Origin of the sequence: Burkholderia sp. 9120, assembly GCF_000745015.1 — a bacterium.
Classification (GTDB): domain Bacteria; phylum Pseudomonadota; class Gammaproteobacteria; order Burkholderiales; family Burkholderiaceae; genus Paraburkholderia.
On record NZ_JQNA01000002.1, the window covers coordinates 690,427 to 805,769 of the forward strand.

Annotated in this window: 95 protein-coding genes, 3 pseudogenes and 4 riboswitches (2 of these 102 only partly in view); of the genes and pseudogenes, 40 read left to right on the top strand and 58 right to left on the bottom strand. The window is 62.8% G+C overall.

What is annotated here, in order from left to right; translation table 11 throughout:
- The 4 genes from rluB to FA94_RS11365 all read right to left on the bottom strand — a co-directional run.
- A protein-coding gene (gene rluB, locus FA94_RS11350) for a 23S rRNA pseudouridine(2605) synthase RluB (protein ID WP_035550924.1) crosses the window boundary here: on the bottom strand, nt 1–263 show its beginning. The gene continues 1,609 nt to the left of window position 1, outside the view; 263 of the gene's 1,872 nt are visible here — the first part of the coding sequence; the start codon lies at nt 261–263; the stop codon falls past the left edge of the window.
- Between the two features lie 65 nt (nt 264–328).
- Nucleotides 329–1,381, bottom strand: a complete 1,053-nt coding sequence (gene scpB / locus FA94_RS11355) for an SMC-Scp complex subunit ScpB (protein WP_035550928.1) — start codon at nt 1,379–1,381, stop codon at nt 329–331.
- A 370-nt stretch (nt 1,382–1,751) separates the two neighbouring features.
- Complete coding sequence (locus FA94_RS11360) at nt 1,752–2,993, bottom strand: pyridoxal phosphate-dependent aminotransferase (protein ID WP_035550932.1); 1,242 nt, start codon at nt 2,991–2,993, stop codon at nt 1,752–1,754.
- A gap of 107 nt (nt 2,994–3,100) precedes the next feature.
- A complete protein-coding gene (locus FA94_RS11365; protein ID WP_035550935.1) occupies nt 3,101–4,003 on the bottom strand; it encodes a LysR family transcriptional regulator in 903 nt (300 codons plus the stop codon).
- Nucleotides 4,004–4,412: 409 nt separating this feature from the next.
- Between FA94_RS11365 and FA94_RS11370 the strand changes: the two are divergent.
- A pseudogene (locus FA94_RS11370) lies at nt 4,413–4,808 on the top strand (transposase); the annotation flags it as partial.
- 298 nt (nt 4,809–5,106) lie between these two features.
- Nucleotides 5,107–5,361 carry a hypothetical protein gene (locus tag FA94_RS11375; RefSeq protein WP_035550940.1) on the top strand — a complete coding sequence of 85 codons (255 nt, stop codon included), beginning with the start codon at nt 5,107–5,109 and terminating at the stop codon, nt 5,359–5,361.
- A 284-nt stretch (nt 5,362–5,645) separates the two neighbouring features.
- Here FA94_RS11375 and FA94_RS11380 read toward each other — a convergent pair whose 3' ends face one another.
- A complete protein-coding gene (locus FA94_RS11380) occupies nt 5,646–5,969 on the bottom strand; it encodes a hypothetical protein (protein WP_035550943.1) in 324 nt (107 codons plus the stop codon).
- Between the two features lie 265 nt (nt 5,970–6,234).
- Here FA94_RS11380 and FA94_RS11385 point away from each other — a divergent pair, with 265 nt between their 5' ends.
- The 3 genes from FA94_RS11385 to FA94_RS11395 all read left to right on the top strand — a co-directional run bounded on the left by FA94_RS11385 (nt 6,235) and on the right by FA94_RS11395 (nt 7,944).
- Complete coding sequence (locus FA94_RS11385; protein WP_231584935.1) at nt 6,235–6,954, top strand: YdcF family protein; 720 nt, start codon at nt 6,235–6,237, stop codon at nt 6,952–6,954.
- Between the two features lie 253 nt (nt 6,955–7,207).
- Nucleotides 7,208–7,450, top strand: a complete 243-nt coding sequence (locus tag FA94_RS11390; protein ID WP_035550948.1) for a hypothetical protein — start codon at nt 7,208–7,210, stop codon at nt 7,448–7,450.
- A gap of 236 nt (nt 7,451–7,686) precedes the next feature.
- Complete coding sequence (locus tag FA94_RS11395; RefSeq protein WP_035550951.1) at nt 7,687–7,944, top strand: hypothetical protein; 258 nt, start codon at nt 7,687–7,689, stop codon at nt 7,942–7,944.
- A 121-nt stretch (nt 7,945–8,065) separates the two neighbouring features.
- Here the strand turns inward: FA94_RS11395 and FA94_RS11400 are convergent, their stop codons facing one another.
- Nucleotides 8,066–8,356: a putative quinol monooxygenase gene (locus FA94_RS11400; RefSeq protein WP_035550953.1), complete on the bottom strand. Its 291-nt coding sequence runs from the start codon at nt 8,354–8,356 to the stop codon at nt 8,066–8,068.
- Nucleotides 8,357–8,947: 591 nt separating this feature from the next.
- On the opposite strand from FA94_RS11400, the gene FA94_RS11405 reads away from it, so the two are divergent.
- Nucleotides 8,948–10,246, top strand: coding sequence for an EAL domain-containing protein (locus FA94_RS11405; protein ID WP_035550955.1), 1,299 nt, complete (start codon nt 8,948–8,950; stop codon nt 10,244–10,246).
- 23 nt (nt 10,247–10,269) lie between these two features.
- Here FA94_RS11405 and arfB read toward each other — a convergent pair whose 3' ends face one another.
- Nucleotides 10,270–10,674, bottom strand: a complete 405-nt coding sequence (gene arfB, locus FA94_RS11410) for an alternative ribosome rescue aminoacyl-tRNA hydrolase ArfB (RefSeq protein ID WP_035550959.1) — start codon at nt 10,672–10,674, stop codon at nt 10,270–10,272.
- A gap of 165 nt (nt 10,675–10,839) precedes the next feature.
- On the opposite strand from arfB, the gene FA94_RS11415 reads away from it, so the two are divergent.
- On the top strand, nt 10,840–11,481 hold the full coding sequence (locus FA94_RS11415) for a VC0807 family protein (protein ID WP_035550962.1): 642 nt from the start codon (nt 10,840–10,842) through the stop codon (nt 11,479–11,481).
- Here the strand turns inward: FA94_RS11415 and recD are convergent, their stop codons facing one another.
- The 3 genes from recD to recC are packed head-to-tail and all read right to left on the bottom strand — an operon-like array spanning nt 11,482 to nt 20,686.
- Complete coding sequence (recD, locus tag FA94_RS11420; RefSeq protein ID WP_035550965.1) at nt 11,482–13,617, bottom strand: exodeoxyribonuclease V subunit alpha; 2,136 nt, start codon at nt 13,615–13,617, stop codon at nt 11,482–11,484.
- On the bottom strand, nt 13,614–17,312 hold the full coding sequence (gene recB, locus FA94_RS11425; RefSeq protein WP_035550968.1) for an exodeoxyribonuclease V subunit beta: 3,699 nt from the start codon (nt 17,310–17,312) through the stop codon (nt 13,614–13,616). The genes recD and recB overlap by 4 nt, the downstream gene beginning before the upstream one ends.
- A complete protein-coding gene (gene recC / locus FA94_RS11430) occupies nt 17,309–20,686 on the bottom strand; it encodes an exodeoxyribonuclease V subunit gamma (RefSeq protein WP_035550970.1) in 3,378 nt (1,125 codons plus the stop codon). The genes recB and recC overlap by 4 nt, the downstream gene beginning before the upstream one ends.
- A 201-nt stretch (nt 20,687–20,887) precedes the next feature.
- On the opposite strand from recC, the gene FA94_RS11435 reads away from it, so the two are divergent.
- Complete coding sequence (locus FA94_RS11435; RefSeq protein WP_035550971.1) at nt 20,888–23,221, top strand: FUSC family protein; 2,334 nt, start codon at nt 20,888–20,890, stop codon at nt 23,219–23,221.
- 48 nt (nt 23,222–23,269) lie between these two features.
- Here FA94_RS11435 and FA94_RS11440 read toward each other — a convergent pair whose 3' ends face one another.
- From FA94_RS11440 to FA94_RS11455, 4 genes and pseudogenes are all read right to left on the bottom strand, one after another.
- The gene (locus tag FA94_RS11440; RefSeq protein WP_035550973.1) at nt 23,270–23,479 is read right to left on the bottom strand and encodes a hypothetical protein; all 210 of its coding nucleotides are present in this window, start codon (nt 23,477–23,479) and stop codon (nt 23,270–23,272) included.
- 134 nt (nt 23,480–23,613) lie between these two features.
- Entirely contained in the window at nt 23,614–23,895 is a 282-nt protein-coding gene (locus tag FA94_RS11445; protein WP_035550977.1) for a hypothetical protein, read from the bottom strand.
- Nucleotides 23,892–24,231 (bottom strand): annotated as a pseudogene (locus FA94_RS11450) (tlde1 domain-containing protein). The gene FA94_RS11445 and the pseudogene FA94_RS11450 overlap by 4 nt, the downstream one beginning before the upstream one ends.
- 588 nt (nt 24,232–24,819) lie before the next feature.
- A complete protein-coding gene (locus tag FA94_RS11455; protein ID WP_035550979.1) occupies nt 24,820–25,431 on the bottom strand; it encodes an alpha/beta fold hydrolase in 612 nt (203 codons plus the stop codon).
- Between the two features lie 322 nt (nt 25,432–25,753).
- On the opposite strand from FA94_RS11455, the gene FA94_RS11460 reads away from it, so the two are divergent.
- The gene (locus FA94_RS11460) at nt 25,754–26,698 is read left to right on the top strand and encodes a cupin domain-containing protein (protein WP_035550982.1); all 945 of its coding nucleotides are present in this window, start codon (nt 25,754–25,756) and stop codon (nt 26,696–26,698) included.
- Here FA94_RS11460 and FA94_RS11465 read toward each other — a convergent pair.
- Both FA94_RS11465 and FA94_RS11470 read right to left on the bottom strand, forming a co-directional pair.
- Nucleotides 26,695–27,654, bottom strand: coding sequence for a LysR family transcriptional regulator (locus tag FA94_RS11465; RefSeq protein WP_035550985.1), 960 nt, complete (start codon nt 27,652–27,654; stop codon nt 26,695–26,697). The two genes, FA94_RS11460 and FA94_RS11465, sit on opposite strands and share 4 nt — an antisense overlap.
- A gap of 291 nt (nt 27,655–27,945) precedes the next feature.
- Complete coding sequence (locus FA94_RS11470; protein WP_035550987.1) at nt 27,946–28,797, bottom strand: tetrahydrofolate dehydrogenase/cyclohydrolase catalytic domain-containing protein; 852 nt, start codon at nt 28,795–28,797, stop codon at nt 27,946–27,948.
- 155 nt (nt 28,798–28,952) lie between these two features.
- Nucleotides 28,953–29,036, bottom strand: a riboswitch (ZMP/ZTP riboswitch).
- Between the two features lie 398 nt (nt 29,037–29,434).
- Here FA94_RS11470 and FA94_RS11475 point away from each other — a divergent pair.
- Complete coding sequence (locus FA94_RS11475) at nt 29,435–29,716, top strand: CppA family protein (protein ID WP_035550990.1); 282 nt, start codon at nt 29,435–29,437, stop codon at nt 29,714–29,716.
- A 38-nt stretch (nt 29,717–29,754) separates the two neighbouring features.
- Complete coding sequence (locus FA94_RS11480) at nt 29,755–30,159, top strand: DUF2471 domain-containing protein (RefSeq protein ID WP_035550994.1); 405 nt, start codon at nt 29,755–29,757, stop codon at nt 30,157–30,159.
- Nucleotides 30,160–30,592: 433 nt separating this feature from the next.
- Here FA94_RS11480 and FA94_RS11485 read toward each other — a convergent pair whose 3' ends face one another.
- The 6 genes from FA94_RS11485 to FA94_RS11510 form a co-directional block, all read right to left on the bottom strand.
- Nucleotides 30,593–31,090 carry a transporter suffix domain-containing protein gene (locus FA94_RS11485; RefSeq protein WP_035550997.1) on the bottom strand — a complete coding sequence of 166 codons (498 nt, stop codon included), beginning with the start codon at nt 31,088–31,090 and terminating at the stop codon, nt 30,593–30,595.
- Between the two features lie 13 nt (nt 31,091–31,103).
- Complete coding sequence (locus FA94_RS11490; RefSeq protein WP_035551000.1) at nt 31,104–32,162, bottom strand: DUF2955 domain-containing protein; 1,059 nt, start codon at nt 32,160–32,162, stop codon at nt 31,104–31,106.
- Complete coding sequence (locus FA94_RS11495; RefSeq protein WP_035551003.1) at nt 32,152–33,285, bottom strand: HlyD family secretion protein; 1,134 nt, start codon at nt 33,283–33,285, stop codon at nt 32,152–32,154. The genes FA94_RS11490 and FA94_RS11495 overlap by 11 nt, the downstream gene beginning before the upstream one ends.
- A 6-nt stretch (nt 33,286–33,291) precedes the next feature.
- Entirely contained in the window at nt 33,292–34,830 is a 1,539-nt protein-coding gene (locus FA94_RS11500; protein WP_035551006.1) for an efflux transporter outer membrane subunit, read from the bottom strand.
- 306 nt (nt 34,831–35,136) lie between these two features.
- Nucleotides 35,137–36,597, bottom strand: coding sequence for a patatin-like phospholipase family protein (locus FA94_RS11505; protein WP_051980530.1), 1,461 nt, complete (start codon nt 36,595–36,597; stop codon nt 35,137–35,139).
- Between the two features lie 331 nt (nt 36,598–36,928).
- Nucleotides 36,929–37,396, bottom strand: a complete 468-nt coding sequence (locus tag FA94_RS11510; protein ID WP_035561876.1) for an Lrp/AsnC family transcriptional regulator — start codon at nt 37,394–37,396, stop codon at nt 36,929–36,931.
- Between the two features lie 137 nt (nt 37,397–37,533).
- Here FA94_RS11510 and FA94_RS11515 point away from each other — a divergent pair, with 137 nt between their 5' ends.
- Complete coding sequence (locus tag FA94_RS11515; RefSeq protein WP_035551009.1) at nt 37,534–38,100, top strand: cysteine dioxygenase family protein; 567 nt, start codon at nt 37,534–37,536, stop codon at nt 38,098–38,100.
- 146 nt (nt 38,101–38,246) lie between these two features.
- Here the strand turns inward: FA94_RS11515 and FA94_RS11520 are convergent, their stop codons facing one another.
- The 4 genes from FA94_RS11520 to FA94_RS11535 all read right to left on the bottom strand — a co-directional run bounded on the left by FA94_RS11520 (nt 38,247) and on the right by FA94_RS11535 (nt 42,918).
- Nucleotides 38,247–40,907, bottom strand: a complete 2,661-nt coding sequence (locus FA94_RS11520) for a mechanosensitive ion channel family protein (RefSeq protein WP_035551012.1) — start codon at nt 40,905–40,907, stop codon at nt 38,247–38,249.
- Nucleotides 40,908–41,090: 183 nt separating this feature from the next.
- A complete protein-coding gene (locus FA94_RS11525) occupies nt 41,091–41,738 on the bottom strand; it encodes an NAD(P)-dependent oxidoreductase (protein WP_035551016.1) in 648 nt (215 codons plus the stop codon).
- A gap of 132 nt (nt 41,739–41,870) precedes the next feature.
- Nucleotides 41,871–42,350, bottom strand: a complete 480-nt coding sequence (locus FA94_RS11530; RefSeq protein ID WP_035551017.1) for an Rrf2 family transcriptional regulator — start codon at nt 42,348–42,350, stop codon at nt 41,871–41,873.
- 88 nt (nt 42,351–42,438) lie between these two features.
- Nucleotides 42,439–42,918 (bottom strand): BCAL1086 family glycoprotein, encoded by a 480-nt coding sequence (locus FA94_RS11535; protein ID WP_035551019.1) that lies wholly within the window; start codon nt 42,916–42,918, stop codon nt 42,439–42,441.
- A gap of 325 nt (nt 42,919–43,243) precedes the next feature.
- Between FA94_RS11535 and FA94_RS11540 the strand changes: the two genes are divergently transcribed.
- Nucleotides 43,244–43,825, top strand: coding sequence for a DJ-1/PfpI family protein (locus FA94_RS11540; protein WP_035551022.1), 582 nt, complete (start codon nt 43,244–43,246; stop codon nt 43,823–43,825).
- Nucleotides 43,826–44,027: 202 nt separating this feature from the next.
- Nucleotides 44,028–44,354, top strand: a complete 327-nt coding sequence (locus FA94_RS11545; protein ID WP_035551025.1) for a hypothetical protein — start codon at nt 44,028–44,030, stop codon at nt 44,352–44,354.
- Between the two features lie 69 nt (nt 44,355–44,423).
- Here the strand turns inward: FA94_RS11545 and FA94_RS11550 are convergent, their stop codons facing one another.
- Nucleotides 44,424–46,199 carry a sensor histidine kinase gene (locus FA94_RS11550; protein WP_035561879.1) on the bottom strand — a complete coding sequence of 592 codons (1,776 nt, stop codon included), beginning with the start codon at nt 46,197–46,199 and terminating at the stop codon, nt 44,424–44,426.
- A 409-nt stretch (nt 46,200–46,608) separates the two neighbouring features.
- On the opposite strand from FA94_RS11550, the gene FA94_RS11555 reads away from it, so the two are divergent.
- The 5 genes from FA94_RS11555 to mntP all read left to right on the top strand — a co-directional run bounded on the left by FA94_RS11555 (nt 46,609) and on the right by mntP (nt 51,050).
- On the top strand, nt 46,609–47,796 hold the full coding sequence (locus FA94_RS11555) for an ammonium transporter (protein ID WP_035551028.1): 1,188 nt from the start codon (nt 46,609–46,611) through the stop codon (nt 47,794–47,796).
- A gap of 53 nt (nt 47,797–47,849) precedes the next feature.
- Nucleotides 47,850–47,910: riboswitch (Fluoride riboswitch) on the top strand.
- Between the two features lie 80 nt (nt 47,911–47,990).
- On the top strand, nt 47,991–48,371 hold the full coding sequence (gene crcB / locus FA94_RS11560) for a fluoride efflux transporter CrcB (RefSeq protein WP_035551031.1): 381 nt from the start codon (nt 47,991–47,993) through the stop codon (nt 48,369–48,371).
- Between the two features lie 126 nt (nt 48,372–48,497).
- A riboswitch (yybP-ykoY riboswitch) is annotated at nt 48,498–48,681 on the top strand.
- 14 nt (nt 48,682–48,695) lie between these two features.
- Nucleotides 48,696–49,286, top strand: a complete 591-nt coding sequence (locus tag FA94_RS11565; RefSeq protein ID WP_051980531.1) for a TMEM165/GDT1 family protein — start codon at nt 48,696–48,698, stop codon at nt 49,284–49,286.
- 29 nt (nt 49,287–49,315) lie between these two features.
- Nucleotides 49,316–50,224: a cation diffusion facilitator family transporter gene (locus tag FA94_RS11570; protein WP_035551034.1), complete on the top strand. Its 909-nt coding sequence runs from the start codon at nt 49,316–49,318 to the stop codon at nt 50,222–50,224.
- A 79-nt stretch (nt 50,225–50,303) separates the two neighbouring features.
- Nucleotides 50,304–50,477: riboswitch (yybP-ykoY riboswitch) on the top strand.
- 6 nt (nt 50,478–50,483) lie between these two features.
- Nucleotides 50,484–51,050 (top strand): manganese efflux pump MntP, encoded by a 567-nt coding sequence (gene mntP, locus FA94_RS11575; RefSeq protein ID WP_035551038.1) that lies wholly within the window; start codon nt 50,484–50,486, stop codon nt 51,048–51,050.
- 60 nt (nt 51,051–51,110) lie between these two features.
- Here the strand turns inward: mntP and FA94_RS11580 are convergent, their stop codons facing one another.
- Complete coding sequence (locus tag FA94_RS11580; RefSeq protein ID WP_051980532.1) at nt 51,111–52,073, bottom strand: DUF1571 domain-containing protein; 963 nt, start codon at nt 52,071–52,073, stop codon at nt 51,111–51,113.
- 564 nt (nt 52,074–52,637) lie between these two features.
- On the opposite strand from FA94_RS11580, the gene FA94_RS11585 reads away from it, so the two are divergent.
- The 4 genes from FA94_RS11585 (at nt 52,638) to FA94_RS11600 (ending at nt 61,697) form a co-directional block, all read left to right on the top strand.
- Nucleotides 52,638–53,474 carry an IclR family transcriptional regulator gene (locus FA94_RS11585; protein ID WP_035551040.1) on the top strand — a complete coding sequence of 279 codons (837 nt, stop codon included), beginning with the start codon at nt 52,638–52,640 and terminating at the stop codon, nt 53,472–53,474.
- 360 nt (nt 53,475–53,834) lie between these two features.
- Entirely contained in the window at nt 53,835–55,238 is a 1,404-nt protein-coding gene (locus tag FA94_RS11590) for an MdtA/MuxA family multidrug efflux RND transporter periplasmic adaptor subunit (RefSeq protein ID WP_081935875.1), read from the top strand.
- An 18-nt stretch (nt 55,239–55,256) separates the two neighbouring features.
- Complete coding sequence (locus FA94_RS11595; RefSeq protein ID WP_035551045.1) at nt 55,257–58,379, top strand: MdtB/MuxB family multidrug efflux RND transporter permease subunit; 3,123 nt, start codon at nt 55,257–55,259, stop codon at nt 58,377–58,379.
- Between the two features lie 3 nt (nt 58,380–58,382).
- Nucleotides 58,383–61,697 carry an efflux RND transporter permease subunit gene (locus tag FA94_RS11600; protein WP_035551049.1) on the top strand — a complete coding sequence of 1,105 codons (3,315 nt, stop codon included), beginning with the start codon at nt 58,383–58,385 and terminating at the stop codon, nt 61,695–61,697.
- Nucleotides 61,698–62,332: 635 nt separating this feature from the next.
- On the opposite strand, the gene FA94_RS11605 is transcribed toward FA94_RS11600, so the two are convergent.
- The 4 genes from FA94_RS11605 to FA94_RS11620 form a co-directional block, all read right to left on the bottom strand.
- On the bottom strand, nt 62,333–62,785 hold the full coding sequence (locus tag FA94_RS11605) for a hypothetical protein (RefSeq protein WP_035551052.1): 453 nt from the start codon (nt 62,783–62,785) through the stop codon (nt 62,333–62,335).
- An 825-nt stretch (nt 62,786–63,610) separates the two neighbouring features.
- Nucleotides 63,611–64,075, bottom strand: a complete 465-nt coding sequence (locus FA94_RS11610) for a hypothetical protein (RefSeq protein WP_035551054.1) — start codon at nt 64,073–64,075, stop codon at nt 63,611–63,613.
- Nucleotides 64,076–64,176: 101 nt separating this feature from the next.
- Nucleotides 64,177–64,740 (bottom strand): peroxiredoxin, encoded by a 564-nt coding sequence (locus tag FA94_RS11615; protein ID WP_035551056.1) that lies wholly within the window; start codon nt 64,738–64,740, stop codon nt 64,177–64,179.
- Between the two features lie 288 nt (nt 64,741–65,028).
- Nucleotides 65,029–66,360 (bottom strand): EAL and HDOD domain-containing protein, encoded by a 1,332-nt coding sequence (locus FA94_RS11620; RefSeq protein ID WP_035551059.1) that lies wholly within the window; start codon nt 66,358–66,360, stop codon nt 65,029–65,031.
- Nucleotides 66,361–66,650: 290 nt separating this feature from the next.
- Here FA94_RS11620 and FA94_RS11625 point away from each other — a divergent pair, with 290 nt between their 5' ends.
- Both FA94_RS11625 and FA94_RS11630 read left to right on the top strand, forming a co-directional pair.
- Nucleotides 66,651–68,465, top strand: coding sequence for a putative bifunctional diguanylate cyclase/phosphodiesterase (locus FA94_RS11625; RefSeq protein ID WP_035551062.1), 1,815 nt, complete (start codon nt 66,651–66,653; stop codon nt 68,463–68,465).
- Nucleotides 68,466–68,571: 106 nt separating this feature from the next.
- Entirely contained in the window at nt 68,572–70,029 is a 1,458-nt protein-coding gene (locus FA94_RS11630) for an HDOD domain-containing protein (protein ID WP_035551064.1), read from the top strand.
- Nucleotides 70,030–70,183: 154 nt separating this feature from the next.
- Here the strand turns inward: FA94_RS11630 and FA94_RS11635 are convergent, their stop codons facing one another.
- A complete protein-coding gene (locus tag FA94_RS11635) occupies nt 70,184–71,632 on the bottom strand; it encodes an EAL and HDOD domain-containing protein (protein WP_035551067.1) in 1,449 nt (482 codons plus the stop codon).
- Nucleotides 71,633–71,899: 267 nt separating this feature from the next.
- Between FA94_RS11635 and FA94_RS11640 the strand changes: the two genes are divergently transcribed.
- Nucleotides 71,900–72,658 (top strand): acetoacetate decarboxylase, encoded by a 759-nt coding sequence (locus FA94_RS11640; RefSeq protein ID WP_035551070.1) that lies wholly within the window; start codon nt 71,900–71,902, stop codon nt 72,656–72,658.
- A gap of 143 nt (nt 72,659–72,801) precedes the next feature.
- Here FA94_RS11640 and FA94_RS11645 read toward each other — a convergent pair whose 3' ends face one another.
- Nucleotides 72,802–73,596, bottom strand: a complete 795-nt coding sequence (locus FA94_RS11645; RefSeq protein WP_035551072.1) for an ABC transporter substrate-binding protein — start codon at nt 73,594–73,596, stop codon at nt 72,802–72,804.
- 561 nt (nt 73,597–74,157) lie between these two features.
- Between FA94_RS11645 and FA94_RS11650 the strand changes: the two genes are divergently transcribed.
- The 4 genes from FA94_RS11650 (at nt 74,158) to FA94_RS11665 (ending at nt 78,921) form a co-directional block, all read left to right on the top strand.
- Nucleotides 74,158–76,851: a type VI secretion system Vgr family protein gene (locus FA94_RS11650; protein WP_035551074.1), complete on the top strand. Its 2,694-nt coding sequence runs from the start codon at nt 74,158–74,160 to the stop codon at nt 76,849–76,851.
- On the top strand, nt 76,848–77,519 hold the full coding sequence (locus tag FA94_RS11655) for a hypothetical protein (RefSeq protein ID WP_051980533.1): 672 nt from the start codon (nt 76,848–76,850) through the stop codon (nt 77,517–77,519). Before FA94_RS11650 ends, FA94_RS11655 begins: the two co-directional genes overlap by 4 nt.
- Nucleotides 77,516–78,019: a hypothetical protein gene (locus FA94_RS11660; RefSeq protein ID WP_035551077.1), complete on the top strand. Its 504-nt coding sequence runs from the start codon at nt 77,516–77,518 to the stop codon at nt 78,017–78,019. The genes FA94_RS11655 and FA94_RS11660 overlap by 4 nt, the downstream gene beginning before the upstream one ends.
- Before the next feature lie 443 nt (nt 78,020–78,462).
- Nucleotides 78,463–78,921 (top strand): hypothetical protein, encoded by a 459-nt coding sequence (locus FA94_RS11665; RefSeq protein ID WP_156126611.1) that lies wholly within the window; start codon nt 78,463–78,465, stop codon nt 78,919–78,921.
- 150 nt (nt 78,922–79,071) lie between these two features.
- On the opposite strand, the gene astE is transcribed toward FA94_RS11665, so the two are convergent.
- From astE to FA94_RS11730, 13 genes are all read right to left on the bottom strand, one after another.
- Nucleotides 79,072–80,166 carry a succinylglutamate desuccinylase gene (gene astE, locus FA94_RS11670; protein WP_231584937.1) on the bottom strand — a complete coding sequence of 365 codons (1,095 nt, stop codon included), beginning with the start codon at nt 80,164–80,166 and terminating at the stop codon, nt 79,072–79,074.
- Nucleotides 80,150–81,490 (bottom strand): N-succinylarginine dihydrolase, encoded by a 1,341-nt coding sequence (astB, locus tag FA94_RS11675; protein WP_035551083.1) that lies wholly within the window; start codon nt 81,488–81,490, stop codon nt 80,150–80,152. The genes astE and astB overlap by 17 nt, the downstream gene beginning before the upstream one ends.
- A 9-nt stretch (nt 81,491–81,499) precedes the next feature.
- Nucleotides 81,500–82,963, bottom strand: coding sequence for a succinylglutamate-semialdehyde dehydrogenase (astD, locus tag FA94_RS11680; RefSeq protein ID WP_035551085.1), 1,464 nt, complete (start codon nt 82,961–82,963; stop codon nt 81,500–81,502).
- 2 nt (nt 82,964–82,965) lie between these two features.
- Entirely contained in the window at nt 82,966–84,003 is a 1,038-nt protein-coding gene (gene astA, locus FA94_RS11685) for an arginine N-succinyltransferase (RefSeq protein ID WP_035551087.1), read from the bottom strand.
- Complete coding sequence (gene aruF / locus FA94_RS11690) at nt 84,000–85,082, bottom strand: arginine/ornithine succinyltransferase subunit alpha (protein WP_035551090.1); 1,083 nt, start codon at nt 85,080–85,082, stop codon at nt 84,000–84,002. Before aruF ends, astA begins: the two co-directional genes overlap by 4 nt.
- 67 nt (nt 85,083–85,149) lie before the next feature.
- On the bottom strand, nt 85,150–86,385 hold the full coding sequence (locus FA94_RS11695; RefSeq protein ID WP_035551093.1) for an aspartate aminotransferase family protein: 1,236 nt from the start codon (nt 86,383–86,385) through the stop codon (nt 85,150–85,152).
- Between the two features lie 113 nt (nt 86,386–86,498).
- Nucleotides 86,499–87,548: a GlxA family transcriptional regulator gene (locus tag FA94_RS11700; RefSeq protein ID WP_035551096.1), complete on the bottom strand. Its 1,050-nt coding sequence runs from the start codon at nt 87,546–87,548 to the stop codon at nt 86,499–86,501.
- A gap of 25 nt (nt 87,549–87,573) precedes the next feature.
- Entirely contained in the window at nt 87,574–88,365 is a 792-nt protein-coding gene (locus tag FA94_RS11705; RefSeq protein ID WP_035551098.1) for an ABC transporter ATP-binding protein, read from the bottom strand.
- Between the two features lie 109 nt (nt 88,366–88,474).
- Complete coding sequence (locus tag FA94_RS11710) at nt 88,475–89,188, bottom strand: ABC transporter permease (protein ID WP_035551101.1); 714 nt, start codon at nt 89,186–89,188, stop codon at nt 88,475–88,477.
- Between the two features lie 4 nt (nt 89,189–89,192).
- Nucleotides 89,193–89,882 (bottom strand): ABC transporter permease, encoded by a 690-nt coding sequence (locus FA94_RS11715; protein WP_035551104.1) that lies wholly within the window; start codon nt 89,880–89,882, stop codon nt 89,193–89,195.
- Between the two features lie 388 nt (nt 89,883–90,270).
- Complete coding sequence (locus FA94_RS11720) at nt 90,271–91,224, bottom strand: patatin-like phospholipase family protein (protein WP_035551107.1); 954 nt, start codon at nt 91,222–91,224, stop codon at nt 90,271–90,273.
- 21 nt (nt 91,225–91,245) lie between these two features.
- Entirely contained in the window at nt 91,246–91,797 is a 552-nt protein-coding gene (locus tag FA94_RS11725; RefSeq protein WP_035551110.1) for a lipoprotein, read from the bottom strand.
- 509 nt (nt 91,798–92,306) lie between these two features.
- On the bottom strand, nt 92,307–93,200 hold the full coding sequence (locus FA94_RS11730) for an ABC transporter substrate-binding protein (RefSeq protein ID WP_051981210.1): 894 nt from the start codon (nt 93,198–93,200) through the stop codon (nt 92,307–92,309).
- Between the two features lie 276 nt (nt 93,201–93,476).
- Here FA94_RS11730 and FA94_RS11735 point away from each other — a divergent pair, with 276 nt between their 5' ends.
- Nucleotides 93,477–94,388, top strand: coding sequence for a LysR family transcriptional regulator (locus tag FA94_RS11735; protein ID WP_035551115.1), 912 nt, complete (start codon nt 93,477–93,479; stop codon nt 94,386–94,388).
- Nucleotides 94,389–94,415: 27 nt separating this feature from the next.
- Here FA94_RS11735 and FA94_RS11740 read toward each other — a convergent pair whose 3' ends face one another.
- The 5 genes from FA94_RS11740 to FA94_RS11760 all read right to left on the bottom strand — a co-directional run bounded on the left by FA94_RS11740 (nt 94,416) and on the right by FA94_RS11760 (nt 99,761).
- Complete coding sequence (locus FA94_RS11740) at nt 94,416–96,017, bottom strand: rhodanese-related sulfurtransferase (protein WP_035551117.1); 1,602 nt, start codon at nt 96,015–96,017, stop codon at nt 94,416–94,418.
- Nucleotides 96,014–96,622, bottom strand: a complete 609-nt coding sequence (locus FA94_RS11745) for a cysteine dioxygenase family protein (protein ID WP_035551123.1) — start codon at nt 96,620–96,622, stop codon at nt 96,014–96,016. Before FA94_RS11745 ends, FA94_RS11740 begins: the two co-directional genes overlap by 4 nt.
- A 34-nt stretch (nt 96,623–96,656) precedes the next feature.
- Nucleotides 96,657–97,718, bottom strand: a complete 1,062-nt coding sequence (locus tag FA94_RS11750; protein ID WP_035551126.1) for an ABC transporter substrate-binding protein — start codon at nt 97,716–97,718, stop codon at nt 96,657–96,659.
- Nucleotides 97,719–97,833: 115 nt separating this feature from the next.
- The gene (locus tag FA94_RS11755) at nt 97,834–98,670 is read right to left on the bottom strand and encodes a class II aldolase/adducin family protein (protein ID WP_231584938.1); all 837 of its coding nucleotides are present in this window, start codon (nt 98,668–98,670) and stop codon (nt 97,834–97,836) included.
- Between the two features lie 11 nt (nt 98,671–98,681).
- A complete protein-coding gene (locus tag FA94_RS11760; protein ID WP_035551129.1) occupies nt 98,682–99,761 on the bottom strand; it encodes an LLM class flavin-dependent oxidoreductase in 1,080 nt (359 codons plus the stop codon).
- Nucleotides 99,762–100,067: 306 nt separating this feature from the next.
- On the opposite strand from FA94_RS11760, the gene FA94_RS11765 reads away from it, so the two are divergent.
- Nucleotides 100,068–101,063, top strand: a complete 996-nt coding sequence (locus tag FA94_RS11765; RefSeq protein ID WP_035551132.1) for an LLM class flavin-dependent oxidoreductase — start codon at nt 100,068–100,070, stop codon at nt 101,061–101,063.
- A gap of 99 nt (nt 101,064–101,162) precedes the next feature.
- On the opposite strand, the gene FA94_RS11770 is transcribed toward FA94_RS11765, so the two are convergent.
- Entirely contained in the window at nt 101,163–102,116 is a 954-nt protein-coding gene (locus FA94_RS11770) for a LysR family transcriptional regulator (protein WP_081935877.1), read from the bottom strand.
- 145 nt (nt 102,117–102,261) lie between these two features.
- On the bottom strand, nt 102,262–103,485 hold the full coding sequence (locus tag FA94_RS11775) for an MFS transporter (RefSeq protein WP_035561900.1): 1,224 nt from the start codon (nt 103,483–103,485) through the stop codon (nt 102,262–102,264).
- Nucleotides 103,486–103,896: 411 nt separating this feature from the next.
- Between FA94_RS11775 and FA94_RS11780 the strand changes: the two genes are divergently transcribed.
- Together FA94_RS11780 and FA94_RS11785 are read left to right on the top strand one after the other, a co-directional pair.
- Nucleotides 103,897–105,195 (top strand): D-amino acid dehydrogenase, encoded by a 1,299-nt coding sequence (locus FA94_RS11780; RefSeq protein WP_051980536.1) that lies wholly within the window; start codon nt 103,897–103,899, stop codon nt 105,193–105,195.
- 51 nt (nt 105,196–105,246) lie between these two features.
- Complete coding sequence (locus FA94_RS11785) at nt 105,247–106,695, top strand: N-acyl-D-amino-acid deacylase family protein (RefSeq protein WP_051980537.1); 1,449 nt, start codon at nt 105,247–105,249, stop codon at nt 106,693–106,695.
- Nucleotides 106,696–106,764: 69 nt separating this feature from the next.
- Here FA94_RS11785 and FA94_RS11790 read toward each other — a convergent pair whose 3' ends face one another.
- A complete protein-coding gene (locus FA94_RS11790; protein ID WP_035551136.1) occupies nt 106,765–107,550 on the bottom strand; it encodes an IclR family transcriptional regulator in 786 nt (261 codons plus the stop codon).
- Between the two features lie 188 nt (nt 107,551–107,738).
- On the opposite strand from FA94_RS11790, the gene FA94_RS11795 reads away from it, so the two are divergent.
- Nucleotides 107,739–109,022: an MFS transporter gene (locus tag FA94_RS11795; protein ID WP_035561909.1), complete on the top strand. Its 1,284-nt coding sequence runs from the start codon at nt 107,739–107,741 to the stop codon at nt 109,020–109,022.
- A 4-nt stretch (nt 109,023–109,026) separates the two neighbouring features.
- A complete protein-coding gene (locus tag FA94_RS11800) occupies nt 109,027–109,473 on the top strand; it encodes a type II 3-dehydroquinate dehydratase (protein ID WP_035551139.1) in 447 nt (148 codons plus the stop codon).
- Between the two features lie 60 nt (nt 109,474–109,533).
- On the opposite strand, the pseudogene FA94_RS39405 reads toward FA94_RS11800, so the two are convergent.
- A pseudogene (locus tag FA94_RS39405) lies at nt 109,534–109,644 on the bottom strand (SAM-dependent methyltransferase); the annotation flags it as partial.
- A gap of 290 nt (nt 109,645–109,934) precedes the next feature.
- On the opposite strand from FA94_RS39405, the gene FA94_RS11805 reads away from it, so the two are divergent.
- The 3 genes from FA94_RS11805 to FA94_RS11815 all read left to right on the top strand — a co-directional run bounded on the left by FA94_RS11805 (nt 109,935) and on the right by FA94_RS11815 (nt 113,554).
- Nucleotides 109,935–110,423 (top strand): hypothetical protein, encoded by a 489-nt coding sequence (locus tag FA94_RS11805; protein ID WP_156126612.1) that lies wholly within the window; start codon nt 109,935–109,937, stop codon nt 110,421–110,423.
- The gene (locus tag FA94_RS11810; protein ID WP_156126613.1) at nt 110,413–110,982 is read left to right on the top strand and encodes a hypothetical protein; all 570 of its coding nucleotides are present in this window, start codon (nt 110,413–110,415) and stop codon (nt 110,980–110,982) included. Before FA94_RS11805 ends, FA94_RS11810 begins: the two co-directional genes overlap by 11 nt.
- Nucleotides 110,983–111,349: 367 nt before the next feature.
- A complete protein-coding gene (locus FA94_RS11815) occupies nt 111,350–113,554 on the top strand; it encodes an OsmC domain/YcaO domain-containing protein (RefSeq protein ID WP_035551147.1) in 2,205 nt (734 codons plus the stop codon).
- A gap of 135 nt (nt 113,555–113,689) precedes the next feature.
- Here FA94_RS11815 and FA94_RS11820 read toward each other — a convergent pair whose 3' ends face one another.
- On the bottom strand, nt 113,690–114,292 hold the full coding sequence (locus FA94_RS11820; RefSeq protein WP_035551150.1) for an NADPH-dependent F420 reductase: 603 nt from the start codon (nt 114,290–114,292) through the stop codon (nt 113,690–113,692).
- A 72-nt stretch (nt 114,293–114,364) separates the two neighbouring features.
- Nucleotides 114,365–115,099 (bottom strand): SDR family NAD(P)-dependent oxidoreductase, encoded by a 735-nt coding sequence (locus tag FA94_RS11825; RefSeq protein WP_035551152.1) that lies wholly within the window; start codon nt 115,097–115,099, stop codon nt 114,365–114,367.
- A gap of 187 nt (nt 115,100–115,286) precedes the next feature.
- On the opposite strand from FA94_RS11825, the gene FA94_RS11830 reads away from it, so the two are divergent.
- Nucleotides 115,287–115,343: the beginning of a LysR family transcriptional regulator gene (locus FA94_RS11830; protein WP_035551155.1), read on the top strand. Its footprint extends 891 nt past the window's final position; the window shows 57 of its 948 coding nt (coding positions 1–57); its start codon is at nt 115,287–115,289; its stop codon lies beyond the right edge, outside the window.

Sequence of the window (115,343 nt, forward strand, 5' to 3'; positions counted from 1 at the left end):
GGCGTTTCGGTGACGACCGGCGCGCCTTGCGCGGCTGCGCCTTCGGCGCCCTTCGTCTTTGCTCCGGCGCGGCGGCGCGCAATCAGGCTGCGCGGGCCGCGGCGCAGGCCGCGGCGCGGACGGTCTTCGCCGTCTGCTTCCGCGGTCTGCGCAGGGCGTTCGCCCTCGGCAGCCGACGCTTGCTTGTTGCGCGTTTCGTCAGCACGCGCCGACGGCACGGCGCGGTCGGATTCGGACGAATCGGTGTCGTGGGTATGTGTCAAAACAACCTCAAAATGTCAGGTCGCGCACGCCCATTGCGGGCGTGGCAAAAAAAAGTTCGGTTACGTCAAGCGCTGCGCGACTCGGGTTCGTCGTCGGTCAGAATGCCTGCGTCCTGTGCGGCATCGCGACGATCCTCAGAATCGTCGTGCGCCGCCGTGGTCGGGTTCGGCTCGGCGGCGTGCTCCGTATCGCGGAGTACGCCCGAGTCGTGCGCGGGTATTGCCGGATCGGCCTGGGAGACCGGATCGTGATGCTGTGCGGACTCGGCGACGCCGGTCTGCGGTTCAACGTTTGCCGTTTCTTCGGCATGTTCTTGCGCGGCCTGAACGCTTGCGGCAGCCGGATGCGTTTCCGGCGTGGGCGCGGAACCGTCCGTGCCAGCGTCCGACAGCGGCGCCTCACCTGCTGCTTGCGGGATATCCTGATCTTCGCCTGCGGTAATCGCATCAAGCGATTCATCGGCAATGACTTCTGCCTCGCTAGCGCCGGATTCCATCGCCGCGTCTGGTGCAGCCTCTTCATCTTCGACCGAAGCCTGCGCAGCGGTTCCGATGTCGGCAAACTCGATTGCGTGCTGGCCAAGCAGATCCGCGTTCAACTGTGCCGACGGATCGGCCAGTGGCGGCAATTCGTCGAGCGCCTTCAGGCCGAGGTCGTCGAGAAACTGACGCGTGGTCGCGTACAGCGCCGGTCGTCCCGGCACGTCACGATGACCAATCACTTCGATCCAGTTGCGATCCTCGAGCTGCTTGACGACCTGCGTATTCACCGTCACGCCGCGAATTTCTTCGATGTCGCCACGCGTGACCGGTTGCCGGTAGGCAATGATCGCGAGCGTTTCGAGCACCGCGCGCGAATATTTCGGCGGTTTCTCAGGATGCAAACGATCCAGATACGAGCGCATCGCGGGCTTGCTTTGAAATCGCCAGCCCGACGCCAGCCCGACCAGCTCCACACCGCGCCCAGACCAGTCGTGCCTGAGGTCTTCGAGCAAAGTTCGAACGGTGTCTGCCGACACGCCGTCGGCAAAGAGCTTGCGCAACTCGCCGAGCTTTAATGGCTCCTGCGCGCAGATCAAGGCAGTCTCGAGGACGATCTTCGCCTCTTGGGTATTCATGCAGCTAGGTCAGACCCTGTGGTCAAAGAACCGGATCAAACAGACGATTTGGAACTGAAGACGCGCTCGCCCGATTCTGATCGGTCATATTGATGGGAGCACGCACCGGGGGGTGGCGAAACAGACTATCGAGCCAAACCCAGCCGGACGGAGCAGCGAAATTCCTGAAAGGAACCGCGTGACTGAGCGCCATATTACGCAAAAACAATCAGTGCGTAAAGACGAAATCCCCGGCGCATTTTCCAGCAAGACGTTGGCGGACATGCTTTTGAGAAAAAACGGGAGTAATTGGACAAAAAACAGAGTTTTCTTGGTCAATCCCGTTCAAACGGGTCCCGTCTCGCCCTTTTCCGCCATTCGCTCAAGCCACTTAACCCGCAGCGCCGTGTTGTGCGAGGAAACGCTTGAGACGCTCGACACCCGCGTCCAGCCGCGCCGTGTCGCACGCATAGCACCAGCGCACGAACCCTTCGCCCTGCGGCCCGAACGCGCTGCCCGGCGCCACGCCGAGACCGACTTCGCGCACCATCGCTTTACAGAGCTCGAGGCTGCGGGTCGCGCCCGGCATCGAGAAAAACAGGTACATCGCGCCGGGCGGCGCCTTGACGTCGACGCCCGGAATGCCCGAGAGCGCGCGCACCAGATGGTCGCGCGACGCCTTCAGATCGAGCACCAGCTCCTGCGTAAAACGCTCACCCTGCTGAACGGCGGCGATGCCCGCCTGCTGCACGAAAGCCGGCGCGCACGACGTGTTGTATTCAACCAGCTTACCCAGGTCGTCCATTAACGCGGCCGGCGCGACAATCCACCCGAGCCGCCAGCCAGTCATCAGCCATGCCTTCGAAAACGAGTTCACGCAGATCACGCGTTCGTCGCGCGAGGCCAGATCGAGAAACGACGGCGCGGTGCGCGATTGCGGCGCGCCCGCGACGATAGCGGAGCCGCTGACGTCCACGGCCGCGTAGTACAGCCGCTCGTAGACCTCATCCGCGACGATCCAGATGCCGTGGCGCCGGCAATGCGCCAGCACGGTGCGCTGCTCGTCGCGGCTCATCACCCAGCCAGTCGGATTGTTCGGCGAATTGACCAGCAGCATCTTCGTGTCCGGCGTCAGCGCCGCGAGCAACTGCGCCATGTCGAGTTGCCAGCCGTGTTCGCCATAACCGAGCGCCACGGTTTCCACCTGCGCGCCGAGAATCTTCGGAATCTCGACCAGATTCGGCCACAGCGGCGTCACCGCGACGACGCGGTCGCCCGCGCCCACCACCAGCTGCGCCGCGAGCATCAGCGCGTTGACGCCCGCACTCGTGACCGCGATGTGATCGGCCGATGTCGGGCCGTGCAGTTTGCCGACATACTCCGCGAGCGCCGCGCGCAGCGGCGCGATGCCGAGGTTGTGCGTGTAGAACGTCGCGCCGGCGGCCAGCGCGGCGCTGGCGGCGTCGCGAATGAAGGCCGGTGTGACCCGGTCGGATTCGCCGAACCAGAAAGGCAACACGTCGTCGACGCCGAAACCGGCATTGGCGACTTCGCGGATCTGCGAAGGACGCAGTGCGCGTACGGCGTCGCGCGCATTGGGGACGGAGGGCACAGGCAGATCCGATTCGCTCATCGAGACTTCCAGACACAGACAGATGGTGGAGGATAAAGGCTGAAATTCAGCACCGGCGATAGTTTAGCGCGAGGGCTGTTCAGGGAACGGCGAAGCCGGCTGCCCCCTCACCCCAAATCCTCCGCCCGCGCCGGCAGTTCGCGGATCAGCCCCCACACAGCCTCCGCCGCCGGCGACAGCGAGCGATCGCGTCGCCGCACCAGTTCGACCGTCCGCTCGGCGCGCGGCACCAGCGGCCGCGCCACCAGCGACGCCCCCGCCGGCAGCGGCAACGCCAACCCCGGCAGCACGCTGACGCCGACGCCCGCCTCGACCAGCCCAAAAACGGTCGCGGAATGCCCCAGCTCCTGCACCACCGTGGCGCTTACGCCGTATTCCTGCATCACGGCGTCGATGATCGGCCGGCTGCCCGACGCGTAATCGAGCATGACGAGTTGCTGGCCTTCGAGGTCGGTCCACGCCACCTTTGTTTTCAGCGCCAGCGGATGATCGTCGCGCGACACGACGCAGAACGAATCGGTCATCAGCGACTCGCTGAGCAGATCGTCGGCGGAAAACGGGCCGATGATCACCCCGAAATCGACCTCGCCCGACTTGACCTTGCGCACCACGTCGCTTTGCACGTCGTCACGCAAACCCAGCGTGACGTAAGGAAACTGCCGCCCGCAAGCCGCCACCACGCCGGGCATCAGGCGGCACGCGACCGTCGGGCTGGCGGCCACCACCACGCGGCCGCGCCGCTGCTCGCCGATTTCGCGAATCTCGCGCAGCGCGTCGTCCAGATCCGTCAACAGCCGCGACACGCTCGACACCAGATTGCCGCCGACGTCCGTCAACTGCACCTCGCGCGTCGTCCGGTCGATCAGCTTCAGGCCGATCTCACCCTCCAGTTCACGCACACAACGACTGACCGCCGACTGCGTCAGACCGATCTCGTCCCCTGCCCGGCTGAAACTTTGCAAGCGCGCGACCTCAATGAAAACCCTTAGTTGCCGCAGCGTCACATTCATTTACCGACCTCATCAATTTCATCCTTTAATGCGCATTGTATGGCGAAACCGCTCTCCTTACTCGCTTTTAAGCACATCGCTGCAATGCAGCAATAAGGCGCAAACGCACGCTGGACGGGCCTGATTGCACAAGATTGGTGATTGTCCTGATTTGCGGGATGGGTTTTTTGGATTCTTATACGCCCCTAGCTAGCGCCCGCGCTGGCCCGCTGTCACTGGGCTTTCAGGCGGTCGGACTCAACTTGGCACACTTCCTGCATTTACATGCACACAGGGTCGGCGCCATGACTTCTGACTGCATAGCAGACCGTGGCAAGCCCGACCCCCCTTGGCACTCGCCTATCGAGTGCATGGAGAGTGCGCGGCGCGGGGCAGCGCACCGGAGTTAGCTTCGCTGAGGTGAAACATGATGCTGTTCGACGATTTGAGAGACAACGAGTGGGCGCTGGTCGAGGCTTTGTTCTGTGCGGAGCCCGCACGCAGCGAACGGCGCGGTCGGCCACGCGTGGAAGCCCGCGCGGTGGTCAATGCCGTGCTGTGGGTGCTGTCGACGGGCGAAGGCTGGTCCAAGCTGCCGGGCCGCTATCCGTCGCCGCCGACCTGCCGCCGCCGTTTCGACGAGTGGCAGGCCGATGGTACGCTCGCCGAAATAGTTAAGCGACTCAACACGAGCGGTCGTGAAGTTTCGCTGCGCGGCCGCATTGGCGCGACCGCCGCGAAGCCGCCGGCACCGCCGAGCCGTGATCGTCTGCGTGGCGCGTTCTGGACTAATCCGGAATCGTGGCGCGCGCCGGTCAAGATGGCCTGACGCGAATTGTTTTGCCTCCGGGCGCCTGCGGGCGCCCGGCGTATATCTGGGCCGCCGTGCGTCCGCGTCGACGCCCGCCGGATCCGGTTATGGGCACCGCCTTCGGCGCGCCCACCACAGTCGTCCCCTCCCGCCAGGCTCAGCTTGATATCGCGCGACTTCAGACCGCTGAAGCCGCGCGTTTGTTGCGGATGAAACATCCATTTACTATTACTTACAGCGTGCTTTCGCAACCCGGCATACCTTATGGATATGCAAACAGGCCTTGAATCGATCGGCTTGACGGGAGCTCAGCATGAAACCAATGTCACTGCTTCTGTGCGGCATTGTGATTTCATCAATGGCCGCACCGGCGCTTGCCCAGCAGCGCCCTGAAGGATGGAACTGGCGGCCGGAACGAACGGCCAGCGTGGAAGCCTGGCAACAGGGTGAAACGCGCGGCCGTGATTTCACGCCGCCGGCGCCGCGCGGCGATTTGCGCGGCGATATCGCCAGTAATGTGCGCGCGCGGCCGGAAATGCCGCGCGAGAATGCGCCGCGACGTCGTTAAGTCGCGATCTCGCGGACGAATTGAATCGCTGGGGAACCAGGTGGCATCGCGTTAGTCTGATTTAATGCCATTAGCACAGCGTGGCAGTAGTAAATCCGGTACGCCCGTATCCTCGCGATACGGGCTTTTTTTTGGGCGCGAGCAGAAGCCGCCCGGCAGCCCTCGGCGCCGTGGAACTGGTGGAAATGATGGGCTTGAACAGGAGCAAAACCGCGGCAACAATACCGTCACTTCCAGCCGCGCGAAGCGGCCGGAAAGCAGCGTCAGCGTCCCTGTCTACGGCGCTAGGGCCGGACTTCAAGCGCGGCGGCAGGCCGCGTTTCGGCAGGGGTGACGACGTAGTCGTTCATGCGCTGTGCGGTCCAGCTGAGCAGGCGTTCGTCGTGTGCGAGCCGCATGAATTCAGCTCTGCCCCGCTCGGTGAGCACGGCGATATCGACAGGTGCGTGAAATCCCGGAGCCGGTGCGACGGTGCGCTGACGAACGGTGTCCATCAGACCCAGTGCGCGAAGATATTGGAAAACACCCGGCCTTCTGGCCCATGGGACCTGGCGATATTGCGCCCGCCGCAGCGCTTCAAGTACCGCTTCGTTGGAATACGTGGTCATCTCACTTCTTTCTTAAAGTGCAGCTATGACACATCTATGCCCAACACATCACCGCGCCACCAGTGACGCGCTCAGCACCCGCCCTTGGCTGGAATCTGGCTGCATCTGGTGCGGCCGAATCCGCCAGGTGCTGCCTGGCCTCGTTTTCGGAACCCCCGTCTGAACGGCATGTTAGCGTTCTGTCCACGAGCCGACGATGCAACCGCTGCGGCGCGATAGCAAGCCCGTAGATTTATCCCGAAAGTCATACGTTACCCCATTTAAATTGATTCTATTCACTTTATTAGCGCTTTTTTTTGCAGCAATCGTGCTATGGAAACGCGCCCGCCGCCCCCTTGCCGTCGGCGCAATTGCCGTGTTCTGGTTGCTCGCCGCGGGCTGGCTCACCGCGCCATTGCTGGACCTCGCGCAGCCGCGCGAACAGACCGCGATGCCTGTCAGATTCGGACCGCGCACCGCGATCATTCTGCTCGGCGGCGGCACCCGCTACGACCACGACCATGTGCTCGTGCCGCCGCGCGACGTCCTGGCGCGCATTGCCGTGAGCGCGCAGAACTACGCCGCCTGCAAGCGGAGCGCGGCCATCTGCCAGGTGATCGTCAGCGGCGGCAATCCGCAGCGGCATAGCGCGGCGGAAGCCGATACCTATCTGCCCTATCTGCTGCGCGACCAGGTGCCGCGCGCGGATATCGTGCTGGAAAACACCAGCCGCACCACCTACGAAAACGCCCGCAACGTATCGGCTATTCTCAACCGAGCGCCCTACGACACCTTGATACTCGTCACGTCCGCGTATCACATGCCGCGCGCGCTGCTCGACTTCCGGCGCTTCGGCCTCGAGCCGCAACCGATGATCTCGAACACTCGTCACGCACAGCTCGGTGTACTCCCGCGTTATGACAATCTGGTGAGCGCGGAAACTGCATTGCACGAGTTGATCGGCATCGCGCAGTTTTATGTGTATCGCGCGATTGGCTGGTTTTGAAACGCGAGTGGCACAACGCGCCGCTTTATTTAGAGATGCGAATGTTTGCCATATCCGCAATGCATTTCAATCGTGCGCATTTGAACGGAATCGTCCCGGGCACCCTGTGTTGACGGAACGTAACAAGATGTAACGAATTGTCATTGCAGTTACAAAACCATCTGCTGGAGCGGATATTGCTGGCTAGAATGCATTGTCTTTCCGTTTGGACAGGCAAATACTCGGGTCCATAAACCACTCTGCGGAGGTAACGATGAAGAAAGTGTCCCTGGCGATCCTGGTTTCCCTCAGTGCCGTAACGGGCGCGGCTTATGCGCAGGACAACGGCGTCATGATGAGCACCGATCCGGCCAAGGCCGCCGACGTCGAACAACGTGCGCAAGATTTGCAAAACCGTCAGCAGGCGATGGAAAGCGCACCGGCCATGCCGATGAAACATCACAAGATGGCTCCGCATCATAAGAAGGCCGCCAAGGCCGACGCCGCCAGTTCGTAAGCGCCGCTTCGCCGCACGAATCCGCAGCCTGGATTTCTAGCGCACGACAACCGTCACCCGTGGCCTCGCCGCGAAGGTGAAAAGCCGAAGCCGGCACCGCCGGCTTCGGCTTTTTTGTTGTCTAATGGTCCGTCGGCAAAGCCGCGGCGCCTCGCTGACGGTGTGCTACAGTCGCGCACCGTCCGGCGCCCAGCCGGACTCCCCTAACCCGTGCGCACCCTGGTGCGGAGGACAGCATGAGCAACATCCAGCTAGATATCGAATGGACCGAAGCAGCATCAAAGAAAATCGAAAAACTGATGCCGCGCGGCGGTCAGGAAGCGTTTCTGGCGCTGCCGCCCGTCGAATGCCTGCCGATGGAAGGCGACGTGCTGTTTCTCGGCCCGGACGGCAAGCAGCAACCGTTCATCGTCGCGGAACGCCAGTATCACCATGATGGCGACGCCGACTGGACCATCATCCTGATCCTCGACGTCCCGCAAGCCACGCATTAATCCCACGCTGTAAACGCCAACGGCGAGCGCCGCGCGGACCGTTTTCCGGACCGCCAGCCGCTCGCCGTTGCGCAAAGCGGTCAAGCGATCGAACCCGTCGTTCGATCGCTCATTCGACCACTTACACGATCTTCGACACCACGCGAAGTTCCGAGTGTTCGACCCAGTCCGTCACGGCGTTCTTAAACGCCGTGATATGCGCGGATCTGGCATGCGCCGCCAGCGCTTCCTGACTTTCCCAACGCTCGATGAACACAAACCGGCGCGGCTCCTGCACGTCGCGATGCAGGTCGTACTGAAGCGCGCCCTGCTCTTTGCGCGTCGGTCCGACGATACCTTCGAGCGCCTGACGCAGTTGCTCTTCATAGCCCGGCTTCGCCACCGAGATTGCGACCACTGCGATTTCCGACATGCCTGACCTCCAATTCACGAAAAGAAGCAGCAGCATACCCGCCGGGCGTCAATCGTGCAGGCGGCCGCCGCGCGCCGCGAGACGAGCGCTTTCACCGCCTCGCGTCTCGCCTGACAACACCGCCCGCACCACCCAAAACGTCTGAGCACCGTCCTGGCCTAAATTTTGGCGGGTGCCCATTTACTGCGCTGCTACGCTCGGTTTCATACGGACGATTGATTGCGAGCCGCGCAATCTGTCCTCATGCACGGCGAACGCGCACACGGATTCAGGCAGATCGCGCGAGAAGCGGGCCCGGCAAGCCGCCGGATAAGCTTGTCGCAGGCGGTTTCGCGTGGCCCTCAGTTCTGTCCCCGCGTCTGTGATAACCCGCACATTCATGCGAATTGCAAACTGCTAGACTGGTTTGAATACTCCGCCGGAGTCCGGCATGGCTGGCATCGCTCTGCGCGTTCCTGGGCTGTATCCGTCCTGCCCTGCCGACGAATGGGCTGTGCATCCGTTGCGCGCCGAAGCAGTTTGCGCGCCCCGTCACCTGCTTGCCGCGATGTCACCATGTCCGCTCTCGTGCCCGCCTTTATGCCCGCGTCTATGCCAAGCGTCAGCGAATTGACTCTGAGCGGCCTGCTGCCGCATCTGGTCCGGGACGAGTCCGGCTGGACCGCGACGTGGCGTGCCTTGACGCTGCATAGCGTGTTCCAGCCGGTGCTGTCGGTCACGCATCAGTGCGTGGTGGGTTACGAGGGCTTGCTGCGCGCGTTCGATCCGGTCGGCCTGCCGGTCTCGCCTGAAGTGCTGTTCTCCGGCACCCGCTCCGCCGCCGACGCGCGCGAACTCGACCGCATCGCGCGCTGCCTGCATGTGGCGAATTTCATGGAGCAAGGCATCAGCACCGGCTGGCTGTTTCTGAATACCCGTCCGCAGGTATTTGAAACAGGCTGGCCGCAACGCACTTTTATCGACGAACTGTCGGCGCATTTCGGGTTGCCGCAGGAACGCATCGTGATCGAGGTGCTGGAGCAACCCGCCGACGACGAATCCGCTGTAGCCAGCATGCTCGCCGCGTCGCAACCGCGCGATTTCCTGATCGCGATCGACGACTTCGGCACGGGCTTTTCGAACTTCGACCGCGTGTGGCGCTTCCGTCCGGACATCGTCAAACTGGACCGGTCGCTGGTGGCGCGCGCGGGCAAGCGCGAGGGCGACGATTCGATGATCAGCCATCTGATCGCGATGCTGCATCAGTCCGGCACGCTGGTACTGGCCGAAGGCGTCGAGACCGACGAAGAGCTGATGATTCTGATGCAGGCCGACGTCGACTTCGTGCAAGGTTTCTGGCTCGGTCAGCCGAAGGGATCGGTGCAGGCGGCCTGCGCCAAAGTGCCGGCGTTGATCGAGTCGATGTGGACCAAGTTCGCCGCGTACGAACGCGAGCATGCGGGCCACCAGCGGCTCGGTTTCGAAGGCTTCGCGGAAAGCGTGCTGGCCGCCGTCGACACCTTCAAAACCACCGGCGATCTGCGTCAGGCAGCGCAAAAGATCTGGCATCTGAGCGAAGCGCGCCGGGTGTTTATCACCGACGGCCAGGGCGAGCAGACGCAGCCTTCAGTCACGGCCGCCACGGTGCCGCCGCCGCCGCTGCGGCTCGCGCCGCTCTATACCGACACACGCAGCAACTGGTCGCGGCGCGCCTATTTCAAGCATGCGCTCGCCGCACCGGGACGCGTCGCAATGATGGGTCCGCATTATTCGCTGGCTGACGGTCAGGACTGCTATACCGCGGCGATTGCGTTCGAGCGCGACGGCGGGACGCATGTGCTGTGTGTGGATTTTGTGCCCACCGCGACCACAGCGGATGTGCGTCATGGCGGGCGCGGCGGTAAGCGTTAGTCACGTTACCCACGCCACGCCAATCAATCCTCCACCCGACCGCGGCCGGATTTGATCTCGCTGCGTTTAGCCTTGCCGTCCAGCCGACGCCGATTCGATGCACGCGTCGGCCGGGTCGCGACCCGCGGCTTGCGCGTCACGCTGACGCTCTCGATCATCTCATCGAGTCGCGCTAGCGCCGCCGCGCGATTCATCTCCTGAGTGCGGTGTTCCTGCGCCTTGATGATCACCACGCCGTCGCGCGTCAAACGATGATCGGACAGCGCGAGCAGGCGCATCTTCAACACCTCGGGCAACGATGAAGCCTGCACGTCGAAACGCAGATGAATGGCGCTCGATACCTTGTTGACGTTCTGCCCGCCCGCGCCTTGCGCGCGCACGGCGGTCAACTCGATTTCGTTCGGCGGGATCGGATAGCGGGAAGTCATGAGGCGGGTCTGGGCAAAGAGACGTCAGTGTACACAGCGAGGCGCGCGGCGCGCAGCCCGTCATGGGCTACGGACTATCGGACACGAGCGCCGATGCGAAAAACTATTTGCGTCGACGCCCCCGGTTCGCGGATACTGCGCTCTCCGCTTACAGCGTAAATTCATATGAAACTCCGTCCGGGTTTTGTGCTGGAACTGGTCGTCAATTTTCTGCTGCCGTGGCTCGTGTACCGGTATTCGCATCCGCATCTGGGCGAGACCGGCGCGCTGATCGCCTCCGCGGTGCCGCCGATCCTCTGGAGCCTGGTCGAACTGGTGCGCTTCCGGCGCGTCGACGCGCTCAGCATGATCGTCGTGGGCGGCATCGTGCTGTCGATCGGCGCCATGGCGCTGGGCGGCAGTCCGCGCATGCTGCTGTTACGCGAGTCGCTGGTGTCCGGCGCGATCGGCGTGGCATTTCTGCTGTCTCTGCCAATGCGCCGTCCACTGATCTTTTACCTCGCGCGCGCCAGCGTCGCGCGTGAAATGGAAGGCGGCGCCGCGCGCTTCGAAGCGCTGGTGCAGGAACGGCCGGGCCTCTCCACCGCGCTGCGCATGATGACGCTCGTGTGGGGCGTCGGCCTGACCGGCGAAACGGCGCTCAGATCGTGGATGGCGCTGACGTGGCCGATCGAGCGCTTCCTGGTGGTGTCGCCGTTTGTCGGCTACGGCATTTACGGCGCGCTGACGGTCTGGACCATGTGGTATCGCAAGAGCCTGCGCAAACGCAGCGAAGCAGGCGTGCCGGCGGACGGCGTAGCCGGTTAATCAGCGCCACGCTTCCGCGATCCGTGCCGCCAGCCCCGAATCGCGCTGCGTGGGCGTCGCGATCGCTTGCGCCAGCACGGCCCGCGAGCCGATCACTTCGACCCGCTCACGCGCCCGGGTAATCGCCGTGTACACCAGTTCGCGCGACAACACGCGGCTGAATACCGCCGGCAGCATCAATACCGCGTGCTCGAACTCCGAGCCTTGCGACTTGTGGACCGTGAGCGCGAACGCCGTATCGTGCGGCGGCAGCGCGGCGGGCGAGACCGCTCGCAGACCGCCGTCGCCGGTACGGAAATAGACGCGCAACGCGCCGCCCGCCCCCGGCAATGCAATGCCGATGTCGCCGTTGAACAGACCCAGCGCGTAGTCGTTGCGCGTCACCATCACCGGACGCCCGGCGAACCAATGCGCGCCCACCGCCAACGTCACCCCAGCCGAGCGCCGCACCTGAGCGGCCATGACCGTATTCACCTGATCGACGCCGCGTGGTCCGGAGCGGGTCGCGCACAAGATGCGAAAACGGTTCAGCGCGTCGAACAACGGCAGCGGGTCCGGCGTGTCGGCGGCGAGTGCTTCGGCCAGTGCGGCGGCATAAGGTGCGAAGCCGGCGGCGAGTCGCGCGACGGTGCGCTCGGCGAGCGTCGCCTGGGTGTCTTCGTGTAGCGCCGCGGCGCACGCTTCGACCGGATCGATGACGAGCACGTCAAGCGCAGCGGCAGCCGTGCCGTTGCGGATCGCCACCGACAGCCGACCGATCGGCGAGTCGAGGCCGAACCGGTAATTCCGCTCGAGCCAGACAACGCAATCGGCGAGCGGATTGCCGGCATGGGAGGCCGACGACGCCATGTCGTCAGGCGCAGCGGTGTCGGCGTGGGCGAAAAACGCATCCGGCTCTTCGTCGACGCCGCGCGAGACGTCGGGCAACGCCTGCGCGAGCCGCGCCTTGTCGATGCCCAAAGCGTCGGCGATCCGCTGCAAGCCGGGTTGCGTGAACGCCGGCCGTGCGCTGAGTTCGGCGAACACCGCGCCGGCCTCGACGGCGGCGAGCTGATCCTTGTCGCCCAGCATCACGAGCCGCGTTTGCGGCGCGATCGCGTCGAGCAGACGCGCGGCCATGGCGACATCAATCATCGACGCCTCGTCGATCACGACGACGTCGTACGGCAACGGATTGTCGCGATGGTGCCGGAAGCGCCCGCCCGGCCCGGAGCCGAGCAGGCGATGCAACGTGTACGACGTCTGCGGCAAGCGCGCGGCCAGCTCGGGCGGCAAATCGCCGGCGCGCGCGAGCAAGGCCTCCTGCATGCGTTGCGCGGCCTTGCCGGTGGGCGCCGCGAGGGCGATGCGCAAATCGGCGCGGGCATCGAGCAGACAGGCCAGCACGCCGACCACGGTGGTGGTCTTGCCGGTGCCCGGTCCGCCGCTGACGATCGTCAGGCGCCCCGACAATGCCATGACAGCCGCGACGCGCTGCCAGTCGACTTCGTCGTCTCTGGGTGGGCCGAAGTAGCGCAGCAGGCGTTGGTAAAGCGCGGCGGCGTTGGCTTGTGCGTTCGCTTCAAGGTCGGCGTTGCCATCCGCATCGGCGCTACTTCGAGACGTCGCCGCTTCGGCATCGCGCTCAACGGCAAGCGCCTGCGCCGGATGCACCGCGCCGACCGTTGTCTGCCGCTGCGTAGAACGCCCATCTCCAGCAACGTCGCCCGCCCCCGCATGCGCCACCAGCGAGCGCGCCAGGCGCCGCTCGTAATCGTAGTAACGCGCGAGGTACAAGCGCCCTTGCCCATCGATCACCAGCGGCCGCAATGCCGCCGAAGTCTGCGACCCATCGCTCGCCATGCCGCTCGCGAACAACGCCGCGCGCACTTCAGCGCTCGACGCATCGAAGCGCCGCGCCAGCACCGCAAGCGGCACGCACACGTGGCCTTCATCGGTCGCGCGGCTCGCGGCGAACGCGCCCCGCGCCGCCCATTTCACCGCTTCGGTCGACGCCCCGCCACGCCGCGCCAACGTCCCGATGCGGCGTGCAAAACCCTCGGCCAGCGCGACGCTGAAATCGGCCGGCGCGGGCAAACTCACGCCGATGTCGTCGATTTCCGGCGGCGTGGACGCGTTCTGATCGAACGTGCTCATACGCCACCTCCAATCATGGCCGCGTCGAGCAACGCCACCAGCTCGAACGCGGGCCGGCGCACATGCACGCCGGCTGCCGCGTCGGCATCCTGCCAATCCGGACGCACCCCGCGCACGAACAGATACAGGTAGCCGCCGATATGCGTGTCGTACGCGTAATTACGCACCCGCGTCTTCAGATAGCGATGCAACGCGACCGTATAAAGCAACGCCTGCAGGTGATACGCGTGGCTCGCCATCGCAACTTCGAGCGGCGCCGACGCATAGTCGGCGACGGTGTCGCCCAGATGGTTCGACTTCCAGTCGACGACCCAGAAGCGTCCGTCGTGCTCGACGATCATGTCGATAAATCCTTTGACGAAACCCCGCAGCACGCCGGGTTCCAGTGCGACATCGGGATAGCCGTGTTCGATCAGCAGTTCGCGCAACGCCGGGAAATCGAGCGACGGCGCGGCGAACAGAAACTCGAGTTCGTTCAGCCGCCGTTGCGGATTCAAGCTGGCGAGCGTCATGCCCGGCACGAGTTCGGTATTGACGATGTCCGTCAGCAGGTTATGCATCATCGCGGGCAGACGCGCGGCGAGTTCCGGCACGGCCGGCGCCGGACGTTCGCGCAACGCGCCACGAATCGCATCCGGCCACGTGGTCGGGTCGCTAAAGTCGGCGAGTTCGAACATGCGATGCAGACACTCGCCCGCCGCCGCGCCGCGCGGGAACGCGAGAATGTCGTCGTCCGCGTAAGACGGCGTTTGCGGCGCGGGCACGAGCATAGGCGGCGGCGCGAGCGCATCCGCGATCTCGTCGTGATCGGGGCGCACTTCCTCAGCCGGCGCGTGCATCTCCTCGGCCTTGCTGCCGGCCGCGATCAGTCCGCTGAAGCTCGCCATCCGCCACTGATCGCGCAACGGCCGGCGACTGGCGCGCGCCTGCATCCGCGCACCGCTGTCCTGCAGGCTCTCCAGCGGCACGCGGCGCTCGACCTTAGGTAACGGCTGCAGCGTCACCGGGCCGCCCGCCAGCGCCTGCCAGCTCGCGGCCAACGCGGCTTCGTCGGGCGGCTCGGCGAGCCAGTCGTCGAAACTGTCAGCGCCACCGCCCGCCAGCCAGTTCAGCACGCTGCGGCGCGACTCCCTGGTCGAGCGCGACGACAGATAAGTGCCGGCGACCAGATAGCAGCGGTACACCGCCCGCGTCAACGCCACATACACGAGCCGCGCGCGTTCGGCCGCCTGCTCGCGCGACGCATAGCGCGACGCGCGTACGGCCTCTTCGTCGTCGCAACCGTAATGCAGCACCGCTGCGCCGTCGTCGTCGTGATACTCGCGTGCGTCGGGCAAACCGGACGACGGCGGATCGCGCAACGCGCCGTCGTTCAGGAACGGACAGAACACCACCGCGTATTCGAGCCCTTTCGATTTGTGCACGGTCACGATCTGCACGAGGTTGCGGTCGGATTCGAGCCGCAACTGCGCGTCTTCGCCGCCGCCCTGCGTGCGTTGCGCGGCGAGCCAGCGCAACGTGGGCGCGATCCCGGGCTGGGTCGCGGCGCGCGCCTGCACCAGTTCGGCCAGATGATTCACGTTCGTCAGCCGGCGCTCGCCGTCCACGCCCGCCACCAGCCGCTGCGCGACGCGCAGTTCGCGCATCAGCGTGCGCCACATCACCGCGAAGCCGCGCTCATGCCACAGCATGCGATAGCGCGAAAAACGCTCGACCCAACCCATCGCGTCCGCGGCATGCGCGGGATCGTCGGCGGGCGCGGGTGCGTCGGCGACCTGCTCGAGGCGCCACAGCGACGTCGCGTCGAGACCGAGCCAGTCGGTCGCCAGCGCGGCGCGCAGACGGCGCAGATCGCCGGGCGTATCGACGGCGGCTAGCACGCGTTCGATCTGCTCGGCGTCGAGCGTAGCGAACACCGAGGCCTGCGCCAGTTCGACACTGCCCACGCCCCACGCCGACAGCACGCGTTTGATCAGACTGCCCTGCCGGTGCGTTTGCACCAGCACCGCGATATTGCCGGGCGCGAGCGGCGCGTCGCCGATCGTCACCGCGCCATGTCGCGCGCCGCGCAACAGACGCACGATTTCGGCGGCGCACGCTTCGCTCGCTTCGCGCTGCGCGTCGCGCTTGGTCAGCGCGGCGTCGCCTTGCGGCAAGGTCCAGATGCGGAAATCGCCGCCGCTCGCGTCGGGATCGACGAAGGGCGCCCGGCGCCGTTCGCCCGCGCGCACCGGCTGATAGTCGAGGCCGTCCAGCACGAACGCCCGCGGATTGGCTTCGAAGAAACGGTTGCACGCTTCAACGATCGGCGCGGTCGAGCGCTGATTGACTGCCAGCGTGTAACACGCGGACGCCGCCGCGCGCGCCGCCAGGTACGTATGCAGATCCGCCGCGCGAAAACTGTAGATGGCCTGCTTCGGATCGCCGACCAGGAACAGCGGACCGGCCGGCGCGAAGATGCGGCTGAAAATCGCGAACTGCAGCGGATCGGTATCCTGGAACTCGTCGATCAGCGCGGCCGGATAGCGTGCGCGCAAGGCGTCGGCCAGCCACGGATTCGCGTCAAGCGCCCGGTACAGGTTGGACAACAGATCGTCGAACGACACCACCCGGCGCGTGCGCTTGCGCGCCACCAGTTCGGCCGGCGCGTAGTCGAGCCAGCTCTCGACCAGCGAGAGCCAGCGCGCGCGTTGCGCGGCTTCGGCCGCGATCACGGCTGCCGCGAGCGCTTCCGCGTGCTCGAAGAACACGTGTTCGGGCGGTTCAAACTTGACCTTGGTCGCCTTCTTCAACGCCGACACGGTGAGCTTCAACGCAGCACGCGGCGGCGGCGCATGGCAGTCGCCTTGCGCGAAGTAATCGGTCCACGCGGCGATCGCGGCACTCACATGGTCAGGCTTGTGCGTGGTCTTGCTCAGACGGTCTTGCGCGTCGGCAAGCAGGCGGACAATCCCATCGCGCTCCGCTTGCCAGACTTCGCAAGCGGCGTCGAAGCCGGCTTGCGGATCGGCGTTGCTGCCGCTCGCGTCCACCGTGCCCCAACGCAATTGCGCCAACGGCTTTTTCAGACGCCGCGCGAGTTGCTCGTCGAGTGAAGCGGGACCGGCGCGTTTGGCCACCAGCCAGGCGGCGAACGCGGGATGCGCGTGCGCAATCGGTTCAACCTGTTCGCGCCAGAAATCGGCGGCCATTTCGAAACGCAACGCGGCGTCGTCGGCTTCCATTTCGAACGCGAACGGCATGGCGGCGGCGAACGGCGCCTCCTGCAACGCGCGCTGACAGAAAGCATGAATGGTGTGAATCGCCGCCTGGTCGAAGGTGCGCAGCGCGCGCCGCACCACCTTCAACGCGGCGTCGCGCTCGATGCCGCTGTCCGGCGCCAGCGTCGTTTCAAAGAGACGCTGGATAAACGGATCGCCGCCGTCGTCGTCCATTTCGATCGCGCGATGCAGCTCCGCGAGACGACCGCGTATCCGTTCGTGCAGTTCGGCGGTCGCCGCCTTCGTGAATGTAACGACGAGAATCTGATCCGCGTTCAGGTTCTTTTCGAGCAGCAAACGCACGTACAACGCGCAGATGTTCCACGTCTTGCCGGTGCCCGCCGACGCCTCGATCTGGTTCACGCCGTCGAGCGAACAGCCGAACACGTCGAGCTCTTCGGCAACCAGCGCATAACTGTGCACGGCGCCGCTCATGACGCGCTCCGCAGATGCTGGACCAGCGGTTTGAACAAGATCGACGCAAGGCTGCCGAACGGTTCGTCGAGCGTGAGCGGCGTGCCGCGCAGCGCGATGCGCAACGCGGCGTCGTCGGATTCGCCGCGCACGCGGTCGTTGATCCAGACGCCTTGCGCGGCGGAGTCGCTTTCGCTGACCTTGGTCCACGCGCTTTTCGGGAAGAAGCGCAGCGGTAGTCTGCGCCCTGCCCTGAATAACGCGGCGAGCGGCGCCAGTTGGTCGAGCGGCGTGGCAACCGGCGTGAGTTCGAAGCTCTCGCCGCTGCCATGCCAGACGGTGCGGCGCGGACCATCCGGCCGCGCGGCGCAATAAACCAGATGCGCGAGCCACGCGGACAGATAATCGCGCGCGGTCGGCTTGGCGTAGCGGAAAATCACCTGTCCGGTTTCAGTCAGCAAATTCAAGGTGCCATGTAGTTGCAGCGGCGCTTGAGCCGCTTCGCGCAACGCTGTGTCGTGAGGACCGAATAACGCGCCGGCCATGTCCGCGCTATCGGGCCAGCGAGACGGAATGTCGAGCACGAACGGCAAACGCTCGACGCCCGAGGCGACCTCGCGGCGCACGCTGTCCGCAAGCTGGCGCAGCGCGCCGAGTTCACGCGCGCGCCAGACCGCGCCGGTCGCGCCGCCCGGCAATTCGGGACTCGCGGCGGCCACGCGGCGCACGCGTTCGAACATGACGTCGTCTTCAATGTCGACGTCGAGCAGCACCGGCAACAGACGCTCCGCCAACGCGTCGCGCCCCGCGTAGTCCAGGTCGAACGGCTCGGTGTCGAGCAACTCGCCTTGCGCGTCCGACAACACGATGCCCAGACGGTCGCGCAACAGCGCCCGCGCCGGATGACGCCAGAAGCGCACGAATTCGTCGAAGGCCACCGGCTCCGCAGCGTCTTCGGGCGGCAACGGTTGATCGAAGAACGACCCCGCCGCCGGATGCTGTGGCGCGGCCAGCAGGGTGGCCAGTTCCGCGCGATCGGCGTCGTAACTGAACAGCTCGTTGTGCGGCACGAAATAGTCCGACGCGAACGCCTGCAACGGGTGATCGACGATAAACGCATGACGCGCGCGCTCGACTTCCGCCGGACTCGCGTCCTCGCCCGCCGACACCTGCGCGAGATGGTCGAGCAATTCGTCGACCAGCGCGGCCGGCGGCAACGGCGCGTTGTCGCGAATACTGCGGCCCGTATACGCGATGAACAACTGGTCGCGCGCGGCCAGCAGCAGATCGAGGAACAGATTGCGTTCGTCGTCGCGGCGCTGGCGGTCGCCGGCTTTGCCGAACGCGGCCATCAGGTCGAACTCGTCGGCCCGCGCGAGACTGGGCAGCACGCCGTCGTCCATGCCGAGCAGGCAGACGATCCGGTACGGCAAGCCGCGCAAGCTGGTCAGCGACGAAAACGTCACGCTGCCCCAGGGCACGCCACCGCGCGCCGGGTCGTCGAGCGCTTCGGTGAGCGCGCCGCGCACCACCGCGGCGGGCAGCGGCACGTGTTGCGCGCCGGCCTGCATCGCGTCGCCCATCTTGTCGATCGCGTCGCGCACGGCCGCCAGCGAATCGGCGAACTCGACGCCGCCGTCGACACTCTGCGCGAGGGTTTCGAGCAACAACTGCGTCCATTCGACGGGCGTTCGTTCGATCGCGCATTGCGCCGCGAACGACTCGACGTCGTCGACGAAACGCGACAGGCGGCCTAGCAGTTCGGCACTCGAGCCGCCCGCGCCTTCCACCGGCAGCCACGCGTCGACAGGTTCGCCGCCTTCGGGCATGGCGTAGCCGAGGTAGAGACGCGTGAGCGCGTCGGCGAACGTATGTCGGGCGATCGGCACGTGCTCGCCGGTCGGCGGGACCGGCGCAAGCCCACGACGCGCACCGGCCGCCGCCAGCCATTCCTGCGCGGCTTCCAGCGACGTCGCGTCGATCTCGTAGCGCGCGGCGATGGCGTCGACGCGCAGCCATTCGATCAGATCCGGCGCGCCGACGCTGCGCTCGGGCAAGGCCAGCCAGTCGAGCAGCAAACGCGCGACCGGATTGGCCTGCGACGGCGGCAAACCGGTGATCCGATACGGAATGCGGCGCGCGTCGCCGGCGGGCGTGGTGCCGAACACCGCATCGATCAACGGGCCAGCCGCTGCAAGGTCGGAGACGGCCACTAGCACATCGGACGGCTGCAGATCGCCGAACTCGTCGAACCAGCCGAGCAGGCGGTCGTGCAGCACTTCCAGTTGACGCGACAAGCTATGACAGACGTGGACCTCGATGCCGCGCGCGATCGGCAACTCGTCGGCATCCGTTTCCGGCCGTAGATCGAGAATGCCGTTTTGCACGGCGGCGAGCCAGCTCGGTTCCGGGTTTTCGGTGAAGTCGCCGGTCTCGCCGGACGCGGCGCTTTCGGTCAGTTCATGCAGCATGTGCAACTGCGCCTGAGTCTGACGTCCCCATTCAGCGAGCAGCGGATGGCCGACCTGCTGATAGTCGAGTTGCCCGGCCGCGTCGAGCGCTTCGACGCGCCCCGCGCTGACCACGTCGAACCAGAACTCGCGGCACGGATTCATCACGTACAAACGCACGTCGACCCAACGCGACAGCGCCCGCAACAGCGCGACGTGCAGCGGCGGCATGGTCGGCAGCGCGAACACGCTCACCGCTTCCGGCCAGCGCGCGTTCGAAATGGCTTCGAGGTCGAGCGTGCCGATGTCTTCCAGAAAACGATACGCGGGCGGTAAGGCGGCGGCCGGCGTCTGCGCGTTGCCGGCCAACTCCGCGAGCACTGCGCGCCACAACGCGGCCTGCCAGCGCTCGTCCTCGCGCGCCGCATCGCTTGCACCGGCAAGACGCGGGCCGGTCTCGTCCAACGCGCCGCTGGCGAAGATCGAACCGCCCTTCTGCCACTGCAGCAACCATTCGGGGCGATAGGTCAGATAGTGGTCGAGTACCGTGGCCACGCGGCGCGCCAGTTCGTAGCGCATCGACGCATCCGCCGCGTCGAGATAGGTGCGCAGTCGCGGCGACGCGTTCCATGGCAACGCTTCGTCCGCGTCACCCAGCAACCGGTAGCAGCGCCACACGAGGCGGTCCGGCGCGAACGGCGAATGCTTCGGCACTTCGATCACGCCGCCGATCTGCGCCCACAGCCACTGCGCGAGGTAACCAAAATTGACATTCGCGCAGATGCCCTGCCGCGCGGCGATATCGAGTTCGAGCCGGCGCCTGACCGCCGCGCTCGGGACGATCACCGGCTGCGCGGTCCAGGGGTCGGACGGCGCTTGTGCCAGGTCGTCGAGCAGCGCGCCGACAAGGGTTTCATAGCGGTTCGAATAGAAGAGCTGGAGCATGGATCCTGGGGAAAACGTGCGGCACGAGCTATGCGCGAAAAGCGCACCGGCCATTGAAGCGACAGCATAACAAACGCGCTCCCAGGGCAGAACCTGGCCGAACGGACGAGGTCGAAACCCGGACAAAATCAGTTAGACTCGACGGCAGTTTGAGTCTGTCCCTCAACCGCGTTTCCCCAGTGAGTGCAACCCAGGCAGTCGATGCGCTATTCGGTTGAAATAAAAAAATTCCTCTACAGCCAGTACTTTTATGGCGGCTTGCGCATCGCGGTCGGCGTGTCGTTACCGGCGGTACTGTGTCTGATCGTGTTCCACGATCGCGACCTCGGCTTCACGATCGCGACCGGTGCGCTCGGCGCGTGCGTGGTCGACATGCCGGGTCCGCTGAAGTACAAGCACAACGAAATGCTGGCCTGCACGGTGATCGGCTTCCTGTCGGCGCTCGCCACCGGGCTGGCCACGGTGAATCCGGTGGCGCTGTGGTGTACGGTCGTGCCGCTCACGTTCGTGCTGTCGCTGATCGTGGTGTACGGCAACCGCTGGCCGCAGATCAGCTTCGCCACGCTGTTCATGATGATCATGACGCTGGAGGAGCATTTCACGCCGATGCAGGCGCTCGTCAACGCGTCGTGGATTCTGGTGGGCGGCCTCTGGTACACCTACTGGTCGACCTTCGTGAGCCGCTGGATGATGCACCGCATCGAACAGCAGGCGCTGGCCGAGAGCGTGTTTGCGTGCGCCGACTATCTGCTCGCGCGCGCCGCGTTCTACGACCTCGACAACGATCTCGACGAGTGTTATCGCAATCTGGTCGACAAGCAGATCGCCGCGGTGGACCGTCAGGAAGCTGCGCGCGACATCGTGCTGCGCAACCTGCCCAAGTTGAAGAGCGGCAAGCTCGAACCGCGTCGCGCGATGCTGTTCAATCTGTTCATCAATACCGTCGACCTGCACGAACTGTTTGTCGGTGCGCACACCGATTACCCGCTGGTGCGCAATACGTTCGGCGGTTCCGATCTGCTGGTGTTCTACCGCGACCTGATTCGCAAAGCGGCCGCCGATCTCGAGGAGATCGGGCTTGCGGTGCTGCAAAACCATCCGCCGCGCCAGCGCTCGAACGTCAAGGCGGAATTGCGCGCGATCGAGTTCGAGATCGAGTTGATGCGCAAGCATGACTTGCCGCGCAAGAATCCCGAGGCGTATTCCGCGGTGTCGGCAAATTTCCGGCGCATCTGGAGCGCTACGCGGCTGATCGACAAGATGCGCAAGAGCCTGTCGAGCGATCCCAGCACCGGCGAAACCGAATTGCGCCTCGACCAGGCGCTCAACCGCTTCGTATCGAGCCGGCGTGTGCCGTTCGGGCAGATCTTCTCGAACCTGACCATGGCCTCGCCGAGTTTCCGGCACGCATTGCGCGTAACGATCGCCGTCGCCGTCGGGTTCTGGCTGGGCCGTTTGCTGCCGCTCACCAACGCGTACTGGATCGTGATGACCACCGTCATCATTCTGAAGCCCGGTTATTCGCTGACCAAGCAGCGCAATGGACAGCGGATCGTCGGCACGCTGATCGGCTGCGCGGTGAGTATCGCGCTGATGATCTTCGTGAAGGATCCGCACATTCTGCTGGTGGTGATGTTCGCGTCGATGGTGATGAGCTACAGCCTGCTGCTGTTCAATTACACGGCCAGCGTGGTGTTCACTTCCTCGTATGTGCTGCTGATGTTCCATCTGCTTGCGCCGGGCAGCATGCGCATTATCGGCGAACGCGCGATCGACACGGTGGTCGGCTGCGCGATCGCGATTGCGGCGAGCCATCTGTTCCCGTACTGGGAATATCGATTGATGGGCAAGCTCGTCAATACGATGATCGGCGCGACGCGACAATATCTGGAAGCGAGCTGGTGGTGGAGCGGCAAGCCGGCGGCGGCCGTGGTGGCGACCGTGACCGAGGCTGGCGCGCGTGCGCCGACGGCGGCGATGGCAGATCCGGCGATCGAGTCGGGTCAGCCGGTGGTGGCGGCCAAAGCGGCGGCAACCGCGCTCGACCGCGACTATCGCTATCGGCTGGCGCGCAAGAACGTCCACGTGGCGTTTGCCAATCTCGGGCAGGCGTTCCAGCGCATGATGCTCGAGCCGAAGTCCGCGCAGAAGTTCGTGCCGGAACTGAATGGCCTGCTGGTGCGCAGCCATGTGCTGGCGTCGCAGATCACGGCGGCCGCGCCGTTGCTTCGCACGTCCGCGCAGCAACATGTGGAAGGCGTCTCGCTCCAACCGTTGCAGCGCGCGCTAAGCGTGGTCCGCGACAATTTGACCGAGGCTGAAGCCGGAACGGCGCCGCCCGCCGATCAGAGCGAGCAGATCAAACTACTGAACCGCGAACTGGATGCGATGGTGGTGGATACCGAGAAGTCGGCGGATGTGTCGGCCGACGCGGTACACGACATGAAGCTGCTTGCGCATCAGTGCAAGCAGATGCTGGCGGCAGCAGCGCTGATTCGCAAGGATGCGAGCGTGATCCGGCTGCCGGAAGAGTGAGCGCGGGGTTGCCGCGCTGAGCGACGGATTGCCGCGGTGAGCGCAGGCTTACTGCGCGGCGCCGCTGGCTGGCTTCGCGACGGTCGCTGCGGCTGCCGCGTCCGATGAAATCGTCGGCGCGGGTGCACTCTCGCTGTCGAACTCGCGCTTCTCCGTGATGGCGTTGTAGAACAGCGTGGCGATCACCAGCAACACCGCGACCACGATGAAGATCGCAATGCCGATGGTCGGGTTCTTCTTGCGCGGGGGTTTGTTCATGAGGCGGACTCGGTTCGCGAAACAGTCGCGGTTAGTGTCGGGGAAGGCGGCATTCTACGCTGAGTGAGCTTGCGTGAGGCTTGCAGTGGGTGGGCTTGGAGGGGCGTGAGCCGGGCGATTGGACGACGGCTGCCTCACGTGTTCGCCCACATGTCCTTGTATCGTCCAATCAGGCGACGTGCAAACCACACCAGAATCAGCGACAGCGCGAAGCTGACAAGCAGAATGACGTCAATGACGATGTTCTCGTCATCCTCAATGCCGACCGCTCCACACAGGCGCAGTAACGGGGCAAACGCGTCCCACCCCGCGCCGCTCGCAAGCCACTGGCTGAACCAGGGGCTTCGACCAATGGCGATGGATATCGGCAGCGTCAATATCAAAGCCAGCGCGACGGAAACGAATGTTCTTTTCATCTAACGATGACCTTGCCGTAGTAGTTCGTTTGCGTGCCGGGAATCTTGCCGGTCTTTTGCTGTTTGAGCCATACGCGAAGCCGATTAAAAATTTCGGGATTCGGCAGCGTTATACAACCATCGCTCTTCCCCCAGACTGCCAGGACGTCCACCGCTTGGGCGATCAACGATATAGTAAGTTCCCATAGGAAGCGGACCTTTTTCAGCCACAGCAGTCGCATTGGGATCGTTAACATACCTATCAGTACCGGAGAAGGCTGGCACTCCGCCAAAACCCGGGCAAAACAAACTCGACATGTGCTGCGAGTTAAGCGTGAAGAAGCAAACGGCGGGCATTTTGTTTTTCCGATCGATAAGCTGTTGACGTTTTTTACGCGCGACTACTGGCCTGGCAAAACGCTATCAACGGAACCCACGTTTGGGAAGCACACTGGCCTGCTAGGCTTCCCCGAAGCTGAGGGAGAAACAATGACAACGCGGCCGCGGCTGGCAGCGAATACGCCGCGCTGAATCGTGGAAACCGTGATTCAGTGTGGTACTCGGGATGGTGTGCAGCGATCGAACCACACTTTGCGCGAATGAGCGACGTGCATGAGCGTGTTGGCCACTATTGTCAGGCTATGCAGCGCCAACCCGATAACGCCGCCTCAATTCAGACTGATCGGGTATCGACACTGATTGCGGGTGGAACTTCGGCGCATGATTCTCGCAATTCCGCCTACGCGGCTTTCGGCGCATCAATGCAGGCTCGACAGATGAAGCAGGTCCACTGCACGTCGACCCAATACGGCACAACCACTAACACTGATTGCCGGTGATCGGTTAGACCATACGTTCCGGGGACGGTCGCCGCATTGAAATTCCGTAGCCGGCCCATCTCTGCCATTGGCCTATTTGCAAAGCGGACGCCCGGCAACTCCCGCCTCATGTCCGCAACAAGTGCGCGTCAACCATCGGCGCAAGTTGTTGTGCATGAACATTCGCCAGATCATGATTGCCACCAGAGACCACATGCAACCGCGCATCCGGCAACAATTCAAAAAGTCGCTGGCCGACTGCGACCGGACTGAACGGATCCGCATCTCCCCAGAGTAAAAGAACCGGTTGAGAAATGCCTCGCAGTTCAGGCGTTAAATCCGACTTGAAAGACACAAACCAATCCGGCAGCGATGAGTTGGCCCCAACGAATCCGTGGCGCCAATCCCGTGCACCTAATCCATTCATGTCGATCCCGCCGGACGTGACTGTCAGAACCAGATGAGTGACCCTCTCCGGCTTTTCCAATGCTGCCAGAACAGCGATGACCCCGCCCATCGATTGAGCGATTAAAGCGGTCGGCTGGTCAATGTGGGACACCACCGTTCGGACGAGGTCGTCAAAATTATTGACGTCTGGAACGGAAGGCTCCTGGCCAAATCCCGGATAGCCCAGGATGACCTTGGAGCCGCTAATAGTTAGCTGATTCGCCAACGGCCGCCAGAACTCGGTATTGCCCGAAGCGCCTGGCAGGAAGAGCAGTTTCGATGGTGTTGGCACGCGTTGTTTCTCCAATGTCCGGATTGGTGTGTAGCGGCGAGAATACGCCGATGGTCGCAAAAAACTTCCGGCAACAGTCCAACGGCCACAAATGGCGAGCCGGACTCCGTCCGCCGAATGTGCCCGAGCAAACCGTGGCCGACCACGAACAGCCAGCGGCTCTCCCGAAGCGGACCCACAGCGTGCCCTTTTGTGCAAAGGTGATTTCGATATCCGGCACTTCTGAGGCCGGCGCTCCACACCTATAGTCAGCTCAGCTTTCGGACGCCAGCCCCAACTTCAGAGGCCCGCACGAAGCATCCCCATTCAACAGGAGCTGACTATGTTGACAAGAACGTCCCCGACGCCTCCCGCCGAACTCGCTGCCGCCACTGCGGACGCGCAATACTTCGAATACACGTCGTCCGCCAATCCGATCGGCGCGAAGCTCATTTCGCGCGTGCCTTTCCGCAGCTTCCAGCCTTCGCTCTACGCGGACGGCGCGACCCGCATCGTCCCACTCGATCTTTCCGCTGATTTGGGCTGCCCCGGTCCCGCGACGGGTCCCGGGTTGAGCGCCAGTTTCCTGCGCATCAACGCGGCAGAGGCATTGACGCTCGCGCCGAATGCGACCTCCCAGGTCTGCTACGTCATCAGCGGAAGCGGCAGCGTGGCCCAGGGCGAGAGCCGCTTTCCGTTCGCGCAGGGCGATTTCTTCACGCTGCCTGGCGGCGACACTGCAGTGTTCACCGCCGACGCGACCGCCACGCTCTATTACGTGAACGACGCTCCGCTGCTCACCTATCTCGGTACAACGGGCGTCCAGCCGCGCTTTGCCCCAACGCTCTACCCCGCCGCCCAGACCCAGGCGGAATTGCGCAAGGTCTCGGAAGAAGCCAACGCGGGGCTCCGCAACCGCATCAGCGTGCTGATGGGCAACGTCAATTTCCCGCAGACGCGTACGGTCACGCATGTATTGTGGGCGATGTTCGGTATCGTGCCGCCCCACTCCGTGCAGAAGCCGCACCGCCACCAGTCCATCGCGCTCGACTTCATCGCCGGTGGCAATCCAGGCGTCTACACGCTGGTCGGCACGGAACTGGATGAGAACGGCAACATTGCCAATCCGACACGCGTCGATTGGGAAGCCGGGATGGCATTCGTTACGCCGCCGGGCTACTGGCACGCGCACTTCAATGAAACAGATGAAAGCGCCTATGTGATTCCGATCCAGGATGCCGGCTTGCAGACATGGCTGCGCACGCTCGACATCCGCTTCGCGCGTTAAGTCTGAAGCTCCAGTGCGAGTCCGTCGTCCCAGTACGGCGGCTCGCCAATCACCCCGGCGTAATAAGCCACGAACGCACGCACCTTCGACGAGACGATTTTCTTCGGTGGATAGACTGCCCAGATCGCGGGTTCGGCGCGTCCCGTGCGCGCTTCCCATTCAGGCAGCACGTGCAGCAGACGCCCTTCGCGCAGAGCCGTGGACGCGAGCCACGTCGGTAGAAGCGCAAGGCCGCAGCCGGCCACGGCGAGTTCCAGCACAGCTTCGGAGTCGTCTGCGCGCAAGCGCCCCTGCAATTGCACCGGCACTTGCGTCTGCTCTGACGACCTCTTTGCATTGGCTCTGCGCGTGAACGACCAGGTGTCGTCCGGTAACAGCGACAGACGAAGCGTATCGTGCGCGGACAGATCTTCAGGGACATTCGGCGTGCCGCTACGCTGCAAATACGCCGGGCTGCCGCACACGATACGACGATGCGGAGCAATGCGTTTCGCCATCAACGACGAATCGGACAGCGCACCGATACGGATCGCCAGATCAATGCCGACTTCGATCATATTGAGCGTTTCGTCGGTCGATACGATATCGAGGTCGATGTCGGGATAGCGCGTCATGAACGCCGGCAGGTGCGGCACGATATGCCGGCGCCCGAATGCCGGGGGCATCGTGACGCGCAGCACGCCTTGCGGTGTGAGATTCAGTGACGACGTGACCTGCCGCGCGTCATCGAGCGCCTGTAGGGCAACCATGGCGTGCTCACGAAACAGCCTACCGCCCTCCGTCAGGACGAGCCCGCGCGTCGACCGGTTAAACAGGGCAATGCCCAGATCGTTTTCTAGCGCACTCACGTAGCGTGAAATGGTCGACGTCTTGACTGCCATTTCAACGGCCGTCTTGCTGAAGCTCTGCAGTTCCGCTGCGCAAACGAAGGCCCGTACTGCGGCAAAATAATCCATGGCATTTCTGACGCGAATCGAGCGTTCCGCAAGGGACTTCACGAAGTGAGGACCGGAACCCGCGCAACGCGCTGCCCGCGAAAATTCGGTGCATGCGCGCGAACTGGATAATCCGGATTTGCTTAGGCCGGTAGTGTACTTGTACCGCGCTGCTAACGTGAAGAGGCGTTGATCACAGCGTCAAAGCCATAGGAGAAGTTCGGCCAGCGCTCGTCAGGCGGTTGCCAGAGCTTGCGACGAACTTCCCTTGTCGACCCGCAGCGGCCCGTCAACGTTGTCGGCAGCGGAAACTTATTGGATGGTTGACCACACGCGTTCCGCGGCACTGAGGGTTTGGGCGATAAGCGTTGAAATCGTCATCGGCCCCACCCCTCCCGGAACCGGCGTCACCGCCGCGCATCGACCCATCAGACCATCGGGATGGATGTCACCTATGCCTCCGGTATGGTAACCAGCATCGATAACAATTGCTCCGTCGCTAATCCAGTCGCTACGAATGAAGTTCGGCTTTCCTACCGCGCCGACGATGAGTTGGGCACGTCGAATTTCCGCTTCAAGATTTGACGTCTTCGAATGGCATAGCGTGACCGTCGCGTTCGCATTCGATAGCATAAGCGCCATCGGTTTCCCGAGAATGGGACTGCGCCCTACGACCACGGCCCGCTTGCCAGATACATCGATCTTGTAATGAGCCAGCAAGCGCATGATTCCGGCGGGCGTTGCGGACCCGAATGCGGGTTCGCCTAACGCCATCAAGCCAAAGCCGTGGCTGGTGACGCCATCAACATCCTTGGAGAGGGATATTCTGTCGAAGCAGAGGCGTTCGTCCACATGTGCAGGCACCGGGTGCTGAAGCAGAATGCCATGCACCGCCGGGTTGGCATTGAGCCTGTTTATCGCGGAAAGCACGTCATCCGTCGTTGCGCTCGCAGGCAACTTAATCACGATCGAGTCCATACCGACTCTCCGGCATGCACCGCCCTTCATGCTGACGTAGGTCGCGGACGAAGGATCGTCTCCTACAAGGATCGTGGCCAGTATGGGTGTCTGCCCGCCATTTCTTGCCTTGAGGGCCGCAACGTGTTCGGACAATTCCCGCTCGTGCAACGCCGCTACTGCTTTACCGTCGAGAAGTATGCTCATGCGTTTTCCCCTTGCGTGGCCAATCTGGAACCGGCAAGGCTCAAATACTGAACAGGGCAAAGCGCGTGTAATTGGGAGCGCGATTGATTAAGCGCGAGCCGCGTGGGCAGAGAATGGATTTGGGCAATCATCATGGGCAGTCTCAAAGAGATTAATCAAGATGCCCAGGCGAACGGCGTTCTACCGTCTACGCTTCCCGATGGTGACCCATCTATTGCTCGCCAGTCACGTAGAAGCGCTATCTTAGTCGGTTTTTTTGTGGCTACGCAAACCGGCGCGCTACATACGTCTCTATGCCAGGAGCAGTTGCTTCCGGCGAGTCCGCCCAGACTTCGCCGACATTGGAAACGACTCATCGGCCCTGCTCGAGGCAGCGCTTGCACATCGCGGATGGGCTCTCCGGCATTTCCTCCATCGGTCATTCCTCACGAAGGGTTCCTGACGGGAAAGTGTGCTGTCAGCGCGGCGTGCCCGACACCATGGGAAAAAGCGGCCGATGCCGGGGGTCGGCATCCGGAGAATCGCTACCCCGAGGCAGGAACAGTTTCCCCCTCTCTCTGATAGGTCCAACTTTCGACTTGCATCCCGGTTAAATACTGTATAAATTTACAGGTGTATGCCCATACAGGATCAGGCCATGACCTACCTTATACGCATCTTGAACGACGGTGATCGCGAAACGCTTGCCTGGTTGTGCAAGCATGTCGGGGACGTCCGCGTAGCGGCTGCTGCGCGAGATCTAGGCGGCAGCGGCAAGCCGTATCTGTCCGCGGTGTGCCGCTATCTCGGCGTGCGTCCACCGGCGCCGCGGCAGCACAGCCAACCCGTTGGAGATTGCACGGTCGGGGACAGTCATCTCGCCCAGATCCGCCTGTTGCTGGCGCAGCGAACTCAGGCGCCTTTGAAGCAGCGCCTTTGAAGCTGCCCGTTGACCCGAGCCCCAAGGAAGATACCTGCATGATCAACGCCACTGACCTCGATTCGGATGCCGGTCAAATCAACTCTGTCGCCCTCGAACGTGCGCTTCGAAGCGCCTCGCTAGACCTCCAGCAGATCATGGCAACGACCGCCGGTCGTCATATCGACAGCGGCCGGCGCCGTTACTCAAGTAGCGCGCAATCGCCGACCTGGCGCACGCTGCAGACGATCGATGAACTGGTCTTCGAAAATCGCGGCTTCGTGGCCAGGCACAATGAGACAGTCCGTTCGATGTTTCTACGATTCGGCGACAGTCGCCTGTCGGGCGCGGATCTCGACGAGCCCGTCGACTGGCGGCTTGATGATGACGACCTGCCCACGGTTTATCTGATCGTGCGAGCCATGGTGCAGGCCGAGACGGCGGATGCGGTGACTGCGGAGTAAGGCGTCGACGGCGGGTACGGGGGTGCTCGGCTGAATCGGCTGTTGAGGTCGAGGGTTCAGCCGGCGCGCCGCCGCGCAAAGCATTCCCCGCCAGGCGGCGGTCACGCCGTATACCTCACCGGCAACGCCGTCGAATACTTGATCAGATCGAGCCCGTCAGAAACTCCTTTAAGATCAAATGAGTCGCCGCAAAATCCACCTGCGGGGCACCCAGATGGCACCGCTGTTTAGGCCTGGACGCCACCATCCAGCCGTCGGCAATCGGCCATTTGGCCGTAGCGCCAGGACCGTTGACAATCCAAAAGCGTCGCATTCTGATCGTGTCCCATGCTTACGCGGTAGGCGATTGACTTGCATCTTACGTTGCGTGCGGCCGATCGACGTCACGCAGCGGTCGGCCTGGCGTGACAAGCTATCTTCCTCTCCTGCCCACTTAAACCGTGCGAACGAAAAGTGCGTGAATCTTGTTCCAGAAGTCACCGCCGAGCACGAAGAAGCTGGCTACCAGCATAAGATCGCCGAGCGCCTGAACCTGCCAGATGTTCGGTCTTAGACCTGGCCAGATCGTGTCGATATAGGTTTCAAGCATTGCCGAAACGAGTGGCAGGCAGAACATCACCAGCCCGATCACGTGGCGGACAGGCCCGACAGTCCTGGTAGGCGCCAGACGTTTTGCCTGGCCCATCACGGTCGCCTTGAGCCGTTGAAAACCGGGCTTACCCATCACCGCGATACAGGTCACAAGCAGAACCTTGTTCGCGACGAAAATAGTGCCCGTCAGTGCGGCAATGGTTGTTCCGGGCGCGCCCAGAGAAGCGGCGATCGGCACGATCAGCCACAACGCGAAAGCGGACACGAAGATGCCTATCCCAAGTTTGAAACGCCATCCGCTCGCGGGCGGTACGTCGGCTTTGATGTCTAACGAAGTCATGATCCTTTCTCCTTTACGGCGACTTGAAAGCCCCAGATTGCCGCGGTATGCGGTGTGGTCGATCGAGAAGTTGCAGCACCAGGCAGGCATAAAGAGAGACGGCGATAAAAAGCCCCATGCGCACCGCGAACGCGGTATAGACGTCCTTGCCGAGGGCGCTGTCCTGCACCGACTGGCCAAGCAGAATGTTCAGGGTGACGAGGGTGTTCAGCCAGAAGCCTGGTGGGAATCGCGTCGGGCTGAGGGTGTAGAGCTTGCGCGCGAGCAGTAAGCCGAATAGCAGCATCCATAGAAAGAACATCCACAGATGCACAAACAGACTGAGCGCGCACCAGAACAGAATTGCCAGTGCGCCGCCGAGCAGGGTGGAGCCGAGCAGCTCGCGGGCAGCACCGCGAGCCGTAGTCGTGCAGCTCTGTCGGGCGAGACTGACGGCCGCCAGGATGATCGGCAGATAGCCGGCGGGATTGGTCAATGCCAACAGGAAGGTGGGCAGTACCACCAGGGCAGCGCGTAGTGCCAGCCGGCTCGTCTCGTTGTCCGCCAGGCGCGCGGCAACAGCGGGCGTTTGCGCAGGGGAGCATTCGGGAAACAGCCAATGACTTAAGGCATGCACCAGCACGGCAACGAGGAGTCCCTTGACCAGGGCGCCGATGACCAGCATGGCCAGCCCGTAATCAGCGGTGCCGGCCGACGAAATCATGGTGAGGCCAATGACAGCGAAGGTCGTGACCAGTTTGTTGCCACCACGCAGGTCGAAGCGAAAGGCCAGGAAGAGGCACAAGCCGACCAGCAGTACGCCGCAGAATGGAAAGTAGCGCAGCAAAGGGACGAGCAGCAGACCGCTGCCGGTGGTCAATGTCATCATCAGCGTCAGGCCCAGCGTGGCCTTGATCGACAGGGGCCGATTGAGCGTGGCACCAAGAAACACCGCGAGCACCGGCGCGATAAACGGAATCGGCAGATTCAGACCATAACTGATAGCGAGGCACAGCGCGATGCCGCTCGCCAGTCGCATCGAACGCTGGGTGCGGGGCTCGCGCCTATTGCGCGTAGCGGTGTCAGTAGACATAGGAGAGCCAGCTCATCAGGCGAAGGAACAGGCGGCCGGGCAGATTGAGCGGACTGCCTTGAATGGGAAACGCCATGACTTCGGCCTGGCCGCCAACCCGCACGCCTCTCATGGCGGCCAACTCGCCCGGCAAAAATTCGACGACCACCGGGAAGCGCTGGGTCGGGCGCAGCCAGTCGCGACTGTTCTGTACCGTCGGCAGGCTACCGGGCGGTGTGCTCGGGCCGACATTGACGCCGTAGCCCACGCTGCGCACACGCCCTTCGAATATCTCGCCCGGCAAGGCGTCCAGGGCAATGGCAACCGGTGTGCCTGGCTCCACATGGCCCAGGTTGTTCTCCGTCATTTCCGCACTAATCCACATATCGTGGATAGCGATGAGCGTCATGACCGGGCTACCGGCAGCGGCAAACTGGCCCGCATCGGTGCGCAGATCGGTGACCAGGCCTGACGAGCGCGCTCGCACCTGGGTGCTGGCCAGATCGAGTTCGGCCTTCTCCAGGCCGGTAGCGGCGCTACGGAACCTGGCGTTGTCGTCCTCGCTGCCGCCTTCCTGTTCGCGCGCGCGTTGCACCTCGGCTCGGGCTGCGGCGACCTGACTGACAGCCTGTTCGAGACTGGCGCGCGCCAGCTCCAGGCGCCGCTGCGAAATAGTGCCCTGATCTTCACGGTACAGGCGTTCGAGGCGTTCGCTATCCTGGCGCGCCCTGAGTTCGCCGGCTTGCGCCGCACGCAAAGAGGCCTGGGCGGAATCGATGCCGGCTGTGCTGGCGCCGATCTGTCGACGCACCGACTCGAGGTCGGCGCGGGCACGATCCACGGCGATCCTGTAGTGCTCCGGATCGACCTCAAAGAGGACGGCACCCGCTTTGACGTCCTGATTGTTTTTTACGTACACCCGGGTTACCCGCCCCGCTACTTCCGACGCTATCGGCACAACGAAGGCTTGTACCCGCGCCTGCTGGGTGTACGGCGTGAGCCGGTCGGCCAACAGGTACCAGACCAGGCTCAGGACGATCAACCCGACAACCCACCTGATTCCTTTTTTCGACGGGTCGGCAGCGGGCGCGGGTGCTGGCGCTGGCGGCGGACGGGCAGCGGCAGAGGGCGGCGTCTCACTCATCGGACCTTACCTCTTCACGGGAACGGTGGAGTCGGCAGTCGGTGGGACCGGCCCATCCATGAGCGCCCCCCAGTCGGTGCGCTTTTGCATCTGTTGGCGAGTGGCCGGGTCGATAAGCGGTTGTTCGCTGTACCAGCCGCCGCCCAGTGCCTTGTAGAGGGCAATCAGGTCGCTCACGGCGCTGCTGCGGTTGAGCAGATAGGCGTCCTGCTGGGCGGATAGCGCGCGCTGGGCGTCCAGCACCCGCTGAAAGTCCGAGTAGCCTTCCCGGTAGAGGGTGTTGGCTAGCGCCAGCGAGCGCTTCGCGGCCAGCGCAGCGTCGCGGAGGATAACCTCGCGCTCCAGTGCGTTCGTCAGGTCGGTCGCGGCATCGTCGGCCTCGCGTGCCGCTTCGCGCACATCGTCCTGATACGCGACGATCAGCTGTTGCAAGCGGGCGTCCTGGACGCGCACGTTGTTCTTGATGGCACCATGGTCGAACACGTTCCAGCGCAGACTCGGACCGCCGATCAGGTCTAGGCCGTTTGGCACGCCCGTCACCGAGCCAGCGGACCAGACGATGCTGCCCAGCAGGGTCACCGATGGATAGAGATCGGCTTCGGCGACGCCGACTTGCGCGGATTGAGCCGCAATCTGCTGTTCGGCGGCGCGGATGTCCGGACGGCGCTGCAGCAGGTTGGCAGGCACATCTTGCAGCACCGCGCGGTCTATAAGCGGAATGACGCCGTCCTTTCCCGCCGTATCCTGCAGTTCCGGCAGCGGACCGGGAGGACGGCCGACCAGAACAGCCAGGGCATTGCGGGCACGCATTATCTGGCTTTCAAAGTCGGGAATGCTGCTCAGCGTGCTCAAGTACTGCGTTTTGGCCTGCTGAAAATCGAGCTCGTCGCTCTCGCCGCTCCTGAACAGCCGTTCGGTGATCTCATAGCTGCGCTTTTGCAGTCGGGCGTTGTCGCGAGCGATGTGCAGGCGCGCCTCGGCGGTTCGCAGCGCGTAGTAACTCTGCGCCAGTTGCGCGTGCATCAACACCAGCACATCTTCACGATTTGCGTTGGCGGCAAACCAGGCTGCGTCGGCCGATTCGATGGCGCGGCCGAAGCGCCCCCAGAAATCCAGTTCCCAACCGATGTCGAGCCCCGCGCTGTATTGCCAGAAGCGGCTCCGAGGATTCTGGTCGACCGACTGCCTGCGATCCCGGTATTGAGCGTCGGCGCTGGCCACCTGCACTTGCGGGTAACGTCCACTCTGGGCGATGCCCAGTTGGGCACGGGCCTCCATCACGCGCAGGCCGGCAATCTGCACGTCCGCGTTATGAGTATCCGCTTCAAGGATCAGCTGTTCGAGCGACGGATCCGCGAATACCTGCCACCACTGCCGGGCGTCAGGTTGTGAGCGTACCTCGCTGGCCTGCTCGAGAGCCGGGGTGCTCCAGTGTTCGACCCAGGACTCGCGCTGCGTGTGGAAGTCCGGCCCGACGCGTGCACAGCCGTTGAGGCACAGTGCGCCGATCAGCAGTAACCGATCCGGACGAGTGAAGGGTGACATGGTTATCTCGCACAACCAGTTATGCTGACCGCAACACTGGCTGTGGTAGCCGCCACTGATCGCGATGAGTCATCGAACTTCAGAGCGCAACGTTTCGTGTTTTACACGGTGTACCCCTTTACTGCAAGACAGGTCCCCGGAGGAGCGAACTTTAATGTGCACTGCAGAACGCGACTCGACACAACAAGCACCCGCGCACGGCGATCGCTCAATTTCAAGTGCGCTGAGGCAACGTTCCTTGAATCGTCTAACGAGTGGGTGCTTTAGGCACACAGAGGTCAGCTTCGAGTCGAACGGGATTGGCGGCTACTTCGCTGCCCGCTCTACCGGGGTTGGGCTAACAGGCTCATTGGCAACCCGGGCTCCGGCATCTTTCAACATCTGCTGGAATTCCGGCGAATCGATGATGAGCCTTCCGGCTGCGGCACGAAGGCGGTCGACTGCCTCGTCTGGCAAATGAAATGACGTCGGCAGCTGATTGAGGTAGTCATATTCGGCCCTGTCCTTCAACGCCCCGAACGACACATCGATCACATACATATCGGCGTTGGGTGCGTTTGCGACATAGGTGGGCATGGGATCCTTGCTATTGGCGAACGCGGCCGAGTCGCGGAGTTCGCGTAAGGCTGTCCATCGGGCGTTAATGTCTTTGAGCAATTCCACCGATTCGCCGGAATAGCGGTCGATCGGTACCCCCGCCGCTTTGGTCAGAATATCCAGGCTTCCGGGCGGGTCCTCGGACGTGTTCCATTGATTGCTCGGAGAGGAAACCGAGTTCACAACGAAGATGATAAATCGCCGCACGTTATCAATCGGAGTGGGTTTGCCCGCTGCTCGCAACGCCTCAAACGTTTCGATGAAATCCAGCACTCCGCGCAACCCCAGGTTATCGGAGACGCCGCCGTCCACAAGATGGAAATAGGGATCTTTTTCGGCGTCGCCGAACTCCCGTAATTCCTGCAGGCGTTTGAGGACCCTCCCGGCCGGCCGTGGCGGCTTGTAGGTGTCCGTAAATTGACGAACCCAGTCCGGTTCGTGGTAACCGCAAGTGCCGCCGTAGTTATTGATAGTGATTGGCGAAAGCACGACCGGCACGGCCGACGATGCAGCAGCGGCGCGTGACAACCTGAACGGCCCCAGTTCCGCGCACATGACGTCGAAGGTTTGCTGGAGAAAGACCAGTCGCGATCCGGTCGAAAGCTCCGTGGCACTGACGGCAATCGTCGGGCCGTTGGCGCGGTTGAGATCGTCGAAGGTGGCACCTTTGAACAGGATTTCGTCGTAAAGCTCCGCGGCAAGATCGGACCGCCCCCAGCCTTTCGACGACAACGCGGGCCAGTTCAACGGGTTGAGGATTCGGGACACCAGTTCGCGCTGCACGTTGCGCTTAAGGAAGCTGCTCTCGTATATGTCGAACAGTTTCTCGCCATACAGGCCGTAAGCCAATGCGGTAAAACTGCCGCCCGACACGCCGGTGATCACGTCGACTGAATCGAGCAGACGTGTTCTTTCGCCCGACTTACTGACTATTTCGGTGCGCCGCAGTGCTTCAAGCACGCCGTAAGAGAATGCCGCTGCGCGCGTGCCACCGCCTGAAAAGGCGAGAACGACCAGGTCTTGCGGGTCGCCCCGGTTACGTTCCAACTTCTGGAACTGCATTGCCTGACGTGACTCGTATTGAACCATTGGCGGGTTGACGGGGCGCGTTGCGCAGGCCCCTAGCAGCAACGAAGCGATCAGTGACAGAGCTATCCTGATGGAAGACATGTCTGTGTTCCGATGCGATTGCAAAAACGGGGGTTACGCAGGGGACGTGAGGTCCGGACCGCCGAGCCGCTGGCGAGGCGTTGACTGATGAGGCTTTGCTGTTTTCCTTTTGCCTGGCATGCCTTGACAGTGTATATGCAGGCCTACCGAAATACGCAACTTAAAGTCTTGTCGATGAGCGACCGGATTGGGCCCTGGATTCAACCGGTCGATTCCTGCCGCTGCCGTGCGCCAAGTTCGGCCAACGATGCGCGCATCACACTACGCTTCTGGATCGAGCGGGTCATGCGCGACGTGGAACGTCTGGCCGCTCAGGCCTGTCCGGCCTGTATTACGCCGGATACCTCACCGGCAGCGCCGTCGAATACTTGATCTGCTCCATCGCAAAACTCGAACTCACGTCATAAAGCGGCACGGCGGCAATAAGCAGCTTATAAACCCGGTCATAGTCGTCGATATCCGACACCACGACCCGCAGCAGATAATCGGTTTCCCCGCTCATCCGATAAACCTCCACCACCTCCGGTATCTGCTGCACCGCGCGCGTGAAGGTCTGCGCCCACTCCTCCGTGTGCTGATTCGTGCGCACCGCGACGAACACCGTCGTGCCCACCCCGAGCTTGCGCGCATCGCATAGCGCCACCTGCGCGCGAATCACGCCGGCCTCTTTCAGGCGCTGCAGCCGCTTCCAGCAAGGTGTTTGCGACAGATTCACGCGCTGCGCCAGCTCGGCGATCGGCATCGTCGCATCCTCCTGCAACAGCTCCAACAGCTTCCGGTCGATGATATCCATTCCCATCATGACACCCCCATAGGAAATTATTCTACTTTTGAGACTCCGAGGGGAATTATATGGAAACTCTTTCTCCGAGCAAACGGGTATAAATGTCGCTATCGAAAATAACTCCCAGACAGCCGCCCGGCTGCGCAACGATCATGAGCCAAGCCCTTCGTACCGCCCCCCTCGCCCGTCTGTGCGATGCGCTCGACGCGATCTTCGAGGCCTGCGCGACATTCCCCGAGCCGTCGGATTCCACGTTCTTCGCGCGCAGCATGCGCATCGCGCTCGCTGATGCCGCCGCCCACCCAGACTTGCTGACCTCGGCGCAACGCGAAGGCGCGGCGGAAAACTACCGCCGTCATCTGCTGGCCGCCGATCCGCACGGCCGCTATGCGATCGCCGCGCTGGTGTGGCTACCGCAACAGGCGAGCCCCGTCCACGCGCACCACACGTGGTGCGGCTATGCGGTGCTGGACGGCACGCTGAGCGAAACGGTATTTGAATGGAACGGCGAACAGCATTGCGCCAGCGCGACGCGTACGCAAGCGCGCAAGCAAGGCGCGGTGTCGTTCGTGCGCGGCGGCCGCGGCGGGATTCATCAGTTGGGCAATCGCAGCGATGCGGCGGCCGTTTCGCTGCATGTGTACGGCGTCGCGGGCGCGCAGATTTCGACGCACGTTAATGACATCGTCCGCACGGCCGATGCACCGGCGCTGGTCTGACAATCGATCGTTAGACGTACGTGCTGACCTGACCTCGCTGCAGCGGGACACTTTCACTGCGGCACAAGACAGCAACGCGTCAGCCGGTCGAACACGTCACCGGCCGGCGTATCAACCGCCGTCGGCCCAATCCGCGGCAACGTCTCTCAACTCTTCCCGCCCGCTTCGCCGGCCGTAGGAATCTGCGGCGGGATCGGCGCGGTCTGGCCGGTCGGCGGCGGTGCCGGACGCGGTTCGTGCGACACGTCACGCGCCACCGCCAACGGCGCATGCACACCTCGCGCCGCCGAACCTGAAGCCGACCCTGAGCCCGTCTCCGCATGCGCATGCCCATGCGGCACGAATCCGGACATCTCATCGTCCTGCAAAGGCTGCCCTTCGCTATCCTTCGACGACGTGTACACGCGCATCTGCGGCACCGGAATCTCAATACCGGCTTCGTCCATCTTGCGTTTGAGCCGCAGATTGAATGCGCGCGCCACACTCCATTGCTGCAGCGGCCGCGTCTTGATCTGCCCTTTCACGACCATCCAGTTCGGATCGAAACGGTCGAGTCCCCACACCTCGATCGGCCCGAGCATCTCGCGGCGGTAACGGAAATCGGCCATCAGATCGGCGCCGACTTCGCGAATCAACTGCGTGATCTGATCGACGTCGGTGGAGAACGACATACGCACCTCGAACACCGCGTACGCGAAATCGCGCGACAGGTTCTTGACGATCTTGATCTGCGAGAACGGAATCGCGTGGATCGCGCCCTGCCCGTCGCGCAGGCGCACGGTCCGGATCGACAGATGCTCGACCGTGCCCGCGTGACCGCCGTCCACGTCGATCCAGTCGCCGACCGAAATCGTATCTTCGATAATGATGAACAGCCCCGTGATCAGGTCGGTCACGAGCGACTGCGCGCCGAAGCCGATCGCGAGACCGATCACCCCGGCGCCGGCCAGCAGCGGCGTGACGTTGATCCCGAGGTTGGCCGCCGTGACGATGCCGGCGACCGTCATGATCGACACCAGCAGCACGTTGCGCACGAGCGGCAGCATCGTGCGAGCCCGCATGCTCGGACCGCGTCCCTTGTTGCGCGAGCCGCCGGGACTGAGCGCCTCGGTGATCGCGGTATCCACCAGAATCCACAGCAGCCACGCGATGAACACCGTGGCGATGATCGCCGTCACCGCATGCGCGATGCCGCGCGCGGCGACGTTTTCCTCGATCACTTCCGCGAGCGACACACCCCACAAACGCGCCGCGAGTTCAAAGAAAAATAGCCAGATGAAGAGCGTCAGCAGCGTGCCGCAAAACCGCAGCAAGCGCGTCAGATACGGCGAGCGGCGACGGGAGCGCGCGCTGCGCGGACGCGTCATGCGTAACACAACGGCCGACAGGAAAAACGCCAGCACCAGCAGCAGCGCGGTCACCACCGAAATCTGCAGCACGTTCTCGCTGGACCCCGAGCCGCCGAGCGTGGCGACTATCGACGCCGTGGACAACACCAGCACCGGCACATGCCAGAGCGCGGCGAGTACATCGAACGCATCGGTCGCGGCCTTGTGGTCGTTGCGTTGCTCGTAAGGCCGGTTGCGGATCAGATGCGCAATCGGCCGACGGAACGCCAGCGCGAAATAGCCGGTGAGAATCGCGGCCGTCATATTGGCCGCCGTCGAAATCAACGCGGCGAGATTCGAACCGAGCTGATGCGCGACGTCGTAATTGACGGCCGCATCGCCGAGCGCCCCGCACACGCCGACCAGGAACAGCACGCGCCGCGCGTGATCGATCAGCAGGCGCACCGCCACCCGCCGATGCCCCGAGCCGAACAGCGAAAACATGATCAGGCAGATCGCCGAAAACACCGCGCCCGCGACGATCGCATACGCGACCACCATGCCGAGCGTTCGGCCGAGCGCATCGGGCATCGCGCGGACAAACAGCAGCGCGGCGACAAACGCGACGATCCACGGCCCGACACGGCGAAGCGCGAAGATCAGCAGCTCGCCCGTGGTGGGATTCGGGTTGAGCCCCATGAGAATGCCGAAACGCCGGTACAGCCGGTGCTGCACATAGACCAGCGCGCCGGCACAGGCGCCCCAGCCGGCCAGCATCGCGAGCATCGAGAACAGAATGCGGCCGAAGCTTTCCTGGCCCTGGCCCGAAACGATCGTGTACAGCTCGTTGCCGGCCGCGTTAAAGCGACCGCCCCAATAGCGCACCGGCGTGCGGCCCTGATGCACGTCGGATTCGAACGACGCGATCCCCGACGCGATCGCGCCGAGCAAGCCGGGACTCGGCTGAACCGGCGCAGGCGGCGCGACGTTCTGCGAGACGGCGCGCAGCTTCTTGAGCTGGGTGACGAGCGCGGTGCGCTGGCGGTCGTTGTCGAGCGTGGCGATCACGCTGTCGAGCGAACGCGTCAGTTCCGCCTGGCTTGCGGCGGTCGGCGCGGAAGCGGCATCCGCCGCCGAAGCGCCCGAAGCCGCAGCGGGCGGGTTCGCCGTCGCGCTGTTGATCAGGCTCTGCAACGCGGGAATGACCGGCGTGCTGGAGACGGCGCCGGCGGCCCAGGCGTTGGCGGGCAGCGATCCGGCCCACAGGATCAGCGCGGCGCACATCGCAGTTGCGCATGAGCCAAACCACATGCCGAAGCACGCGCCGAACCACTCTGCAAAGCGCGCGGGGACGCTACGGTCGCGGCGAATGCCGGGTCCGTCACGAAGCGAAGAAGAATGAAAGACGGCGTGAATCGCCGGCTGCCCGCCGTTGGACGGCGCAGCCTCGGATTCACGCCGCGATGGGCATGACTGCATGGCAATCCGTAAGAAAACGGGAGACGCCAGTGTAGCCGCAGTTTTATCGGGCGCGACCGAACATGCGTAACCGAATGTTAGGACGCTTGCGCGCCGACGCCTTCACAGGCGCACCGCGCGCGGTCCCGTCCTACGCCGGAAGGCCGGTTCTGTCCGCCGTCAAACTCAAAAAGCTCGATAAGCTCAATACGCCACGGTCGCGATCTGATGAACGAAACGGCCCTGCTCCAATTCGTCGACGAAGGCGACTGCGTAGTCTTCCGCCGAAATGCGGCTATTGCCTTCCGCATCGGCCAGCAGCGTGTTCGTGCCCGTGCGGAACGCGCCCGTGCGCTCGCCCGGCGCGATCAGCGCGGCCGGCGCGAAGAACGTCCAGTCGAGATCGGTGACGCCGCGGTAGTACGTCAGCACGTCGCGATGCGCGAGCGCGACCGCTTTGTACGCGTCCGGGAAACCTTCCGTATCGACCAGTTGTTTGCCCGGCGCGACTTCGAGCGAACCCGCGCCGCCCACCGCCACGAGGCGCTTCAGGCCCGCCGCGCGCATGCCGTCCACCAGGGCCCGGGTCGCCGTGCTCACCACCGCGGCCTCGCCGTGCGGCGGCGAATACGCGCTCGCCACCACGTCATGCCCCCGCACCGCGGCGCCGACGCTCGCCGCGTCGAGCACATCCGCCTGCACCGCGGTCAGATTCGCAACGTCGGTCGGGACACGCGCCGGATTGCGCACCAGCGCCGTCACCTGATGCCCGCGACGGGCCGCTTCCGCGGCGATTCGCGAACCGATCATGCCGGTGGCGCCAAACAACGCGATCTTCAATTGCTTGCTCATTTCGAAGCTCCTGTTATGGGCTTATATGTAACCACGTTGATTACATATAATGCGGAAAAAAGAGGGGCCCAGGCCCCCGTTGGTTGTCAGGCGCGTGCGTCTTGTCGACAGCCCATGCGCCCGCCCGTTCTGCTACTTCTTCGCGACGTCGCCGCCAGCGTGATGCGCGCGCCGCTTGCGTTCCTGCTGCCGCTCGGCCCGCACTACGTCGGCCGTGGCGTCGGCCAGCGTCCGTGCGCCGAGCGATGCCTCCATGGCGAGTTGCGCGTCATCGATGATGCCACGCAGCACACCTTGAATATGACGCCCGACCATGCACGCCGGATTCGGCTCCTCGCGATGCAATGCGAATAATTGCGCGTCGTCCACCGCGCGATACACCTCGAGCAAACTGATCTGCTCCGGCGACCGCGCGAGTAGCGCGCCGCCGCCCGCGCCGAGCTGCGAGGTGGTGAGACCCGCCTCGGCCAGCATGGACAACAGCCGCCGGATCAACGCGGGATTCGTGTTGACGCTGCCCGCGATCATGTCCGACGAGAGCGGCACGCCCTCCTGCAACGACAGCAGCGCGAGCACGTGTACCGCAAATGCAAACCGGCTACTCGTATTCACAGCAAACCTGCCCGGCGACGACAATGTGCAACCATGGTAATTACATTTAATCCGACTGTCAAACGGGCGCCCCGGTTAAGCGGGTCCGTCACTTGTCCATCTGCTTTTGCGCGTCGCTCGAATCGCCCGAGGACGATCCCGAAGCCGACGCATTCGCCGCCGATGCCGAGCTTTGCGCCGACCATTCCTGCAGCTTGCGCCCGGCGGTTTCGAGGCCCTGGCCGGTCAGCGAAGCGGCCTTGCCGAGTTGCGCGTTGGCCGAACTCGCCGCGTTCTGCAGATTCGCTTGCGCGGTCGACGCCAACGCGTCGGGGTCGATCTTGATCGTCGGCGCGGAGGCCGCCGAGTCGAGGTTCTGCTGGGCGGCGTCTTTGGTCGCGTCGACCTGCTGGCCGACATAGCTGGCTGCCTGATCGAGCTTCTGACTCGCGACCTGCGCGGCGTTATTGAGCGTGCCGGCGACCTGTCCCGCCGACGCGTCATTCTTCTGACAGGCAGCCAGCCCGCCGAATACGACGAGGACCACCGCGACACGGCGCAGCAAAGGTGAATGGAGCAATGAAATCATGGTTCAGTGTGAGCCGCGTCGAGCGGCTTCCGCTAGCGAAAACGCGCCAATGATACGCCGTCGCGCTGCATATCGGCCTTAGCCGGCATTCGAACGGCCAGGCACGCGACGTCAGTCCCACCTTCAGCGTGCGTTGGCGACGATGCGTATTGAGTCATACCGCACCCATCCGCACCAGGCCCGCACTACGCGGCCCCACCTCGCGCCACCTTCATCGCTCACGTCAATTGCAGGCTCCGTCGCGGTTCTGTCAAACGCGTTGGAGTAGACTCCCGAAGCGTATTTCCGCGTTCGATGTGTAGCGTTGATCAATTGGAGGCATGCAATGGCAGCAAAGAAGATCCTGTTCCTGACTGGCGACTTCGCCGAGGATTACGAAACGATGGTGCCGTTCCAGGCACTGCAGGCAGTCGGCCATATCGTCGACGCCGTGTGCCCGAACAAGAAGGCGGGCGATCGCATCAAGACGGCGATCCACGATTTCGAAGGCGACCAGACCTACACCGAGAAGCCGGGCCATCTGTTCGCGCTCAACGCTTCGTTCGACGACGCCGATCCGCGTCAGTACGATGCGCTGGCAATCGCCGGCGGCCGCGCGCCGGAGTATCTGCGGCTCAATCCGAAGGTCATCGAACTGGTGCGGCAATTCGCCGAAGCCGGCAAGCCGATTGCGGCAATTTGTCACGCAGCGCAACTGCTGGCCGCCGCCGACGTGATTCGCGGCAAGCGCATCTCGGCCTACCCGGCCTGCGCCCCCGAAGTGAAAATGGCCGGCGGCGAATACGCCGACATTCCGGTCGACGCGGCAATCACCGACGCCAACTTCGTCACCGCGCCCGCATGGCCCGCGCATCCGGAATGGCTGCGTCAATTCCTCGTGCTGCTCGGCACCCGGATCGAACTCTGATCCGTCCTGAGCGCGGCGCTGAGCTTTAACGTTAGCGTCAACACGTCGACACGTCGACACTTCAGCGCCGATCCAGCGGCGAGCGCGTTGCCCGATGCGGCAATTCGCGCTCGCCGCCACCCATCCCAAATTTGAGACTCGTCCGATAGTGTTCAACGGAGGGCCTTCCTATAGTCGCCGATCGACTAGGGAGGGTCTTGCGATGGAACTGACCGATTGGATCGTCATCCTCGCCGTCACGTTGATGGCGATTATTTTCTTCTGCGCACGCACGCCGGCCGACTGGTCGTGCGAGAACCGCGCGCGGCGTCTGGCCGGCACACGTCTGCTGGCGCAGGCTGCCTGCTCGCTGTGGGGGGCGTTGCTGATTATCGAGCGCAGCCTGGTCACACTGGAAGGCCTGGGCGGCCACCATCTCGAACCACTCGAAGCCCTGGCGGGCGTCGTCATTCTGCTGGCGTTCGGTTGCTACTGGTCGATCCGCGGCCGCCGCCTGCTCAAACCCCGGCGACTTTTCACGGCGTGCTGACGCTCACGCCCAATCCCGTTCTATCCGCCGTCGGCCTGCCCCATCTTGCATGGGCGAGCCCTTGCCGCATCAGCCCGCGCTGACGCCCGGCTTCGCATCCACGACAGGGTTTGCCGCGCTACCGTTCACGATCAGGTTCGGGCGGTCACGTCCCTCGAAATCCAGCGGCCGATCGCGCAAGCCGCGAATCGGTTGAACTCCAGGCGCGGCCGCGGCCGCAGCCGGCGCAACGCGCGACTCGGCAGCCAGTTGCGCCGACCTCGCCTCGGCTTCGGGCAGCGACAGATAAAACGTCGTGCCCACGCCCTCTTTCGATTCCGCCCACACGCGTCCGCCGTGACGCTCCACCACGCGGCGCACGAGCGCCAGACCGATGCCCTCGCCGGCCACCGTATTGCCGTGCAGCCGCTGAAACGCATTGAATAGCCGCGGCAACGCGACCGCCGGAATCCCCAATCCGTTGTCCCGCACGTAGAAGATTCGTAGCGAGTGGACGCCCGGCGGTGCTGCCGTCGTGCCGATCTCGATCCGGCCTTCGCGCGCCGGGTCCAGATAATTCACCGCATTGCCGATCAGGTTCGCGAACACCTGCTCGAGCGCGGTCGGGTCTCCCCACACCGCGGGCAATTCATGCACGCTGACATGCGCATGCCGCGCCCGGATCGAGCCTTGCATGGCGTCGATCACGCGCGGCACGATATCGCGCACCTCGACCTTCTGCTGCCGGTACTCGACACGGCCGACGCGCGACAACCGCAACAGCGCGTCGATAATGTGCGACGCGCGCAGCACGGCCGTCTGCAGATAGTGCAACGCTTCGCCGATGTCCTCGTCGACCACCCGCTCGATACGCTGCCGCGCCTCCGCGCCGAGCGACGACTCGCGCACCGCCGCGCGCAGTTCGTCGCACGCGCGGATCAGCTCTTTCGAGAAGCCCTGCAGATTCACCAGCGGCGCGCGCAGATCGTGCGACACGCTGTAGATGAACATTTCGTTTTCCTGAGTCTGCTGCCGCAAGGTTTCGTTGATTCGCGCGAGTTCGCCGGCGCGGCGCGCGAGATCAGCCTGAAAACGCACCTGGATACGCTCGGCTTCGAGCAGGCGCCGGCTGGTCTCGTGCAAGGTCAGATCGAGCCGGGCGATTTCGTCGCGGCCCGGGCCGATCGGCGCCAGCGGCTCATTGCCGGCCAACCGCCCGGCGTTGTCGGACAGCACGGCGAGCCGGCCGCGCACGCCGCGCGTAAATAGCCAGACGGCCAGCGCGACGAACAGCAACGAGCCGAGCACCGCCGCGACCACGAGAATCTGCTGACGTTCGCGCGCGGATTCCGCGGCGTTCGAGCGAAGCGCGTCGATGCGTCGTTCTTCAGACTGGAATGCCGCCACCTGCTGCCGGAAGCGATCGAGCACGTCGGCGGGCGCGAGGTCGCGGAAACGATCGAGCACATCGCGACGTCGCCCGGAATGCAGCATGTCCTGCACGCGGTCCGACCATTGCCGATACGCCTGCGCCGCCTGGCGCACCTGCACGACCCGCTCGACCTGCGCCGGGTTGTCGGCGACCAGCTCGGCCAGTTGATCGATACGGCGATCGACGTCCATCCACACCATGACCGGCGTGACGAAATGAGTGTCGTTGGCGAGTACCGCGCCGCGCAGCGCCACGGATTCGCCCAGCACCGGATCGAGAATCGCGGTGGTCTGGCGCAGCACTTCTTCGCTATGGATCGCCCAGCGCTCCGCTTGCGCCGCGTCCGACTGCGCCTTGACCAGCCCGGACAGAAGCGCCAGTTCGAAGAGGGCCGGAATTGCGATCAGCAACAGGCCTTTGGTGGTGAGTCTCATGCGTGCGCGGTAGAAGTCGGTAGCCGGCAGATCGTGCTCGGGACGGCACATTATGTCGGCGTTTGCACAGGAAACAAAGCGGCCACGCCATCGACCAGGCTTGAGCCGCCAGGTGACGTCAGCGCGCGCAGCGAATGCGCATAAATCGTGGGGTTATTGAAGGCAAAGTAAGCGATTTAGAAGGTTATGCACGACTTTGAACCATGACGCCCTGTCGCGAACTTGAACGCACTTAAATCGTGCTTATTGCGTAGTTCAAGGTGCATGTAGTCCAACCACATGATTGGCCGGATCACAGCATTTCGCCCATTCCGGTGCGACATTGCACCGCCAATGCGTTTGTCACGCACTCATTTGGCCCACTTCTTGCATCCACTGCCCGCTTTTTGCCTTTAAGCGGGACACATCGATGGAAAGTCTGAAAACCGGCACCGATACCCTGTTTCTTCTGCTCGGCGCCGCCATGGTGCTGGCCATGCACGCAGGGTTCGCATTTCTCGAACTCGGTACGGTCCGCAAAAAGAATCAGGTCAATGCGCTCGTCAAAATTCTGGTGGATTTTTCGGTCTCGACCATTGCGTATTTCTTCATCGGCTACACCATCGCTTATGGCGTGCAGTTCTTCGGCAGCGCCGAAACCCTGGCCGCGCATAACGGCTACGCGCTGGTGCGCTTCTTTTTCCTGCTGACTTTCGCCGCCGCGATTCCGGCGATCGTGTCGGGTGGCATCGCCGAGCGTTCGAAATTCAATCCGCAGCTGTTCGCGACCTTCGTGCTGGTCGGCTTCGTCTATCCGTTCTTCGAAGGGATTGCCTGGAATGGCCGCTTCGGTATTCAGGACTGGCTGACTCACGCGTTCGGCCTGCCGTTCCACGACTTCGCCGGTTCCGTGGTGGTGCACGCGTTCGGCGGCTGGGTCGCCCTGCCGGCGGTGCTGCTGCTGGGCCCGCGGCACGGTCGCTACCATCGCGATGGCGGCATCGCCGCGCATCCGCCGTCGAATATTCCGTTTCTCGCGCTGGGCGCCTGGGTGCTGGCGGTCGGCTGGTTCGGCTTCAACGTGATGAGCGCGCAGACCGTCGACAAGATCAGCGGCCTCGTCGCCGTCAATTCGTTAATGGCGATGGTCGGCGGCACGCTGACCGCGTGGCTCGCGGGCCGCAACGACCCCGGCTTCACGTACAACGGACCGCTGGCCGGCCTCGTGGCGGTGTGCGCCGGCTCCGATCTGATGCACCCGCTGGGTGCGCTGGTGACGGGCGGCATCGCCGGCGTGCTGTTCGTTTATATGTTCACGTGCGTGCAAAACCGCTGGCGGATCGACGACGTGCTCGGCGTGTGGCCGCTGCATGGGCTGTGCGGCGCATGGGGCGGCATCGCGGCGGGCATCTTCGGTCTGCGCGCGTTGGGCGGCATGGGCGGCGTGTCGTTCGGCGCACAACTGGTCGGCACGCTGGGCGGCATCGCGGTGGCGACGCTCGGCGGCACGCTGGTGTACGGCGCGATTCGCCTGACGGTAGGCCTGCGGCTCGATCAGGAAGAGGAATACAACGGTGCGGATCTGTCGATTCACCGGATCTCGGCGACGTCGGAGTGAGACGCGCCGGCCTTGCGCCACCCTGTCCCCACCAGCATTCGCCGATGTTAGACTTGCGCGCTGGAGATGGCATTCTCCCTTAACCGCCCTCGGGCTGATGATGCCTGCTACGCCCGGATGATTGCGGACGCGGCATCGCGCGTCGTCCGCCCCGCCCGGTTTGTCGACACTCCAGTCTTGCCAGGTCTCTTCCCATGTATTGGTCCATTCTCGCCGTCGCCATTGGCGGCGCACTCGGTTCGCTATTCCGCTGGTTTCTCGGCATCCGCCTGAACGGCCTGTTCACCGGCCTGCCGCTCGGCACCTTCGCCGCCAATGTGATCGCCGGCTATGTGATCGGCGTCGCGGTCGCCGGTTTCGCGCGCGCGCCGCAGATCGCGCCGGAATGGCGACTGTTCGTCATCACGGGTCTGATGGGCGGACTGTCGACCTTCTCCACGTTTTCCGCGGAAGTCGTGCAACGCCTGCAGGACGGCCGGCTCGGCTGGGCGGCGGGCGAGATCGCCCTTCACGTCGGCGCGTCGCTGATGATGACCATGCTCGGTATCGCCACCGTCTCGCTGCTGTCGCGCTAACGGCAACGGCGAACTAACGGCGCACTGAAACGCGCACGGAGCGCGCGGCGAGCGGCGTCTTTCGAGTGAACGCGCCGCACGACCTGGCCAAACGCCTTGCTCCGGTCACAAGCCGGCAGCTATAATCGGCCCCTCTTCGGGGAGTAGCCGCCTTGGACTTTATGTTCAGGGGCTCGCGTCAACATACTTGCCCGGTCGCCAGACCGGTCATGGCGCGCGCAGCGTTTCGCCTGGCAAGACCGATGACTCACACTCCCACCAGCCGGGTCGCGGGAGTGCGTGTCATCGTGTATTGACCGTGCGGCCCGGTTATAAAAAATCCCCATGCAATCATTCCTCGTCTCCACAAGCGTGGTCGGGCTCGCCGAAATCGGCGACAAGACCCAGTTGCTGTCGCTGGTTCTGGCCGCGCGGTATCGCAAACCCATCCCGATCGTACTTGGCGTGTTTGCCGCGACCCTGATCAATCACGCCTGCTCCGGCGCGCTAGGCGCCTGGCTCGCCAGCGTCATCCGGCCGGAGATCATGAACTGGGCGGTCGTGGCGTCGTTCGCGGTCATGGCGGTGTGGATTCTGATCCCCGACAAGCTCGACGACGCCGACACCGTCCCCATGAAAGATTCAATGGGCGTGTTCGGCACGACCGCGATCACCTTCTTCATCGCGGAAATGGGCGATAAGACGCAAATCGTGACGGTCGCGCTGGCGGCGCGATTCCACGAATTTTTCGGTGTGGTGGCCGGCACGACCTTGGGCATGATGCTGGCCAACGTGCCGGTGATCTATCTGGGACACAAGTTCGCCGACCGTCTGCCGACGAAGGCCGTGCATATACTGGCGGCGATCATCTTCGTGGTGCTCGGTGGCCTGGCGTTGCGCACGGCGCTTTACCCCGACGCCCACCCGATGTTCTGATCCCCTGTCCCGCTAGAGAGGCCGACACGATGTCCGAACGCATGTCCGACGAAGCACTACGACGCATGGCCTCCGTGATCGCGCTTGCGGTCGCGCTGGGGCTGGTCGTCGTCAAGGTGTGGGCATGGCTGGCAACGGACTCCATTTCCCTGCTGACCTCGGCGGCCGATGGGCTGGTGGACGTCGTGGCGTCCTCGGTGACGTTCGCGGGTGTCCGCTATGCCGCGCGGCCGGCCGATCGCGGGCATCGCTACGGTCACGGCAAGGCGGAAGCGGTCGCCGCTTTTGTCCAGGCGCTGCTGCTGGCAGGTGCCGCGCTCGGACTCGGCGTGGAGTCCATCCATCGTCTGTTCGTGCCTCAGGCGTTGAATCAGACCGGCTTCGGCATCTGGGTGATCGTGGGCAGTTCGGTGATCGCGGCCGGACTCGTCGGTATGCAAACGCTCGTGGTCCGGCGCACCGGTTCCACCGCGATCGCCGCCGACCGGGCTCACTATGTGACCGACGTGGCCGTCAATCTCGCGGTTCTGGTCGCGCTTCTGCTCGAACGTTTTCTCGGCTGGACGCGTGCCGATGCCATCGGCGCACTGGCCATCTCCGTGTACATGCTGTGGAATGCGCGGGGCATGGCGGCGCATGCGTTGCTGCAACTGCTCGACCGCGAACTCGACGAAGCGGACCGCGCGCGGATCGAAGCCGCGGTGCTCGGTTGCGACGGCGTGAAAGGCTTGCACGACCTGCGGACTCGCAATGGCGGAGACCGGTTCTTCGTCGAGTTTCATGTGGAAGTCGACGGATCGCTCACGGTCGAAGAAGGCCATACGATCGGCGACAACGCCGAAAAAGCGGTGCAGCGTTTATTCCAGGCGGCCGACGTCGTCGCCCATCTCGAGCCTGCGGGCATCAAGGACGAACGGCTGGACGACCTCGTCGCCTAGCCCATTGCTGCTGCGGATGGATCGCGAGCACGAGATCACGCGAACGTCATTACATAAGCCTTTCAATCATGCTATGCTCGCCGCTGTCTTTGGGGAGTAGCCGGCTTCTATTTGCTTAGAAGCGCCTGCGTCAACATTCTCGGTCGCTCAGACCGTGGTGCAGGTAGCCCTTGGGTTGGCAAGACCATCGACACATCACGCGACCGGTCGGGCGCCGTGGTGTGTCGCGGTTTCCGCCCGACCTTGAGCGCCTCCTTTCATGAATCCCGTCGCCACACTGTTCCTTGCTTTCGCCATGTCCACCGACGCCTTCGCCGCCGCTATCGGCAAAGGCGCCACGTTGCATCGTCCCCACTGGCGCGAAGCGCTACGCACGGGTCTCATCTTCGGCGTAATCGAAGCGCTGACACCGCTGATCGGATGGTTCATCGGCAAAGCGGCGGCGCAATATGTTTCCGCGTGGGATCACTGGATCGCGTTCGCGCTGCTGGCTATTCTCGGCGCCCGCATGATCCGCAACGGCTTCAAGGCCAGCGAAGCCGACGAAAAGAAACCGGCCGCGCACTCGTTCTGGTTGCTGGCGCTGACGGGCTTCGCGACGAGTATCGACGCCATGGCGGTCGGCGCGGGTCTCGCTTTCGTCGACGTCAACATTTACTCCACCGCGGCGGCAATCGGTCTGGCCACGGCGACGATGGTCACGATCGGCGTGCTGCTCGGCCGTGTGATCGGCGACGTGGTCGGCAAGCGCGCGGAAATGGCGGGCGGCGTGGTGTTGATCGGCATCGGCTGCGTGATTCTCGTCGAGCATTTGCAGTTGCTCTGAGCGCCTTCGAACCAGCGTGTTCCGACCATACGTCGAGCCTCGGCTTCCGGGCACGAGGCGCTAACGAAAGTCGTAGCTCGGGTTATGCGGATCGAAGGCTTCATCCGTCCATGCATGAGGCACGATTTGCTCGAAGTCGATCTCTTCGAGCGGCTCGCCGCTCGCCTCCGCCGCGATCACGCTGTGGAGTTGCGGGCGGTGCAGATCGAAGGTCAGCGTCATGCGTGGCGCGAAATGCGCGGGTGGCCCGTCTGGCGCGTCCCAGGTGAGCGCGAGCAGCCGCTTGCCGTTCGCGGTCTCGACTTCGACACGGGACGGTTTGGCGCTCAGACCTTCCGCTTCGAAACTGCCCTCTTCGTGTTCGAGCGTGTGGACGACGAACTGCAAGCCGAGATCGCGCACGCTATGGCGTGACTGGGTCCTTGCAAACGTGCCGTCGACCTGGAATCTGCCGGACAGGAAGTGCCACGCACCGCCAAAATGTCCCAGGAAACGTGTCGGGTCGCGGGTCTCGTCGTAGATGATCTCCTGCCCCGCATGCGCGCCATCCGGCAGCCACTTGACGTACACGCGTTGCGGACTGTCCTGACAGTAGACCTCCATATGATCGGCTTGCGTCGGCCATTTCCCGTTCACCCGTTCGCGACGCCGCATCCAGTATTCGTACGAACTGCCGGCGCCAATCGTGACGCGGGTGTAGGCCACGATCGCCTCCGGCTTCATTGCGTCGATCAGCGCAATCAGCCGCGAGTCCGGCATGGCGCCGAGCGTGCCGTCGTCAATGCGTTCACGGATGACGTTTGCCTGCTCCCCCGCGGACAAACAGGCGAAGCCGGCCAGATCACCACCGCTCGCGCCCGACGTCGCTTCGTCATTGCAGGCGACCGGCGCCACGCGTTGAACCTCGTCGGCGGCCGCGGCGCGCGCCGTCAGCGAAACCAGCAGCGCGACGCACATCGCCACCACGACGATGAAACCGTGATCCGATTTAACGCGACTGCCGGAACGTCTATGACCACGCATCGGGTTCTCCGCCGGGTGCGTGAATTCAGCACGCCCTATCGACTAAACATCAGCCACGCGCGATTATTCCCTGGGGTTAAAAATAACTCTCTTACCGGAAATGTCACGCGTATCCGACAGGCGAAAAAAAAGGCGTCACGTTGCCGTGACGCCTTAAAAAGTTCTAGCCATTCCGAGGGCCGTGCTAGAACCTGAGAGACGGTATTCGAAAGATTTGACCCAACGATGCGGCGCCCAGAAGGACGCACGGCACAGACTGTTACGGTGGACTGTTTGAAGACACTCGACCAGACACTGCGCGGACCACGGCGGGTTCCTGAACTTCAAAATGCGGAACCTGAAACCGTCTTTCGAAATGAGATTCCATTTTTTATGGTTATGCTGACTAAGTCAAGCAAAATCTAAAGAGCCGCTGCTCGTCCCGGCAAAATATTCCGATACAATGAATCTTCTGATGAAAAATACAGTCGATGCCCCATTTTGGGGCTCCCTGACGACGCTTTTCGGGACGGTCGCCAAAGCGGCTGTGTTCAAAAAACTGAAATAAAGTTCCACAAAAACCACATGAACAGACCTAAGCCCTCCCGGCCCGACGTGGATCCGCTGAAAGACAAAGACGGTTCGAGCGAAGAAGTCACCGCGCTGGCCCGCGGTCTGACCGTATTGCGCGCAGTCGCCGCGGCCGACGCGCCGCTCAGCAATCGCGAGCTGACCGAACTGACCGGCATTCCCAAGCCGACCGTGTCGCGCATCACCGCCACGCTGGTCGGCGCGGGTTTTCTGTTCCGGCTGCCGGACAGCGAGCGCTTCGTGCTGACCTCGTCGGTGCTGGAGTTGAGCAACGGCTTTCTGCGCAACTTCGATATCCGGGCGCGCGCGCGGCCGTTCCTGATCGCACTCGCCGAACGCACCGCGCTGTCCGTGCATCTGGCCGTGCGCGACCGTCTCGACATGGTGGTGATCGACGCGATCCGTCCGCGTTCGGCCGTGCTCGTGTCGCGCCTCGAAATCGGCTCGCGAATGAATCTGAGCCGCACCGCCATCGGCCGCGCCTATCTGGCCGCACTCGCACCCGCAGATCGGGACAAGCTGCTGATCGGCCTGCAGGCCGCCGAAGGCGACGACTGGGGCCACGTCGGCAGCCGACTTGACGCGGCGCTGGAGGACACCATCGAACGCGGTTACGCGATCGCCACCGGCGAATGGCACAACGGCTTGAACGCGATTGCACTGGGCTTCACCGGCCCGTCCGGTGAGCGCTATGCGGTCAATTGCGGCGGCTCCGCCGACCAGTGTCCGCGCGACTGGCTGATTTCGCGCGCGGCGCCTGCCCTGCTCGAATGCGTCGAACACATCATGCTCGAAATCGGCGGCACGCCGGGGCGCCGGCTCGACACCTGATACACCGCGGCACTCGCCGGCCGGTGACCGTGACAACGTCAAGACATCCTGTAACCTTCGTAATCAAACGAAAAAAACGCCGGTGGACTGTTACAGAGCCCACGACGTAGGATCATGCATTCCCGTCGCGGGCCGCGGCTCCGGCTGGGCGTTATCCCCTTCGATAACATCCGGCTACCGTTTATTGACGCCGCATTGCGTTAACATCTTTGTCCCGCGCCTCGGGTAGCATCGCGCAGAACAAGCACGGCGCTCCCGCTGTCGAAACCGCCTGTCACGCCCGCGTGCCGGTCCGCCTGTAGTCGAAGCGGCTCGACCGCGCGAGCGGCTCACCTCAAAGCCAGCCACCAGACCGAACCGATGGACGAACAACAAAAGCATTCGGAAACCACTCGCCCTGTTACTCCGGCCTCCCAACCGTCCACTACCGGCGGCCCAGCGCATGTGCCCGGCTCCGCGCCCGGCGCGGTCAAGCGGCATCGCGGCCGGAACATCGCGCTGATCGTGGCGGCACTGGTGATCCTCGGCGTCGTGCTGTGGCGCTGGCATCCGTGGGGCGGTCCCGGCGGCGGCGCAAGCGGAGCAGCCGGCGCCAGTGGCGCCAGCGGCGGCGGTCGTGGCGGCCGTGGCGCGGCCATGGCCAACCTGGCGCAACCGGTTCACGTGGCCACCGCCACGCAAGGCGAAATGCCGGTGGTGCTGACCGCGCTCGGCACGGTCACTCCGCTGGCCAACGTCACCGTGCTGCCGCAGTTGAGCGGCGTGCTACAGAACGTGTTCTTCAAGGAAGGCCAGATGGTCAGGAAGGGCGACGTGCTCGCCCAGATCGACCCGCGCCCGTATCAGATCTCGCTTGAAAACGCGCAAGGCACGCTCGCCCGCGACCAGGCGCTGCTGCAAACCGCCCGCCTCGATCTGAAGCGCTATCAGACGCTGCTTTCACAAGACTCGATCGCGAGTCAGCAGGTCGATACGCAAGCCTCGCTGGTGCGGCAATACGAAGGCACGGTCAAGTCCGACCAGGCGAACATCGATACCTATAAGCTCGACCTGATCTACGCGCGTATCACCGCGCCGGTGTCGGGGCGCGTCGGTTTGCGCCAGGTCGATCCGGGCAACTACGTGACGCCGAGCCTGACCAATGGCCTCGTCGTGATTACGCAGTTGCAGCCGATCAGCGTGATCTTCACGACCTCCGAAGACAACCTGCAGCAGATCCTCCAGCAGACCCAGACGGGCGCGAAGCTGTCGGTCACGGCCTACGACCGCAGCAATACCACGTCGCTCGAAGGCGGCTCGCTCGAAACGCTGGATAACCAGATCGACACCACCACCGGCACCGTCAAGCTACGCGCGAACTTCCAGAACCCGAACAACCTGCTGTTCCCGAATCAGTTCGTCAACACGCGCCTGCTGGTCGATACGATCAAAGACGCGGTGATCGTGCCGACTACCGCCGTGCTGAACGGCTCGATGGGCCAGTTCGTCTACGTCGTGAAGGCGGACAACACGGTCACCGTGCGCCCGGTCAAGGTCGGCCCGGTGGACGGCGAGCGCACCAGCATCAAGTCCGGTGTGCAGGTCGGCGAGCGCGTGGTGATCGACGGTTCGGACCGCCTGAAGGAAGGCGCCAAGATCACGATTCCGGCCGACAAGCCGCGCGGCGCGTCGGGCGCACACGGTGCAAGCGGCGCAGCCGCGGCCTCGGGCGCATCCGGCACGCGTGGACACCATCGCAAACACGCGACGCAAGACTCGCAATAAAGGCACAGCACTTACCGCATGAATCCATCCCGCGCCTTTATTCTGCGTCCCGTCGGCACCGCGCTGCTGATGGCGGCGATCATGCTGGTCGGTCTCGTCGCGCTGCGCTTCCTGCCGCTCTCCGCGTTGCCCGAAGTCGACTATCCGACCATCCAGGTGCAGACCTTCTATCCGGGCGCGAGCCCGGACGTGATGACCTCGTCCGTGACCGCGCCGCTCGAACGGCAGTTCGGGCAGATGCCGTCGCTGAATCAGATGTCGTCGCAAAGCTCGGCCGGTTCGTCGATCATCACGCTGCAGTTCAGCCTCGATTTGCCGCTCGATATCGCCGAGCAGGAAGTCCAGGCCGCAATCAACGCGGCGGGCAATCTGCTGCCGTCGGACCTGCCCGCGCCGCCGATCTACGCGAAGGTGAATCCGGCCGACGCGCCGATCATCACGCTGGCCATCACGTCGAAGACGATGCCGCTGACCGATGTGCAGGATCTGGCCGACACGCGTCTCGCGCAGAAAATTTCGCAGGTCGCGGGTGTGGGTCTGGTGAGCCTGTCGGGCGGCCAGCGCCCTGCCGTGCGGATTCAGGCGAACCCGCGCGCGCTCGCCGCGTACGGTCTGAATCTGGACGATCTGCGCACCACGATTTCGAACCTGAACGTCAACACGCCGAAGGGTAACTTCGACGGCCCGACGCGCAACTACACGATCAACGCGAACGACCAGCTCACCGACGCCGAAGCGTACAAGAGCGCCGTGATCGCCTACAAGAACGGTCGCGCGGTGATGCTGACCGACGTCGCGACCATCGTGCAGGGCGCGGAGAACACCAAGCTCGGCGCGTGGGTCGACGGTACGCCCGCAATCATTCTGAACGTGCAGCGCCAGCCGGGCGCGAACGTGATCCAGGTGGTGGACAGCATCAAGGCGCTGCTGCCGCAATTGCAGCAATCGCTGCCCGCCGCGCTCGACGTGCAGATCGTCACCGACCGCACCACCACGATCCGCGCCTCCGTGCGCGACGTGCAGTTCGAGCTGGCCATGTCGGTCGTGCTGGTGGTGCTGGTCATGTACCTGTTCCTCGCCAACGTCTACGCAACCATCATTCCGAGTCTGTCGGTGCCGCTGTCGCTGATCGGCACGCTCGCCGTGATGTACCTGTGCGGCTTCTCGCTAGACAACCTGTCGCTCATGGCGCTGACCATCGCGACCGGCTTCGTGGTCGACGACGCGATCGTGATGATCGAGAACATCGCGCGTTACGTCGAAGAAGGCGAAGATCCGCTCGAAGCCGCGCTGAAGGGCTCGAAGCAGATCGGCTTCACGATCATTTCGCTGACAGTGTCGCTGATCGCCGTGCTGATTCCGCTGCTGTTCATGGGCGACGTGGTGGGCCGTCTGTTCCACGAATTCGCGATCACGCTGGCGGTGACGATCGTGATTTCGGCGGTGGTGTCGCTCACGCTCGTGCCGATGATGTGCGCGAAGCTGCTGCGCCACACGCCGCCGCACGAGAGCCATCGCTTCGAAGCGAAGGCGCACCGTTCGATCGACTGGGTGATCGCGCGTTACGCGGTCGCGTTGACGTGGGTGCTGGACCGGCAACGCTCCACCCTGTTCGTCGCGCTGCTGACGCTGGTGCTGACCGGCGTGCTGTATGTGTTCATTCCGAAGGGCTTCTTCCCGGTGCAGGACACCGGCGTGATCCAGGCGATCACGCAGGCGCCGCAGTCGGTGTCGTATGCGTCGATGGCCGAGCGCCAGCAGGAACTCGCCGCGCAGATCCTGAAGAATCCGGACGTGGAAAGCCTGACCTCGTTCATCGGCGTGGACGGCAGCAACATCACGCTGAACAGCGGCCGCATGCTGATCAACCTGAAGCCGCGCGACGACCGCAGCAACACCGCGAGCGACGTGATCCGGCAGTTGCAGAAAGATGTGCAGCATATCGCGGGCGCGTCGCTGTACATGCAGCCGGTGCAGGATCTGACGATCGATGCAACCGTCAGCCCGACGCAGTATCAGTTCATCCTGACCGATCCGAATATCAGCGAATTCACCACGTGGGTGCCGAAGCTGGTCGACCGGCTCAAGCAATCGCCCGAACTCGCCGACGTCGCGACCGATCTGCAGGACAACGGCCAGTCGGTCTACATCGAGATCGACCGCGCCACCGCGTCGCGTTACGGCATCACGCCGGCCACCGTGGATAGCGCGCTGTACGACGCGTTCGGCCAGCGCATCATCTCGACCATCTTCACGCAGTCGAACCAGTACCGCGTAATCCTGGAAGCCCAGCCGTCGATGCAGCACTACACCGACTCGCTGAATTCGATCTACCTGCCCTCCTCCACGTCGTCGGGCGGCCAGGTGCCGCTGTCGTCGATCGCGCGCTTCACCGAGAAGCCCGCGCCACTGCTGGTCACGCACCTGAGCCAGTTCCCCGCCACGACCGTCTCGTTCAACCTCGCGCAGGGCTCGTCGCTCGGCGCCGCGGTCAAGGCGATCGACCAGGCGCAGAAGGACATCGGCTTGCCGGCGTCGTTCCAGACGCGTTATCAGGGCGCCGCGCTGGCGTTCCAGGCGTCGCTGTCGAACGAACTGTTCCTGATTCTGGCGGCCATCGTCACGATGTATATCGTGCTCGGCGTGCTGTACGAGAGCTTTATCCACCCGATCACGATTCTGTCGACGCTGCCCTCCGCCGGCGTCGGCGCATTGCTCGCGCTGCTGATCACTGGGCACGATCTCGACATCATCGGGATTATCGGCATCGTGCTGCTGATCGGTATCGTGAAGAAGAACGCGATCATGATGATCGACTTCGCGCTCTACGCCGAACGCGAGGAAGGCAAGCCGCCGCGCGAGGCGATCTATCAGGCGTGTCTGCTGCGTTTCCGGCCGATTCTGATGACCACGCTCGCCGCCCTGCTCGGCGCGCTGCCGCTGATGCTCGGCACGGGCGCGGGTTCGGAACTGCGCCGGCCGCTGGGTATCGCGATTGCGGGCGGTCTGATCGTCAGCCAGTTGCTGACGCTGTTCACCACGCCGGTGATCTACCTCGCGTTCGACTCGCTCGGCCGTCGCGCGCGTGAACGATTTAACCGTGGCAAGCCTACTCCGCCCGCCACCGACGCAGGGAACTGAGCGATGAACCTGTCGCGTCCGTTTATCTCCCGCCCGGTCGCCACCACGCTGCTGGCGGTCGGCATTGCGCTGGCCGGCGTGTTCGCGTTCACCAAGCTGCCGGTCGCACCGCTGCCGCAGGTCGATTTCCCGACCATCTCGGTGCAGGCCAGCTTGCCGGGCGCGAGCCCGGATACGGTGGCCACGAGCGTGGCCAGTCCGCTTGAACGGCATCTCGGCTCGATTGCCGACGTCACCGAAATGACGTCGATGAGCTCGGTCGGCTCGACCCGTATCACGCTGCAATTCGGCTTGAATCGCGACATCGACGGCGCCGCGCGCGACGTGCAGGCGGCCATCAATGCCGCGCGCGCCGATCTGCCGGCGAGCTTGCGCAGCAACCCGACGTATCACAAGGTCAATCCGGCCGACGCGCCGATTCTGATTCTGGCGCTCACCTCGAAGACGCTGACCGCCGGGCAGTTGTACGACTCCGCGGCGACGGTGCTGCAGCAGTCGCTGTCGCAGGTGGACGGCGTCGGTGAGGTGGACGTGAGTGGCTCGGCGAATCCGGCCGTGCGCGTCGAACTCGAGCCGAATATGCTGTCCCACTACGGCATCGGTCTCGAGGACGTGCGCGCGGCGTTGGCCGCGGCGAATGCGAACAGCCCGAAAGGGTCGATCGAGTTCGGCGCGAACCGCGTGCAGATCTATACCAACGATCAGGCGAGCAAGGCGTCGCAGTATAAGGATCTGATCATCGCGTATCGCAACGGCTCGGCGGTGAAGCTGTCCGACGTCGCCGAGGTGGTCGATTCGGTCGAAGATCTGCGCAACCTTGGCCTCTTCAACGGCAAGCGTTCGGTGCTGGTGATTCTGTACCGTCAGCCGGGCGCGAACATTATCGACACCATTGACCGCGTGATGGCGATGCTGCCGCAACTGCACGCGTCGCTGCCGGCCGATGTCGATATCGCGCCGGCGGGCGATCGCTCGACCACGATCCGCGCGTCGCTGAAGGACACCGAGCGCACGCTGCTGATCGCCGTCGCCCTGGTCACGATGGTCGTGTTCCTGTTCCTGCGCAACTGGCGCGCAACGCTGATTCCGAGTATCGCCGTGCCGATTTCGATCATCGGTACGTTCGGCGCGATGTATATGCTGGGCTTTTCGATCGACAACTTATCGTTAATGGCCTTAACGATCGCGACCGGCTTCGTGGTCGACGACGCGATCGTGGTGCTGGAGAACATTTCACGGCATATCGAGAACGGCGTGCCGCGCATGAAGGCTTCGTTTCTCGGCGCGCGCGAGGTGGGCTTTACGGTGCTGTCGATCAGTATCTCGCTGGTCGCCGTGTTCCTGCCCATTCTGCTGATGGGCGGGATCGTCGGGCGGCTGTTCCGCGAGTTCGCGCTGACGCTGTCGCTGGCGATTGGCGTGTCGCTGATCGTCTCCCTCACCCTCACGCCGATGATGTGTTCGCGCCTGCTGCGCGAACCGCACGAGCAGAAGGAAGAAGGCCGTTTCGCGCAGTGGCTGGAACGCGGCTTCGCGAAGATGCAGCGCGGCTACGAGCGCACGCTGGGATGGGCGCTGCTGCATCCGCGTTTGATCGTGACGATTCTGATCGCGACGATCGGGCTGAACGTGTGGCTGTACATCATCGTGCCGAAGGGCTTCTTTCCGCAGCAGGACACGGGGCGCATGATCGGCGGCATTCAGGCCGACCAGAGCACGTCGTTCCAGGCGATGAAAGGCAAGTTCTCGGAGATGATGGAGATCGTCGGCAAGAATCCCGCCGTGGATAGCGTGGCCGGCTTTACCGGTGGACGGCAGACCAACTCCGGGTTCATGTTCGTGACGCTGAAGCCGAAGAGCGAGCGCAAGTTGTCGGCGGATCAGGTGATCCAGCAACTACGCGCCCCGCTCGGCGACGTAGCCGGCGCGCGGACGTTCTTGCAGGCGGTGCAGGATATTCGCGTCGGCGGACGGCAATCGAACGCGCAATATCAGTTCACGTTGCTCGCCGATTCGACGCCCGACCTGTACAAGTGGGGGCCGTTGCTGACCGAAGCGCTGCAGGCGCGCCCTGAACTCGCCGATGTGAATTCGGACCAGCAGCAAGGCGGCCTTGAAGCGATGGTGACGATCGATCGCGCGACGGCTTCGCGGTTGGGGATCAAGCCGGCGCAGATCGATAACACCTTGTATGACGCGTTCGGGCAGCGTCAGGTGTCGACGATTTATAACCCGTTGAACCAGTATCACGTTGTGATGGAAGTCGCGCCGAAATACTGGCAGAGCCCGGATATGCTGAAGCAGATTTACGTCAGTACGTCGGGCGGGAGTGCTAGCGGTGCGCAGACCACAAACGCGCCGGCGGGGACGGTGACCGCTGCTGCTGCGGCGATTACTTCCACTAGTGCGTCTACGGGTGGTGCGGCGGGGACTACGGCTTCCAGCGTGGCAAGCATTGCTGCTGATTCGGCGCGGAATCAGGCGATCAACTCAATTGCGGCGAGTGGGAAGTCGAGTGCTTCTTCTGGGGCGGCTGTGTCGACTTCCAAGGAGACGATGGTGCCGTTGTCGGCGATCGCCAGTTTTGGGCCGGGGAATACGCCGCTGTCCGTGAACCATCAGAGCCAGTTTGTTGCTTCGACTATTTCGTTTAATTTGCCGCCGGGTGTGTCACTGTCGACGGCGACTCAGGCGATTTACGACACGATGGCTCAGATCGGGATGCCCGGCACCATTCATGGCAGCTTCCAGGGCACCGCCCAGGCGTTTCAACAGTCGATGTCGGATCAGCCAATTTTGATTCTGGCTGCGCTGGCGGCGGTTTATATCGTGCTTGGGATGCTTTATGAGAGCTATATTCATCCGCTCACGATTCTGTCGACTTTGCCTTCGGCGGGGGTTGGGGCTCTGCTGGCTTTGTTGCTGTTCAGGACTGAGTTCAGCATCATTGCTCTTATTGGCGTGATTCTTCTCATTGGTATCGTTAAGAAGAATGCCATCATGATGGTGGACTTTGCTATTGAGGCTTCTCGGCAAGGGCTGTCCTCTCGCGATGCGATTCATCAAGCGTGTTTGCTGCGGTTTCGGCCGATTATGATGACGACTTGTGCTGCTTTGCTTGGGGCCTTGCCGCTGGCTTTTGGGCGCGGAGAAGGGGCTGAGTTGAGGGCGCCTCTGGGCATTGCTATCGTCGGCGGGTTGATCGTCAGTCAAATGCTCACGCTTTACACCACGCCTGTTGTTTATCTTTATATGGATCGGATTCGGGTGCGGTGGGAGTCCAGGAAGGCTCGGCGGCAGCGGCCTGCGGCGGTTTGATTTTTTTTGCCTGCGCGGCGCTTTTGGTTGGGTGCGTGTGGTGTTGGCCTCTCCTTGCTTTCTTAGTGGTCTATTAGCGTTGCCCCTGTGCGGGGCGGCACTAACTTCTCTTTGCCGCGGCAAAGAGAAGTCAGCAAGAGAAAGCCGCTCACACCGCTAATTCTTAAGTGGGTTTCTCGCACAGCCACGGTAGTGGCTCATCTGGAATCTGTGTCCTCGCACATTCGGCGTTCGTGGCACAGCAGTCATTCTTCCGGCGGCGCTGCGCGCGCCGTGGCGGTCGTTCACGCACCGCCTCTGCTAAGGGGGTCCTTGCGCAGTCACGGTAGTGGCTCATCTGGAATCTGGGTTCTCGCACATTCCGCGTCCGTGACACAGCAGTCATTCTTCCGGCAGCGCTACGCGCGCCGCGGCGGTCGTTCACGCACCGCCAGCTCTTTAACGGGTTTCTCGCTCAGGCACGGTAGTGGCACATCTGGAATCTGGGTTCTCGCACACTCTGCGTCAAATCGCGCTGCGGTAGTCCCCAATCGGCGAGCGCGCACTCAGCGAATCGGACACCCAAAATCGAGTGCCCGTTCAAGCTCCCGAGGGCAATTCATGATCGCGTCTCTTTCATCGGCCGTGAGCCAACCTTAGTGCGCTACCACCCCGCGCCGCGATGAAGTCTTGGTGCGAACTCGCTTGCTCGGCATCGGCCCGGTCACAGGGGTATTCTCGCCGCTGTCGGATGCCCGTTGCCCCGCCGTCGTCAGAAGCTCCGTTGCGTGACGCGCCGTCAGATGCATTTGAGGAACACCCTTCGCATCCAGCGCGATGATGCCGTACAACTCCCGGTCCACCTCGACTTCTTGACGATAGTCTTCGCCGGTTTCGATCCAGAGTCCCAGAAGCGTGCGCTGGCGATGTCTCTCGTCGAGCGTGATAGCCGGGTTCTGATAAATCGAAGTTGCCAGCGTCAATAGTTTTTCCAGTTGATCTATTTGCCGCTCAATAAGACGGAAAGCCGATAGCGCAAGTTTTTCGTATTGAATGGCATCAACCGACGGGCGCAAAACGGTTCGAGAACTCTTGGGGGATTTACTCATGTGCGATCTCCAGTTGCTGACTTGGATCGCCCGACACTAGCCTGAAAAAATTGGGTGAGCGGGCACATTGGCAGGGTTCACAGACCGGTACGCAACGCCAAAAACCGGCGAGCCGTGAGGCTCCCCCGCCAAGGCCCGCCCAATGGAAAGAGACGTGCAAAGGCAGCCGCACGCCTGCGCTAGCAGGCCTGTGGGACGTTGCGTTTAACAGGCTGTGAAACCCGTTTGTCGTGACATACACGACAAAACGAGTCTAAAACGTAAGGCATCAGGAGTGATCGCCCGCCTAGGCTAAATGGCGCACGGCGGCCTCATTTCCGAAATTTCCCAACGTGCTTGTCAGCGCGCCAAGAACCCCTTGATGCCGAACGGATCAGCGTCACTCATTCGCCGCGACGGGTACATGAAGTACCTTGACGACGCGCGCGGTGCCACCGGAAGAATGACTGCTGTGTCACGAACGCGGAGTGTGCGAGAGCACAGATTCCAGACGCACCACTACCGCTGCTGCGCAAGGGACCCGCTTAGCAGGGGCCGTACATGAACGACCGCCACGGCGCGCGCAGCGCCGCCGGAAGAATGACTGCTGTGTCACGACCGCGGAGTGCGCGAGAGCACGGATTCCAGATGCACCACTACCGTGGCTGCGCGGGGGACCCGCTTATGAGCTGGCGGTGTGAGCCGCTTTCTTTTGCTTACTTTGCTTTGCGGCAGGCAAAGAAAAGTGAGTGCCGCCCCGCACAGGGGCAACGCTAATAGACCACTAAGACAGCAAGGAAAGGCCAACATCCGAAGAACCCACCCAAAGCACCCCGCAGGCAAAAATCAAAGCTTCTGCTCCACAGCGAGCAACAAAATCCGAGTCCACTGCCTGGCTTGCCGCTCACTGGTCATGGGCAGAAGCCAGACTTGACGCTTAGGGTCTTTAACCGTAAGAGCGACCTGAGACTGCCCACCTTGAACCTGCACCTCGGCCCCAAGCAAATCGGCAAAAATATAAGCCCCGAACTGATCGCCGAGCCGAACCTCACAGAGCCTTTTGCCGGCAGCAAGCCGAACAGAGCCCCAATCACCTTGCAGCAAATGAGTCCAATCGCCGTCGCGAACATTAGCCGCCACATCCCGACGACGCCGCCACCAAACAGCAACAGCAGCGACCAAGATCAAAGCCGCCAGCACGGCAACGCCAACCGCGACACCCAACCCAAAAGCCGCCTGCAAGGCATAAAACGCCCGCACGGCGCCATAAACCACCGCGCCGAGCGCAAAGAGAACGACAAGAATCGGCATCACAAGCTCACAAGACAAAGAACTTCAGCCTAGCACGAGCAACGCCTCTCCCTCACCGCAAAAAACCATTGCAGAAACTGCGCCAGAGGCACCCACAACTCCTATTGCTGCGGATGCGCCGCCGCCCATTCCTTAACAGCCTTGAGCGTATTCTCAACATGCTTCTCAGGCGACAGACTCGTGTACTCGTAAATAATCTTCCCATCCGGCGCGATCACATACGACACGCGATTCGCCATCGACGCATGCATCGGAAACCCCGCGTCATACGCGCCGATCACCTTCGAATCCGCATCCGCCGCGACCGGGAATTTACTCCGGCATTCACTCACGGAAAACTTCGTCAACGTATCGATGTTGTCATGCGACACGCCAATCACCGTCGCACCGTACTTCTTGTACTCATCGACCGCCTCTGCGAACTCATGCGCCTCGATCGTGCAACCCTTGGTAAAAGCCGCCGGATAGAAATACAGCACCACCGGCCCTTTCTTCAACTCATCGGCGAGCGAATAGGTATAGGTCTTACCACCCAGCGAAGCCTCAGCAGTGAAAGCCGGCGCGGCATCGCCCGGCTTGAGCGTCGCCGAGGCCGTCAGCGAATAGATCGCGAAGCCGGCCGACATGACAGCGGCGAGCGCCATCGGTATGAATCTCTTCTTCATTTGCGGTTCCTCCGAGCGTTGATGCACGCGATTCGTCCAATGAGTCCATGACCGCGCCGCCGGACAGCACAACAGATCGACAGATCGACAGCACGGCTACGGTCGCAGCACGCTATTGGACCACGTACCTGCAAGGTACGCACGATCGCATCGAAGGGATGCAAAAGAAAGGGAATATAAGCTCGCGGGTTTAACCCGAAGCCCGAGCCACAACCCGAAGCAAAGCCCGAATCAAAGCAACAAAGCAACAAAGCAACAATGCGGCGACGCAATAACCCGTGCCCCCGCTCAAGCCGCCTCTTCGATATGCGCCCCGAACCAGGCCGCCGCCGACAGATTCAACTCCGCCAGCACCTCAGGCGTCAACGCCGCAAACCCCGCAGGCGCATCGACCGCCGCGGCTATCTCCGCCGCATCAATCCCCTCGCCCGCCGCCTCCGCCAGCCGCAGCAAGGCCCCGAGCGGCCCACTGCGCGACACGATCGCATCACGAATCGGCGGCGCGAGCCCCAGCTTCTCCAGCACCACCGCCGGCGTGCTGCCCACCACCACATGTACCAGCGAAAAAATCCCGGTCATGAAGGCTGCATCGGCAAAATCATCGTCCGACGGCCGCAGCCACCCCGCCGCCAGCTCCATAAACCGCGACCGTGTACCAGCGAGTTGCACCAGCGGATCGGCGCGCCACGGCAGATCGCCACTATCCGCATACAGCAACAGTTGCGCCCAGCGCGCAATCTGCCGCGTCCCGGTTGCAATGATCGCCTCGCGCAACGACGAGATATTCCGCCCCAACCCGAAGGCGCTCGAATTGACCAGCCGCATCAACTGCACCACCACGCTGGGATTGAGCTTCAGCTCCGCTTCCAGCTCGAAGATCCCCGCATCGCGCGACAGTAGCGCCAGCAGCCGCAGCAAGCCCGGCCGTGGCGACCGGTTACGCGGCGCGGCCAGCACCTGCGGCCGCGCGAAGAAATACCCCTGAAACAGATCGAAGCCCAGATCGCGGGCCAGCTCGAAGTCTTCCCGCGTCTCGACCTTCTCCGCAATCAGCGTCTTGCCCTGCGCCCGCAGCATCGACGCCAGCTTCGGCAGCGCGGCCCGCTCGGTCAGCAAAAAGTCGATCTTGACGATATCCGCATAAGGCAGCGCGGCGAGCACATCGTCCGTCAGTTCGACCACGTCGTCGAGCGCCACCTGAAACCCGGCCCGGCGCAACTCGCCCAGCCGGCGCGCGAGGTGCGCGTCGAATTTCACGGTTTCGAGGATTTCGAGCACGAAGCGCTCGGGCGGCATCAGATGGATGATGTCGTTGAACAGCAGCGCGCGGTCGATATTGACGAAGCCGCGATGCAGCCCCAGCGCCGCCTGCACGCCGATCCCGCCGATCGCGCGGGCCACCACCTGGGCGGTCGCCTGGGCGTCGTCGGTGACTTCGGCATAGTTATGCGCGCCGGCGCGGAACAAAAGCTCGTAGGCACTCAGCGCGCCGTGGCGATCGAGGATTGGCTGGCGGCCGAGGTAGACAAACTGCGCGGCGGACGCCTGTTCGGCGTGGTCGGCGGTTGAGTCAAGCACCTCGAGTCGGGGGATGGCCCAGACAGATTGGCGTTCAGACATGGATCACAGGAGCAAGTATTCAAAAAACGACGCGGCAACAACCTCACAGTCGTACCGCACAACGGGTATGAATCATTAACGGACAACCGGCCATCCCACTTTAATGGAATCGACGCCGCGCGACGCCGCGGTTCCCTTACCGCGTGTTTTTTTTAGTAGCGGCTAAAGATTTCCCGCCGACGGTCGTTATCTCGTTCTGATGGGGCGGCCTGATAACCTTTCGGCCGTCCGATCCCGGCGGCGAGCAAAGCGCCCCGCCTGCAGACGAATACAGGTTGCCAGCGACAAACATGGAAGCGAACAGGATCACCGCGCCCCGCCGGGGCTCCTTGCGCACGGTCATGGACCGGCTTCGTGCGTTCGGCCGGCGTGCGGACGTCAAACCGCAGACGGCCTCGAGCCGTGCTGCGCAACTGGAACAGGTGGTCGGCGCCGTCGACCTGCTGGCGCACATCGACGACGAGCTGCGCTTCATCTACGTCTCCGATGCCAGCCTGCGCTTCATCGGCTATCACCGCGAGTACCTCGAGACCATCACGCTGCACGATCTGGTGGCAGCGGCCGACGTGCCGCGCCTCGACGCGCTGCTGACGCTCGCGGCGACCACCGGCAACGTCGAGAAAGCCACGCTGGGCCTGATCAAGTCGCTGACCTACCCGATCACCGTCGAACTGCGCGTGGTGCGAAGCAGCCACGACGGCACCGACGGCTATGCGATCGCCGGCTTCGATGTGTCCGCCTGGCGCGCAACCGAGGAACGTCTGACCCAGGCGCTGCATCTGGACCGCCTGACCAATCTGGCCAACCAGTCGGCGCTGATCCCGGCGCTGCTCGACGCCCAACTGCAAGCGGACGCGCACGGCACGCCGACCGCCCTCCTGCTGCTCGACCTCGACGACTACCAGCGCGTCAACCGCGCGCTCGGCTACGATGCCGGCGACGAAATGCTGCGCGACACGTCGCGACGTCTGCTGAACATGACGAGCCCCAACGAAACGGTGGCGCGCGTGGCCAGCGACGAGTTCGCGATCCTGGTCAAACCTGCCGCCAACCGCACCGACGCGGCGGCCGCCGCCGAGGCACTGGCGCGGCGTCTGCTGACCGCGATCCAGCAACCCTATGTGTATAGCGGCCAGCAGGTTCACCTGTCGGCGAGCATCGGCATCGCGCTCTATCCGGACGTGCGCCACGCCAACGACAACGCCAGCCACGACACCCATCTGCTGCGCTGGGCCGACCATGCGTTGCTGCAGGCCAAGGCGGCCGGCGGCAACACGCTCGCCTTCTATGTCCCGGACGACAACCCGGCCGACGCCGAACGTCTGAAGCTCGAAGCCGATCTGTACGACGGCGTGCGCAATGGCGAATTCTCACTGCACTTCCAGCCGATCACGAGCAGCCGCACGCACGGCGTGGTCGGCGTCGAGGCGCTGATCCGCTGGTTGCATCCGGTACACGGTCTGGTGCCGCCGTCGATGTTCATTCCGCTCGCGGAATCGATCGGCCTGATCAACTTCCTCGGCAACTGGGTGTTGAAGGTGGCCTGCATGCAACTGATCCAGTGGGACGCGAAGGGAATCTCGCTGCAATACGTCGCCGTCAACGTGTCGCCGCAGCAATTCCGCGATCCGCGTTTCAAGGACTCGGTGCGCGAAGCGATCGAGCTGACCGGCATCGACCCGCGCCGCCTCGTGTTCGAGATCACCGAAAGCCTGCTGATGCACGACCCGGCGCACGCCAAGGGCCTGCTCGAAGAATTGACGGCGATGGGCATCCGTTTTGCGGTCGACGATTTCGGCACCGGCTATTCGAGTCTGGCTTACCTGCAACGATTCCCCCTGGCCAAACTCAAGATCGACAGGAGTTTTGTCGAGAATCTGCTAACCTCCCGGAACGATCAGGCAATCGTTAGCGCGGTCGTCGGACTGGCGCAGACACTTGATCTCGAACTGGTCGCCGAGGGCGTCGAAACGGAAGAGCAGCGCGCGCTGCTCACCGAGATGGGCTGTGACCATATTCAGGGGTGGCTAGTCTGCAAGGCGTTGCCCTCCGACGAACTCGCGCAGCGTTTCGAAGCGCGCACGCTTCACTTGCATACCGCGTAGCAATGCAGGTCGAGCGCTCAGGTAGCGGATCATGCAGCGGAACAAGCCGGTCTACCAGGACTGGCGTGGCACTCATTGGAACATGTATGGCTTTGGCGGGACTCACATGGTAAAGGCGGCGGTGCTCGACCGGCTCTGGACGCGAATGAGCGAGCGCGGCGATTTCCCCATGCTGTCGCAATCGCTGCGCACCACCATGGCGGCGATGAACAATGACGACCTCGACTTCACCGGCCTCGTGCAGGTGGTCCTGTCGGATTTCGCCCTGACGCAAAAGGTGCTGCGACTCGCCAACTCGGCGATGTATATGGCGTTCGGCGGCAACATCACCACGGTGTCGCGCGCGCTGATGGTGCTCGGCATGGATGCGGTCGGCCACCTCGTGGTTGGCCTGAAGATCGTCGATCACTTCCATCACAGCGCGCCGCGCCGCATCGACGCGAAACTCGAACTGAACCGCACCCTGCTGTCGGGCTGCGTCGCGCGCAAGCTGACCGAGCGCGGCGATCTGCGCGCCGGCGAAGAAGCGGTGGTGTGCACGTTGATGCGGCAGATCGGCAAGCTGCTGGTGGTGTTCTATCTCGACGCGGAGTGGGATCAGATTCGCCGCCATATCGACGCCGGCACGCTCGAAACCGATGCCTGCGTGCTGGTGCTCGGCGTGACCTTCGACGAAATCGGCGAAGAAGCCGCGGTGCGCTGGCGCCTGCCGGACATGATCCGCTCGGGCATGGGCGAGTTCGATCCGCAAGATACCGAACAGCCGCGTCAGGTGCAGTGGCTGCGCGCCATCACCAATTACTCGACGGCGGTGGCCGGCGTGCTCACCCAGCAGAACATGCCGGATTGGGAGCGCGAGCAACGCATCGCCGAACTGGCGCAGGAATATAGCCGCGTCCTGAACACCGACCCCGAAGTGCTGCTCGAAATGAGCCTCGCGCTCGCCCGCGAAGAAGGCGGTGACGGCGTGATGGCCGAGATCGTCGAGTTGCGCGCGAACGCGGACGCGATTGCCCGCGAAGCGCTCAGCCCGGAAGATCGCATCGCGGTCGGCGTCGAGGATCTGCGCGGCCTGCCCGACGGCAGCCCGCTCGCGCCGGCACTCGCGCTCGCGGCCGAAACCGTGCTGGCCGGCCTGGGTTTTGCGCGCACGGTGGTGTTCGTCAAGCACAGCAACGGCACGTTCAAGGCGCGCCTGGGCCTGGGTCCGAAGATCGACGCGGCGCTCCCCAGACTGAGCTTCAACACCGCGTTCGAGCCCGACGTGTTCCATCTCGCGATCGCGAACTCGGTGGGCATCTTCATCGAGAACGCGCGCGATCCGAAAATGGTCGCGCGGCTGCCGGAATGGTTCCGCCGCTCGTTCGACGACGCCCGCGCCTTCGTGCTGCTACCGGTGGTCGACGAAAGCGATCAGACGGTCGCGCTACTCTACGGCGACTGGTCTCACACGCAGGAGCCACGACGAATTTCTCAAAAGGAAATGAGCGTCCTGAATGAATTGGCCAAGGAGTTAGGCCGTTTTTTCGGCCTGGGGCAGATGCGGGAAATGGAGACGATGTGAAGACCTGGCGAGATCGTTAATCGCCACGCTTCACTCTCCTGATTCTGGATTTGCCCGACGCCGGGTTTCAATAGATGTGCCGAGGCCGGCATGCAGCGCATGCCGGCCTTGCTGTTTCAGCCTTTTACGATCGAACGCCTTCGTTCCGCGACGCTCAATCCTCGATGCGTTCCAGCCCTTCCGCGCTGCGATCCGCGACACCGGCCCATGCGCCCGCGGCCAGTCCCATCTGCGCGACCTCTTCCACCGTCAACGGCTTCAGACGCTCGCACAGCATGGCGATCTCGTCCCACGCGCCGCGCTCGAGTGCCTCGACCGCGCTCAGCAACAGACCCAACACGCCTTCGCGTTGCAGAATCGCGGATTGAATCGGACGCGACAGCGTCAGCACGTTCAGCGTGCTTTCGAGCGAACCACCGAACACCGCGTCGACGAATGAAAACACGCCGGTCAGGAAGGCCGCGTCCGCTTCGTCGCGACCGGCTTCGGGCAGACGTTCGATTGCCAGTTCCATGAAGCGCGCGCGGGTCGCCGCGAGTTGCAGCAACGGATCGTCTTCGAGCGCGACCTTGCGGCCGTCGGCGTAGAGCAGCAACTGCGTCCAGCGCGCGATACGGTCGGTGCCGGTCGCGTTGATCGCGTCGCGCAGCGTCGTCACTTTGTGGCCGACTGCCAGGCCGCTCGAATTCGCCAGCTTCATCAGATGCATCACGAGCACCGGATTCAGCTTCAACTCGGCTTCGAGTTGCGCGACGGTCGGCTCGCCCGCCAGCAATTGCAGCAGATTCAGCAACGCATGACGCGGCGCGCTGACACGACGCGTCATCGAGGTCTGCGGACGCGCGAAAAAGTAACCCTGGAAACGATCGAAGCCGAGACCATGCGCGGTCTCGAAGTCGGCCTGCGCATCGAGACCCGTCGCGATCAACAGCTTGCCCGCCGACTTCAGCACGCTCGCCAGTTTCGGCAGCAACGCGGCCGGCGCACGCGCGATGTCGATCTTCACGGCGTCGACGTACGGCAGCAGTTTGGCGAACGTTTCGTTGGGCTGGATCACGTCGTCGAGCACGAAGCGATAGCGGCGGCCATGCAGTTGCACGATGCGCAGAATCAGCGCGTCATCGACGACCATCGACGGCGACAGTTCGAGCATGAAACGCTCGGCGGGCAAGCGCAGGATCGCATCGTCGAGCAGCATCTCGCGGCTTACATCGACGTAAGCCGGATGACCCGTGAGCGCGCCACGCAGATTGCCGTGGATCAAGCCGCGAATCACGGCTCGCATCACTAACTGTGCGGGATCGGGTGCGCGGTTCGCTTGCGCGTCGGCGTCAGTGTCGGGAGTTGCTTCGGTTCCGGTTGCGGTTCCGGCTTGTGCAGCCGCCGCAGTTGCAGCGATTGCATCAGCCGCGGCGCTCGTGGCGTCCGCCGGCGTATTCGCCGCGTCCGCACTCACCGGCACTGCCGGCTCGAGCACCTTGATTTCGTAGCCGCACAGCATGCCATCACGATTCAGGATCGGCTGACGCGCGAAGCTGGCATTGAGTTGCGCATCGTCCGCAGCGCTGGTGTGGCTCGGATTCTCGATTGCGACGTTGGTCATTCAGGTCATCCCCCGCTCAGCGCCACCCGGCGCCGCCTGCTGTATTTTGGTTTTGCCGCATTCAACGCACGCCGTTCAAGGTCCAAAGACCCGCGGCGCCCGCGATGCGCCCGGCGATTTTAGCGCAGCGCGCCATGCCCGGACATGTCAATGAAGCAATATCTCGAAATAATTGGAGAGACGTCGGAAAGAGCTACCGCGCGGAATCGACGATACTGTGATGCGGTGCAACAGCGTTCCTCCTGCCTTTAACCACCAAGGAAAAATATGGACGTCAAAAGCGTGCTGTCGAATGCCTTCGCGATGCCGATCACGAGCCCGGCATTTCCCATGGGCCCGTATCGTTTCATCAATCGCGAGTTCCTGATCATCACCTACCGCACTGATCCGGACAAACTGCGCGCGGTGGTGCCCGAGCCGCTCGAAATCGGTGAGCCGCTGGTGCACTACGAGTTCATCCGTATGCCGGACTCGACCGGCTTCGGCGACTACACGGAAAGCGGCCAGGTGATTCCGGTGTCGTATAACGGCGTGGCGGGCGGCTACACGCTCGCCATGTATCTGGACGATCATCCGCCGATCGCCGGCGGTCGCGAATTGTGGGGCTTTCCGAAGAAGCTCGCGAGTCCGGTGCTATCGGTTCATACCGACACGCTCGTCGGCACGCTCGATTACGGCCCGGTGCGAATCGCCACGGGCACGATGGGCTACAAGCATCGGCAGCTCGACCTCGCGCAGCAGAAGAAGCGCCTGGAAACGCCGAATTTTCTGTTGAAGGTGATTCCGCACGTGGACGGCACGCCGCGCATTTGCGAACTGGTGCGTTACTACCTGCAGGACATCGATCTGAAAGGCGCATGGACCGGTCCGGCCGCGCTCGAACTGGCGCCGCACGCGCTGGCGCCCGTCGCGGAATTGCCGGTGCTGGAGATCGTCGAGGCGCGGCATCTGCTCGCCGACCTGACGCTCGGTCTCGGCGAGGTGGTGTTCGATTATCTCGACCAGCCGAAGGCGAACGCGCGGTGAGTTGCAGGTGAGGTGCTGTTGGGCGATGCCCTGACAGTGACGCGCGGTGATGCAAAGACGCAGTGCCGCCTCATAAGCAAAACGGCAGCTCACGCTGCCGTTTTGCTGTCCATCCGAAGCAGCGTGCTGCTTCGATTGGCGCTTTACTTCAACACCACCTTCACATCGAAGTACTTCGCGGCCAGACGGTCGATCGTGCCGTCCGCCTTCAGTGCCTTCAGCGCCTGGTTCAGCTCGTCCTTCAGCGCCTTGTCGCCCTTGCGGATGCCGTAGCCGACGCCCGCGCCGAGCAGCTTCTCGTCGCTCACAGCCGGACCCGCGAAGTCGAAGCCCGCACCCTGCGGCTTCTTCAGGAAACCCTTCGAAGCGGCCTCCGCGTCCTGGAACGACGCGTCCAGACGACCCGACGCCAGGTCGGCGTAGATCTGGTCCTGCGTCTGATACGGCACGACGTCGACACCGGCCGGCGCCCAACGCGCCTTCGCGTAGGTTTCCTGGATCGTGCCCTGCAGCACGCCGACGTGCTTGCCCTTCAGCGAAGCCGGCGTCGGCAGCAGACCGCTGCCCTTCTTCGCGATCATCTGATTCGGGATCGTGTAGATCGGATCGGTGAAGTCGATCGCCTGACGGCGTTGTTCGGTGATCGTCATGTCCGAGTTGATCGCGTCGAACTTACGCGCCTGCAATGCGGGGATCAGACCGTCGAACGCGTTCTCGACCCACACGCATTTCACTTTCAGCTTCGCGCACACGGCGTTGCCGACATCGATATCGAAACCTTGCAGTTCGCCCGACGGCGACTTCGATTCGAACGGCGCATACGACGCCTCGACGCCGAAACGCACTTCCTTGAGATCCGCCGCGGATGCGGAGCCTGCCGCGGCCGTTGCCGTCGCGAACAGCGCGAGCGCAGCCATGTTTCGCCAATTCATCTTCATTACGGGTGTTCCTCTACGGTATTGAATAAGACGGAGCCGAATCCGGGCAAGTATCATTGCCGCGCCAAAAATGCGATTCAAACTCGTGCGGCCGGTGTGGTGCAGCGCAACAGCCGCGAGGCCGGGATTGTACAGGCTTCGTGGGCCACGCCTGGCGGGCGGGGCCTGGCGCGGTCATCGGAAGTGTGCGAATCGATGCACCTCAAACGTGCAAAATTGTGTCGCGATTAGGCAAGGGGAATCGATTCAAGGGAGACGGCGTGAGCGGCAATAGCGCCACCCACTTTGCGTTTAAGGTACCAAGCAGACAAAGCGCCTTAATCCATTTCGCCCAAAAGCCGCCGTTGCCCTTGACGCCCCCAAATGCCGTCAATGCGAGATGACCGAAAAGACATCGGAAAGATCGTTTGAAAAATCCGTGGGTATGCCGAGCACATATTTAATTTCCATAAATTTATGCCACTTCACACTTACGGGCATCGAACATCTGGTCCATCGGTCTGGAGTTTCGTAAAATCGCGCCGAGCGCGGTCGCTCGTTTAGCTAACACGAAGAGGCTGTATGGGAGCGCAGGACATAATCGGGGCAATAACTGGCGGACTCGTCCAGAGTGATCGCCTGCTGAAGCTGGATACGTCACTGGGAAATAATGTCCTGGTGCCCCAGCGAGTCGTTGGTCATTCTCGAATTGGCCGTCACTATGAGTTCACAGTTGATGTCGTGTCTACCTCCGATACGATTGAACTCAAGAAACTGATCGCCCAACCGGTTACGCTTTGGGTTCAGCAGACCGATAGGTCCTATCTGCCTCATCACGGCTATGTGCATACCGCGCGGCGTCTCGGATCGGACAGTGGCTTGACGAGTTATCAGATCGGTTTCGCATCGTGGATGCACTTTCTGCGCTTCCGTAAAGACGCGCGAATCTGGCAGGACAAGCCAGCCGACGAAATCCTGACCGACGTCTTCAACATACATCCGCAGGCTCAGGGTGCATTTCGCTTTGCCCTGAGCAAGCCCTTGCCCTCGCGTTCGTTCTGCATGCAATACGAGGACGACTGGAATTTCGTCCACCGATTGATGGAAAACGAGGGGCTATTCGGATACTTCGAGCAGGCCAGCGACGGACAGTCCCATACATTCATCCTCACGGACAGCGTGGACACGTTCCAGCCACTTTCGCCGCAGAGTGTTGAGTTCTATCGCGCGGGCACGAATAGCGAAGCCGATGCGCTAGTGCAGTGGTCGGGAACGCGAACACTTCAGAGCACGACGCTCACAACGCGCACCTTCGATTACAAGGCACCGGGCTCGTCCTTTAATCCGAAGGGCACCAACGTTCCGACGCTACCCACGCAGGGGAACTTACCCCAGCAGACTGAAGTGTATGAATACACGGGAGCCTATACCTACGGCAAACAGGACAGGGGCGATGCGCTGTCAAAAATCCGTATGGAAGAGTGGGAGTCGCGGGCAAAACGGTTCTATGGCTCAAGCGGTGTGCGTGGTGTCGATGCGGGTCGCTGGTTCGATCTGGATGATCATCCCGGCCATGCGACAGATAGCCAGCAAAACCGCCAGTTTGCGATTATCGAAACCGCCTGGTTCATCGAAAACAATCTGCCGGTGTCCAGTCAGGCTACCGATTTCCCGCACAGTCTGAAGAGCGAACTCGCCGCTGTAAAAGCTAACCATGCCGGTCTGAAAGTCACACACGCGGATGGCAGCGAAGGTTTCTTTTTCGTTGAGATCGAGGCACAACGCAAGGTGGTTGCATATCGCAGCCCCTTCGAACATCACAAGCCAGCAATGCACTTGCAGTCGGCAACTGTTGTCGGCCCTGCGAATGCAGAGGTCTATACCGATCCGCTGAATCGGATCAAGGTTCGCTTCCATTGGGATCGGCTCAATAGCGGCGACGAGAAAGCATCGTGTTGGGTGCGCGTCGCGATGTCCGATACCGGCGGCGGGTACGGTGGTGTGCATGTGCCAAGAGTCGGCGAAGAGGTCCTGATTAGCTGGATAGACGGCGATTGCGATAGACCCCTCGTAACAGGCCGTGTTTACAACGGCGCGACGAAACCGCATTGGCATTCCAACGGTCTGCTATCGGGCTACAAGTCAAAGGAATATCAAGGCAGCGGCTACAACCAGATGGTGATGGACGACTCCAGTGGTCAGAACCGTGTTCAGCTTTATTCAACGAGTACAAACGCACATTTGCATCTGGGTTACCTGATCGCACAGACCGGCAACACTCGCGGGGCCTATCTCGGCAGTGGCTTCGACCTGAAATCGGATGCTTACGGCGCGGTGCGTGCGGGCCAGGGCCTGTATGTCACAACCTACCCGTCGACCGAACAGCCACTGGATGCACGGCAAACAACCTCACAGTTAGTGAATTCGGAAAGCGTGCTGGAAGCGATGTCGAATGCCAGCACGACACATCAGGCAGAAAGCCTCAAAGATGGCTACGACTCGCTGAAGTCATACACGGACGCGACACAGAACAGCGTGTCGGGTTCGTCGTCAGGCGGTAACACAGCGGGCGGTGGAACCGGAAACGCGAATGCGTTCAAGGAACCAGTCATATTGGTCGGTAGCCCTTCCGGCATCGCCTTGTCCACGCAGAAATCTGTTCACATCGCCAGCGACGCACAGACCAACCTTGTGAGTGGACAGAGCACACATATCGCTACTGGTAAATCGCTCATTGCGAGCGTTGCGGAAAAGCTCAGCCTGTTTGTGCAAAACGCTGGGATGAAGCTCTTCGCGGCCAAGGGTAAGGTCGAAATCCAGGCGCACTCGGACAACATCGAACTGACGGCACAGAAGACGGTGAAGTTACTGTCCGCGACGGAAAAGATTGAGGCCGCAGCGAAGCAGGAAATCCTGCTGACATCGGGTGGCGCATACATTCGCATCAAGGACGGCAACATCGAAATTCATGCACCGGGCAAGATTGATATCAAGGGGAGTCAACATAGCTTCAACGGGCCGGCGGACATAAGCTATGCCTTGCCATCTCTTCCCCTCGCTGCTGCTGATGATGAAGAGATTGTCGAACAGAGTTTCGTGTTAATGGAGAACGGCACCACGCCGGTCGAAGGCTACCACTACGACCTATATAGCGACGGCGATCTCCATACGAAGAAAGGCCAATATTCCTCCGGCGAAACAGTGAGCGTTTCAGGGCAACCTTCCTTGAAACTAGTCACGTGGATCGCAGGAGACTCAGCAAGGAAAAGCGCATGACCAGTTCCAATCCCTCCGACACACAACTGACCGCAAGCGCTCCGGCGGCGGCACAGCCTATTGATGCGCAGACGAAGCAACTTGCGGCAATGGCTTACGGAGAAGCATCTTTACAGGACAATTCCGATGAAATGATGGCTATCGCTAGCGTCCTTGTGCGGCAACGCGACTCCCGCGGTTATTCCAACATGGCCACGTTCACAAAAAATGATCCAACATTTTCATTCGTGATTGGTGATGGCAACGCCCGCTACAACAAAATGATGAAGGCGACGGCTGATCAGATTGGGAAGGATCCTGCCATGCAGGCTGCAATCGCAGCCGCACGCAACGCATTGGCGGGCGGCCCAGATAAATCGAACGGCGCTTATTTTTGGGATGGCGCCGATATTAAGTCAAACTATGACAACCATTTTAAAGTAAGACACGGCATAAAAATTACCGATCCAAGTCATAACATATATGACATCAAGGATTCTACTAAACTGGTAATTTTATACAAGATCGTAAAAACCAAAGATAAAAAAACCAAAAAAGTAAAAACTGAAAAAGTCGAAACGGGACGTTATGACCACGTTTACGATTCAACAGCAGGCATCGGCGGGACAATTTTTTGGAAATACAATCAGCAATACCTGGACGTTACGGGTGGGAGTGAATATCGATGAAAAGCGCGTTCGCCGCAATGATCATGGTTGCATCCAGTATCGGATGGGCTGCCCCCCCAAGCGAAAACCTGGTTAAAAGTTGCCTTCAGGCACGGGCAGTCGCGCCCTCCGTTACCATCCGAAACATTAACGTCGACGAAATTTTCCAGGAGGATGACTATGCTGACGGATTCAATGCCGGCTATATCTTCAAATATGGGGGTGTCGATATTGGCTACGCCGAAAGAAAATCAGATAAGGCGTTAATTTATTCTGGAAAGATTTATCAACTGTCCAAGGCCATACCCATTGTAAATAACGACGAGGTTAAGCCAACGGCATTCAATCCGACACTAGCGCAATGGAGTGTTGCCAAAGAAGGAAAGCATCAGTATTTCTGTGTTGGTTTCAATTTTGACGGACTTGGACAGAGCGGCTCATTTCAAAATGTGCACGGAGGTTATCTCTTGAATTTAAAAAACAGGGATTTATATTTTGCTGTGCGTGACATCAGACAATGATTCTGGACGGGATAGGTGCGGTCCGTGCGAATCGCACCGTTGCCCGTTATCCGCCTGCTCTTACCTTAAGCCCCAATGCATCGAGCGAGTTTGTACGCGAGATGGAAATGGGTCTTAACTTTTCTGCGTGGCCTGGGTTAGGAGCGTGAAGAGTATCCGGCATCGGGTTTGCCGGATCACCGCTAGCAGGCAGGCGAGACGCGCCAAGCACGGCCAAATGCGCAGAAGGCCGCGTCGAGGATAGGGTTGAGTGCGCCCCGTGCGTGGCACCCGATAAAGACAACTCTGGCAAAGTTGGTCGTCTCGCGACACGTCAAGATCGCTGAACAGCGTGCACAGGTTGTTACCGAGCATTTTTGCGCCAAAGTTCTGCTGCCATACCTGGCAATCCAAGCGCGTGACAACTGGGAGGGACTGAAGTGATACGTATGGCAGGAGCGTTCATGATTGCTCTGTTGTCGCTCGTTAACTATGACGTGGCGATTGCGCAGACGCAGCCGTCGCAGGATGAACAGACGCTCTGCAGTGAAGACGAGTACGTCTATTTCAGTTGTCCGTTGGAGAATCAGAAGACGGTTTCCGTCTGCGCCAAGGACAACACCACTCCCAACCGAGGCTACGTACAGTATCGATACGGCAACAAGGGCGATGCATTCGCATTTCCACCTGAGAATGTTCCGCCGGCCAGAACGGTCAAGATCACCGACGTCTCCGAAGGCAGTATCCGTGGCCTGCATTTAAAGTTCTCGAAAGAACCGTACACGTACGTCGTGTCCTCGGTCTCGCCCGGTGATATCTATGTATCGAAAAATGGGAAGATTATTTTCGATAAAAAATGCAGGCCTCAAGCTACAAGAGTTTCTCGAACAAGATTTTCGACGGGCTCAACGAGGCACCCGTGACGAAAGTCGATATGCACTGAATGATGTTCATTGATCTGACCGGATCGCGAAGAGCAGAAACCGCTCCTACGCGACCGAGGGATAAAACGCACTACGACTGTGGAGCTGGCGGCGACACACTCACCCTGTGACGTTGATGCAGTCGTAAGCTCAGACGAGCTTCGACAACGTATCCTCGGTCGTGTCGACCACCAGCAAACCAGCACGCAAACCCGGCTTCACCGTCGCGTTCGGAAACACGAGACGTTCTTCCTCATGACGCACGATGTAACGATAGTCGCCGTCGCGGGCGAGCAGCGTGTCTTTCGCGAACGGCGTGAAATTGGCGACATCAGCCGCCACCAGCAACTCGAACGCATCGCTTTGCTTGGTGAGCTGATCGATCACGGTGAACACGCGCGGTAACTGCGCTGGCGCGTTGCCATGCGTGCCCGCCAGCAGATGACGCACCGCTTCATCCGCGCCTGAGAAACGCGCGAGATCGTTCTGTCCAAATGGCCGCACCTTGCCGAGTTCGAGCGTGCACGCTTCAGCGCCGCACGCGTGCGCGGTGAAATGCGAATACGTGTTGCCCTTGGTGGTGTGCAACAGCACCGCACTGATACGTGCTTCGCCGAGCCATTCGAACATCGCGCGCGAAAACGGCTTGCCGGTATGCGGCAGCAGCGCGAACTGCTCGAAAGCCGATGCGCGAATCGCCGTATGCATGTCGATATGCCAGCGCTCGCCGGGCGCGTTCGAGTCAGAAGCCGACGCCGAGGCCACCGCCGCCCCCGAACCCGAACCCGCGAAAAACCGCACCGCGGCCTGCTCCAACGCCGCAGCGCGCGGCGCTTCATAACTCTGCGGCACTTGCAGATGCCGCCCGCTAAACAACCGGTTCAAATCGTCATCGCGATAACGGCACGCGTCGCGCATGGCGTCGACATTGCCGAGAATCACCAGCAAGCGGCAAGTCAGCGCGGCGACGCCTTGCGCGATATCGCGCACCAGATACGACAGCAATTCGATCGGCGCCGTTTCATCGCCATGCACACCCGCCGACACCAGCACGCTGCGCATCGCGCCCTGCCCTTGCGCGGCGGGTTCGATCAACAGCACGCCGTCATCCAGCCACGACCAACGCGCGCCGCTATCACACACACCCTGCGTTTCATTCGCGGCAGGCCGCGTACCCGCTAGCGTGTAAGCGAGAAAATCGTCGAGCATGGCGACCGTCATACCGTGCTCAGCGCTGGAAGTCATACAGCGAACCCAGACCGAGAATCTGCGTCAGCTCGTCGAGCGCGGTGCGCGACTCGTGAAGCAGATGCGGATCGGTCAGATCGGACGGCGCGAGACGATCGCGATAGTGCTTCTCGATCCACGCATCCAGACGGCCGAACAGCGTGTCGTTGATCCACACGCCCGGCGTCACGGCCGCGCGCTCCGCGTCGTTCAGCACCACCCGCAGACGCAAGCACGCCGGGCCGCCGCCGTTCTTCATGCTTTCGCGCAGATCGAACACGAGCACGTCGTCGATCGGGCCGGTGTGCGACGTCAGATCGTCGAGGTACGCCGCCACCCGCGCATTTTCGCGGCATTCCTGCGGCACCACCAGTACCTGCTTGCCGTCGGGACGCGTCAGCAACTGGCTGTTGAACAGATACGACGTGACGGCATCGGACACGTTCACTTGCGCGTCCGGCACTTCGATCACGTTGAAGTCGGCCTTGAAACCCAGCAGCTTCGAGCGCAACTCGTCGTACACCGCGCTCTGGTCGACGAACGCCAGTTGATGACAGAACAACGTGTTGCGATTGCCCACCGCGATCACGTCGTTATGGAACACGCCCGCGTCGATCACGTCGGGGTTCTGCTGCGCATACACCGTGGCCGCCTCTTCGAGGCCGTGACGATGCGCGACCGCGCGGCTCGCCTCGAACGTCTGGCGTGCCGGGAAACGCTTCGGTTCCGGCCCGCGACGATACTCGCTGCGGCCATACACGAAGAATTCGACCCCACGTGTGCCGTATTCCGAGCAGAAGCGCGTGTGATTCGCGGCGCCCTCGTCGCCGAGCGCGGGCGTGCCGGGCAGCGCCTCGTGCACCGCGAAACGGTCGGCGTCGCTGAACATCGCGCGCAACGTGCGGCGCGTCGACTCATGCTCGATCGCGCGATGTAGCTTGCTGCACAGATTGGCCGGCGTGAAATGCACGCGGCCGTCCTGCGTATCGGCGGAGGGGCTCACGGTCGCCGCATTCGCGGTCCACATGGCCGACGCCGAACTCGCCGCCGCCAGCAACTCGGGCGCGTCTTTAGCCACGCGCGCGATCACCGTGGCGTCGTCGCCGGAGAAACCGAGTTCGCGCAACAGGCGCATCGACGGACGCTCCTGCGGCGGCAACACGCCCTGATGAAAACCGAGGTCGGCGAGTTGCTTCATCTTGCGCAGACCCTGCTTGGCGGCCGCCTTCGGATTCGCTACCGACTTCTCGTTGTTCTGCGACGCGACGTTGCCGAACGACAGTCCCGCGTAGTTGTGGGTCGGGCCGACCAGGCCGTCGAAATTGGCTTCAGTGGCTTGCATCGTCGATCCTTAGAATTGGAGGCCCGGCGAGACGCTCGCGGGCATTTGCAGTTGCGCGCTTTCGACGGAAGCCATCGGGAACGCGCAGTAATCGGCGGCGTAATACGCGCTCGGCCGATGGTTGCCGGAGCGCCCCGGACCGCCGAACGGCGCGCCGGAAGACGCCCCGTTGGTCGGCCGGTTCCAGTTGACGATACCGGCGCGGATGGTGCGCTGGAAATGCGTCCACAGGGCTTCGTCGTCGGCGAGCAGGCCTGCGGAGAGACCGAACTCGGTGTCGTTGGCCTTCTCGATCGCTTCGTCGAAACTGCCGTAGCGGATGATTTGCGCGAGCGGGCCGAAGTGCTCTTCGTCCGGCAGATCCTTCACGTGAGTCACGTCGAGAATCGCGGGCGTGACGAAGCCGAGGTTCGGGTCGCGCTGTTCCATTTTAAGCAGGGCGTTCGCACCGTCGGCGAGCAAACGTTCCTGCGCGGCGACTAGTCGCGAAGCCGCGCGCGCCGAAATCACCGCGCCCATGAACGGTTGCGGATCGGCGTTGTATTCGCCCACGGTAATGCGCGCGGTGACTTCCGCGAGACGCGCGAGAAATCGGTCGCCGAACGCGTCGTTCGGCACGAAAATCCGCCGTGCGCAGGTGCAGCGCTGCCCCGCCGACAGAAACGCCGACTGGATCGTGTGGTGCACGGCGGCGTCGACATCAGCCACAGGTCCAATCACGAGCGGATTGTTGCCGCCCATCTCCAGCGCCAGCACGATCTCAGGACGGCCGCCGAATTGCTTGTGCAGCAGCGTGCCGGTATCCGAGCTGCCGGTAAAGAACAGGCCGTCGATCTGCCGATGATTCGCCAGCGCAATACCCGTCTCTTTCTCGCCTTGTACGAGGTTCAGCACGCCCGTCGGCAAGCCCGCATCACGCCAGATCTGCACGGTGAGCGCCGCGACAGCCGGCGCCAGCTCGGACGGTTTGAACACGACCGCATTACCCGCAATCAACGCCGGCACGATATGTCCATTCGGCAAATGGCCCGGAAAGTTATACGGCCCGAACACCGCCACCACGCCATGCGGACGATGCCGCAACACGGCGGTGCCGTCGGCCATGGCGGAGCGCTTTTCGCCGGTGCGTTCGTTATAGGCCTGAATCGAAATCTCGACCTTCGCGGCCATCGACGCCGCTTCGGTACGCGCTTCCCACAACGGCTTGCCCGTCTCACGGCCAATCGCTTCGGCCAGCGCTTCCTTGCGTTCGGTCACGAGTGCAGCGAAGCGGCGCACCACGCCGCAACGCTCGTCGAGGCTCAACGCCGACCACGCGGCGAACGCGCGGCGCGCGCTGCGCACGGCGCGATCGACGTCGTCCGCCGACGCGCTATGGCCTTCCCACACCGTCGCGCCCGTACCGGGGTTACGCGACGCGAAAACGGGTCCTGTGCCGGCGGCCCATTCGCCGTCGATGAAAAGCTCGCTCATGATCATCCTTGTTTGTGTTTCTGCGGCAGCACGCGCACGAGGTCGCCTGCCTTGACGTCGAGCGCGGCGGCTTCGGCGGCGCTCAGGCGGAACACGCCGTCCTGCGGCACGCCCGCCACCACGCCGACGCGAAAATCGCCGAGCGACGTGTTCGATACCATCGACTTCGGCCCATCCTTCAACGCATCCGAAGTCGCGGCGGCGATCTCAACCGGCACCAGCACGCTCTCGCGCACCGTGCGCAAGTCGGCGATATGGCATTCGAGCACCGGACCGGCGTCGAAAATATCGACGTGATTCTCGTAACGTAGCCCTTCCGTTTCGAGCATGCGGCGCGCCGGAATCGTGTCGTTGTGCGTGAGACCGACGCAGTCCTGCGCCTCCTGCGGCAACAACTCGACATACACCGGATAGCGCGGCATCAGCTCGGCGAGGAACGCCTTGCGGCCGTGCGAACTCAGATAGTCCGCCGCGTTGAAATCGATCTGATAGAAATGCGAGCCGACCGCGCGCCAGAACGGCGACGTGCCGTCGGCATCGAAATGACCGCGCAATTCCGCGCACAGACGCTGCGGAAACCGCTCGCGGAACTGCGCGAGAAACATGAAGCGCGAGCGCGACAGCAAACCGCCCACCCCGCTCGTGCGATAACGCGGGCTCAGGAACAGCGAGCAGACTTCGGCGTAACCCGTCAGGTCGTGCGAGATGTTCAGCGCGCGCATCCGCGTCCAGATGCCGAGGTCCTGGCTCGCGTGCACCACCGTGCTCACGCGATAGTTGTAGAACGGCTGTTGCAGACCGACCGCCGTTTCGATACCGCACACGCCGGCTACGTCGCCGGTGTCGGTGTCTTCCATCACGAAGAAGTAGCCGGCTTCATGCGGCTCGGCCTTGTCTTCCATCGTGCGGCGCGCGCGTTCCACCCGCGCCGCCAGCGCGTCGCGATCCGGCTTGAAGGTGGTGAGACCCGGGCCGGTTTCCTGCGCGAGCCGCATCAGCGCGTCCACATCGCCTCGTTGCACAACGCGAACGACGATCATTGTGCGTCTCCCCTATGTTCATCCTGATGCGGCGCGTGCAGCGGCACACAGCGCACCGCGTCGCCCTCGGTCACGCCGAGCGCGACGCGCGACGCGTGCGGCAGTGCCGCGCCGCGGGTCTTGTCCGCTGCGTTGTTCGCTGCGTTGCCCGCGTCCAACTCGCCGAGCACGCAACGGAATTCGCCGTCGGCGCCGTTATGGGCGATCAGATACGTCGACCCGTTCGCCGCGGCGGCCGCGTCGTGCACCACGCGCGTTTCGTTGCGCGTGACGCAGGCGCTGCGATCCACCTGCGCGGTCAGCACCGGGCCCGCGTCGAAAATATCGATGTAGCGGTCGGTCTCGAAGCCTTCTTCCTGGTGAATCTCATACGCGAGCAAGGCCTTCGAATCCGGCTCGCCGAGCACGCGCTGCGCCGCTTCCGGCAGCAACGGCACATACACAGGGTACGTGGGCATCACTTCGGCGATAAACGTGCGGCTGCGGCCGCCCGATTCGATTTCGATGTCGGCGAAATCGCGGCCGAAGAACTTGCGCCCCACCGCTTCCCAGAACGGCGACACGCCGTGCTCGTCGGTGACGCCAAGCAGCAGCGAAAACACCTCGGACGTGAAGCGCTTGCGATTCGCCGCGATGTACATCATTCGCGCGCGCGACATCAGATGCGCGGCGGCGTCGCCCCGCAGCGACGGATCGATGTAGTACCCCGCGAGCCGGCTCTTGCCGGTCAGTTCATGCGACATGGTGAGCGCATGAATCTTCCGATTCACGTGCAGTTCACGCGACGCATGAATCAGCGCGTCGTTGCGAAACGCGTAGAACGGGTCCGAATAACCGGCTGCGGCGACGATGCTCGCCGTGCCCATCAGCTTGCCGGTTTGCCCGTCTTCGAGCACGAACAGATAGAACTCCTCACCCGGAAAATCGACGTCCGCGCGAAACGAGTCTTCCGACAACGCGATGCGCGCTTCGAGCGCGCCCCGGTCGTGCGGGAGCGAATGCAGCACCGGTTGCGCGGTGCGCGCCATCTGTTCGAGCGCGTCGAGATCGGCGAGGCGGCTGGGGCGTACGAAGAGCATCATCGTTCCTGTTGAATGTGACGCATGATTCCGTGCTTGTGGCTCGTCATCGGTCTTGCGCAAAAAATCACTTCGACGTTGCCTCGGCCTTGGCGCCGGCGATCTCTTCGATCGCCTTCGCCAGACGCGCGAAGCCTTCGTTCATATCGTCGAGCGGCATGACCAGCGACGGCACGAAACGCAGCACGTCCGGACCCGCCATCAGCATGATCACGCCATGCTGACCCGCCGCGGTGACGAAATCTTTCGCGCGGCCCTTGAAGGCGTCGGTCAGTTCGGCGCCAATCAGCAGGCCTTTACCGCGCACTTCCTTGAACAGACCAAAACGCTCGTTGAGCTTCGCGAGGTGGCCCTTCAGCGCGTCGCTGCGGGTGCGCACGCCTTCCAGCAGCTTCGGGTCGCTGATCAAGTCGACGACCTTCTCCGCGATGGCCGCGCCCAGCGGATTGCCGCCGTACGTCGTGCCATGTACGCCGACCTTGAAATGCGCGGCCAGTTCGTTCGTGGTCAGCATCGCGCCGATCGGGAAACCGTTGCCGAGCGCCTTCGCGGTGGTCAGGATGTCCGGCGTCACGCCGGTTTCTTCGTACGCGTAGAAGTAGCCGCTGCGGCCCACCCCCGTTTGTACCTCGTCAAAAATCAGCAGGGCGCCGTGCGCGTCGCACGCTTCGCGCAGCGCTTTCAGGAACGCGGGATCCGCCGGGATCACGCCGCCTTCGCCCTGAATCGGCTCGACGATCACCGCGCAGGTTTTCGCGCCGATCGCCTGCTTCGCCGCTTCGATATCGTTGTACGGCAAATGGACGATGCCCTGCGGCACCGGGCCGAAGCCTTCCGAATACTTCGGCTGACCGCCCACACTCACGGTGAAGAACGTGCGGCCATGGAACGACTGCGTGAACGAGATGATCTCGACCTTGTCGGCGCCATGACGCTCGAACGCGACGCGGCGCGCCAGCTTCAGCGCGGCTTCGTTCGCTTCGGCGCCCGAGTTGGCGAAGAAAGCGCGGTCGGCGAAAGTCAGGTCTTCGAGACGTTTGGCGAGACGCAGCACCGGTTCGTTGGTATAGCCGTTGCCGATGTGCCACAGCTTGCCGCCCTGCTCGTGCAGCACTTTCAGCAGTTCGGGATGGGCATGACCGAGCGCGGTGACGGCAATGCCGCCGGCGAAGTCGATATAGTCGCGGCCTTGCGTATCCCAGACGCGTGAGCCGAGACCGCGATCCGGCACGAAGGCAGCGGGCGAAAACACCGGCACCATCACTTCGTCAAAGGTCTGGCGGGTCACTGTCAGGTCGTTCATGGCAAATCCTCGTTACGGGTGAGAGGTAGTACAGGTAGTGTAGGAAATCGTAAGCGAACCGTCTTGCGCATACGCGACGCTTTCTATGAGCTTCGGTGCGCAGCCGCTGGCTTTCAATCCGCCTGATCCGGCCGTTCGATCAGCGCGCCCGGCCGCGGTTCGCTGGCCGCCGCGCCGCTCGCGCCGGTCTGCTTGTCGATCCAGTTACGACGATCCTCGCGCGGTGTGACATCAAAGCGTTCGCGGTACGCATTCGAAAAATGCGCCGCGGACGAAAACCCGCACGCGAGGCTGATCTGCACCACCGATTTACTGGTGCGCTGCAACTGCGTGCGCGCTTTGGACAAGCGCAAGCCCAGATAGTATTTGGACGGCATCGAGCCGAGATACTGGCGAAACAGCCGCTCCAACTGTCGCCGCGACACGCCCACCAGATTCGCGATGTCGTCGGTCGTCAGCGGGTCTTCGATATTCGCTTCCATCAGCATCAGCGCGTCGTTCAAACGCGGATGCCGTTCGCCCGGCGCGGTCACGAACGGAATGCGCTGCCGCTCTTCGCCCGCGCGCAACACGCCGACGCCGAGCGTATCGGCAATCCGCTCGGCCAGTTCGGGACCGTGCTCGCGGCCGATCATCGCCAGCATGAAGTCAACGGTCGCCTGGCCGCCCGCGCAAGTCGCGCGATCGCGGTCGATTTCAAAGATCTGCTGGGTGACGATGGAGCGCTCGAACTGCTCGGAGAACTGCTGGTAGGTTTCCCAGTTGACGCTCACGCGATAGCCGGACAACTGCCCCGCCATCGCGAGCCACCACACGCCGTGATGAATACCGGTGACGAGCGGCGTGCGCTGTCCGACACGCGACAGACTGGCGAGAAACAGACGGTAGTCGGCGAACTGCTGGAACCGTTCGCTGACGATAATCAGCCAGTCGCACGACACCGCGTCGCCGAACGCGGCGTCGGCGGGCCACTGCGCGCCGCCCGCCAGCGGCACCGCGCGGCCGTCCCACGAACAGACCTGCACGCGGTACAGCGCGCGGCCGTCGATCTCGTTGGCGAGATTGAGCGCGTCGACGATCGGCCCGACGCCCGACATCGACACGGGCGGCAAGGCGACGATAGCGACCTGGGTGGTGCGGGCCGGGCTGGACGTGCGAGCCATCAAGTGAAGCGGCGCGAGCCGCGCGTTACTTCAGACTGCCGGACAGGAACTGCTTGAGCCGTTCGCTGCGCGGCGTGGTCAGCACGTCGGCGGGCAAGCCTTCTTCTTCGGTGCGGCCCTGATGCAGGAACATCACATGGTTCGACACGTTGCGCGCGAAACCCATTTCGTGCGTGACGACGATCATCGTGCGGCCTTCTTCGGCGAGCTTCTGCATGACCTTCAGCACTTCGCCGACCAGTTCGGGATCGAGCGCCGAGGTGGGCTCGTCGAACAGCATCACGTCCGGATTCATGGCGAGCGCCCGGGCAATCGCCACGCGCTGCTGCTGACCGCCCGACAGATGCGACGGATACTGCTTTTCCAGACGCGGCGCGAGACCGACCTTTTCGAGGTACTCTCGCGCGCGCTCTTCGGCTTCGCGACGCGACATGCCGAGCACGTGAATCGGCGCTTCGACGATGTTCTCGATCACGTTCATGTGTGCCCACAAGTTGAAGTGCTGGAACACCATCGCGAGTTTCGTGCGGATGCGTTGCAGCTGCTTGTGATCGGCAACTTCCAGATTGCCGGCGCGGTCGGCTTTGGTCTTGACCGCTTCGCCGTCCACAACGATCTGGCCGGCGTTCGGCCGTTCGAGAAAGTTGATGCAGCGCAGGAAGGTACTCTTGCCCGACCCGCTCGCGCCGATGATGCTGATCACGTCGCCCTTGTTCGCGTTCAACGAGACGCCCTTGAGCACTTCGTTATCGCCGTAGCGCTTGTGGATGTCCTGTACGGCGAGCTTGCAAGCTTCGGTTTGAGTCGTGTGGAGCAAGATGCTCTCCCTTTGAAAATACGGATCAGTCTTCGACGGCGCTCAACTACTGCGATGCACTGAGCGCCCGATGCCAATGTTGCACGATCGATTCAGGTCACGCCGCAGGTCAGTGCGTGCGCACCGCCAGGTAACCCAGCCAGTGACGCTCGGCGCGGCGGAAAATTGCCACCAGCGCGAACGACACCACCAGGTAAATCAGCGCCGCGAGGCCGAACGAGTCGAACGAGCGATACGTGGCCGAATTCGCGTCGCGCGCCACCTTCAGAATGTCCGGCACCGTGGCCGTGAAGGCGACCGTGGTGGCGTGCAGCATCAGGATCACTTCGTTACTGTACAACGGCAGTGCCCGGCGCAGCGCGGACGGTATCACAATGCGCCGGTACATCGTGAACCAGCTCATGCCGTAGGCACGGGCCGCTTCCACTTCGCCGTGCGAGGTCGAACGGATCGCGCCGGCGAAAATCTCGGTGGTGTACGCGCAGGTGTTCAACGCGAAGGCCAGAATCGCGCAGTGAAAACCGCTGCGGAAAAACGCGTCCAGCAACGCATGCGAGCGCACGAATTCGAGGCTGTACATGCCGGTATAAATCAACAACAGTTGCACGTACAACGGCGTGCCGCGAAACACGTAGGTGTAGAGACGCACCGGCGTCGAGAGCCAGCGTTTCTTCGACACGCGCGCCACCGCCAGCGGAATCGCCCCGAAAAAGCCGATCCCGACCGACGCCACCAGCAGCCACAACGTCACCGCGAGACCGGACAGACGCTGGCCGTCCCAGTACAGAAACGCGCGCCAGAATTGATTGAGAATGTCGATCATGGTCTTAGAGCTCCGCGTGGCGCACGCCGGTCGAATAGCGCTTTTCCAGCCAGATCAGCACGAGGTTCGACACAGTGGTGATCGCCAGATAGATGGCCGCGGCGATCAGGATGAAGAAGAACATGTTGAAGGTGCTTTTGCCGGCGTCCTGCGCGGCTTTCACCACGTCGGCGAGACCGATGATCGACACCAGCGCGGTGGCCTTGACCAGCACCTGCCAGTTATTGCCGATGCCCGGCAGCGCGAAACGCATCATCTGCGGAAACAGGATGCGGGTGAACACGCGCGCGCCGCTCATGCCGAACGCACTGCCCGCTTCGAGCTGGCCGCGCGGCACGGCGAGAAACGCGCCGCGAAAGGTCTCGGTGAAATACGCGCCGTAGATGAAGCCGAGCGTTAGCACGCCGGCCACGAACGGATCGATGTCGAACTGCGGCAGATTCAACGCGTCGGTGAAGTTGTTGACCGCGATCTGGATGCTGTAGAACAGCAGCAGCATCAGCACGAGGTCGGGCACCGAGCGGATCAGCGTCGTATAGCCGGTCGCGACGGCCCGCAGCGGGCGATTGAAGGAGAGTTTCGCCGCCGCACCCGCGAGGCCGAGCAGCACGGCGGCCACCAGCGACAGGACGGACAGCTCGATCGTCTGGATCGTGCCGGCCAGCAACACCGGACCAAAGCCGTATAGGAACACGCGTGTCTCCATCCAGGTTGATTGAGGATGTGCTTGCAACGCGCCGACGGGTATCAATCCGCTTGCCCGACGCGTTCAGCATGGCGCGGAGTCTCCCAAGCGAAAATTAATTGCTCAAATGGTGCGGGGGTGGTGTGTTGCGACGCAACATTGCGCCGTTTACCGGACGGGAGCGCTGGCAGCGCTTGGTTTTGCAGGGGATATGTTGTTGTAAGGCGTGGCGCGGGTAATAGATGCCGCCGCGAATTAGCAAGTTTCGGGTCGCTTTTTCGATAGACGCGACGCGGCCGGTGCGGGCGGAATTGGCGGTCCGGTGCGGCTGAACATGCCGGAACGCACCTGAGCGCGCCCGAGCGTAGCCGGACGCACCCGCAGCCACCTAAGCCCTTCAGTCCATTCCCAACCGCGACCGGATTGCCGGCAGCATGTGCTCAACTGCCGCCCGCCCTTCTTCTATTGCCGGCCCGGCTCGATGAAAGTCGAAGATCCCCATGCCGCCCAGCCGCGGCTGGATCAGGATATCCGCCGGTTCGCCGGCCAGCCGGCTGCGCGTAATACGCACCTGCATGATGTCGATGCTCTGCGCGATCGAACTCAGCATCGACGGTACGCGCGCGCTCGGTGCGGGCGGCACGCGCACATCGCGCGTGACGGGCGTGTCGGCCGGTGCCAGCCAGCGCGGCCACGGCTTGCCGTTACGACGCAGCGAGACCGGCAGTGGCGCGTCCGGATCGATGGCGGGCGTGTCGACCACCGCGCCGCCGAAGTCGCGGCCATTCAGAATGTCGTTGTTCAGATCCACCGCGATCACACAGTCCGCGCGCATGCCACGCGCGACCGACACCGGCACCGGATTGCTCAACCCGCCGTCCACGAGCCACACGCCGTTGTGCCAGACCGGCGTGAAAATGCCCGGAATCGCAATCGATGCGCGCACCGCGTCGGACACGCTGCCGTCCTGCAACCAGGTCTCGCGGCCGCTGTCGAGTTCGGTCGCGACCGCCGCGAACGGCATGTTCAGTTGCGCGATCGAGCAGCCGTTGAATTTGTCCGCGAACAGCTTGATCACTTTGCGTCCGCCGAGCAGGCCGCCCGAGAAACGCAGATCGAGCAGGCGCACCACCGTCTGCCAGGTGAGCCGCGAGACCCATTCCTCCAGCCAGTCGAGGTCGCCGTTCGCGTAGACCGCGCCGACCAGCGCGCCGATCGACGTGCCGCACACCACGTCCGGCTTGATGCCCGCGTCGTGCAGCGCGCGAATCGCACCGATATGCGCCCAGCCGCGCGCGGCGCCGCCCCCCAACACCAGCCCGATACGGCTGTATCGACGTCGACGTATCATTTTTTCCCCGTCTGTTGTCGTCTAGCGCCCGCGGATCACGTCCGAGCGCGATGTCGTATAAACCTTGTGAAACTCGTCGAAGTGCACGTTGAAAATACCCTCTTCGGTCACGCCGCGCTCGCGCCACTTCCAGCTCCACACCGTCTCCGGCTTGAGCGGAAAGACCGCGACCTGGCCCGGCTTGCCGAGCAGGCGGCGCACTTCGTCCTCGCTCATGCCGGTGTGAATCTTCGCGAAGTTGGCCGCGGTCAGCACCTGCGTGATGGCCTGCAATTTACCGTCACGGTCGATATCGACCATATACGTGTTCAAGCCTTCCGGCCCGCGCGGATACTCGAAGCGCTTCGAACCGTCGGTGAAGGTGCGCTCGGTTTCCGGCTTGCCCATCTGATCGCGGATTTGCGCTTCGGTCGTGACGCCCGGCGTCATGTCCTTCAGCAGCAGCGCGTCCGGTTTGACGGCGTTGAAGAATGCCTTAAGTTTTTGCACGGCCTGGTCGCTCTGTTGTTGGTCGCAGCCGGTCAGCGCGACGCACGCGGCCAGCATGACGGCAATTAGCGGTTTGAGACTCACAGCGGATTTCCTGTACCGATGCGGCGGCGTAACGGTCCGCATCGCGGTGGGTGTTGTGTAGGGTGTACTACAGGATAACCGTGTGCGGAGAAAACCGCGAGCGAGGTGGGTGTGGGGTGTTTGCGCGCGACGCGACGCGGCACGCAAAAAAGGCGACGCTGTGCAAAGCGTCGCCGACGGTCGATACGGTCAACCGGGAAAATCAATGCGGACGATGCAGCGACCGCCAGGTCACCGGCATCGAAGCGCCGCCGTCGTGGCACGACGAACGGCGCGCCAGGGACGACACGCAGCGGTCCGCTCCGAACGTGACGGCGAGCGACCTTAGCCTCTCGCCTTGCGCCAGCGCCGGTGTGACGGACCGCTGCTTGTATGGCCGCCCTGGTCCCTCGATAAGCCTTCCAAGTGCACTTAATCTAAATGGATTGGCGGGTTTAGACGAGAGCGCGTTTACACCGAATTGGCAGAGGATTCGCAAGCGGCGCGCGGCACGAGCCAGCGCCCCAACCTCAAGGCAAAGGAAAACTGCGATCGAAACTCGCGCGCACATCGAGATGCGCGCGGATCACGTTGGCGGCTTCGTAGGTATCGGCGGTGCGTTGCTGTGCGGCGACGACGCTGTCGTCGATCGCGACCGGATGCACCTGGCCGCGTTGATAGACGGTTTTCAGCACATCGGTCGGCAACCCGGTGACGCGCGACTGCATCGCCGCGACTTCGTCGGGATGCGAGAGCGCCCAGCGCTGACCGATCGCCACGCGACGCAGAAAGTCCGCGAGTTGGACACGCTTGTCGGCGATCGCGCGTTCTGTCGCGACCTGATAGCTGAGTCCTTCGGACAGTCCCACGCCGTTCGCGATGAGGCGGTCGTGATCGCGCGCTTCGGCGAGCGCGGTGTACGGGTCCCACACCGACCAGGCATCGACGCTGCCCGACGCGAGCGCCGCTTTCGCATCGGCGGGCGCGAGGAAAACGAAGTTGACATCGCCCGGCGCAATGCCCGCTTTCTTCAACGCAGCCAGCGCGAGATAGTGGCCGATCGAGCCGCGCGTCGTCGCAATCCGCTTGCCCTTCAAACTCGCCGTATCGTGCAACGACGAATGCTCGCTCACGACAATCGCCAGATCCTGCGGATTCGAACGGGTCGCCGCCACGGCCCGCACGCGCGCGCCCGCTGCGAGCGCGAACACCAGCGGCGCGTCACCGAGACCGCCTACGTCGACGGCGCCCGCATTCAACGCTTCACCGAGCGGTTGCGCCGCCGGAAAGTTGAACCATTCGATTTTGTACGGCAGGTCTTTCAACTGGCCGGACGCTTCGAGAATGCCGCGCGTTTGCAAAGCCTGATCGCCAACTTTGAGCACGGGCAGATCGGCCGCGTACGAAGGCAGCGTGCACAGCATGGCCGACAGCGCGAGCACGGCGCGACCAAGCGGCCTGGACACGACGAGGGGAGCGAGAGAAAAACGGAAAGTCGTCATGGATGCGTTTGCGTCGAGGTTTTAAGCGCTATGGCCGTTGACGATAAGGCCCCTCTCCGTATAAGACAAACGCATTATTCTGCTAAGCAAATATGCAAATTTTCTTCGGCACCGGAGCGTGGATGCGAGACGCCGCGGGTATCATCGACGCCACCGATCACGCGCGTTTCACGCGCCATCACCCTCGCTCAACTCATCATGAAGATCGACGAAATCGACGCCTATGTCACTGTGATTCGCTGTCAGTCGCTGCAACAGGCGGCGCTCGCGCTCGGCCTCACGCAACCGGCCATTACGCGCCGTCTGCAGAATTTCGAAGAGGCGCTCGGCGTCGAACTGCTCGACCGCAACACGCGGCCCTTGAAAGCGACCGCCGCGGGCCGGGTGGTCTACGAACAATGCCGCGTGATCCAGCGCGAACTCGACGTGCTGCGCGAGATCGTCGCCAGCGACACGCCGCCGGTCGGCACGCTGCGGTTAGGCGTCGCGCAGACCATCGCGGATATCGCGCTCAGCGAAGCGATGCGCGGTTTGAAAGCGGCCTACCCCGAGTTGCAGCCGCGCGCGTCGACCGGCTGGGGCAGCCAGCTGCTGCAACGGCTGGAACAAGGCGAACTCGACGCCGCCGCGATCCTGTTGCCGGCCAACAAGACCTTCGACGACACCCTCACGGCGCGCTCGCTCGGCCGCATCAAACTCGCGGCGGTCGCGCAAAAAGGCCTGCTGAAAAAGCGCGCGCATACGCTGGCGGAATGCCAGTCGATTGGCTGGGTGTTGAATCCGGACGGCTGCGGTTTCCGCGACGGCCTGCAACGCGCGCTGACGGGTTTGGGGCTGGCGTTGAAAATGAATCTGGAAACGCTCGGCACCGAGTTGCAATTGCAACTGGTCGCGGATGGCAATGGACTCGGTCTTGTTCCGTTGCCGCTACTTCAGGCCAGTGCTTACGCCGATAAGCTCGATGTCGTATCGATCAGCGACTTCAAGCCGCTGATCGATATCTGGCTCGTGCATCCGCGCGTGCTCGGCAAATTGCAGCAACCGGTGGAGCGCTTCGGCGCGGCGATTGAACGGCAGTTCAAGGAGAATCGAGGGCAACGCGCGGCCTGAGCGCCCCGACCAGGAGCGCCCTACTACTCAAATCACCCGGAACCCATGCGTCCCATCGCGCCCAAGCTGCGCGACGAGACCGTACTCCCACTCCAGATACGCATTCATCGCTTCCCGCGCGTTGTCGGTGCCTTCATACGGACGCCGGTAACGATCGATACGCGGCGACGCGAGCCGCGCCTCCCCGCTTTCCAGCGGCAAGCCCGCTTCGATCCACGCCGCCGTCCCGCCGCTCAGCACCTGCACCGGTTTGCCCGTCAACGCCGCCAGCTCGGGCGCGGCAAAACGCGCAAGCGCACTGCTGCCGCACGTCACCACATATCGCTGAGCGGCCGGCAACTTGTGCAACGCGTCGGCGAGTTGCGAGCGGATCACGAACCACGCGCCCGGGATATGTCGCTTCACATAATTCGCGCTGGTCGTGAAATCCAGCACGACCGTGCCCGGCGTTTGCAGCAGCGTGACCAGGCCAGCCGGCGTGATTTCATCGGCAGCCGGCGGTGCCGGCGCATCGCGTGCCGCCGGTGCCGCGCCTTTCTCGCCGAGGTCCGCAGCCGTCAGGCCGTCCACCACGTACACCTCGACGTTCATCTGCGCGAGCCAGGACGCCGTCATATTGGCGCGCACGCCGTCGTTGTCCGCGAGAATCACGCGCGCGCCGCGCACCGGCGCGAACATGTCGGTTTCCTGCACCAGTTGCCCGCCTGGCGCACTACGAAAACCGGGCACGTGGCCCGCTTCGTATTCTTCCGGCGTGCGGACGTCGAAGCGATACACGGTACGCACCGCTTCACCGGCCCAGCGCCGCGCTTCGTCGCGCGACGTGCGGCCCACTTTCGCGCGATCCGCGACCGTGCGCGCGGCATCGGCGGCGGCCAGACGCAGCTTGTCGTCGGCGATCGGTTCGAAACGGCGCGCGCTGCCATGCGCCAGCGCTTGCCCTGCGAGCGTCCAGCCGATCGTGCCGTTGCGCAGCGCCGCGACCGGATTCGGCACGCCCGCGTTGATCAGCGACTGCGCGCCGATAATGCTGCGCGTGCGCCCCGCGCAATTGACGATGATCCGCGTCGCCGGGTCCGGCGCGAGCTGGCGCGCGCGCAGCACGAGTTCCGCGCCCGGCACGCTGATGCTGCCGGGAATGTTCATGGTCTGATATTCGTCGAAGCGGCGCGCGTCGAGCACCACCACGTCGGTTTCGTGATCGAGCAGCGCCTGCACCTGCGGCGCGGCCAGCGACGGCGTATGCCGCTCGCTCTCCACCAGTTCGCCGAACGCCTTGCTCGGCGCGTTGACGTCCTGGAACAGTTCGCCGCCGGCTGCGTGCCAGCCTTGCAGGCCGCCTTCGAGCAACGCGACGTCGGTATAGCCCAACTCGCTCAAACGCAGCGCGGCGCGTTCGGCGAGTCCTTCACCCGAATCGAACACGACAATCGGCACCGCGCGACGCGGCAAGCGGACCGGCGCATCGAGTTCGAGTCGCGACAGCGGCAAATTAGCGGCAAACAGCGGATGACTGCGGGCGTGCGGATCTTCCTCGCGCACGTCGACGAGCGCGATTTCCTCGCGATCGAGCAGTGTGCGGCGCACGTCGTCGAATGATCGGGTACGAAAGTTTGTAACGACACTCATGAGATCGAAGACTCCTTCGAGACATTCCAGATATTCGGTAACACGTCGTTCGAGTAGCCGGAGATAAACGCTTTGCGGCCGCCGCCGGCCGGATAAACCGAACGGCTCACCGCGCCGATATTTGCACCGTACACGTGAATGCTGATCGACGTACGGTCACCATAAGCATTACTCACGCGATGAACGTCGCCGATGCCCGGCGAGACCGCATCCACGTCCCCGCGATCGAGGCGTTGGGCCGCGCCCTGCTCCTGCAGCGCGCCATCCGGCGTGATGCGATAAGCCTGTGCAATTTCCGCGCCACGCAGCACGCCGATCAGCCCCCACACGGTGTGATCGTGAACAGGGGTTGCCTGCCCCGGCCCCCACACAAAACTGACGATTGAAAAGCGCTGCCGCGAGTCCGCGTGCAACAGGAATTGCTGGTAACGCTCGGGATCGGACTGCGCGAAGGCGTCGGGCAGCCAGTCGTCGTGGGCGATCAGTTCGCGCAATGCGGCGGCGCCGGCGTCGAGCAGGTGCGCTTCGGGCGCCGCTGCGTCGACCAGCGACGCGATCCGGCCGACGAACGCGCGCAGGCGGTCCGGCCTCAGGGCTTGGGTCATCGAATGATCGGAGGATAGGTGGGGGTTAAGCCGCTCACGCACCGTGAGCGAGCGCGGCGTTGAAGATCTCGGTCCACAGCGGTGCGACATCGACATGACGGTCGATCAGCCCGGCGCGCGCGAAGGTGTCCGCCACCTGCTGCTCGCTGGCGATATCCGCCGCCGTGGTGCCGGCAATGCGGCGCGGCTGGCTCTGGTTGCGATACAGCGACACGATCGCTTCTTCCGGCACGCGCAGTTCGGCGGACAGCACTTTCGCGTACGCGTCCTGATGCTGGCTGAACCACGCGCAGGCGCGTTGCAGCCGCACCAGCAAGTCCGCCGACGCCGCCCGCTGCAGTGGCTCGGTGAGTGTCGTGGGATGCCCGTAATACAGGTAATTGCCCGACAGGTAACCGTTCGCGTTCTTCAGCACGCGCGCGCCCGAGCGCGAGATCGCCAGCGGCACGTTGTAGCCGTAGATCGCCCAGGCGTCGAGCGAGCCGGCGTTGAAGGCCGCGAAACCGTCGCGCGGCGCCAGCGAGGTCGCCTGAATGTCGTTGAACGACAGCCCGGCTTCTTCGAGCATCCGCAACAGGTAGTAATGGGTGGTGGTCGCGCGCAGATAGCCGACGCGCTTGCCCTTCAGATCGGCGATCGAACGGATCGTCGAGCCCTTCGGGACCAGCACGACCTGGTTGTTCACGTCGTCCTTGTAGACGGCGATCACGCGGACCTGGGCGTTCTGCAGACGCGCGAAGATCGGCGGGATTTCGCTGCCCGACGCGATGTCGAGCGAGCCGCCGTTCATCGCTTCGACCATCGCGTTGCCCGACTGGAATTCGGCCCAGTCGATCGTGTAGGGCGTATCGGCGAGGCCGGCGGTTTTCAGCAAGGTGGCGTCGCCGCCTTTGTAGGTCGCGACACGCAGGCGCACCTTGCTCAGATCGAGGTGCTGCGCGGTGGGGTCGGCGCTGGTCTGGGTTGTTGCGGACGTCGCGCCTGAGGCGGCGGACGACATCAGGCCACCGCTTGCGCCAAGCCAGGTGACGGCCGGCAACGCGGCCACCAGCCGGCGACGCCGGAGTGAAACCGGCGTATCGAAACGCTGAGTCATGTTGGGGTGTTCCGTGGGGTTGCTTGCGGCGTTAGGCGTTTGGCGTTTGGCGTTTGGCGTTTGGCGTTTGGCGTTTGGCGTTTGGCGTTTGGCGCTCTACGTTTAGCGTTGGCGTTCAGGTCAGGACGTCGGGCTCGGCTTCCACCAGCCCTTCCAGCAGGCTCTCGAAAGCGAACAACGCGCCGCCGGGGCGGCCCACCTGTTCGTGCGTGAGCGTGGCAATGTCGTGCGGGATGGCTTGCGGCGTGCCGGCGGCTTCGGCCAGCAATTGCGCATGACACGCGTTGTCCAGTCCGATGTACCACCACGCCGCGGCTTCCACGCTCGGGCCCGCGGTCAGAATGCCGTGATTCTTCAGAATCACCGCCTTGCGCTCGCCGAGCGCGGCCGCGATACGCGCGCCTTCGTCGGTATCGAGCACGACGCCGCGGAAATCGTCGAACAGCGCGTGATCCTGATAGAACGCGCACGAATCCTGGGTGAGCGGATCGAGCGTGCGGCCGAGCGTCGACCACGCTTTGCCATACAGCGAATGCGTGTGGGCCGCCGCGATCACGTCGGGACGCGCTTCGTGAATCGCCGCGTGGATTGCGAACGCGGCCTGATTGAGCGGACCTTCGCCGACCACGATCTCACCGTCGGCATTCACCAGCAGCAGATCGGAAACGCGGATGCGGCTGAAATGCTTGCCGAACGGATTGACCCAGAAGTGATCGGGCCACTCCGGGTCGCGCGCGGTGATATGGCCGGCGAGACCCTGATCGAAGCCATAGCGCGCAAACAGACGAAACGCGACGGCGAGCAGTTCCTGGCGATGACGACGTTCCGCCGCGATGCTGTCGCGTGGCGGGACGTCGTCGAACCAGAATTTGCGTAGCGGCGCGTGACGTTCGAGCGTGCCGCCGATGCCGGTTGCAGTGACGGTGACGCTGGCATGAGAAAGATCGGTCATTACGTTTCCGTTCAGGCCGCCACGCGTTCGACACGCGCAATGCGCTCACGGGTCGCGGGAATCAACTCACGGCCGTAATCGATCGCGTCTTCGAGCGGATCGAAACCGCGCACGAGGAAGGTCGTGACGCCCAGCGCGTAGTACTCGGCAAGCGTCTCAGCCACCTGTTCCGGCGTGCCGACCAGTGCGGTTGAATTCGAGCGTCCGCCGATCTCTTTCGCGACACCGGTCCACAAGCGTTCGTCGACGCGGTCCGATTCCCCCGATGCCGCGAGCAAACGCCGCGCGCCTTCGCTCTGCGCCGGGCCGCCGACCCCAAGCCCCTGCGCCGCGCGCAGCCGCCGCGTTTCCTCGAGGATGTGCTGGGCGCGCTCCCATGCCGCACTTTCCGTGGCCGCGAGAATCGGCCGGAACGACACCGAGAAGCGCACCGTGCGGCCATGCTTCGCCGCTTCCGCGCGTACGCGGGTCACCTGCTCGCGAACCTGCGCCTTCGATTCGCCCCACAGCGCGTAGACATCCGCGTGACGGCCGGCGATTTCGAGCGCCGGCGCCGACGCGCCGCCGAAATACACCGGAATATGCGGTTGCTGCAGCGGCTTCACTTCGGAGAAGCCCTGTTCGAAGCGGTAGTACTTGCCGTGATGATCGAAGGGTTTCGTCTCGGTCCACACGCGGCGCAGGATCTGCAGATATTCGTCGGTGCGCGCATAGCGTTCGTCGTGCGACAGAAAATCGCCGTCGCGGCGCTGCTCGGTATCGTCGCCGCCGGAAATGATGTGCACCGCGAGGCGGCCGCGCGAATAGTGGTCGAGCGTCGCCAGTTGACGCGCGGCCAGCGTCGGCGCGACGAAACCCGGCCGGTGCGCGAGCATGAAGTGCACGTTGCGGGTCACGCTCGCCGCGTGCGAGATGGTCAGCAGCGCGTCGGGACTCGTCGACTGATGCGGCACAAGGATCCGGTCGAAACCCGCGTCTTCATGCGCGCGGGCAAATTGCTCGACGTAAGCGAGGTCGATCACGGGACCTTGCGCTGCGTGCGTTTCAGACACCTTGCGGGTCTGGATCATGCCGATGAATTCGATGGACACGTGGAGGTCTCCCGGAATGGTGTCTGCCCGGCGGGGCGCTGGCGCGAAGCGCCGGATGCGAGGGTGGGGTCAAAGGGTTCGAGGGGTTTAAGGTAGCAGCGCGACATGCGCTTGTTAAATATTGATCGGCCATATCTATATCGGGTTTGCATGTAACGGGTGGTGGGGTTCGAGTCCCCTCCCCGCCTGCCGGGCGCAAACACCCCTCCACTAACGTGGGCATCCGCGCACCGTCAGCAGAAAACCGGAACCTTTGCGAGAATGCCCCATCGCGCGAAAGCGCCGGAAACAGCAAACCAACAGACAATGATCCCCTTCTCGGTCCTCGACCTCTCGCCGGTCGTCGCGGGCGCTACGCCCGCCGATGCCTTCCGAAACACGCTCGACCTCGCGCAGCACGCGGAAAAATGGAACTACCGCCGCTTCTGGCTTGCGGAACATCACAACATGACCGGGATCGCCAGCGCGGCGACCTCGGTGGTGATCGGCTATGTGGCCGGCGGCACGAAGACGATCCGCGTCGGTTCCGGTGGCGTGATGCTGCCGAACCATGCGCCGCTCGTGATCGCGGAACAGTTCGGCACGCTGGCGTCGCTCTACCCTGACCGTATCGACCTCGGTCTCGGCCGCGCACCGGGCACCGATCAGAGCACCGCTCGCGCGTTGCGCCGCGATCTGCAGAACAGCGCCGATTCGTTCCCCGACGACGTCGTCGAATTGCAGCGTTATTTCGCCGACGCGGTGCCCGGGCAGCGCATTCAGGCAGTGCCGGGTGCGGGGCTGCATGTGCCGCTGTGGCTGCTCGGCTCGTCGCTCTTCAGTGCGCAGTTGGCCGCATCGCTCGGTTTGCCGTTCGCGTTCGCGTCGCATTTCGCGCCCGACTACATGCTCACCGCGCTGCAGATGTATCGCGCGCAATTCCGGCCGTCGGCTACGCTTGATAAACCGCATGCGATGGTCGGCGTGAATCTGTTCGCCGCCGACAGCAATGACGAAGCGCAGCGTCTGTTCACGTCGCTGCAGCAGCAGTTCATCAATTTGCGGCGCGGCACGCCTGGGCAGTTGCAGCCGCCGGTCGACCGGCTCCAGGCGTCGGAGATGGAGTTGAATAACGTCGCCCATTCGCTCGCGTGCACGGTGATTGGCGATCGCGATGCGGTGCGCGAAGGGTTGAAGTCGGTGATCGCGCAGACCGGCGCGGACGAGTTGATGCTCACCGCGCAGATTTACGATCACACGGCGCGGTTGCGCTCGTTCGAGATCGGCGCGCAAATACGCGACGAGTTGGCGGCCGGCGAGTAATCGCGGCGGCGTGAGATGTAAAAAGGGAGGCCAGGTGGCCTCCCTTTTTTATTGCATTCGCGTTGCGGCTCAGGCTCAGGCTCAAGCTCAAGCTTTCGCTCATGTAGCCTGCGCGCGAAGTTCACTGGCCTGCAATGACTGAATCTTTGCCAGTTGCTTCTCGAGTTGCTGAACGAACACCTTGAGTCCCTGCGTGCCCGCATGGCTCATCGACGTCATCATGCACACGCCCACTGACAGCGCCGGTTCGAGTTGCCTGACGGCAAACGTGTCGGCTGCCGACTGCGCCGTGTATTCGTCGATGATCGTAAAGCCGATGCCGCTCTCCACCAGCGCGCGCGCCAGGTAGTAGGTCTTGACCTGGATCATCGGCGCGCGGCCGCTTTCGTCGAAACCGGCCAGCGTCGCGTTGACGATCGAGCCGAGCGGGTCCATGGAGTCGAGGCTGATCCACTTCGACAAATCGAGCTCGCGCAGATGGACCGGCGCCTTCGCGGGCCAGTCGCTAACGGCGCCGAACAGAACGGCTCGCGCCCGGCCGAGTTCTTCGATCGCGATGCCGGCCATCGCCACCGGTTCGAACGCGATACCGATATCGATTTCCTGCGTCAGCAGCAGCGCCGACAAGGTCTGCTGGTTTTCGGTGCGAATGTCGATCGAGACATCCGGGCAGAGCCGGGTGAAAGCAGCGACAGCCCGCGGCACGAGACTCAAACCGAGACTCGGAATACAACCGATGCGCAGCATGCCGCCGGGATGCGAGGCCAGATTGCGCGCGAGATGCCTGACACGATCCAGGCTCGCGTGCAGCGTCTTGGTCTCCTGAAACAGCAGCATCGCTTCAGGCGTCGGTTTCAGCCCGCTGGGCAGCCGCTTGAAAAGCGCCACGCCGAGACTGTGCTCGGCCTGCGCGAGCATCTTGCTCGCCGCCGGTTGCGAAATGTTCAGGAGGCTGGCGGCGCCTGACAGCGAGCCGGCCTGCATGACAGCGTGAAAGACTTCGATGTGGCGCAAACGCATGGTCGTGGACGAAACAGGAAGAGGCTTCGGCATGTCAGGCTTCGCGCGGCATCCGGAAGTCACCGCCGCGAAGCCGCTTTGTTGTTCAGCAACGGATGCCCAAGCCAGTTTAGCTCAAGCGTCACGCACCACATAACCGCGATGCCTGGCCGCACGGGCGCCGCACTGCCGGTCTCCCTCACGACGGCTGCACGCTTTCGCCCATGCGCGGTTCGATGGGTTTCCACGTAGCCGCGACCAGCACACCGCCGACTGCGGAGCCGATCAGCAGCCAGAACGCCGAGATATACGCGCCGCCGGACGCATTGATCAGCGCGCCCATCGCGATCGGTGCGAGCGTGGCGCCCATCTGGCCGCCGAAATTCATCAAGCCGGTCGCGCTGCCGATCAGATGTTCCGGGAAGTAGCGCAGCGGCATCGCGAAGACCGAGGCATAGACGAAGTTGAACGCAAGCAGACAGACGGTGAGATAAACCATCAGCAGCGTCATGCTGGTGGTGTTGATCATCAACGCGATGGAGAGCGCACTCACGAGCGCGCCGCCAATCATGAACGCACGCTCGTGTCCCTTTGCGCGCCGGTCGAGCAGATACCCCACCGCGTTGGTGCCGATGAACGCAAGCAGGTTCGGAATGGCGACAGCCATGCCGGTGTGCGCGAGATCGATGTGATACGTATGCATCAGGTAAGACGGCATCCACGACGTCACCCCGACATAGAGCACGCTGGCAAAGAACCAGATGGCCGCGATCTTCCACGCCGCGGGCATGCGAAGCAGCGGTCCCCACAGCGTGCGATGACGATTGGCATTGCGCTCCCGCTGCCCTTTCATGCCGCCGCGCAACGAGGCCCAGAGAATCGCCGCAACGACGAGACCCATCACCGCGAGTATCGTGAACGAACTACGCCAGCCGAAGCGCGCCACGGTCAGGCCGATGAGCCCGGAGCCCACCGCATTGCCGAGGAAGGTCGTCGAAATCAGCAGCGACTTGGCGCGCGCCCGTTCTTTGCGTGGAAACACTTCGGCGATCGTCACCGAACTCGCCGGCGAGAACGCGCCCTCTCCAATGCCGAACAGCAGACGGATCGCGACCAGCGACGCAAACGACCAGGCCACGCCGGTCGCGCCCGTGAAGAACGACCAGGAGGCCACGCAAGCCACCACGACGATCCGCGAACCGATCTTGTCGGACAGCCAGCCGCCGATCAACTGCGTGATCGCATAGCTGAAGTAAAAGGCGCTCAGCACGATGCCGGCTTGCCGCGCGTCGAGGTTGAACTCGGCCCGGATCGGAATGATGGCGGTGCTGATCAGGATGCGATCCGCGTAACCGGCCGCCCACGCAATGAAGAGGCTCGTCAAAGCGGCCGTCTTCTGCTTCCTTGAAAACGTTGTGTCCATATCGCGTCCCGCCTCGCGTTGGTTGTTCGATTCACCGGCCTTCGACCACACTGTCCCAATCGATCGCGGCGACAACAACATCGGGCTTCATTGATCGGGGTGACGACGAGGCGGATTGTTTCCCGCCCAAATTCGCCCGTCTAATGCATTTTTTTTGCCGGGCATAACCTGCCGTTAACCCTGCAGTTAACCCTGCAGTTAACCCTGCAGTTAACTCTTCAATGACGCCAATTTCGCACGCTCACGATCTCGCAAGCTCGGGCCGACGCGTGTTAACTCCAGGTTATACCGGGGCTCGTTTTCTCAATTGCGACCGTAAGGCGGCGTTCCCATACTGACGAGGTGCCGTGCGCAACACGTGTCCGCCGTCCCCGGCGCCCTCTCCGCAATTACTTTTCGGGCCAACCTGTCATGCATGTCTGTGTTCTCGGTGGTGGTGTCGTCGGCGTCACTACCGCCTACTATCTGGCGCGCGAAGGATGGCGCGTCACCGTCATCGAACAGCATCCGCAACCCGGTATGGAAACGAGCTTCGCGAACGGCGGCCAGCTCAGCTACAGCTACGTCGCACCGCTTGCCGGACCGTCGGTGCCGGGCAACCTGTCGCAATGGCTGCTGAGCCGGACCGCGCCGTTACGTTTCCAGCCGCGTCTGAGTCTCGCGCAATGGGGCTGGTGCGCGGCGTTCCTGTTCAATTGCACGACGGCACGCAGCCGACGCACGACCATCGAACTGCTGCAGCTCGGCGCGTATAGCCGCGACGTCATGCACGACCTGATGCAGACGGAACACCTGGAGTTCGCCTTCCGCCCGAGCGGCAAGCTGGTGGTCTACCGTAATCGCCATGACTTCGACGGCGCGCGTCGGCAGATGGAGTTCCAGGCGCGCTTTGGCGCACAACAGACCGCGCTCGACGCCGCGTCGTGCATCGATACCGAGCCGGCGCTGGATTCGCTGCGGCACAAACTCGCCGGCGGCATTTACACGGCGTCCGAAGAAACCGGCGACTGCTATCTGTTCACGCGCGAGTTGGCCCGCGTGGCCGTCGAGAAATACGGCGTGCAGTTCCTCTGCGGGACTTCCGTGCGCGGCTTGCGGCGCGAAGGCAACGAGATTGTCGCGGCGCACACCTCGCAAGGCGAGATTACCGCCGACGCTTACGTGGTCGCGCTGGGCAACGACAGCGCCACGCTCGTCAGGCCGCTCGGCATCCACCTGCCCATCTATCCGCTCAAGGGCTACAGCCTGACGATGCCGGTCGGCGAGCATCACGTTGCGCCGCAGGTCAGCGTCACCGATCTGCATCACAAGGTGGTGTACGCGAGACTGGGGCAGCATTTGCGCGTCGCCGGCATGGTCGATATGACGCCGGCGGGTTCGCATGAAGATGAGGCGCGGATTCGTCTGCTGACTTCGCAGGCACAGGCCACCATGCCGAACGGCGGCGATTTCTCGTCGGTGCGCGCATGGACGGGTTTCCGTCCGGCGACCCCCGACAGCAAACCGCTACTCGGCGCCACGCCGCTCGCCAACCTCTGGCTCAACACCGGCCAGGGTTCGCTCGGCTTCACGCTGGCCGGCGCCAGCGCCGCGCTGGTTACCGACGCGATCCGCGGCCGTGCGGGCAAGCTCGATCTGCGTCCGTATCAGCTCACGAACCGCGACGCCGTGCGCGAGCTGGCGACAGTGGCGCATTCGTCGCCGTCATAATGGCGCGAAGCTTCGCGTCGCACCCTCATCAAGCCCATCGAGACACAAAGGATGACCGAAAAAATGCTGGATCTGATCATTGAAAACGGCACGGTAATCGACGGTACGGGTGCGCCGCGCAAGGCGTGCGATGTCGGCGTGGAAGGCGGACGTATCACCATGCTCGGCGACCTGCGCGGGGTGCCCGCAGCGCAGCGTTTCGATGCCCGCGAGCGGATCGTCGCGCCCGGCTTCATCGACGTGCATACGCACGACGATCAACTGCTGCTGGAGCCGGTCGACGGTCCGCATCCCAAGCTGTCGCAAGGCGTGACGACGGTCATCACGGGGAATTGCGGCATCAGTCTCGCGCCGCTCGTAATGCGCGATCCGCCCGCGCCGCTCAGTCTGCTCGGTGACGACGAGGTCTGGCGTTTCTCGCGCTTCGCCGATTACCTCGATGCCCTCGACGATGCACGGCCCGCCCTCAACGCGGCCTGCCTCGTCGGCCACACGACGCTGCGCGCGCGGCACATGGCGAACCTCGACCGGAGCGCGACGCACGACGAGATCGCCCGCATGTCGCGCGACCTGGACGAGGCGCTGGAGGCGGGTGCGATCGGCATGTCGACCGGGCTCTACTATCCGCCCGCTCGCGCGGCGAGCGCACAGGAAGTGATTGATATCGGCCGGCCGCTGAGCGCCGCGAACGGCGTGCTGACCATGCATCTGCGCGACGAAAGCGATGCCATCGACGACGCGCTGCGCGAAGCGCTGCATATCGGCCGCGCCCTCGCGATCGATATGGTCGTGTCGCATCACAAGATCATCGGCCGCAATAATCATGGCCATTCCACCGAGACGCTCGCGATGCTCGACGCGGCGTCCGCGCATCAGTCCGTCTGCTTCGACTGCTACCCGTACAACGCGTCGTCGACGATGCTGTTGCCGGCACGCGTCAAACAGTCCGATGAAGTGCTGGTCACCTGGTCGAAAGCGGACCCGACTGCTGCGGGCCACTCGCTGTTCGCGCTCGCGAAAGCCCGCAACGTCGATCCGGAAACGCTGGCGGCCTCGTTGACCCCGGCCGGCGCCATCTACTTCGCGATGAGCGAGGACGACGTGTCGCGCATCCTCGCGCACCCTATGAGCATGATCGGATCGGATGGCCTCGCGCACGACGCGCAGCCGCATCCGCGCCTGTGGGGCACTTTCCCACGCGTGCTCGGCCACTACACGCGCGAGCGCCGCCTGTTCACGCTCGAAACCGCGATCCACAAGATGACCGCGCTGAGCGCGCGACGCTTCGGCCTGGCAGGTCGCGGGGCAATCGCGCTGGGCTACTGCGCCGATCTCGTCGTGTTCGACGAACAGCGCATTGCCGACCATGCCACCTTCGAGCACCCGACGCGGGTGAGCAGCGGCATCGACGCGGTGCTCGTGAACGGCCAGTTTGCGTGTCGCGATGGGATGCCGGTGAATGTTCATGCGGGCGAGGTGATTCGCCGGGTGAGTCGGTAGATCGACGAGCGTGTCATCGGCGTTGGCAGAACACTTTCACCGCACGTAGAGCGTTAGTCGGGCGCCGCCTCATCCCTTGCCGAGTGGCGGCCGACCCGGGAATCCCGCCATGTTGCTCAACTGGGCAAGCTCGTTCGCCGCCTCGCGCAGCAGCACCGAGTACTCGTGAATCTTCTCGGCGGTCAGGCGCATCCGCGGACCGGCCAAACTGATCACGCCGACGCAGCGCGAACCGCTCACCACGGGCGTCGCCACCGCGGACATGCGCGGAGCAAACACCTCGTCGATCATCGCGTAACCGCGCACGCGCGCAGCGTGCAGGAAACCCAGCAGCGCTTTGATCGTGGTCGGCGCATTGGGTCCGAACTCGTTCGGCTGTCCGAAGCCCTGCTTCAACACGAGTGCGATCGCCTGTTCGTCGGTCATCGTCATGAGCCATGCGTGTCCCGTCGACGTGCATGAAAGTCGGGCGGCCTGGCCCATGTCCGGATCGTAGCGAAAGCCGATACGCTGTCCGTCCGCCTTACCCACCCAGATAATGGCCTCGCCGTCCGCCAGCGACAGCCGTGCCAGTTCACCGGTCTGTGCGGCCACGCGTTCAATGATGGGCTGGGCGATATCGGCGATGCCCGTCAGGCTCAGGAATTCGAGCCCGTTCGAGGTCATGCGCATGGTCAGGATGTAGCGGCTGTGCTCGACCAGTTGCCGGACATACCCGCCTTCAACGAGCTCGGTGAGCACGCGGTGGCACGTGCTGCGCGGCAGAGACAAGGCGTCGGCAATGGCCACGAGGCCTGCGCCTTCGCCTTGCGACGCCAGCAAATCGAGAATTCTCAGGCCGTTTTTGAGCGACATTTCTCGCCATTTACTACGATGTGAAATGCAGTTCCGGTGTGGAACGCCCGTTCTTTGCAGCGCAAACAATAGCACTTGTTCGTCGCCAGAAACGAACGTTTCACCATACCGAGAACTCAGGAGACGACATGTCATTTTTTGCAGACTCAGACCTCGCTGCGGAACAACAGTCCGCGCAGGCCCACCTGATGGCGCGTCGCGCGGTGGCCGGCGCAACCGTCGGTACAGCGCTCGAATGGTTCGACTTCGCGCTGTATGGCGTGGTCGCGGCCACGATCTTTCCGAAGCTGTTTTTCCCGTCCCTCGACCCGACCGCCGCGCTGCTCGCTTCGCTGGCGAGTTTCTGGGCCGGGCTCGCCGCCCGCCCGCTGGGCGCGGTGATCTGCGGCATGCTCGGCGACCGTTGGGGACGCCGCAAACTGATGCTGATCACCGTCTCGGTGATGGGCGCGTCGTCGTTCCTGATGGGCTTGCTGCCCACCTATCACCAGGTTGGCATCCTCGCGCCGACGCTGCTGGTCTTATTGCGGATCGTGCAGGGTTTCGCGCTCGGCGGGGAATCGACCGGCGCCCAATTGATGGCCGTGGAGCATGCGGCCGCGGCGCGGCGCGGATGGTATTCGGGCCTGCTGGGCATTTGTTCTCCGCTCAGCCAGATTCTCGCCAACTTTGCACTTTTCACGCTCGCCACCCTGCTTTCATCGGACGACTTCGATGCCTGGGGATGGCGAATCCCGTTCCTCGCAAGCTTCGTCCTGGTGCTGCTGGGCATCTACATCCGCAGGAAGGTCAGTGAGACGCCGGCATTCGAGGCGCTCAATAAAAGTGGCGCACGCGTACGCTCCGCCAATCCGCTCGGGATCGTCTTCAAGTACCACTGGCGCACCGCGCTTCGCCTGACGCTGTTCTTTTGCGGACCGGCCGCGCTGTTTTATCTGATCGTGGTTTTCTCGCTCAGCTATCTGACCAAACACCTCGGCGTGCCCAGGCAGACCGGCTTCATGCTGTTGATGATCGCCAACGTCTGCGCCATCGTGGGCGCGCTGGCGGGCGGCTATCTGAGCGATCGGATCGGACGCAAACGTGCGCTGATGATCGGCTCGTTCTGCACGCTGATCTGCTGTCTGATCTATTTCCCGATTCTCAACCAGAACTCGATCGCCGCGACAATGGCCGTGATGGGCGCGTTCCTCGGCTTCACCCAGTTCCAGAGTGGGATCCAGCCGGTGTGGTTCGCCGAGTCTTTTCCCACTGAGGCGCGCTACACGGGGTCCGCCCTGTCGTACTCGGGAGCCAACCTGCTCACCGGCGGCCCCATGCCGATTGTCGCGGTGGCGCTGCTCAATGCCTTTCACGGTTCCCCGTGGGCCATCGTGGCGGTGTGCGGCTCGCTGAATCTGCTCTCCTTGCTCATGATCGCGGTATCCCGGGAAACCCGAGGCACCGTCCTGGAACGCTCCTCCACACATTGAAACCATGACCCGAAAACTCTACATCCTCAATGGCTCCAACCTGAACATGCTGGGCGTAAGAGAGCCTCACATTTACGGCAGCACCACGCTGAAGGACATCGAACAGAACTGCCTGGCACTCGCCGGCGCGCTCGAGTTCGACTGCGTCTTCCGTCAGACCAACAGCGAAAGCGCGCTGATCGACTGGATCCAGGAAGCGTTCCTGCAGGACGCCGCGCTGATCATCAATCCAGCCGGCTTTTCGTTCGGTCGGATTCCGGTGCTCGACGCGGTCAAGCTCATCCAACGGCCGGTGGTGGAATTGCATATCACCAACATCCACAAGCGTTCGGAAGAGTATCGTCACTCGACGATCTCGGTGGCGGCCACGGCGGTGATCTGCGGCGCAGGAGCGAACGGATATTTGCTGGCGATCCGCGCGATTGACGATCTGTGGGGCAACCCGACATGAGCGGGTTCCTCAATTTTTGAAGCACGCGGGGAACTGCCTCAAGCATTTGTGCCAAACGGGACGCGCGACCATTTCGTCCTGCTCGAGTTGCTTCGCTGACGCGTCGAACACCGTGGCGTCGGCGCCGGCCGCCGCGAGAATCGGTGCTTGCTGACCGCCTGCGGCGGAGAGGATCTTTTTTGGTCAGCTACAGCCTCTGCGCAAACGGTCTTCCCTCAGGATGCCTCACGATAATCTTCCCAATATGCTCGCAATTTCACGCGATGGCCGACGACGTCGGCTATACCCCGTTAACACGCAATTTTCGAGGATTTCGCGACGGATTCGATGGTAGGCTGACGCCCCGGATATGAGCACGGGAACATCCGTTCATATCTCACTGATACGGGCAAAAATATCGACTGTGCGAGCTGGCGTTGGCGGGCCGCAGTGGGCGCATGGTGAGAATACGAGGACAGATAGTGGCTGAACCGAAAACCGAAGACGCAGGCTTTTCTGCCGTCGAGTATGTGCAGCGCATCGCGACCTTTCTGGAGCAAGTGACTGCCTGGTGCGGAGAACAGGGTCTAACCGTGGAACGCGGTGCTGTAACGCTCAATGAAGAGCTGATGGCGCGATACGATGCCCCGAGCCTTTACATCAAAAAAGACGGAGCGTCACTCGCCAGGATCATGCCTGTCGGATCAAAGATCGTCGGCGCGCACGGGAGAGTGGACCTCATCGGCCGCGTGGCGAGACATGCATTCCTTTTCTATGTTGGAAAAAGTCCCGCGTTTTCGACGCAAACCGTCGCCAGTGGAAAAGGCAGAATCCCGTCGTCGATACCCATGCGTTCCGGAATCGATCGGGATGGCTGGTACTGGATCGAGGCCATAGTCCGCCGGCCAAAGCGCGTTGATGAAAGTCTGTTTCTCGACCTGCTCACGGACGTCTCCGACTATGAATTTTGATAATCCGCTGGATCCGGTCTACAAGGCATTTGCTGTGGCGAACGATTGCTTCAGGGTTGTCACGCGCACGATTCAAAACCAGCACGAGGAACTCATCCGACGCACCCAGTTCACCGGGGCAACGCCGGAGGACGCAAACATCGCCCTTGAAGACGCAGCAAAGCAGGCAGCCGACCTTGCCATTCTGGCGCTGTTTGCCACGTTCGAACGGTTCGTCATCGAGCATCTGCAAACGGCGAACCGTCTGCTGGCCACAGGGTATCCGCAGCAATATGCCAACAGGCTGGCGGAAAAGTTTGAAACTGAAGTGGAGTACTGGCGGTTTGGCGAGATCCTCAACCTGTTCAAAGGCGAAGTTGACGCTGATCTCATCGAGCAGGTCAAACAGATCAAGCAATATCGTGACTGGATCGCACATCAGAATCCATGCAAGTCAATCCCAACGCAGGTCGCGCCTGAAACGGTCTTCGATGTGTTAACCCGGATGATCGAGCAAATCCGGCGGACCCACACTCCCCCGGTGAAAGAGGAAGCGGTCGATGCCGTCGCTCTGGCTTAGGCTCAAATAGGGGGCGAGTCTGATCAGAAGAAAGGACCGGTGCAAGGGGTGGCTTCGCCAGACCAGAGGTCAGCCCACGCGGCAAATTGCCAACGGTCTGGATGGCCCGTTTTCAAGTTTATTCAGCCCTTCTTTTTTCGGGTCAACTGCATCAGCTCCTCGCGGTTTGCTTCCAGAATGGATCGGGCCGACGTTGAGGAGCGGCGCCTGGCTCGATCCAGGAACGCTTCCGGCAAGAAGTAGTACGAGAGCGTGTCCATGCGCTTCGCTGCACACCGCGAGCAATGTGAGCGATCTGCAACAGCAACTGGACGTGGTGACGGATAATAGCGGCATCATCATTCGAGCACCATTTCAGGATTCCCCCATGGAAATTAAAGTCAACTTCCTCGACAAGCTACGTCTTGAGGCCAAGTTCGATGACTTCACGGTCATAGCCGACCAGCCTATCCGTTATAAGGGCGACGGCTCGGCACCGGGTCCGTTCGATTATTTTCTGGCTTCATCGGCTTTATGCGCCGCTTACTTCGTAAAGCTGTACTGCGTAAATCGTAATATTCCGACGGAAAATATCCGCCTTTCGCAGAATAATATTGTCGATCCGGAAAACCGTTATCGGCAGATTTTCAAGATTCAGGTTGAATTGCCGTCGGATATGTCGGAAGCAGACCGCCGGGGCATTTTGCGCTTTATCGACCGTTGCACCGTGAAGAAAGTCGTTCAAGCCGGACCCGAGTTTGTCATTGAAGAGGTGGAAAACCTCGATGCCGATGCTCAGGCCTTGCTGACGCTGAACCCGGCTTCGGATGTGAGCACCTATATTCCGGGTAAGGACCTGCCGCTGGAGCAAACCATCGCCAATATGTCCGGCCTTCTGGCGGGCCTGGGCATGAAGATTGAAATTGCTTCGTGGCGCAATATCGTTCCGAATGTGTGGTCGCTGCATATCCGCGACGCGCACTCGCCAATGTGTTTTACCAATGGCAAAGGATCGACCAAAGAAAGTGCGTTGGCGTCGGCGTTGGGCGAGTTTATCGAACGCCTGAACTGTAATCATTTCTATGGTGCTGCATTTTGGGGTGAAGACATCGCCAATGCGGCGTTTGTCCATTACCCGAACGAACGCTGGTTCAAGCCCGGCCGCAAGGATGCGTTGCCGGCTGAAATTCTGGATGAGTATTGCCGGGAAATTTATAATCCCGACGGCGAATTGCGTGGCTCGCATCTGTACGACACCAACTCCGGCAATGTGGAGCGCGGTATCTGTTCGCTGCCGTTTGTGCGGCAGTCGGACGGCGAAGTGGTGTACTTTCCGTCCAACCTGATCGAGAACCTTTACGTCAGCAATGGCATGAGTGCGGGTAATACGCTGGCCGAAGCGCAGGTGCAATGTCTGTCCGAAATTTTCGAACGGGCAGTGAAGCGTGAAATTCTGGAAGGTGAAATCGCACTGCCGGATGTGCCGCAGGAAGTGCTGGCGAAATACCCCGGCATTCTGGCCGGGATCAAGGGCCTGGAAGAGCAAGGTTTCCCTGTGCTGGTGAAGGATGCGTCGCTGGGCGGGGTCTATCCGCTGATGTGCGTCACGTTGATGAACCCGCGCACAGGCGGTGTGTTTGCGTCGTTCGGCGCTCACCCGAGCTTCGAGGTGGCGCTGGAACGGAGTTTGACGGAGTTGCTACAGGGGCGCAGTTTTGAAGGCCTGAACGATTTGCCTCAGCCCACCTTCGTCAGTAACGCGGTGACTGAACCGAACAACTTTGTTGAGCACTTCATCGATTCGAGCGGTGTCGTGTCGTGGCGCTTTTTCAGCGCCAAGGCGAATTTCGAGTTCGTCGAATGGGATTTCTCCGGTCAAGGTGAAAACTCCAATGCCGAGGAAGCGGCGACCTTGTTCGGCATTCTCGAAGAGATGGGCAAGGAAGTGTATTCGGCGGTGTATGACCAGTTGGGCGCCGTCGCCTGCCGGATTCTGGTGCCGGGTTATTCCGAGGTTTATCCGGTAGACGATTTGATCTGGGATAACACGAACAAGTCGCTATTGTTCCGCGCCGATATCTTGAACCTGCATCGTCTGGACGATGCCGCCCTGGCCGCCATGCTTGAGCGGATGGAAAACAGCGAGCTGGATGAGTACTCCGATATCGCCACGTTGATCGGCATCGAGTTTGACGAGAATACCGACTGGGGGCAGCTAACCGTTATCGAGTTGAAGCTGCTTATCAATCTCGCCTTGCAGCAATTCGAGGCAGCGCAAGAACTGGTGGGCGCCTTCCTGCAGTACAACGACAACACGGTCGAGCGCGGATTGTTTTACCAGGCGTTGAACGTGGTGCTGGAGGTGATGCTTGACGACGAGCTCGAGATGGACGACTACGAGGTCAACTTCCGTCGGATGTTTGGTGACGCCCGGATGGACGCGGTAATGGGTTCGGTGGACGGCAGCGTGCGGTTCTACGGTTTGACGCCGACGAGTATGAAACTGGAGGGGCTCGATCGGCACCATCGGCTGATCGACAGTTATAAAAAGCTGCATACGGCGCGAGCCAATGCGGCGGGTGCGGGGAAGTAAGTTGAGAGTGGGGGATGAACGCGATAATCCGGTTCATCCCCTGCTCAAAATGTGAAACGCCTGTGGGTCCTGCGTCTGCATGCATCGACGAAGGGCCTTGGACAAGATCGCGCCGAACTTAGCGATCACGACTCATCAGTCGAACTTGATCAGGTCCTTGAAGATCAGGTGACCCCAGCTATTTCCACGACCGTGCACTAGCAGTCCGCCTTCCGAAAGCCCGCCGAGTTTGATCGGCGCGAAACCGAGATTCTCCGCAAGCGTGCCGATCTCCGCTGCGGCGCCGTCATCGTCGCTCGCCAGGAACACGACTCTCCTGCCGCCATGCACAGCCGGATCCTGACCAAGGACGGTCGCGCCCAAATGATTGAAGCCCTTAACCAGTCTGGCGCCAGTGAAGGCCTGCGCGACGGCCCTGGAAGAAGGTTGCCCCTCCAGCAATTCCTCAGGGGGCACGCCGTAGGCATTGGTCACATCGACGATGGTCTTGCCCTTCCAGGTGGGCAGCGCCTTCGCGACATCCCGGTGTGACTCGAAACGGACAGCCAGAAAGACGACGTCCGCCTTGACCGCTTCTGCGAGTTTTTTGGGAATGATCCCGGGTCCGATCGCGACCGCGGCGGATGCAAAGCTTTCCGGGTCGCGAGTCGTTGCAACGGATACTTCGATGCCGCTTCGGGCAAACGCCTTGGCAAGCGCCTGGCCGATCTTGCCGAAGCCAATAATTGCGTAGCTCATCTATTTTCCTTCGGTTTACCACGCCCTACGGGCTCCGAATATCGGATGGAGTGACCGGCAGGGCGTAGCGGGTCAGAGTTGCGCCAGGCCGCCGTCAACGGCGACTTCGCTGGCGGTCATGAAGCTGCTGTCCGACGACGCGAGAAAGGCAGCCACCGCTGCGATCTCCGCCGGATCGGCCATGCGCTGGAGCGGAGTCATCGAGGCGAAGACCTTCTGACCCTCCTCGCCTAGCGCTTCCTTCGCGAGTTCGGTCGCCGTCGCCCCGGGCGACAGCACGTTCACCCGGATGCCGGTGCCCTTCAGGTCCTCCGCCCAGGTCCGCGCGAGGTTGCGCACTGCCGCTTTGCTCGCGCTGTAGGCGCTCATTGCCGGGGCGCCCGTGGTGCCGGCGCTCGATCCGGTCAGGATGATCGAACCGCCCTTGCCCATCAGCGGCAGCGCCCGCTGGACCGTGAAAATCGTCCCCTTCACATTGGTGTCGAAGGTTTCGTCGATGTGCTCGGCGGTGATCTTGCCGAGCGCAAGCTGGCTTCCCGCCCCGGCGTTGGCGAAGACGATGTCGAGGGTTCCGCGCTCGGCCTTCACCGCCGCGTAGAGTCGATCGAGGTCGGCCAGATCGGAGACCGAGCCCTTCACCGCACGGACATTGGGCCCGAGGTCGGCGACAGCGGCGTCGAGCGCTTCCTGCCGTCGGCCGAAGATGAAGACGAAGGCGCCCTCCTCGATGAAGCGCTTAGCCGCGGCGCGGCCGATACCGGTAGCGCCACCCGTGACCACGGCGGTCTTTCCATTCAGTCTGTTCATGTCATGCATCCTTCGTTGGAGTTGTGCGGAAGCAGGGAACGGTATTCATGAACCACCTGAACACCTGGAACCCGAACCCCTTAACTGTGAGTGCCGAAACAAAAGCGACAAACACGATTCTGAAGGTCTTGATTCATGAAGCCAATTGACTAAATATCTATGGCAGCCATCTACTCTTTGGATACGTATGCTCGATAACGTCACCATCAATCAACTTCGGGCCTTCGTTGCCGTGTGTGACCAG

Bases quoted from the DNA above. Each gene is read 5' to 3' on its own strand.
- FA94_RS11395 (WP_035550951.1), top strand. From the start codon at position 7,687: ATGAGCAACATCCAGCTAGATATCGAATGGACCGAAGCAGCATCAAAG.
- mntP (WP_035551038.1), top strand. From the start codon at position 50,484: ATGAATCCCGTCGCCACACTGTTCCTTGCTTTCGCCATGTCCACCGAC.
- FA94_RS11745 (WP_035551123.1), bottom strand. From the start codon at position 96,622: ATGACCCAAGCCCTGAGGCCGGACCGCCTGCGCGCGTTCGTCGGCCGG.
- FA94_RS11795 (WP_035561909.1), top strand. From the start codon at position 107,739: ATGGCGCGTCGCGCGGTGGCCGGCGCAACCGTCGGTACAGCGCTCGAA.
- FA94_RS11640 (WP_035551070.1), top strand. From the start codon at position 71,900: ATGGACGTCAAAAGCGTGCTGTCGAATGCCTTCGCGATGCCGATCACG.
- FA94_RS11780 (WP_051980536.1), top strand. From the start codon at position 103,897: ATGCATGTCTGTGTTCTCGGTGGTGGTGTCGTCGGCGTCACTACCGCC.
- FA94_RS11585 (WP_035551040.1), top strand. From the start codon at position 52,638: ATGAACAGACCTAAGCCCTCCCGGCCCGACGTGGATCCGCTGAAAGAC.
- FA94_RS11470 (WP_035550987.1), bottom strand. From the start codon at position 28,797: ATGAGCATACTTCTCGACGGTAAAGCAGTAGCGGCGTTGCACGAGCGG.
- crcB (WP_035551031.1), top strand. From the start codon at position 47,991: ATGTATTGGTCCATTCTCGCCGTCGCCATTGGCGGCGCACTCGGTTCG.
- FA94_RS11465 (WP_035550985.1), bottom strand. From the start codon at position 27,654: ATGGATTATTTTGCCGCAGTACGGGCCTTCGTTTGCGCAGCGGAACTG.
- FA94_RS11480 (WP_035550994.1), top strand. From the start codon at position 29,755: ATGATCAACGCCACTGACCTCGATTCGGATGCCGGTCAAATCAACTCT.
- FA94_RS11605 (WP_035551052.1), bottom strand. From the start codon at position 62,785: ATGAGTAAATCCCCCAAGAGTTCTCGAACCGTTTTGCGCCCGTCGGTT.
- FA94_RS11515 (WP_035551009.1), top strand. From the start codon at position 37,534: ATGAGCCAAGCCCTTCGTACCGCCCCCCTCGCCCGTCTGTGCGATGCG.
- FA94_RS11360 (WP_035550932.1), bottom strand. From the start codon at position 2,993: ATGAGCGAATCGGATCTGCCTGTGCCCTCCGTCCCCAATGCGCGCGAC.
- FA94_RS11785 (WP_051980537.1), top strand. From the start codon at position 105,247: ATGACCGAAAAAATGCTGGATCTGATCATTGAAAACGGCACGGTAATC.
- FA94_RS11510 (WP_035561876.1), bottom strand. From the start codon at position 37,396: ATGGGAATGGATATCATCGACCGGAAGCTGTTGGAGCTGTTGCAGGAG.
- FA94_RS11600 (WP_035551049.1), top strand. From the start codon at position 58,383: ATGAACCTGTCGCGTCCGTTTATCTCCCGCCCGGTCGCCACCACGCTG.
- arfB (WP_035550959.1), bottom strand. From the start codon at position 10,674: ATGACTTCCCGCTATCCGATCCCGCCGAACGAAATCGAGTTGACCGCC.
- FA94_RS11815 (WP_035551147.1), top strand. From the start codon at position 111,350: ATGGAAATTAAAGTCAACTTCCTCGACAAGCTACGTCTTGAGGCCAAG.
- FA94_RS11610 (WP_035551054.1), bottom strand. From the start codon at position 64,075: ATGCCGATTCTTGTCGTTCTCTTTGCGCTCGGCGCGGTGGTTTATGGC.
- FA94_RS11650 (WP_035551074.1), top strand. From the start codon at position 74,158: ATGGGAGCGCAGGACATAATCGGGGCAATAACTGGCGGACTCGTCCAG.
- recC (WP_035550970.1), bottom strand. From the start codon at position 20,686: ATGCTCCAGCTCTTCTATTCGAACCGCTATGAAACCCTTGTCGGCGCG.
- FA94_RS11535 (WP_035551019.1), bottom strand. From the start codon at position 42,918: ATGATTTCATTGCTCCATTCACCTTTGCTGCGCCGTGTCGCGGTGGTC.
- FA94_RS11695 (WP_035551093.1), bottom strand. From the start codon at position 86,385: ATGAACGACCTGACAGTGACCCGCCAGACCTTTGACGAAGTGATGGTG.
- FA94_RS11490 (WP_035551000.1), bottom strand. From the start codon at position 32,162: ATGTCTACTGACACCGCTACGCGCAATAGGCGCGAGCCCCGCACCCAG.
- FA94_RS11365 (WP_035550935.1), bottom strand. From the start codon at position 4,003: ATGAATGTGACGCTGCGGCAACTAAGGGTTTTCATTGAGGTCGCGCGC.
- FA94_RS11435 (WP_035550971.1), top strand. From the start codon at position 20,888: ATGCGCTATTCGGTTGAAATAAAAAAATTCCTCTACAGCCAGTACTTT.
- FA94_RS11775 (WP_035561900.1), bottom strand. From the start codon at position 103,485: ATGGACACAACGTTTTCAAGGAAGCAGAAGACGGCCGCTTTGACGAGC.
- FA94_RS11740 (WP_035551117.1), bottom strand. From the start codon at position 96,017: ATGAGTGTCGTTACAAACTTTCGTACCCGATCATTCGACGACGTGCGC.
- FA94_RS11635 (WP_035551067.1), bottom strand. From the start codon at position 71,632: ATGACCAACGTCGCAATCGAGAATCCGAGCCACACCAGCGCTGCGGAC.
- FA94_RS11790 (WP_035551136.1), bottom strand. From the start codon at position 107,550: ATGTCGCTCAAAAACGGCCTGAGAATTCTCGATTTGCTGGCGTCGCAA.
- FA94_RS11655 (WP_051980533.1), top strand. From the start codon at position 76,848: ATGACCAGTTCCAATCCCTCCGACACACAACTGACCGCAAGCGCTCCG.
- scpB (WP_035550928.1), bottom strand. From the start codon at position 1,381: ATGAATACCCAAGAGGCGAAGATCGTCCTCGAGACTGCCTTGATCTGC.
- FA94_RS11595 (WP_035551045.1), top strand. From the start codon at position 55,257: ATGAATCCATCCCGCGCCTTTATTCTGCGTCCCGTCGGCACCGCGCTG.
- FA94_RS11545 (WP_035551025.1), top strand. From the start codon at position 44,028: ATGGAACTGACCGATTGGATCGTCATCCTCGCCGTCACGTTGATGGCG.
- FA94_RS11615 (WP_035551056.1), bottom strand. From the start codon at position 64,740: ATGAAGAAGAGATTCATACCGATGGCGCTCGCCGCTGTCATGTCGGCC.
- FA94_RS11645 (WP_035551072.1), bottom strand. From the start codon at position 73,596: ATGAAGATGAATTGGCGAAACATGGCTGCGCTCGCGCTGTTCGCGACG.
- FA94_RS11620 (WP_035551059.1), bottom strand. From the start codon at position 66,360: ATGTCTGAACGCCAATCTGTCTGGGCCATCCCCCGACTCGAGGTGCTT.
- FA94_RS11590 (WP_081935875.1), top strand. From the start codon at position 53,835: ATGGACGAACAACAAAAGCATTCGGAAACCACTCGCCCTGTTACTCCG.
- FA94_RS11730 (WP_051981210.1), bottom strand. From the start codon at position 93,200: ATGCTGTGCACGCTGCCTTCGTACGCGGCCGATCTGCCCGTGCTCAAA.
- FA94_RS11810 (WP_156126613.1), top strand. From the start codon at position 110,413: ATGAATTTTGATAATCCGCTGGATCCGGTCTACAAGGCATTTGCTGTG.
- FA94_RS11660 (WP_035551077.1), top strand. From the start codon at position 77,516: ATGAAAAGCGCGTTCGCCGCAATGATCATGGTTGCATCCAGTATCGGA.
- FA94_RS11800 (WP_035551139.1), top strand. From the start codon at position 109,027: ATGACCCGAAAACTCTACATCCTCAATGGCTCCAACCTGAACATGCTG.
- FA94_RS11825 (WP_035551152.1), bottom strand. From the start codon at position 115,099: ATGAACAGACTGAATGGAAAGACCGCCGTGGTCACGGGTGGCGCTACC.
- FA94_RS11710 (WP_035551101.1), bottom strand. From the start codon at position 89,188: ATGATCGACATTCTCAATCAATTCTGGCGCGCGTTTCTGTACTGGGAC.
- astE (WP_231584937.1), bottom strand. From the start codon at position 80,166: ATGACTTCCAGCGCTGAGCACGGTATGACGGTCGCCATGCTCGACGAT.
- recB (WP_035550968.1), bottom strand. From the start codon at position 17,312: ATGAGCGGCGCCGTGCACAGTTATGCGCTGGTTGCCGAAGAGCTCGAC.
- FA94_RS11440 (WP_035550973.1), bottom strand. From the start codon at position 23,479: ATGAACAAACCCCCGCGCAAGAAGAACCCGACCATCGGCATTGCGATC.
- FA94_RS11625 (WP_035551062.1), top strand. From the start codon at position 66,651: ATGGAAGCGAACAGGATCACCGCGCCCCGCCGGGGCTCCTTGCGCACG.
- FA94_RS11415 (WP_035550962.1), top strand. From the start codon at position 10,840: ATGAAACTCCGTCCGGGTTTTGTGCTGGAACTGGTCGTCAATTTTCTG.
- FA94_RS11665 (WP_156126611.1), top strand. From the start codon at position 78,463: ATGATTGCTCTGTTGTCGCTCGTTAACTATGACGTGGCGATTGCGCAG.
- FA94_RS11520 (WP_035551012.1), bottom strand. From the start codon at position 40,907: ATGCAGTCATGCCCATCGCGGCGTGAATCCGAGGCTGCGCCGTCCAAC.
- astA (WP_035551087.1), bottom strand. From the start codon at position 84,003: ATGATCGTCGTTCGCGTTGTGCAACGAGGCGATGTGGACGCGCTGATG.
- FA94_RS11565 (WP_051980531.1), top strand. From the start codon at position 48,696: ATGCAATCATTCCTCGTCTCCACAAGCGTGGTCGGGCTCGCCGAAATC.
- FA94_RS11400 (WP_035550953.1), bottom strand. From the start codon at position 8,356: ATGTCGGAAATCGCAGTGGTCGCAATCTCGGTGGCGAAGCCGGGCTAT.
- FA94_RS11570 (WP_035551034.1), top strand. From the start codon at position 49,316: ATGTCCGAACGCATGTCCGACGAAGCACTACGACGCATGGCCTCCGTG.
- FA94_RS11770 (WP_081935877.1), bottom strand. From the start codon at position 102,116: ATGCCGAAGCCTCTTCCTGTTTCGTCCACGACCATGCGTTTGCGCCAC.
- astD (WP_035551085.1), bottom strand. From the start codon at position 82,963: ATGAGCGAGCTTTTCATCGACGGCGAATGGGCCGCCGGCACAGGACCC.
- FA94_RS11500 (WP_035551006.1), bottom strand. From the start codon at position 34,830: ATGTCACCCTTCACTCGTCCGGATCGGTTACTGCTGATCGGCGCACTG.
- recD (WP_035550965.1), bottom strand. From the start codon at position 13,617: ATGAGCACGTTCGATCAGAACGCGTCCACGCCGCCGGAAATCGACGAC.
- FA94_RS11485 (WP_035550997.1), bottom strand. From the start codon at position 31,090: ATGACTTCGTTAGACATCAAAGCCGACGTACCGCCCGCGAGCGGATGG.
- FA94_RS11765 (WP_035551132.1), top strand. From the start codon at position 100,068: ATGATCCCCTTCTCGGTCCTCGACCTCTCGCCGGTCGTCGCGGGCGCT.
- FA94_RS11525 (WP_035551016.1), bottom strand. From the start codon at position 41,738: ATGAGCAAGCAATTGAAGATCGCGTTGTTTGGCGCCACCGGCATGATC.
- FA94_RS11390 (WP_035550948.1), top strand. From the start codon at position 7,208: ATGAAGAAAGTGTCCCTGGCGATCCTGGTTTCCCTCAGTGCCGTAACG.
- FA94_RS11720 (WP_035551107.1), bottom strand. From the start codon at position 91,224: ATGATACGTCGACGTCGATACAGCCGTATCGGGCTGGTGTTGGGGGGC.
- aruF (WP_035551090.1), bottom strand. From the start codon at position 85,082: ATGCTCTTCGTACGCCCCAGCCGCCTCGCCGATCTCGACGCGCTCGAA.
- FA94_RS11445 (WP_035550977.1), bottom strand. From the start codon at position 23,895: ATGAAAAGAACATTCGTTTCCGTCGCGCTGGCTTTGATATTGACGCTG.
- FA94_RS11505 (WP_051980530.1), bottom strand. From the start codon at position 36,597: ATGTCTTCCATCAGGATAGCTCTGTCACTGATCGCTTCGTTGCTGCTA.
- FA94_RS11550 (WP_035561879.1), bottom strand. From the start codon at position 46,199: ATGAGACTCACCACCAAAGGCCTGTTGCTGATCGCAATTCCGGCCCTC.
- FA94_RS11460 (WP_035550982.1), top strand. From the start codon at position 25,754: ATGTTGACAAGAACGTCCCCGACGCCTCCCGCCGAACTCGCTGCCGCC.
- FA94_RS11755 (WP_231584938.1), bottom strand. From the start codon at position 98,670: ATGACCGATCTTTCTCATGCCAGCGTCACCGTCACTGCAACCGGCATC.
- FA94_RS11750 (WP_035551126.1), bottom strand. From the start codon at position 97,718: ATGACTCAGCGTTTCGATACGCCGGTTTCACTCCGGCGTCGCCGGCTG.
- FA94_RS11495 (WP_035551003.1), bottom strand. From the start codon at position 33,285: ATGAGTGAGACGCCGCCCTCTGCCGCTGCCCGTCCGCCGCCAGCGCCA.
- FA94_RS11540 (WP_035551022.1), top strand. From the start codon at position 43,244: ATGGCAGCAAAGAAGATCCTGTTCCTGACTGGCGACTTCGCCGAGGAT.
- FA94_RS11630 (WP_035551064.1), top strand. From the start codon at position 68,572: ATGGTAAAGGCGGCGGTGCTCGACCGGCTCTGGACGCGAATGAGCGAG.
- astB (WP_035551083.1), bottom strand. From the start codon at position 81,490: ATGCAAGCCACTGAAGCCAATTTCGACGGCCTGGTCGGCCCGACCCAC.
- FA94_RS11580 (WP_051980532.1), bottom strand. From the start codon at position 52,073: ATGCGTGGTCATAGACGTTCCGGCAGTCGCGTTAAATCGGATCACGGT.
- FA94_RS11380 (WP_035550943.1), bottom strand. From the start codon at position 5,969: ATGACCACGTATTCCAACGAAGCGGTACTTGAAGCGCTGCGGCGGGCG.
- FA94_RS11375 (WP_035550940.1), top strand. From the start codon at position 5,107: ATGAAACCAATGTCACTGCTTCTGTGCGGCATTGTGATTTCATCAATG.
- FA94_RS11405 (WP_035550955.1), top strand. From the start codon at position 8,948: ATGCCAAGCGTCAGCGAATTGACTCTGAGCGGCCTGCTGCCGCATCTG.
- FA94_RS11700 (WP_035551096.1), bottom strand. From the start codon at position 87,548: ATGGCTCGCACGTCCAGCCCGGCCCGCACCACCCAGGTCGCTATCGTC.
- FA94_RS11475 (WP_035550990.1), top strand. From the start codon at position 29,435: ATGACCTACCTTATACGCATCTTGAACGACGGTGATCGCGAAACGCTT.
- FA94_RS11555 (WP_035551028.1), top strand. From the start codon at position 46,609: ATGGAAAGTCTGAAAACCGGCACCGATACCCTGTTTCTTCTGCTCGGC.
- FA94_RS11820 (WP_035551150.1), bottom strand. From the start codon at position 114,292: ATGAGCTACGCAATTATTGGCTTCGGCAAGATCGGCCAGGCGCTTGCC.
- FA94_RS11735 (WP_035551115.1), top strand. From the start codon at position 93,477: ATGAAGATCGACGAAATCGACGCCTATGTCACTGTGATTCGCTGTCAG.